The organism is Nocardia xishanensis NBRC 101358 (genome assembly GCF_001613365.1).
Taxonomy (GTDB): Bacteria; Actinomycetota; Actinomycetes; order Mycobacteriales; family Mycobacteriaceae; genus Nocardia; species Nocardia xishanensis.
In genome coordinates this window covers 401,861-513,587 of sequence record NZ_BDCF01000001.1, presented here as the reverse complement: position 1 = coordinate 513,587, position 111,727 = coordinate 401,861, and the positions used below count along the sequence as shown (strand labels likewise).

The window sequence follows — 111,727 nt, the reverse complement described above, 5'->3', positions numbered from 1 at the left end:
TCAAGTTCAGCGGCTGCTACCACGGACACGTCGACGCGCTGCTGGCCGACGCGGGTTCCGGCGTCGCGACGCTCGGCCTGCCCAACTCGCCCGGCGTCACCGGCGCGCAGGCGAGCGACACCATCGTGCTTCCGTACAACGACCTCGACGCGGTGGCCGCGGCCTTCGCGGCGCATCCCGGTCGGATCGCGTGCGTGATCACCGAGGCCGCGGCGGGAAACATGGGCGCGGTCGCTCCGGTACCCGGCTTTAACGAAGGTCTGCGCGCGCTGACCACCGAGCACGGCGCGCTGCTGATCATGGACGAAGTGATGACCGGGTTCCGGGTCAGCCGCTCCGGCTGGTTCGGGCGCGACGGCGTCGCCGGTGACCTTTACACCTTCGGCAAGGTGATGAGCGGCGGACTGCCCGCCGCCGCGTTCGGCGGCCGCGCCGAGGTGATGAACCAGCTCGCCCCGCTCGGCCCGGTGTACCAGGCGGGCACGCTGTCCGGTAATCCCGTCGCCGTGGCCGCGGGCCTGGCTACGCTGCGCGCCGCCGACGACGCGGTCTACGCCGCGCTGGATCGCAACGCCGAACGGCTCGGCGGCCTGCTCACCGAGGCGCTCGGCGCGGCGGGGGTCGAGCACCACGTCCAGTTCGCGGGCAATATGGTGAGCGTGTTCTTCTCCGACCGTCCGGTCATCGACTACGCCACCGCCAAGGCCAGTGAGACCTGGCGTTTCCCGGCCTTCTTCCACGCGCTGCTCGACGGCGGCGTGTACGCGCCGCCGAGCGCGTTCGAGGCGTGGTTCGTCTCCGCGGCGCTCGACGAGGACGCGTTCGACCGAATCGCCGCAGCCCTGCCCGCCGCCGCGCACGCGGCCGCGGCCGCCACCCCCGAAGGATCCCGCGCGTGAGTTCCGACCACGACCAGCCCGGCGCCGCCCGCCGCGAACTACCGACCACTCCTGAACCGACGACCACCCCGCCGAGCGTCGACTCCCCGTTCAGCGAGGCCGAGGCGCTCGGCGCGATCACCGACGCCGACATCGCCGAAGCCGAGCTCGCCGAGCAGGCCGCAGCCCGCGCGGCGGCGTCGGCCGCTGCCGCCGCCGATGTGGATCTGGCCGACGCACCGGCGGAAGGTGACGCCGAGGGTGCGGCGACCGACACCGAGACTGTCGCGGGCGACGAGGTCGCGGGCGCCGATGCCGCTGCCGAGGACGCCGAAGCTGCCGCCGCCGCGAAGGCTGACGACGCCGCGGCCGATGCGAACGCTGCCGAGACCGCCGAAGCCTCGGGTGCCGACGCCGCAGCCGAGTCCGGGGCCACCGCTGCCGACGTGAACGATGCGGCTGCCGAGACCACCGATGCCGCGGCCGAGGGTGCCGCCGATGTGAATTCTGCTGCCGCCTGGACGGTTGCGCGCGACGAGATCGCCGGTGCCGCTACGGAATCCGAGGCCGACGAGACCGCTGCCGGGTTCGAGGCCGCCGCAGCTGCGGAGACCACCGCCGACGTGGATGCTGCCGAGCGCCAGAACAGCGCCGATCAGTCGGCCACCGATTTCGCCGCCTCCGGCGCGACCCCCGCCGACGCGGTCGCCGACGAGCCGCCCGCCGTCGCCAAGGACACCGAAACCCCCGCGCGCACTTCGCGAATCACCGCCACCCCTCGCTCCGGCGAGACCGATCTCTCCGACGCGGGACCGGCGGTCGAGACCATCGTGCACGTGCTGCGGCACGGCGAGGTGCACAACCCGAAGGGCATTCTCTACGGTCGGCTGCCCGGCTTCAGCCTGTCGGTCACCGGACGGGCGCAGGCGGGCGCGGTGGCGCGGGCGCTGTCCGACCACGACATCGCCGCGGTGATCGCCTCGCCGCTGCAGCGCGCGCAGGAAACCGCCGGGCCGATCGCCGAGCAGCACGGCGTGATCGTGCGCACCGACGAGAACCTGATCGAGGCGGGCAACACCTTCGAGGGTCTGCGGGTGTCCGTCGGCGACGGCGCGCTGCGCAAGCCGCGGCACTGGTGGAAGCTGCGCGACCCGTTCACCCCGTCCTGGGGCGAGCCGTACCTGCAGATCGCGCACCGCATGCTGGCCGCGGTCAACAAGGCCAGGGTCGAGGCGGCGGGCCGCGAGGCGGTGCTCGTCTCGCATCAGCTGCCGGTCTGGACGCTGCGACGGTTCCTGCAGGGCCAGCGGCTGTGGCACGACCCGCGCGCGAGGCAGTGCTCGCTCGCCTCGCTGACCTCGCTGGTCTACCAGGGCGACACGCTCGTCGACATCGTCTACTCCGAGCCCGCGGGCGGTTCGGATCCCACGGTGCACGGCGCATGATTCGCGCCACCGCGTCGATCCCCGCGAAGGCCGGGCCCGCGTCCGCACGGACGCTGGTCAGGCGGATCGCGCCGATGCTCGTTGCGTGCGTTGCCCTGGTGGCCGCGCTCGCTGGCTGCTCGACCGGATCGGACGCGGTGGCCACCGGCGGCACCTTCGAATTCGTCTCGCCCGGCGGCAAGACCGCCATCTTCTACGATCCGCCTGCCGCGCGCGGCACCATCGGTGCGCTGTCCGGCCCCGATCTGCTGAGCGAGGGCAAGACCGTCTCGGTCGCCGACTTCCCCAACAAGGTGGTCGTGGTCAACCTGTGGGGCCAGTGGTGCGGGCCGTGCCGGGCCGAGGCGCCGGCGCTGGAAAAGGTCTACGAGGCCACCAAGGACAAGGGCGTCGCCTTCCTCGGCATCAATGTCCGAGATCCGCAGCGCGACAAGGCGCAGGACTTCGTCACCGACAACAAGGTCGGCTACCCGTCCATCTACGACCCGTCCATGCGCACGCTGCTCGCCCTCGGCGGAAACTTCCCGACCAGCGTCATCCCGACCACCCTAGTGCTGGACCGGCAGCATCGCGTCGCGGCGGTCTTCCTGCGGTCGCTGATCGCGGAGGACTTGCAGCCGATCGTCGAAAGGCTCGCCGAGGAGGGCAAGCAGTAATGGGTCGTCCGAGCGTGTGGGGCATGCGGTGATGGTGCTCGCGAGCGTGGGGGAATCGTTCCAGCAGACGGCGGCGACCGGTCCGCTGCTGCTTGCGCTCGGCGCGTGCGTGCTGGCGGGGCTGGTGTCGTTCGCGTCGCCGTGCGTTGTCCCGTTGGTGCCCGGATATCTGTCGTATCTGGCGGGGTTGGTCGGCGCCGAGGCTCCGCCCGCGACCGTCGAGTCGGCGAAAGGCCGGTCCTCCGTCGCGCTCGCCGCGCGCGCGGGCAAGTTGCGCATCGCCGGTGCGGCCGGACTGTTCGTCACCGGATTCACCGTGGTCTTCGTGCTCGCGACGGCCACCGTGTTCGGTGTGATCCAGACCCTCAACGTGAATCGTGAACTGCTGCAACGCATCGGTGGCGTGGTCACGATTCTGATGGGGCTGGTGTTCGTCGGCTTGGTCCCGGCTTTGCAGCGCGACACCAGAATGGAGCCGCGTCGTCTGACCAGCCTCGTGGGAGCGCCGCTGCTCGGCGCGGTCTTCGCACTCGGCTGGACGCCGTGTCTCGGACCCACCCTGTCCGGCGTGATGGCGGTGTCCGCGGGCACCGAGGGCACGACCGCGGCGCGCGGCGTCGCTCTCATCGTCGCGTACTGCCTCGGGCTCGGGCTGCCGTTCGTGATCCTGGCCTTCGGCTCGGCGGGCGCGCTGCGCGGCGTCGGCTGGCTGCGCAGCAATTCGCGAACCATTCAGATCGTCGGGGGCATTCTGCTCATGGCCGTCGGCGTCGCGCTGGTCACGGGGGCGTGGGACCAGTTCGTGGCGTGGGTGCGCGACGCGTTCGTCTCCGAGGTGACCCTGCCCATATGACCGTGACCGACCATCCCGTGGCCGAATCGGCCGCCCCCCGCCCGCCCCGCCAGTCGCTGCCCGGCCGCGCCTTCGCGCTCGTCCGCAATACCTGGCGCGGGCTCACCAGCATGCGCACCGCGCTGGTGCTGCTGTTCCTGCTCGCGCTGGCCGCGATTCCCGGCGCCCTGCTGCCGCAGCGGAACCTGAACGAGCAAAAGGTCGAGCAGTACATCGCCGACCGTCCGATGCTCGGTCCGTGGATGGACCGCTTCGAGCTGTTCGACGTGTTCTCCAGCTTCTGGTTCACCGCGGTCTACGTGCTGCTGTTCGTCTCACTGGTCGGCTGCATCCTGCCGCGCACCTTCGATCACTACAAGGCGCTGCGCACCCCGCCGGTGCGCGCCCCGCGCAACCTGGCCCGGTTGCCGCACCACTATTCGGGCGAGTCGGCGAGCACTCCCGAGCAGCTGATCGAGGCCGCGCGCGCCCGGCTGCGCGGCTGGCGCACCGAAGTGCGGCCGGGCAGCCGCCCCGGCGAGCTCACCCTCTCTGGAGAGAAGGGCTACTCCCGCGAATTCGGCAATCTGGTCTTCCATCTGGCGCTGGTATGCCTGCTGGTGGCCATCGCGGTCGGCAAGCTGTTCGGCTACGAGGGCACCGTCATCGTGATCGCCAACAACGGCCCAGGCTTCTGCACCACCTCGCCCGCCGCGTTCGACTCCTTCCGGGCGGGCAACGTCAACGACGGCACCGGCATGACGCCGATCTGCGTGCGGGTCAAGGATTTCCAGGCCGACTACCTGCGCACCGGGCAGGCCGAGATGTTCACCTCGAACGTCGATTACCAGGCCGGATCGGATCTGGCGACCGACAGGTGGCGGTCAGCCATGTTGCAGGTCAACCATCCGCTGCGGGTCGAGGGCGATCGCCTCTACTTGCAGGGACACGGGTACGCGCCGACATTCACCGTCACCTTCCCGAACGGCCAGACCAGGACCGAAACGATCCAGTGGCGGCCGGACGACGCGCGCACCTTCCTGTCCAGCGGCGTGCTGCGCATCGACCCGCCCGGCGGCATGTACGCCACCGACGAGGAGCGTCGCAAGAACCAGATCGCCATCGAGGGCCTGTTCGCGCCGACCGCGCTGTTCCACGGCAACCTGCTGACCTCGGCGTTCCCGAGCATGGACGACCCCGCCGTCGCGGTGGACGTCTACCGGGGCGACACCGGTCTGGACACCGGACGTCCGCAGGATCTGTTCTCGCTCGACCAGGAGATGGTGCGGCAGGGCAGGCTCGCCAAGGAGGCCAGGGTGAACCTGCGCCCCGGCGAATCGACCACGCTGCCCAACGGCACCAAGGTGACGTTCGACGGCGCACAGGAATTCGTGAACCTGCAGGTCTCGCACGATCCGGCCCAGCAGTGGGTGCTGGTGAGCGCGCTGGCCATGATGGCGGGCCTGCTGGTGTCGCTGCTGGTGAAACGTCGGCGGATCTGGGTGCGGGTCTACCCGTCCGAGGACGCTGCCGGTACCGTTGACCAACGACGCACTGTAGTAGAAATGGGCGGGCTCGCCAGAACCGATCAGGCGGGCTGGGGCGGCGAATTCGACCGGCTCCGCGCGCGCCTGCTCGATGCTGCGGGCGACGACGCGAAGACCGACGCCACACGCACGGGAGAGTGAACATGCCGATCGACGAGACCCTTGCCGGGTACAGCAACCTCGCCTTCAAATCGGCGTTCGTCATCTACGTGCTCGCGCTCGGTCTGCTCATCGCGCAGTACGCGTCGGTGCAGACACGCAAGGCCGAGGCGCGCGAACTCGTCACCGTCGGCGGCGGCGCGGGGCCGGGTGTGCCGGGGAAGGTGGCGCCGCCACCGCGCCGCTCGCGCGCCGAACAGTTCGGCAACATGGCGTTCTCCGTGCTGATCGTCGGCATCGTCCTGCACGTCGCCTCGATCGTGCTGCGTGGCTTCGCGACCCACCGCTTCCCGCTCGGCAACATGTACGAGTTCGTCACCATGGCTTGCGCGGCCGCGCTCGTCGTCGGTCTCGGCTTCCTGTACGAGCAGAAGTTCCGTGCCATCTGGGTGTTCCTGATCGCGCCGGTGCTGGTCCTGATGTTTCTCGCCGGACAGGTGCTCTACGCGGAGGCCGCGCCGGTGGTGCCCGCGCTGAAGTCGTTCTGGCTGCCCATCCACGTCACCGTGGTGAGCGTCGGCAGCGGCATCTTCCTGCTCTCCGGTGTCGCGAGCATGCTGTTCCTGTACCGCCTGCGTCAGCCCGAGGGCCAGGAGTCCGACAGCCCGCTCGGCAAGATCGCGCGTCGCCTGCCCGACGCCCGCGCCCTCGATCGCCTCGCCTACAAAACCACCATCATCGGCTTCCCCCTCTTCGGCGCCGGCGTCATCCTCGGCGCCATCTGGGCCGAGGCCGCCTGGGGCCGTTTCTGGGGCTGGGACCCCAAGGAGACCTGCTCGTTCATCGCCTGGGTCCTCTACGCCGCCTACCTGCACGCCCGCGCCACCTCCGGCTGGCGCGACACCAAGGCCGCCTGGATCAACGTCGCCGGCTTCGTCGCGATGCTCTTCAACCTGTTCATCATCAACATCGTGATCAGCGGTCTGCACAGCTACGCGGGTCTGAACTAACTGGCTCCGATCTGCGCGTCAGCGTTTGTCTTCGAAGCTCCCGGTGCGGTTGAATCCGGCTCGGTACGCAGCGGGTACGCAGTGGATTCGAGATTTGCCCGGAGGACGCCGCCTCAGGCAAACCTGAGCATCACCCGCGCTCGGCAAATATATGGCCGAGCCCTAGCAGATGCGCAACACGCCCCGCAGCCTGACTGAGTCGGGCCGATATCTCATTATGCTTGCCAAAAATTAGCTATATCGGTCTGTTCATGCGATTCAGCCGCCGCTGATGTACATCCGATTCGGAACGGAATCAGATATGCGACCTCGATTCGTCGTTATCGTGACCGGTGTGGTCGCGGCCGTCCTGGCTGTCGGTCTGTGGCCCGGTGCCGAGCCGAGCCGAGCCCAACCGCCCGGCGCGGACGTATCCGGTGCCGGGATTCATGTGACGGCATCGGTGGAGAACATCAGAGTGGACCCACCGGGCGACCGGACGCCGAACTTCCTCATGACGTTCGCGCATGCGGCGCAGCTATCCGGCGACTACTCGCTGAACGTGGAGGGCGATGGAATAACGTCCGGCGAGGCCGTCTCGGGGTTCCTAGTCGGCTGCGCGATCAGTCTGGACAACGGCTTCACCGTCGGAATCGATCCGGAACAGGGGCTGATGGCGAGTATTTCCCCCGAATTCAGCCAGTCGGATGTTGCCGCCCGATTGCCGAATGCGCAGGTGACTCCGGTGTCCACCCCGCCGAGTGCGACGCTGACGCCGTCGTCCACACCGCAGCGTGCCAGCACCACCTCCCTGAGTCTCGCTACCACCTCCGCGAGCGCAGCCACTACTTCCCCGAGCGCCGCTACCACCTCCGCGAGCGCAGCCGGTACTTCCCCGAGCGCCACCACTACCTCCCCGAGCGCCACCACTACCTCCCCGAGCGCCACCACTACCTCCGCGAGCGTCGACACCCCGTCGCCGAGCGTCGACACCCCGTCCCCGAGTGCCTCGGCCCCCAGCGCGAGCCTCGGACCGACCGTCGGCGGGAATCTGGGCTTGGCGGAGGTCCTGGAAGCCACCTTGGCGCCGGGCCAGATCACCACGGTCACGACAGTGACGACCCCCCTGGACGACAGGACCGCGTTCCCGTACCACTTCATTTTCAACAACGCCGCGTTGAACGTCGGCCAGTGTGCCTCACCGGTTTCGGCCGTTCCCTTCATCACCGCCACGGTGAGTACCGCGGTGGGGACGGTGCAGACCTCCGCCTACGGCAGCCAGTTCATCTTCTGATCCGACCGGCGACCCGACTCGTAATCGCCGCACAGGCGGCCGTCACCGCCGTCACCACGCTGGACCGCAAGCACTTCTCCATCGTTCGGTCCACGACCGGCCAACTGCTGCTCGCGCCGTACTCGGCTGACCCGGAGCTCGGCTGTCGACGGGCGCCAGCTGGGCTGTGCGAGACTGCGGGTATGTCGAGGCTTCGGGTCGCGGTGCTGGCGTCGGGGAATGGGTCGAATTTGCGTGCGCTGCACGGGGCTTCGATGGAGGAGGAGGCGCGGTTCTCGATCGCGCTGGTCATCGGGAACAACAGTGGGTCAGGGGCGCTGGCGTATGCGCGGGATGCTGGGATTCCGGCGGTGCACATGTCGGGGCGGACGCATCCGGATCCGGCGGAACTGGACGAGGCGATGCGGGCGACGCTCGTCGCGCACGACACGGCTCTGGTCGTCACCGCGGGCTACATGAAGAAGCTGGGGCCGCGGGTGCGCGAGGAGTTCGGTGGCCGCATCATCAATATCCATCCCGCGCTGCTCCCGCGCCACGGCGGGCAAGGCATGTACGGGAAGGCCGTCCACGAGGCCGTGCTGGCCGCGGGTGACGCGGTATCGGGCCCGACGGTCCACTTCGTGACCGAGGAATACGACACGGGCGCGGTCATCGCGCAGAGCGAAGTGCCGGTGCTGCCCGATGACACGGTCGATTCGCTGGCCGAGCGCGTCCTGGCCGCCGAGCACCTGCTGCTTCCCGCAGTTGTACAGATCATCGCGACCCGGGATCCCGCCGCCGCCGACCGCTGACCTGACAACGAGGCTCGCCGTACAAGCCGGATCGTTCCGGCCTCTGCTGCCGCGCCGGCCCGATGCGGCGGATCGGTGGAGGAATTTCTCGCGGTCGCGGCTCGAATCCGTGACATCAGAGCCGCCCGAGTGGATCGCTGCCTTCGGCTACCTTCCGTACTCGACCGCTGCCGTCTTCCACTGGCGCGAAGATGTTTTCGGCTGACAGCCTGCGCCGCGATTGCTACACGAGCGAATCGCGCCCTGGTGCACGCATTCTCGCCCGCCAAATGAAATTACCCGGCCGAGTCCCGCTGTGGCAGTATCGGCCTGGTGAGTGGGGAGAACATCTCGGGGGCGGAGCACACGTGGCCCGAGCGATGGCGATGGGAAGCAAAGCGCGTACGGGATTACGAACGCCGCGGCTGGTCGGGCGTGTGGGTGGAGGGCATCGAGCACGCCGGAGTGCGGGAATCCGGGCTGTTGCTGGCGATGCGCACGCCGCGCAAAATCTACGGCGTGCTGGCGGCGGCGCTCGGGTCGGTGCTGGTCGCGAGTGCCGGAACGAACGCGGTGCTGGCGGTCGTCGAACGGACCTGGGTCGGCCTGCTTGCCTTGGTGTTCGTCGGTCCGGTCGGCGCGGTGGCGCTGCTCGCGGCGTATGGGATCCTGCGTGCACGCCGAGGCGTGGTGCCGGGATTGCTGCTCACGCCGACCCGAATCCTGTATCGCGACAACGTCGGCAGCGTCTTCGCGATCCCGTGGCAGCAGGTCTCGGCCATCGATGCCCGCATCCGGCGCCAAGGCGGAAGCCGCTACGACAACCTCATCGTCGTCGAGGCGCATCCGTCCGCCGAAGTCTGGCAATCCGTCAAGGCGACCGTGCGGCGGATGACGGTCGAACGGGGCGATTTCCGCATTGTCACCGTGTTGGACAGGCATCTGCTCATGAACCCGCTGATCGCTTACAGCCTGCTACGTCATTATTTGGCGAACCCCGACCAGCGGCCGAACGTCTGCCGCGCGCTACCGCTCGATCAGCACTGACGTCGCGGGTACAGCCAACTCCTGGACAGGGCAGGGACCGAGCCCCAACGGCATGTGGGATCGACATGGGTGCGACGCTATCGCCCCCGCGCACGGGCCGTTCAGCGGTCGGTGGTGCCGTCGCCGTCTGGGTGCTGTTGACGCGAGATGCGCCACAGGAACTCGGGGTCGTCGTCGGGGCCGAGGACTCGTTTGCGTTGGGGTGAACGCGGGGTCCGATCGCCAGCATTCACGGGGCCGAACGCCTTCCAGCACAACACCGCGACAGCCACAACAGCGATGAGTGCCAACAGGTACGTCACGTTCGCTCACCTCCTGCTATCGAGGGTAGCCGCGCGCGACGTCCGCGCATACCGCAGACCTCGAATTGCCGCCGACACGACCGGGCGCGGGCATGGACGCCCGCGCCGGTCGTGGTCGTTCTAGCGGGTGGGGCTTGCTTCCGTGGTCAGCGACTTCAGCAGCTGAAGGACTTCGGACTCCCGAAACCGGCGATGCCCGCCCGGAGTGCGCAGCGAGCCGAGACGCCCGGCGTGGGCCCAGCGGGTGACGGTCTTCGGATCGACGTGGAACAGGGCAGCCACTTGGCCGGGTGTCAGCAGAGTGTCCTGGCCGCCGACGGTGATCGCAGTCATAGCAAACCTCTCCGTTCTCGACAGTTCCCTCATCAGATGGCGCCATCGTTGCACCCCAACCCCTAGGTACGCGAACCACCTACAGTTGGTAAAGGCGAAGTAATGGACAAAACGGATCGTCGTCCGACGTATGAAACGGGTGTGGCCCGAGAGCGGGCAACAGCTTCGCATACTCTGGTTCACGTGAGCGACTCGACTCGTCCGGACGGCGCATCGTCCCAGCCCACCGCGCGTCCCGGCCGCAGACTGGCCGTGAATCTGGCGCTGTACACGCTGGCCAGGCTGGCGCTGGTCGCGGCGATCACCGCGGTGATCATCCTGGCCGCGCGACTGGTCTCGGTGGATATTCCGCTGGTCGTCGCCGCCCTCTTCGCGCTGATCATCGCGATGCCGCTGTCGCTGGCCCTGTTCAAGAAGCTGCGCGCCAAGGTCAACGAGGACATCGCGGTGGTCGACGAGAAGCGCCGCAAGGACAAGGCGCAGCTGCGCGCGCGCCTGCGAGGTGAGGGCGGGCCCGGAGCGGCCAAGTGAAGTACTGCGATCGCAGCGCGCCCCGGGACTGGGTCGACAACGCGGTGCGACTGATCGACGCCGATGCCCAGCGCTCGGCCGACACCCACCTGCTCCGCTATCCGCTGCCGGTCGAGTGGAACATCGAGCTGTACCTGAAGGACGAGTCCACCCACATCACCGGGAGCCTCAAGCATCGACTCGCTCGCTCGCTGTTCCTGTACGCCATCTGCAACGGCTGGGTTACCGAGGGGACCACGGTGGTGGAGGCGTCCTCCGGGTCGACCGCCGTGAGCGAGGCGTATTTCGCGAAGCTGCTCGGCCTCGATTTCGTCGCGGTGATGCCCGCGGGCACCTCGCCGCAGAAGATCGCGCTGATCGAGGCGCAGGGCGGCCGTTGCCATTTCGTGGAGCGTCCGCCGGATATGTACACCGAGGCGGCGCGGCTGGCGTCCGAGTGCGGCGGCCACTACATGGACCAGTTCACCCACGCGGAGCGGGCCACCGACTGGCGCGGCAACAACAACATCGCCGAATCCATCTTCGAGCAGATGGTGCTCGAGACGCATCCGGTGCCGGAATGGATCGTGGCGGGGGCGGGCACCGGCGGCACCAGCGCCACCATCGGCCGCTACATCCGCTACCGCAGGCATGCCACCAAGCTCGCCGTGGTCGACCCGGAGAATTCCGCTTTCTACGGCGGCTACGAGACCGGGGACGCCGGATATCAGACCGGCATGTCCTCGCGGATCGAAGGCATCGGCCGCCCTCGGGTGGAGCCCTCGTTCGTCGGGCAGGTGGTCGACCGGATGATCGAGGTGCCCGACGTCGCCTCGATCGCCGCTATGCGGCACGCCAGCCGCGTCCTCGGCCGCCGCGTCGGCGGGTCGACCGGCACCAATCTGTGGGGCGTTTTCCACCTGATCGCGGAGATGCTCGCCGAGAACCGCGATGGCAGCGTGGTCACCCTGCTCTGTGACGGCGGAGATCGATACGCCGGAACCTATTTCGACGATCAGTGGGTCGCCGCGCAGGGCATGAACCTGGCCGAGCCGACCGCCGTGCTCGACGAATTCCACGCCACCGGCATCTGGAACGGGTAGGCACCTCCGCCCCGGCTGTGCGCGGTCTCGGATGTCCGGCCGGCGCTGGTTGTGCGCGCCTCCGCCGCCGCCCGACTCCGCGCGTACCGCCCCTCGGTTTTCTCCGATAGCGAAACCCGCGCTTCCACAGTGCATTGCGCGTCAATTTTTGTTGACACACAGCGTTGGCGTCAATCAAAATTGACGTCATGACTGAGGCAACCACTCTGGCGGCCGCCGCGGGCAGTCCCGACCCCAAGGTCGGACTGCGCGCCGTGCTCGCACTGCGTCGGCTGCTCGAACGGCTGGAGGCGATCCAGGTGACCAACGCCCGCGCGCAGGGCTGGTCATGGCAGGCGATCGCCGACGCGCTCGAGGTCAGCAAGCAGGCGGTCCATCAGAAATACAACCGGAAAGGCAGAAGCTGATGTTCGAACGGTTCAGCAAGTCGGCGCGGACGGCCGTCGTGATCGCGCAGGAAGACGCCCGTGAGCTGCGGTCGCCGAGCATCGAGGTCGAGCACGTGCTGCTCGGCCTGCTCACGCAAGCCGAGCCCGAGCTGAAGGCGCTGCTCGCGGACGCGGGGCTCACCCGCGAGGGTGTGCTGAGCGCCTTGAACGCCGAGGGGCACGCCGAGCCACTCGGCGCCGAGGACGCCGAAGCATTGCGCTCGATCGGCATCGACCTGGACGCGGTGCGCGAATCGCTGGAAGCGGGCTTCGGTGAGGACGTGCTGGATCGTCCGCTCCCCGAGCCGCGTCGCGGACTCCTTGGGCGGCAGTGGTACGGCGGACACATCCCGTTCACCAAGGACGCGAAGAAAGTGCTCGAGCTCTCACTGCGGGAAGCCCTCGCGCGCAAGGACAAAAGCATCGAATCAGGGCACGTGCTGCTCGGTATCCTGCGCGCGCCGAATCAGACCACCGTTGGCCTGTTCGGCGGCTCAGGGCCGATCCACGACCTGCGGCCGAAGGTGCACGCGCTGCTCGACCGTGCGGCCTGACGAACGCGGAAAACCATTTCCCGCCAGCGGCGGCGGCTCACCGCATTTAGCATGTGCGCATGCAGCTCGTGCTTCGGTTGATCATCAACGCGTTCGCCATATGGTTGGCCGCCGAATGGGTGGGCGGTATCGACATCCTGAGCCCGAAAGAGAACGGCACCGGCGGCGAGATTCTCGTCGCCCTCGCCATCGCGGTGGTGTTCACCGTGGTCAACGCGCTGGTGAAGCCGTTGGTGAAACTGCTGTCGCTGCCGCTGATCGTGCTGACCCTCGGCTTGTTCCTGCTGTTGATCAACGCGCTGATGCTCTGGCTCACCGCGGAGATCACCGAACTCGTCGACGCTCCCGAATACGGTTTGGTGGTCGACGGATTCTGGGCCGCCGTGCTCGGCGGCATCATCATCTCGCTGGTGAACTGGGTTCTCGGCGTGCTGGTTCCCGACAACGACTGACGGACCGGTCAGGCGAAGCCGAGCGCCAGCGCGGTCAGCGCCGACCAGGCGAGCAGGGCGAGACCGGAATCACGCAGCGCCGGAATCAGTTCCAAACCGTTGCCGCCCGACCGCACGGGTGCGTTGGCGCGCACCGCGAGCGGGAGGGCGAGCACGCCGACGAGGGCGAAGGGCGTGCGGATCACCAGCAGCAGGGTGACCACGAACGGCGCGGCCAGCAGCGCGAGGTGCAGGGTGCGGGTGCGTGGATCGCCGAGCTTGACCGCGAGCGTGGTCTTTCCGGATTCGGTGTCGGTGGGAATGTCGCGCAGGTTGTTGGCCACCAGCACCGCGCTGGAGAACGAACCGACCGCCACCGCGAGGGCCGCGCCCACCCAGTCGACGCGCTCGGCCTGCACGAACTGCGTGCCGAGCACGGCGACCAGCCCGAAGAACACGAACACCGCGAGCTCGCCGAAACCGCTGTAGCCGTACGGCTTGCTGCCGCCGGTGTAGAACCACGCGCCCGCCAAGCAGGCCACGCCGACCAGCAGCAGCCACCACGCGGTCGTGGCGACGAGCACCAGACCGAGAACCGCGCCGATCGCCAGGCTCAGTATCGCGGCGTTCTTGACCGCCGCGGGCGAGGCGAGCTTGGACCCGACCAGCCGCAGCGGGCCGACGCGCTCGTCGTCGGTGCCCCTGATGCCGTCGGAGTAGTCGTTGGCGTAGTTGACCCCGATGATCAGGGCCAGCGAAACCAGCAGCGCCAGAACGGCTTTCCACCACACCGCGGCATCGAGCGAGGCTGCGGCGCCGGTACCGGCGATGACCGGGGCGATCGCGTTCGGCAGGGTGCGGGGCCGTGCGCCCTCGATCCATTGCGCTGCTGTAGCCATGAACGCAGCCTAATAGGCGCTGTCGAGCGGGGCTTGCCGACAGTCCGCGGGCGCTCAGGCCTCGGCCGTCGCCTTCAGCCGGGTGAGACCTTTTTCGAAGTCCTTGCCGACCATCCGGTCCATGGGGATCACCTTGCCGATCAGCGCCATCAGGCCCTGCTGCTGCCCGGTCATTCGCCAGACCACCTCGGTGGCGCCGGACTCGGTGGGATTCAGCTCGAAGTCGACGTGGTTGGTCGCTTTGAAGGGCTTGAGGAACTCCAGACGGATGCCGATCTCGCGTTCGGCGTCGGAGACGATCTCCATGTTGCCCGCGCCCGCCTTGCGGTTGCCGCTCCAGGCGTAGTGTGCGCCGACACCGGATGGCGCGCCGGAATAGGTGCGCTGGAGCTGCGGGTCGAGATCCTCCCAGGGGGACCACTTCGTCCACTCCCGGAAATTGTCGATGAGCGTGTGGATGTGTGTGGGGTCGGCTGAAACGACGACCCGTCGGACCACTTCGAACTCAGCCATGCGCAAAGCGTAGGCGCAAGCCCGCCGTTATCCAGGGAGGAAAACGATGTCAGTCTCAGCCCGCTCCCTCGCATACGATGACCACGGCATGTTTCCAGATCGGCGCGGCCCCGAGGGCCCGAATCCCACCGCTACGCCGCAGGCGGGCGCATCGGTCGTGGTGGCCCTGCTCGGCGAGGTCGCACTGCGCCGCGACGGCGCGCTCACACCCGTACCCGGAGCCCGGTCCCGGCTGCTGCTCACCGCGCTCGCCCTGCGACCTGGCCGCAGCCGCACGGCATCGGCCTTGATCGAAGACGTATGGGCCGACCAGCCGCCACGCTCGCCGATGAACGCGCTGCACACCCAGGTGTCGCGGCTGCGCTCGACGCTGCCCGACGGCGCGCTGGAGATCGGTCCCGCGGGTTACCGGCTCACCTTCGCGCCCGACCAGGTCGACCTGACGCACGGTGGCGCGTTGCTGGCCCGAGCCCGCGGCGGGCTCGCGGCGGGGGACGTCGCCGCGTGCCTGGGATCGGTGCACGAGGCGCGAGCGCTCTGGCGCGGCGAACCCGCCGCCGACCTGCCGCCCGGTGAGATCGCGGAGGAACTCGCGCGCGTCGCGGCGTCGCTGACCGCCGAACTCGACGCGCTCGAGTTGGCCGCGCGGGAATCCGGCGGCGACATCCCCGGCGCACTCGACCTGGCGCGGCGTCGCGCGGCCGCCGAACCACTCGACGAACCCGCCCAACTGGCCCTCATGCGGCTGCTCGCGCGCGCCGACCGGGCCAACGAGGCGCTGGAATCCTTCGCGGGGTTCCGGACCCGCCTCGCCGATCAGCTCGGCGCGGACCCGGGACGGGCGCTCGTCGAGTTGAACACCGCCATCCTGCGGGGTGAGGCGGTGGGCGCCCCCGAACGGACGGCGGCGACCAACGGTGGAAGCGTCCCGCCCGACCGGCGGGGAACCGTGACGCTCAATGTCATCGAAAAACCCGAACCGGCGGCCTCTTCCGACCCGGAGGGGTCGGCGCATGCCGCGGCCGTCGGTATCCCGGACGCGAGCACGGCGTCACCGCTGCACGCACAGTTGTTGTCTCGCTCCGAGAGTCCGCGCGAGGCCATCGGCTTGCGCGCCGCGCCGAACGCACTGCTGGGCAGGGACGCCGACCTCGACCAGCTCGCCGAGCTGCTGCGCGCCGCCCGGGTGGTCACCGTGCTCGGGCCGGGGGGAACCGGAAAGACCAGGGTGGCCAACGAAGTCGGCGCCAGGGTGGCGCGGCAGGAATCCGTGGTGCTCGTGGAGCTCGCGTCGGTGCGCTCGACCTCCGTGGACGACGCGCGGGCCGATATCGAGTCGGCGATCAGTACGACGCTCGGCATCGGCGAGGTGGTCCGCGAGCCGGGTCTGCTGCGGCCGGGGCGGATCGACACGGGCAGGCGGCTGCGCGACGCGCTGTCGGCCCGTCCGATGCTGCTGATCTTGGACAACTGCGAACACCTCGTCGATGCCGTCGCCGAGGTCGTCGGCGACCTGATCGGCAGCTGCGACCAGCTCACCGTGCTGACCACCAGCCGCGCCCCGCTGGCCATCACCGCCGAGAGCGTCTATCCCTTGGCGCCCTTGGCCATCGACGCCGCGGGCTCGCCCGCCACCGACCTGTTCAGCGCGCGGGCCCGCGCGGTGCGGCCGACGGTGCGCCTCGACCCGGACGCCGTCGCCAGGCTGTGCGCGATGCTGGACGGACTGCCACTGGCCATCGAACTCGCCGCCGCCCGTGCCCGCACCATGAGCGTCGAGGAGATCGAGGCCAGGCTCGAGCACCGATTCGCCCTGCTGCGCGGCGGCGACCGCTCGTCACCTGAACGGCACCGCACACTGCACGCGGTGATCGCGTGGAGCTGGAACCTGCTCGATCCGCCGCAGCAGGCGACATTGCGCCGAATGTGCCGCTTTCCAGCGGGTTTCACCTCGATCGCCGCCGAGGCGGTGGCGGGCGGACCGGACGTCGACGATGTGGCCGCCGCGGTGGACGGCTTGGTGAGCCAGTCGCTGCTCACCGTGCTCGAGGACGAGGACGGCACGCGGTACCGAATGCTTGAGACGGTCCGTGAATTCGGTGAGGAACAGCTGACCACCGTCGGTGAAGTCGAGCATGTCATGCGGCGGATGTCGCGGTGGGCGGCCGAATACTCGGTGGACGCCGCCCTGCGCTACCGCACCGACGAACAGCTGACGACGGTGCTCTCGGTCGCCGCCGAACAGGACAACCTGGCGGGTGTGCTGCGCTACGCGCTGGACCGCGACGACGCCGCGACGGTGTATCGCGTGTTCCCTGTCCTCGCGATGCTGTGGATGATGCGCGGCGCGCATATGGAGCTGACGTCGTGGGCGCCGCGAGTGCTGCGCTCCGCGCCCGAGCGGGAACCCGCGCGCGGCGTCATCGCGGATCTGCGGATGCTGGCCGCGCTGACGATCGGAATACACCTGGTCTTCCTGAACGCCGATCTGCGCCCGCTGGCCACCGTGCGGGCGCGCACCCGGGTGTTGCTGCGCACCGCCGTCGGGATGAACCCCGGGTTGCGCCACCTCGGCGGGTTGCTGATCGTGGACGCCTCGGGAAAAGGCCTTGCGCGCATTCTCGCCGACGGAGCGCGTTCCTCCGACCCCGACGTGCGGGCGGCCGCGCTCATCGCCCGCGCGAACATCAGGGAGAACGCGGGCGACGTGCACGGCTCGGCCCGCGACGCGCTCGGCGCGCTGCGGTTGCTGGAAGGCAAAGATCTATGGGGCCTCGCCATGGTCTGTCAGCACCTAGGCCAGCTCGGCGGGCAGACCGCCCGCTACGCCGATTCGGTGGACTACTACCGCAGGGCCGCCGCCGCGCTGCGCACCCTGCGGGCCCACGACGAGGCCGTGGAGATTCGCAGCTATCTCGCGGTCGCGCTGATCGGCGTGGGCCAGGTGGAGCGGGCACGCGAGGAATTGGCCTTCGCGCTCGGCGCTTCCGACGACCCGGCTTATGTCGCCCCGATCGACGATCCGAACGTCCGGCGCAACCATCGGCTGGCCACCGTGTCGGGTGGTGTCGCGGAACTCGCACTGGCCGAGGGCGATACCGACATCGGATTGCGGTATTACCGCAGGGCGCTCGAGCTGTTGGGCTGGCCGGACGATGATCTGACGCCGGGGCCGGGCGGGCTCATGCTGGCGAGCGCGATGATCGGCGCGCAGGTGCTGTACGGACGCGCCGAGGAGGCGACGGAACTCGCCGCCGAAGTCACCGAGAGCGCTGCGGGCAGGCTTGCCCAGTTCTACGACCTGCCGCAGATAGGCGCGGTGGCGTGCGCGGTCGGCTCGCATCGGCTCGCGATCGAGCCGGATGCGGAGGCGGGTATGGAGCTGCTCGCGCTGTCCGCGAAGGTCGTTGCCCGGCAGGACTATCCGTCGATGATGGTGCGGCGGCACTGGGACTTTCACCGGTCGCGAGTCGGCTCCGAGCGGATGGACGCGGCCTTGCGCGCGGCCACCGGGATGCGGCGCAGGACCGGAGCGGCACGGATCATCGCGCTGCTGCGCGAGTTGAGCGGGCGGCTGGACGCTTAGCTCGGAGGCCAGCACACCGTGCGCGGCCGAAGTGATTGCGGAGGTTCGCCCAGGGGAAACGGCAAAGGCCGGAACCTCTTCCGAGATTCCGGCCGTGTCGTGTCGATCAAGCTCTGCGCATGTACGCCTTGACCGTCAGCGGGGCGAACACGGCGATCACGACCGCCGAGCCGATCAGCGACCACGCCAGGTTGCTGCCGTAGACGTTGCCGTTCATGAGGTCTCGGCACGCGTTCACCATGTAGTACACCGGGTTGACGTGGTTGATGCCCTGCATCCAGCCCGGCATGGTCTGTGCCGGAGCGAAGGCGCCGGACATGAAGGTGAGCGGGAACATCACCATCATCGAGATGCCCTGCACCGACGAAGCGCTCTTGCCGGTCACGCCGACCAGAGCCCAGATCCAGCTGATCGCGAACGAGCACACCACGATGACCAGTGCGGCGACCAGCACGCCGGCCACGCCGCCGCCCGGACGGTAGCCGAGGCACAGGCCGACGATCACGGTGAGCGTGGTGGCGATGCCGTAGCGCACCATGTCGGCGATCAGCGCGCCGCTCAGCGCCGAGATACGGGCGATCGGAAGCGATTTGAAGCGGTCGAAGACGCCCTTGTCCATGTCCTCGCGCAGCTGGGTGCCGGTGACTACGGAGGTGAGCACCACGGTCTGCACGAGGATGCCGGGAATCAGCAGGGGCAGGTAGTCGTGCGCGTTGCCCGCGATGGCGCCGCCGAAGATGTAGGTGAACAGCGCCGTGAACAGGATCGGCTGTATCGTCACGTCGAACAGCTGCTCGGGATTGTGCTTGATCTTGAGGATGCCCCGGTAGGCCATGGTGAGCGAGCTCGACACCGTCTGGCGGATGCCGATTCGGTTGCTTGCTTCGGGGATTCGTAGGGGGGCCGCGGCGGCGGTCGGTGCGGTGATGGTGGTCATGCCGCGCTCCGTTCGTTGTCGTCGGCCGGGTGGCCGGTGATGGTCAGGAAGACTTCGTCGAGGCTGGGCTTGCTCACCGTGATCTCGTCGATCGCGATGTCCCACTCGCGCAGCCGGATCAGCAGGTCGGTGGTGACGCTCGCGTCAGGCAGTGGCGCGGTGAGCCGACCGGCCTCGGGGGTGATCTGCGCCTCGGCGCCGAGGAAATCGCCGACGATGCGGCGGGCCTCGGCGAGCTGCGCTTCGTCGACCAGGGTCAGATGCAGCGAGGAACCGCCGACCGAGGCCTTGAGTTCGTCGGCGGTGCCGTCGGCGATCACCCGGCCGCGGTCGATCACGGCGATCCGGTCGGCCAGCTGATCCGCCTCGTCCAGGTACTGCGTGGTGAGCAGCACCGTCGCGCCCTCGCGGACGAGGCGGCGGATGGTCTCCCACATCTGGGCGCGGGTGCGCGGGTCGAGGCCGGTGGTCGGCTCGTCGAGGAACAGCAACGGCGGCGCGGCGATCAGGCTCGCCGCGAGATCGAGGCGGCGGCGCATACCGCCGGAGAAGTTCTTCAGCGGCTTGTTCGCCGCTTCCGTGAGGTCGAACTCCTCGAGCAGTTCGCTCGCTTTACGCCGGGAGTCGGCCCGGCTCAGGCCGAGCAGGCGGGAGAAGATGATCAGGTTCTCGGTGGCGGTCAGGCCCTCGTCCACCGAGGCGTACTGCCCGGTGAGGCCGAGCAGCGACCTGACCGCGGTCGGCTCGGCGACCACGTCGTGGCCGAAGATCCTGGCGCTACCGCCGTCGGGACGCAGCAGCGTCGAGAGCATTCGGATGGTGGTGGTCTTGCCCGCCCCGTTCGGCCCGAGCACTCCGTACACCGAGCCTTGCGGCACCGTCAGACTCACCCCGTCCACGGCCCGCTGCTCCCCGAACACCTTGACCAGGGCGTCGGCTTCGACGGCCGGCGCTGCATGTGGCGCGAAAGAATTCATGCCACGAACTCTGTCGCCCACCCCTTGCACCACCCTTGCGCCGCGATTGCACGCCCTCTTGCATCACGCCGACACGGCTTTCATACGTGCCAGCGGGCATAGATCCTGTGTGCGGCGTCGCTGTCGTTTCGTGCGCCTCGCGCAGGACGAGGCCGATGCCGGATCGCCCGGCGAGTCCGGTGAGCCCGCGCCCACCGGCGGCGGTTGCGGGCCTTGTGAGGAGTGCGGAGAGCCTGCGCGGTCAGTTGGCGGACTGGGCGAGGAGCAATTCGCGGAGCTTGGTCCGGTTGGGTTTGCCGGGGCCGTGCAACGGAAGTTCGTCCAGTAGGGCCAGTTCTCGGGGCGCGGCTATGGCGTCGAGTTCCCGGACGACGTGGTCGCGCAGTTCGTCGAGCGTTGGGGTGGCTCCCGCGGTGGGCACGACCGCGACCGCGACGCGCTGGCCGAGCCGTTCGTCGGGCAAGCCGAGCACCACGCACTCGCTGATGGACGGATGCGTCACCAGCACGGCCTCGACCACCTGCGGGATGACCAGCAATCCGCCCGTCATGATGGCCTCGTCCAGGCGTCCGGTGACTCGCAGCACGCCGTTGTCGAAAGCGCCCGCGTCCTCGGTGCGGAACCAGCCGGGCTCGGCGAAAGCGGGGTGATCGGGCTGGCCGCGATAACCGCTGGCGATCATGGCGCCGCCGAGCAGCACGCGGCCGTCCTCGATGCGCACCTTCGCGCCGTCCAGCGGCACGCCCTCATAGACGCAGCCGCCGCAGGTCTCGCTCATGCCGTAGGTCCGAACGACGTTGATACCGGCCGCTTTCGCGCGCTCGTACACCGGCAGCGGGGTCGCCGCGCCGCCGACGAGCACCGCGTCCAGATCGGCGAGCGCCTCGGCGGCGCCTGGCGCGTCGAGCGCCTTGATCAGCTGGGTCGGCACGAGGGCGGTGTAGCGGCGCTCGCCGCGCATGCCCGACACCGCGCCGACCAGGGCCTCGGGAAGAAAGCCGCCGGAGACGTCGAGCACGGCGGGCTCGGTGCCCGCGAGGATGCTGCGCAGGAGGACCTGGAGGCCGGCGATGTGGTGGGTCGGCAGCGCGAGCAGCCAGGCGCCGGGACCGCCGAGGCGGTCGTGGGTCGCGGTGCCGCTGGCGCGCAGCGCGGAGGCGCTGAGCATCGCGCCCTTGGGCACGCCGGTGGTGCCGGAGGTGGTGACGACAAGCGCCACGTCGTCGTCGATCGCTTCGCCGGGGGAGAGCGCGTCGCTGAGCCGACGGGCCTCCCTGCGGTCGCTGGTCGGGATGGGCAGCCACGCGGGGCCGTTGCCTTCCAACGCTTCTCGCAGATGCGGCAGCACGTCACCCAGACCGGATCCGGTCGGCATAGGAAGCGTCCGCAGAGTGTTGCTCACGACCACACCTCGCCGTCGCTCGGTTCCATCACGATAGGGATCGTGTCATGCCCGCGCCGTCGCGCGGGGAACGGGTCGGTTTGCTGGGGCGGCGCGCGCAGCGTGCGGCCGCCCCGAAAAAATGGGGCTCGGCTAGGCCAGACATCGAGACTGCGATTCACTCGTCGGACGGGACGCGGATGGCGGTCGCCCGGACATCGGCGGCCGGGCGTCCGCTAGAGCGCTATCGTCCTCGCCGAGCCAGCCCTTGGCAACTCGGCATTCGGACCCCGGTCCGCTCTCCTGCCGCCGATCAGTCCTCCGACCAGCGGGAATCTCGCCGGATCGGATGTTCGGGCGGAATCTCCACCAGCACCACCGGCACACCGTCGGGGTCGCGGATCCACATTTCGATCAGACCCCACGGCTCCTGTTTCGGTGCGCGATCGATCGGGATTCCCTTCAGCGCCAGCTCGACGGCGGCCGAGTCGACATCGCGCACCTGCAACCAGATCGCGCCGTCGAAGGCCGTCGACGCGCCCGTCCCGCCGTGCGCCGCGACCTCGACCAGCGACTGTCCAGCGAAGAAAACGGTTCCACCTGGATATTCCCTGGCAATCGCGAGACCGAGTCCGTCGCGGTAGAACTCGAGCGTTCTCGCGTAGTCGCCCGGCCGCAGAATCACCCGGCTGCTGAGGATCTCCATGGGGCCAGTCCCTTCGTCAGAAGTACCAAGGGTAGGGCGTCCAATCCGGCTTGCGCTTCTCCAAGAACGCGTCGCGACCTTCCACCGCTTCGTCGGTCATGTACGCCATGCGGGTTGCTTCGCCCGCGAACAGCTGCTGGCCGACCAGGCCGTCGTCGAGCAGGTTGAACGCGTACTTCAGCATGCGCTGCGCCTGCGGGGATTTGCCGTTGATGTCGGCGGTCCACTCCAGCGCGACGTCCTCCAGCTCGGCGTGGTCGACGACCTTGTTGACCGCGCCCATCTGGTGCATCTCCTCGGCGGTGTAGGGCCTGCCGAGGAAGAAGATCTCGCGAGCGAACTTCTGGCCGACCATCTTGGCCAGGTAGGCGCTGCCGTAGCCGCCGTCGAAACTGCCCACGTCGGCGTCGGTCTGCTTGAACCTGGCGTGCTCGCGGCTGGCCAGCGTCAGGTCGCAGACCACGTGCAAGCTGTGCCCTCCGCCCGCGGCCCAGCCGTTGACCAGCGCGATGACGACCTTGGGCATGAAGCGGATGAGGCGCTGGACCTCGAGGATGTGCAGCCTGCCCGCGCGCGCCTGGTCGACGGTGTCCGAGGTGTCGCCGCTGGCGTACTGGTAACCGCTGCGGCCGCGAATGCGCTGGTCACCGCCGGAGCAGAAGGCCCAGCCGCCGTCCTTGGGGCTCGGTCCGTTGCCGGTGATCAGGACCGCGCCGACGTCGGGCGTCATCCGAGCGTGGTCGAGCGCCCGGTAGAGCTCGTCGACGGTGTGTGGCCGAAACGCGTTGCGCACCTCGGGCCGATCGAACGCCACCCGCACCGTGCCCTGTTCGATATGCCGGTGGTAGGTGATGTCGGTCAGATTCTCGAATCCGGGGACCGGTCGCCACAGCTTGGGATTGAACGTCACGCTTGTGATTATTGCCCGCGGCGAAAGATCCGGTGCCAGCGACTTCCGTGCATTTCGGCGCCGTGGGCTTGACGGTGTAAAACTACGCGTTACCGTGCAGGTATGAGTGAGCGTGTGAAACCTGTTCCAGATTCGGCCGCGGAGGCGCCCGCGGAATCGGGTGCGCCGCGTTCCCAGGGGACGGCGACCCGTCCGCGTATCGATCGCAGCGCGGTGGACGAGAGCCGATACGAGCGGCACGGCGGATTCCCGAAGGTAGCCCGCGCCCGGATCGGTTCGAATTTCGGGCCTTTCGTGGAAGCCATGCGCACGTTGCAGGATCTGGCGGTCTCGGTCGACGCGCCCGACGAGGTGTTCGGCGAAGCGTTGGCGCAGGCACGCGAACTCATCGAGCTGCTCGAGCCCTATCGCGCACCGGAATTGCAGGGCCCGGCGGGCCGGGCGGTGGAATTGCCCGGGCGCGGCAGCCTGTTGCTGCTGCCGTGGCGGGTGCTTTCGGCCGGACCGGACGGCATCACCATGACGGGCGAGTTCCGCCGTTTCCATCTCGGCGGCAACGGCGCGGCGCACGGCGGCGTGCTCCCGCTGCTGTTCGACGATCTGCTCGGGATGATCGTGCATTACGCGGGCAGGCCGATCAGCCGGACGGCTTACCTGCACGTGAACTACCGCAAGATCACACCGCTGGAACGGGCGCTGACGGTGTGCGGGCGCGTCGACCGCGTCGAGGGCCGCAAGACCTTCATCACCGCCGAATTGCGCGATGAGCAGGGCGATTTGCTGGCAGCTTGTGAAGGGTTGATGGTGCAGTTGCTGCCGTGGCAGCCGTGAGCGGAACTAGCTCGTGTGACGGCGCGCACCAGTGCGTATAGTGGCGTGCGCTCGTTCATCGACATCTATTCCGGAGGAACCTGAAAGTGGTTGCAGCACTGTCTGAATCCCTGCTCGACGACGCGAAGCGCTCGGCCTTCCTTGCCGATGCCAAGGAGGTTCTCGACGCCGAGGTGTCGGATAAGGGCGGGGCGTCCGGCCTTGCGGTCAAGGGCGGCTACGCTGCGGTGAAGAAGATCAGCCCGTCCATCGTGCCGGACGCGCTGGAGTCCTTGGCGCCCAAGCTGGTCGAGCAGCTGGAGCCGTTCTGGCAGGAGTACAAGGCCGCGGGCTCGGGCCAGTTCGCCGACCTGCTCGTGTCCAAGTCCGACGAGGTCGCCGAGGCGCTCCTCCAGGTGACCGACGCCCGCGCCAATGCCTCCAGCCGTCCCGCGCTGCAGAAGGTGTACTCCTCGATGCGCTCCTCGGCCAAGAAGAACGTCATCGAGGCCCTCCCGCGCCTCGGCGACCTGGTGCAGCGCCACGCGAACTGATCGCACACCGCAGTCGCACGCCGAGCCCCGGCCGCCCGGGCTCGGCGTGCGACTGTGCGTTTCGGGGGTCCACCGCGCGTCCACCGCACGGCGACGCAACCCGCTGATCAGCCGTGCCCTCTCCGCGCGGCCAAGCCAGGCGCGGACAGAAAATCGACCGCTCGATCCCGGCCTCCCAGCCACCCACAAGGCGAGTCTTAGCCCGTTCGCGGCCGTCTCGCTTCTGGCCGTGCGAACCCCAGGCATTGTGTGCGACCGAGACTCGCCGAAGCCGAGGGCCGCGCTCCGGCAGCAGGCCCGAGCGTGCACCGAGTTCCGGACGTTCGATCCCGCCCTCTCGGCCACCCCGAGGGCGAGTCTTACGAGCCCGTTCGCGGCCGTCTCGCTTCTGAGCGGCCGAGACGCATGCGACGAAGTCGCGAGAATCGGCCGCTCAGAAGCGAGACACACGGGGCCGCGAACCCGCGCGCCCCGGCGCGCCAGCAACACTGTGACCAGGGTGACGGAGACGGCGCGCGGACTGTCTGAGAGGCTGGAGCCGTGAACCCGTCTACCGCTCAGGCTCGAGTAGTCGTCGACGAACTTGTGCGCGGGGGTGTCCGCGATGTGGTGTTGTGTCCCGGTTCGCGGAACGCTCCGCTCGCCTTCGCGCTCCAGGCCGCCGACGCGGCCGGTCGGTTGCGGCTGCACATGCGCATCGACGAACGAACCGCGGGTTTTCTCGCCATCGGTCTGGCGATCGCGGGCAACAATCCGGTTCCGGTGGTGATGACCTCGGGTACCGCGGTCGCGAATCTCGGCCCCGCGGTGCTGGAGGCGAACTACGCGCGGGTCCCGCTGATCGTGCTGAGCGCCAATCGGCCTTACGAGATGCTGGGCACCGGCGCCAATCAGACCGTCGAGCAGCTGGGCCTGTTCGGTAGCCAGGTGCGTGCCACCATCAGTCTCGGGCTTGCCGAGGTAGACCACAGCGGCAACGGCAGCGGTCCGTACGGGCAGCAGAACAGCGTGTGGCGCTCGGCGGTGTGCCGGGTGCTCGCCGCGGCCCGCGGGACGCGTTCGGGCAACGCGGGCCCGGTCCATTTCGACATTCCGCTGCGCGAGCCGCTGGTGCCGGACCCGGAGGCGGCCGCGGGCCCAGAAGGACGCACGGACGGGCAGCCCTGGACGGCGACGCAGTACGCGACGCTGGACGTGCCGCTCGACATCGATCTGACCCCGGACACCGTGGTGATCTCCGGGCACGGCGCCGGTCTGCGCCCCGAGTTGGCCGAGTTGCCGACCGTCGCGGAGCCGACCGCGCCCATGCACGGCCCGGCGCTGCACCCGCTAGCGCTGCCGTTGCTGAAACCGAAGCAGGCCATCATCACCGGTCGCCCGACCCTGCACCGGCAGGTGTCCAAGGTGCTCTCCGATCCATCCGTCACCGTGTTCGCGCTGACGACCGGTCCGCGCTGGCCCGATGTGTCGGGCAATGTCGTCGGTACCGGCACCCGCGCGATCACCATCGGCGCGCCGAGCGCGGAGTGGCTCGCGCATTGCCGCGAGGTGAGCGACAACGCCGAACAGGTGGTGCGCGCCGCGCTCGCCGGCCACCCGAAGCCGACCGGCCTGCACGTGGCCGCGGTCGTGATGGACGCGCTGCGCGAGGGCGATCAGCTCCTGCTCGGCGCGTCCAATCCGGTGCGCGACGCGGCTCTGGTCTCGCATCCGCGCCCCGGCATCAAGGTGCTGTCGAACCGCGGCGTGGCAGGCATCGACGGAACGGTGTCGACGGCCGTCGGCGCGGCCGTGGCGCACGGCGGCCGCACCGTCGCGCTGATCGGCGATCTGACATTCCTGCACGACGCGTCGGGACTGCTGATCGGGCCCGGCGAGCCGCGGCCGGTCGACCTGACGATCGTGGTCGCCAACGACGACGGCGGCGGCATCTTCGAGCTACTCGAACAGGGCGACCCGCAGTACGCGGGCGTCTTCGAACGCGTCTTCGGCACGCCGCACGGCATGGACCTGGCCGCGCTGTGCGCCGCGTACCGCGTTCCGCACCGGCAGGTGGACCCGGAACAGCTGGCGGCCGAACTGGCCGGGCACGCGCACGGTCTGCGGGTGCTGGAGGTGGCGACGGAACGGTCCAGCCTGCGCGAGCTGCACGCCGCGGTGCGGGCCAAGATCGCGACCTGAGCCCTTCGACGGACTATTCGGCCTCGTCGCGATCCTCGTCGTCGATCGGCACGGGGATGGACTGCTCGATGAGGTCGGCTTCGTTCGCGTCCCAGATGTCGCGATCGACCGCGGGACGCGCCGCGCGTTCGACGCCGGTTTCCGCGGCGGCCCGGTCGTCGGTATCGGCGTCGTCCACCTGGTAGGCGGGCGTGGATTGCTCCACGCGATCGGCCTCCGGGGCGTCGTCCAACGTACGCGGGGTGCTGCGATCGATCATCGTGTGCTCCTCTCCGCTGGTGCTCTCCCGCATCGGGTATACCCAATCAGGGAAGCGGACAACAGTCCGGCAGTGTCGAGAATGCTCCGAGCGTGAGCTTCCGGCAACCGTCCGCGCCGTATGGCTTCATTCCCCCTCGACGGCCACGCCCCCGTTCGCCGGATGCTCGACCAGCGCCAGCGTGCGTCCGGCCATGAACCGCGCCGTACGGACCGCGACCCCGGTCCGCGTCACCTCGCTGACTTCGACCACTCCGCGCGCGATGCGCACCTCGACCCGCCGCCCCGCCCGTGTCGCGGCGATTTCGTAATTGCGGGAGCCGTCACCGACATCGACGACGATCTCCACTCGATCACCCTTCATCCACCAATTCTCCTCTTTTCCAGTGCTTTTCGCCGTTACGAGTTGATCGCGGAGGAGCCGGGCCGCCCGTTCGGGGCGGCCCCGGGCAGCGGTGCGAACCGATGAATTCCGCGTCACCGCACCGTCTCAACTCACGCAGACAACTCGCATCCGGCAGGAGACCCGATGACACCCACGTTCGATTTCGAGCCCGCCGCTACCGCATTGGAGACCGTGGTAGCGGGCATCTCCGACGACCAGCTGCACACCCCGACGCCATGCGAAGGCAGCACCGTCGCCGCGCTGCTCGATCACGTGCTCGCGCTGACCGAGGCGTTCCGGCAGGCGGCGACCAAGGAATCCGTCGGCCGCAGCACCCCGCCCGCCGTCGGGCGGGACTCGAAGCTGCCCGAGGATTGGCGCACCCGAATTCAGGCCCAGCTGAAGGAGTTGGTGGCCGCCTGGCGCGAGCCGGGCGCGTGGGAAGGCGAGACCGAGGCGGGTGGCGTCACGGAGGCCGCGCTCGTGATGGCCGTGATCGCGCTGGACGAGGTCGTCGTGCACGGCTGGGACCTGGCGCGGGCCACCGGTCAGCCGTTCACCTGCGCCGAATCGCACGCGGCGATCCTGTTCGACTTCCTCCGCGAAACGCCGACGACCGGCACGCCGGGACTCTTCGGCCCGGTGGTCGAGGTCCCCGCCGACGCACCCCTGCTCGATCGCGTGATCGGCCTCACCGGCCGCACGCCGAGCTGGACGCCCTAGCCTTCGGCCAGGCCGGTGACGAAAGTGCCCGCGGCGACGGCGTCCATGGCGGCTCGGACGGCGACGCCCGCAGCTGCTTCGTCGATGGGATCGCCGCTGGCGAGCAGGCGGTAGTAGAGCGGAGCCGAGACCGCCGAGAGGACCGCGCGCGGATCGGTGCCCTCGGGCGCCTCGCCGCGCGCGATCGCGTCCTCGACGCACGGCGCCCACTCGTTGAGGCGGACGTCGTAGAAACGGCGCAGCGCCGCCGCGGTGATCGGGTCGCCGGTGGCCGCGGCGATCACGGCTTGAAAGAGGCGGCTTTGGCGCGGATCGGTCAGCGTCTTCGCGACCAGACGCGCGTTGGCGGTGAGATCGCCGCGCAGCGAGCCGGTGTCGGCGCGCGGCAGCGACTGCTCGGCCATATCGGCGAGCAGATCGGCGACGAGCCCGGCCGGGGTGCCCCAGCGCCGGTAGACGGTGGTCTTGCCGACCCCGGCCGCGGCCGCGACCTCCGCGAGATCCAGTGTCGCGAACCCTCGTTCGGCGAGTAGGTCGCCCGCTGTGCGCAGGACGGCCTCGCGGATGCGCGCGGTGCGCCCACCTGGGCGAACCGATCCGGGAGCGGGTTCTTCGAACGGCATAACAGGACTCCAGTTCCATTTGCGCCGAACGGGGTGTACCGTTCGGAGGCATTAACGGAACTATAGACCCTTTAGGAGGGCCGTCCGGTGAATACCGATGACACGCACATGGAGTACCGGCGGCTGGGCGCATCGGGTCTGCTCGTCCCGGCGCTGAGCTTCGGCGCGGGCACCTTCGGCGGACGCGGCGAACTGTTCGGCGCGTGGGGCGACACCGACGCCGCGCAGGCGCGGCGGCTGATCGACATCAGCCTGGACGCAGGAGTCACGATGTTCGACACGGCCGACGTCTACTCCGACGGCGCCTCGGAGGAAGTGCTCGGCGCGGCGATCGAGGGCAGGCGGGATCGGCTGCTGCTGTCCACCAAGGCGGGCCTGCCGACCGGACCGGGGCCCAACGACGCGGGTTCGGGCCGCGGCCGGCTCGTCGGCGCGGTGGAGGGCTCGCTGCGCCGCCTCGGCGTCGACCACATCGACCTATTCCAGCTGCACGCCTTCGACGCGCACACCCCGGTCGACGAGACGCTCGCCGCGCTCGACGACCTGGTGCGAGCGGGCAAGATCCGCTACCTCGGCGCCTCCAACTTCGCGGGCTGGCAGCTGATGAAATCCCTTGCGGCCGCAGATCGCAACGGCCTGACCCGCTATGTCGCGCACCAGGTGTACTACTCGCTGGTCGGCCGCGACTACGAGTGGGAGCTGATGCCGCTCGGCCTGGATCAGGGCGTCGGCGCGGTGGTGTGGAGCCCGCTCGGCTGGGGCAGGCTCACCGGCAAGATCCGGCGCGGCCAACCGCTTCCCGCGGGCAGCAGGCTGCACCAGACCGCGGAGGCCGGTCCTCCCGTCGACGACGAGCTGCTCTACGACGTGGTCGACGTGCTGGACGAGATCGCCGCCGAGACCGGCAAGACCGTGCCGCAGATCGCGCTCAACTGGCTGCTCACGCGCCCCACCGTGGCGACGGTCATCGTCGGCGCGCGCAACGAGGAACAACTGCGCCAGAACCTCGGCGCCGTCGGCTGGCGGCTGGAGCCCGAGCAGGTCGCCCGCCTGGACAAGGCCAGCGCCGCCACCCCGCCGTACCCCTACTACCCGTACTACCGCCTGCCGGACTTCGCCCGGCTCGATCCACCTGCGGTGTAGCGGGATTCGGCCCGCCGCCGGGCGGGCCGCCCAGCAGCGGATCAGTAGACGTCGCGCACGTAACGCTTCTCGGCGACGAGCTGCTTGCGGAACGCCAGCGCGCCGTCCTCGTCCAGCTTGCCGTGGATGCGGGCGATGGCGAGCAGCGTGTCGTCCACGTCCTTGGCCATGCGCGCCGCGTCGCCGCACACGTAGAAGTGGGCGCCGTCGCGCAGCCAGGACCACAGCTCGGCGCCGTGCTCGATCATCCGGTGTTGCACGTAGATCCGCTCCCGCTGGTCGCGGGAGAACGCCAGGTCGAGACGGGTCAGGAAACCGGTGCGGAACATGTCCTCCAGTTCCGCGCGGTAGTAGAAGTTCTGCGCCGCATGCTGTTCGCCGAAGAACAACCAGTTGCGGCCCGTCGCGCCGAGCGCCCTTCTCTCGTGCAGGAAGCCGCGGAACGGGGCGATGCCGGTGCCGGGACCGACCATGATCATCGGCGCCGTCGGATCGAGCGGCGGCCGGAAATGCGGTGCGCGCTGAAGGAAGATCGGCACGGTGGCGTCGGCGGACTCGCTCGGCACCCGGTCGGCGAGGAAGGTGGAGCAGACCCCGCCGCGCCGGGCGCCGGCGCCGCTTGGTTCGCCGTAGCGGACGACGCCGACCGTCAGCTGCACCTCGTCCGGGCTGACCAGCGGACTCGACGAGATCGAATACTGGCGCGGCTGAAGCTTTTTCAGCGCGCCGAGCCATTCCACCAGGTCGGCCCGCACCGGGAAGTCGCGTAGCACGTCGACGGCCTGGCGATCCCAGAGATAGCTGTCCAGCTCGTTGCGGTTGTCCCTGCGCAGCAGCTTGGCGAGCTGGTTGCTCGGGTTGCGCTCGCCGATGAAGCCGAGCAGGTCGGGGCTGACCTTGGTGATGTCGTATCTGGTGCGCAGCGCCTCGGTCAGCGGCATATCCAGGTCGTCCACCTCGATGATGCGCCGTCCGTCCAGGCCGGTGGCGGTGAGCCACTCCTCGACCAGCGAAGGACAGTTCGACGGCCATACACCGAGTGAATCGCCCACTTCGTAGCCGGCGTCGAGGCCGCGTAGATCGAAACCGAACTGACGCACCTCCTTCGGCGATCCGGCGCGCGAGAGCTGTTCGTTGCGCACGAGCGGTGCGGCCACCGGCGCGTTACGGGTGAACCGCGCGGGCGCGGCGCGCAGGGAACGCGCGGGAGCCGGAGCCTCGGGCCTGGTCAGCAGCATGGTGCCGCCGGAACTCGCGGCGCGGACCGGCGGGCGCGGACCGGAACCGCCGTCCGGAGCCGGGCCCTCGCCGTCGTCCTCGCCGCCGAACGCGCCGAGCACCGCGTCCAGCCAGCGGCTCGCCGGCTCCTCGTAGTCGGGTTCGCAGTCCACCCGCGGCAGCAGCCGGGTGGCGCCGCGCTCGGCCAGCTTCTCGTCCAGCTTGCGGCCGTGGCCGCAGAAGTCGTCGTAGGAGGAGTCGCCGAGCGCGAGGACGGCGTAGCGCAGGCCGGTCAGCCGGGTCGCGCTGTCGGCGAGCCTGGTCCAGAAGTCCGCGCCGTTGTCCGGCGGACCGCCATCGCCGAAGGTGCTGCTGATGAACAGGGCGTCGCCGGTCAGCGCGCCGAGATCACAGGAGTCCATCTCGAAAAGCCGCGGCGCGAAGCCGGATTCGGCCAGGCGCTCGGCCGCCGCCGCGGCGAACTCCTCGGCGTTGCCGGTCTGCGAGGCCCACAACACCGTGACCGGCCGCTCCGCCGCCATGGGCGCCGGTGTCTCGGGGGTCAGCGCGCCGCGTGAGTACATGCCCGCGAGCAGTCCGTCGATCCAGAGCCTGCCGCGGGTGGACAGCGGCGCGGTCTCCGGCAGCACCGGTTGGCCGATCACCGGCAGCGAGTGCAGCGCGGCCAGATACCCACTGAGGTAGATCTGCTCGGTGTCGGTGAGCGTCGGCGCGACGCCGCTGTCGAGCCCGAGCATCACCGCGAGCGGATGCGCGCCCCCCTGCGACGCGGAAACCGGTTCGGCGACCGGTGTTTCGGCCTGCTTCATCGGCGCGACGCGGCGCAGTGAGACGGCGCACTGCTTGAACTCGGGTTGCAGCGAGGCCGGATCGACGGCGTCGTTGGTGACGGCGTTGATGGTCAGATACTCACCCTGTTCGTCGTTCCAGTGGAATGGCGCGAAGCAGTCGCCGGGGCGCACCCGGTCGCTGATCTGCACCGGCAGCACGGCTCGGCCGCGGCGGGAGGCGATTTCGAGTTGATCACCCGCGCGGACGCCGAGCCGCTCGGCGTCCGCCGGATGCACCTCGAGGAAAGGCTGCCCGGTCAGCTTGGTGAGCTTGGCGATCTTGCCGGTCTTGGTCATGGTGTGCCACTGATGTTGCAGGCGACCGGTGTTCAGCACGAACGGGTAGTCGTCGTCGGGCATTTCCTCCGGCGGCATGTGCGGGCGCGGCCAGAACATCGCGCGGCGGCTCGCGGTGGCGAAGGCAAGCCGCGGGCGGTGACCTTCCTCGTCGACGAAGAGATCCTGGCTGACGCCGTCGTTCAGGTAGCGGATCGGGTTGCGGCGCTTGCCGGGTTCGGCGCACGGCCACTGCATCGGGCCGTCGCGCAGCGCGTCGTAGCTCATGCCGCGCAGGTCGTAGCCCGTCGCCGTATTGGCGAAGCCTTGGATCTCGGCGAAAACCTCGGCGCTGGACGCGTATTCGAAGCCGGGGAAGCCCATGGCCGTGGCCACCTGCGCGATCAGCAGCCAGTCCGGCCGCGCGTCGCCGACCGGGTCGACCGAGCGCTGCAACAGGGTGACATTGCGTTCGGAGTTCACCATCACCGCATCGGCCTCGGCCCAGAGCGTGGCGGGCAACAGCAGGTCGGCGTAGGAGTTGGTGGCGGTGTCGGTGTAGGCGTCCTGGGCGATCACCAGCTCGGCGGCCTCGAGACCCGCGATCACCGTCTTCCGGTTGGCCACGGAGGCAACGGGATTGGTGCAGATGATCCACGCCGCCTTGATCTCGCCGTCGGCCATGCCGCGGAACATCTCGATCGTGCCAGGCCCCGCCTCGGTGCGAATCGTGCCGGGTTCCACACCCCACGCCGTCTCCACGAAGCCGCGGTCGGCGGGGGAGAGCAGCGAGCGCTGACCGGGCAGGCCGGGGCCCATGTATCCCATCTCGCGACCGCCCATGGCGTTGGGCTGACCGGTCAGCGAGAAGGGACCGCTGCCGGGGCGGCAGATGGCGCCGGTGGCCAGGTGCAGGTTGCAGATCGCGTTGGTGTTCCAGGTGCCGTGGGTGGACTGGTTGAGTCCCATCGTCCACAGCGTCATCCACTCGCCCGCCTCGCCGATCCAGCGCGCCGCGGTGCGAATGTCCTGTTCGGCGAGGCCGGTGATCTCGGCGACCCGGTCCGGCGGGTAGTCGGCGAGGAATTCGGGCATGGCGTCCCAGCCCTCGGTGTGCTCGGCAATGAACTCCTCGTCGATGTCGCCGTTCGCGACGAGCAGGTGCAGCAGGCCGTTGAGCAGCGCGAGGTCGGTGCCGGGGCGCAGCTGGAGGTACAGGTCGGCGCGCACGGCGGTGTCGGTGCGGCGGGGGTCGGCGACGATCAGCTTGGCGCCCGCCTTCAGCCGATCGGCCATGCGCAGGTAGAGGATCGGATGACAGTCGGCCATGTTCGCGCCGATGACGAAGAACAGGTCGGCGTGCTCGAAATCGTCGTAGGAGCCGGGCGGGCCGTCGGCGCCGAGCGACTGTTTGTAGCCGGTGCCCGCACTGGCCATGCACAGTCGCGAGTTGGCCTCGATGTGCACGGTCCGCAGGTAGCCCTTGGCCAGTTTGGTGGCCAGGTACTGCGCCTCGAGCGACATCTGCCCGGAGACGTACAGCGCGATGGCGTCGGACCCGTGCTCGTCGAGAATGGCGCGCAACCGATCGGCCGCCTCGCGCACCGCGGCGTCCACGGTGACCGGCGTCGGTTCCTGCCCACGCTCGGGACGCCGGTACGCGGTCGTCATCCGTCCCGGCGTCTGCATCAGTTCCGCGTGGGTGGCGCCCTTGGTGCAGAGCCTGCCGGCGTTCGACGGATGCAGTTTGTCGCCGCTGACCTTGGCGATCACCGGTGAACCCCCGGCGCCCCGCTTGGTCTCGACCGTGATGCCGCAACCCACGCCGCAGTACGAGCACGCCGTTCTGGCGACGCCCGGCGCGGGGCTGTTGGCTGCGTCCGACATGTCACCGATCATCCGGAACCCCGATTGCGCCGGATTTACCGAACGTTATCGCCAGGTGACAATTCTCCTCACAGCCAACAATCGCGGCTGTGAGCTGTGGTGTCGGTCACGTCGTCGCAGATCAGTGCGGTTGCTCGGCGGTTTCGGCCGTCAGTCTTTCGGTCTCGGCGCGGTGGACGGCGAGTGCGGTCCCGAGGAAGTCGAGGATGAGGTCGAGCTGGTCGGCGCTGTAGCGGCGCAGCGCCCGCGCGCCCGCGATGCCGACCGGGACGAAGATGTCGGCCGCGGCGGCGCGTGCGGCAGCGGTGGCCTCGACGAGCACCCTGCGGCGGCTGGCCGGGTCCTGGGTGCGGGTGACGAACCCCGCGCGTTGCAGCCGGTCGATGACCGTCGTGGTGGCGCCAGGACTGAGCTTCAGCTCGGCGCTCAGTTCACCCGCGGGCAGCGGTCCGCGACCGAGCGCGATGTCCAGGCAGCGCAGGTCCGTGCGGTTGAGGCCGAGGCGAGCGGCGGCGGCCTCGTCGAACGTGTCGAAACTGCGCTGTAGCAGCCGCAGTTGCTCGCCGACCGCGTCGATCCTCTCATCTTTCGACATTCGAACCTTTCTGCTATCTTATTATTCGATAGTCAAAATATTACCACGGGAGCGCCGCGCCATGAACCACACACTCGATCGCACCGACGACGACACCCTGATCCGGGACCTGTTCCAGCGCTTCATGCGAGCCTGGACCGACAACGACGCCGCCACCTTCGGCGCGCTGTTCACCGAGGACTCCGACTACGTCTCCTACGACGGCACCCGCGCCATCGGCCGCGCCGAGCATCACCACAATCACGACCTGCTGTTCCGCGGCGTGCTCGCGGGTTCCGCGTTGGTGGGCGACCTCGAATCGATCCGCTACCTCACGCCCGACGTCGCGGTGCTGCACGGCACCGCGTCGGTGCTGATGCCGTGGCGTTCCCGGCTGCCGAAGCGCAGGCTCTCCCGCCAGACCGTCGTGGTGATGCGCACTTCGGACGGCTGGCGCATCGCCGCCATCCACAACGGGCGCGTCCGCCCGGTCACCGTCCCCACCCCGAATTCCTTCCCCTCGCGGATGTCGCAACTGATGGCCCGCATCGCCCGCCGCCTCGGTTTCGGTCGTCGCCCGGCCGCGGTCTGAATGTCTGAGGGGCCGGTGGTCAGCCGAGCTTGTAGCCCCGGTGCAGCGCGACGACCCCGCCGGTGAGATTGCGCCACCTGACCGACGACCATCCCGCCTTGCCTATCCGCATGGCCAGCTGCCGCTGATTCGGCCAGGCCCGAATCGATTCCGCCAGATACACATACGCGTCGGGGTTGCTGCTGACCGCCCGCGCCACCCGCGGCAGCGCCTTCATCAGGTACTCCATGTACAGGGTGCGGAACGCCGGCACGATCGGCGTCGAGAACTCGGCGACAACGAGCCGCCCGCCCGGTTTGGTGACGCGCAGCATCTCGCGCAGCGCCAGATCGGGATCGGCGACATTGCGCAGGCCGTAGGAGATGGTCACCGCGTCGAAGGAATCGTCGGCGAAGGGCAGCGCCATGGCATCGCCCGCGACCATCGGCACGCCGCGGAATCGTCCCGCCGCGAGCATGCCCTTGGAGAAGTCGGCCGCCACGCACCAGGCGCCCGACTTGCCGAATTCCAAGGTGGATACGCCGGTGCCCGCCGCCAGGTCCAGCACGCGCTCGCCGGGCCGGAGGTCGAGCGCCTTGCGGGTCGCCCAGCGCCAGTAGCGGTCCTGACCCGCCGAGATGACGGTGTTGGTGAGGTCGTACCGCTTCGCGACCCCGTCGAACATTGCTGCGACCTCGCCCGGCCGCTTGTCCAGGGAGGCTCGACCTGCATGCGTATTCGCCACGCCAACGACCTTAAGGGACCGGCCCTTACGGATCCGCGTGCGACCGCTCACAGCGCCGATATTCGATGCCGCGTGCCATGCCGCGTCGGGTGGTGACCAGGCTCATGCCGTGTTCGAAAGGCGGAAGTCCCGGCCGGTGACGTCGGTGTAGTGCGCCATCAGCTCGTCGCACACGGCAGGCCAGGTTCGGTGCAGTACGGACTTGCGGGCGGCGCCTGCGAAACGGGTGCGCAGCGCCGGATCGCGCAACGCGGCCACGGCGCTCGGCAGCAGTTCGGTGAAACGGTCGACCGGAAGCAGATATCCGTTGCGGCAGTGCGCGATGAGATCGCGCGGACCGCCCGCGTCCGGCCCGATGACCGGGACACCGGAGGCCAGCGCCTCCTGCACGCCCTGGCAGAAGGTCTCGTGCTCACCCGCGTGCACCATCACGTCCAGGCTGGCGTACGCCTGCGCGAGTTCGTCGCCGCCCAGCTCGCCGGTGAACACCGCGCTGGGCATGAGCCGGGCCAGCCGGTCGCGTTCCGGGCCGTCGCCGACGATCACCAGCTGAATGCCGGGGTCGTCGGCCAGCACGGCCAGTCGCTCGACGTGCTTCTCCGGAGCAAGTCGCCCCACGAATCCGACCAGGAGTCGCTCGTGTCCGCCTAGCCAGCGTCCGCGCAGCTCCGGGCGATGGGCCGAGGGGGTGAACCGCGCGATGTCCACGCCGCGGCCCCACCGATGCACGCGCGGAATGCCATGGAGGACCAGGTCTTCCGCGGCCGCGCGGGATGGCGCCAGCGTGCGGGTCGCGCCCTCGTGGATGCGCTTGGTCCAGGCCCACGCCGCACGGCTGGCCAGACCGAGTCCGTAGCTCTTGGCGAAGCCGGCCACATCGGTCTGATACACCGCGACGGTCGGCAGATCCAACCGCAGCGCCGCACCGAGCCCGCCGGCGCCGAGCAGGAACGGCGAGGCCAGATGCACCACGTCGGCGTCGAATTCGGCGATCGCCGCGGTGATGCCGGGCTGCGGCAACCCGACCGGCAGCGAGCTGACCTTGGGCACCATCACCGCGGGCACCCGGTGTACCGGGAAGCGACCGTGCGCGCCCCTGGCGGCGGGCAGGCCGCGCGGTGTGTCGGGCGCGATCACCAGCGCCTCGTGGCCGTGCTTGTCCAGATGATCGAGTATCCGGAGCACCGAATTGACGACGCCGTTCATGTTCGGCAGGAAGGACTCCGAAACGATGGCTACGCGCACCACCTCAGCGTGACCCGCGCAGCGCGCGCCGCAGCCACGCGGACATGAAGCGTGCGGAAAGTTCCGGCGAACTCCTCGCGCTGTCGCAGACAGTGCTCTCGGCGCGTCAGATGTGCAGTGCCCGCAGCAGCGGGTCGGCCAGTCGCTGTTCGGTCGCGATGCCGCCCAGCACCGCGCGCAGCGAATGCACCGCGTCCGCGCCGAATTCACGCACGAGGCGCTGCTCCCGGTTCCGGTGGAATCGCCGCGCGGCGGCGAGGGCGGCTTCGCCGCGTTCGGTGAGGTAGAGGAGTTTGGCGCGGCCGTCGGCCGGATCGGGGCGGCGTTCCACGTATCCGCGCCGCTGCATGTCGTCGATGATCTGCGCGGCGCCCTGCTTGCTGATCGCGAGCCGTTCGGCCAGCTCGCTGACGTTCATCGGCCCGTTCGCCAGGCAGCGGAACACATAGCCGTCGGAACGGCCGAGGTCATCGAAACCCTGCTCCGCCAAGGTCGTTCGCAATTCGATGACGAACTGCTCCCAGGCGAGGCCGAGCAGGATTCCCAAATCCGGGTCTTGCGATGTGGATGCCATACCGTCATGATAGACAAGCCAGCTTGATCAAGCTGGCTTGTCTATTTCTCGACTCTTCACCAGCCCTATCTCGCACAGGAGTGTTCATGCACGTCATCAAGGCCGCCGAAGTCCCACGTTTCGAGCTGCACGGCGTCGAGTTCAGCGCCATGGCGGCACCGAGCCGTGGCTCGGCGGACGTCTGTACCTGGCGTCTCACCGTCGCGCCGCACCACGAGAGCGACGCCGCGCACGTACTCGACCGCGACGAGATCTTCCTGGTGCTCTCCGGAGTGCTCGAGGTCAGCGGTCAGCTGCTCGCCCCGGGAGATGTCGCCATCGTGCCCGCGGGAGGGCCGATCTCGGTCGCCAACCCGGGCGACGAACCGGCCGTCGCGCACGTCGCGATCGCCGCCGGATTCCAGGCCACCATGGCCGACGGCAGCAAGCTCAGCCCGCCGTGGGCGCAGTGACCCGTTGCCTCGCATCGCGCCTGCCCGCGCGGACGATCAGCCACAGCGCGGGTAGGGCGAGCGCCCACACCACCACGATCACCGAGAGGGCGGGCTGAATCGCGACCCGGACGTCGCGGCCCGCTACCCGGACCAGATCGGGATCGCTGCGGCTGTACTCGACATTGATGCGCTCGCCCGCGGTCAGGTTGGTCGGATACAGCACGCCGACCTTCGGATTGTGCGTTTCTCCGTCGGGTGTGACGTAGATGACCGCCGAGCGCAGCCTGCCCGCCGAGAGCACCTCGCCGGTGGTCACGCCACGATCGGAACTGATCAGGTAGTCGTTGCGCCAAGCCGCGAACACCAACAGGATCATGAGCACGCTGACGACCGTCGCGGCGGTGAGTACGCCGATTCTCGCCCGCCGCAGGCGGACGGCCCGCCTTACGGACTGGGAGGTTTCCGACACCGCAACAGGCTACCGATGGACTCGGCTAGCGTGTGCGCCCATGTCCCGAAAATTCAGCTTCACCGTGCCCTACACCGTCCCGGTCGAAGATCTTCACCGGGCACTCACCACCGACGACGCCTGGCGCTCCCGCTTCACCGGGGCGGAGACCGCGACACTCGAGCTGTCACATCCGGGGGGCGCGGGCACCATTCGCATCCACATGACCGAAAAGGCTCGTCAGGACAAGATTCCCGGGATCGTCCGCAAGGTACTCAAGAACGAACTGGTGCTCTCGCGCACCGACGACTGGCAGGCGTTGGACGGCGAGATCGCCAAGGGCGTCTTCGAGGCGTCCACCACCGGGATCACCAGCCGGATGTCGGGCTCCTATGTACTACGCCCGACCGCCGAAGGCAGCCAGATCGAGGTGGTCGGCTCCGTCGAGGTGAAGGTGTCGCTGGTCGGCGGGGCCATCGAGCCGCTGGCCGAGCAGCTGTTCCACCGCGTGCTCAACAGCGAGCGCAAGTTCTTCGAGGAGTGGTTCGGCGCGCAGGCGACAGCCTGAGCCGATCCGTCGAATCGGGCGCCTCCGTGCGGGGGCGCCCGATGTCGTCCGGCTCGTCACTGCCCGGCGAAGTCCCTCGGATCGAACTCCTTGTTCTCCACCAGCACCAGCCAGTTGCCGGAATTGTCCCGGATGATCGCCTCGGTGCCGTACGGTCGCTCGGCAGGCGGTTGGACGAAATCGACGCCCTTGGCGGTGAGCTCCTCGAAGGTCTTCTGGCAGTTCTCCGTCCGCAGCCCCAGCGCGCCGTGCGTGCCGTTGGCCAGCGCGCGCCGGATCGCCTCGGCCATGTTCTCGTCGAGCGGCGGGCCGGGGATCATCAGCGTGACCTCCAGCTCCCGGTGATCGGGGTGCGCGACGGTCACCCACCGGAACCCGTTCTCGCCCATGGTGACATCGGCCGTCTCCACGAACCCGAGCTTGTCGATGTACCACCGCTTGGCCTCGTCCTGATCGGTGACGTACACGGTGACCAGGGAAATATTCGTAATCGTCGTCATATGCCCAGGCTATGAGCGGTGCGGCCGCGGGCGCTTCTCCGAAATTGCGGTGTCGTCACGGGCGCTTGCGGTCGGACAACCCGTGCATGAAGACGTAGCAGCCGGGAATGCGCGGCGCGCCGTCGGCGAACTTCGCCTGGTACTCCGATGGAGTGACGCCGACCAGCTGACGGAACTTGGAGCTGAACGAACCGAGACTGGCGTAGCCGACCATCATGCAGACCTCGGTGACCGTCAGATTGGTGGCGCGCAGCAGGTCCTGGGCGCGTTCGATGCGGCGCTCGGCCAGATACGCGGCCGGTGTGACGCCGTACACCGCGGCGAAGGCGCGCAGGAAGTGATACTTGGAAACCCCTGCGGCGGCGGCCAGTTCGTCGAGGTTCAGCGGGTCGGCGTAGTGCCGATCCGCGAGGTCGCGCGCCTTGCGCAGGTGCGGAAGCAGGTAGAGCGCGGGCAATCCGCGTGGTTCGCCCATCTGCCCGCGCTCAGGTGAAGGGCGGCAGGTCGTCGTAGCGCATGGACGCCCGGCCCGCCAAGCGCCAGGCGCGCGCTGTCATATCCAGATCCTCGTCGGTGACAAGATTGCCCATCACGCGAACCGCGGTGCGTTGCAAATACTTCGAACGCATCACCGGCGGACCGCCCGCGGGCACCATGCGCGGATGCGTGGCAAGGCCCGCGATCCGGCGGGCCACCGAGAAGGTGCGGCCGTAGCGGGCGCGCAGCACGTCTGGCCAGAGCCCGGTGAAATCGGGCGCGTCCAGCAGTTCGGCGAGCATGTGCCCGCCTTCGAGGCCGTAGTCGATGCCCTCGCCGTTGAGCGGGTTCACGCAGCCTGCGGCGTCGCCGACAAGCACCCAGTTGCGGCCTGCCACGTTCGACACCGCGCCGCCCATCGGCAGCAGCGCCGAAGCCACCGCGCGCGGCTCGCCCTCGAACTGCCACTCCTGATAGCGCTGCGAGACATAGTGGCGCAGCAGCGGTTTCAGTGCGATGTGGGATGGCCGCTGCTCTGTGGCCAGCGAGCCGACGCCGATGTTGACCTCACCATTGCCCAGCGGGAACACCCAGCCGTAGCCCGGCACCAACTGGCCGTCGGCATCGCGCAACTCGAGGTGCGAGGTGATCCACTGGTCGTCGCTGCGGCCGGACTTGATGTAGGCGCGCGCCGCGGTACCGTACGCGAAGCGGCGATGCCAGGTACGGCCGAGCAGTTTGCCGATCGGCGAGCGCACGCCGTCGGCGACGATCAATATGTCGCAGGCGATCTCGCGCGAGCCCTCCGCCGTCTGCACCGTCACACCGGTGACCCGGTCGCCGTTCCTGGTGATGTCCACCACTTTCGTGCCGTCCAGCACCCTTGCGCCGGACTTCACCGCCGTCTCGCGCAGCTTGTCGTCCAGTTCGGTTCGCGCGACGGCGCTTCCGTAACTGGGGAAGGAGCCGCCCGGCCAGTTGAGCAGGGCTTCCCTGCCGAAGCCGGTCATGCGAAGGCCGTGGTTGACGGTGTGCGCGCGCAACCACTCGCCGAGCCCGAGGTGCTCCAGCTCCTTGGTCGCCCGCGGTGTCAGGCCGTCGCCACAGGTCTTGTCCCTCGGGAAGACCGCGGCATCGGTGAGCAGCACGTCACGGCCCGCGCGCGCGGCCCAGGCGGCTGCGGCGGAACCGGCCGGACCAGCGCCGACGACGAGCACCTCGGCGCGATCGGGCAGCGGGTTCTCCGCGCGGTCGTCGGCTGTGACATCCGGTGCACCCATGCGCTCAATACTTGCAGGACAGCCGGATCGGTGTCGACGCAGGACCACGGGGCCGGGTGGCGTGTCCGGCCGAGCCGACGTATGGAAAAGTGTCTGATACACCGCATAGTGACGGTGTTCATGGGCCACGCGGGTCGGACACGCTAGGTTCTCTACCGTGGGGTCGGACGCGGCGCTGGGAGATGAGATGAGCACATCGGCTGTTAGTGATGAGAGCACGGTGGTCGCCGGGGTCGAACTCGGTGACCCCGAGCTCGCGGCGAGCGTGCGCAACGGCCTGGAAGAGGTCGAGAAGCTGCTGATCGCCGAGCTCTCCGACGGCGAGGACTTCCTGCAGGACGCCGCGCTACATCTGGCTCGGGCGGGCGGCAAGCGATTCCGGCCGCTGTTCACCATCCTCACCGGTCAGCTCGGCCCGCGCCCGACCGATCCCGATCTGATCACCGCGGGCACCGTAGTCGAACTCGTGCACCTGGCGACGCTGTACCACGACGACGTGATGGACGAGGCCCCGATGCGCCGCGGCGCACCGAGCGTGAACTCGCGCTGGGGCAACAACGTCGCGATCCTGGCGGGCGACTACCTGTTCGCGCACGCCTCCCGGCTCACCTCGACGCTCGGCCCCGACGCGGTCCGCATCATCGCCGAGACCTTCGCCGAACTGGTCACCGGCCAGATGCGCGAGACCGTCGGCGCGCGCGAATCGCAGGACCCGGTCGAGCACTACCTGCGCGTCGTGTGGGAGAAGACCGGTTCGCTGATCGCCGCGGCCGGACGCTTCGGCGGCACCTTCTCCGGCGCCTCCCCCGAGCACATCGAGCGGCTCGCCAGGCTCGGCGACGCGGTCGGCACCGCCTTCCAGATCTCCGACGACATCATCGACATCTCCTCGGCCTCCGAACAGTCCGGCAAGACCCCCGGCACCGACCTGCGCGAAGGCGTGCACACCTTGCCGGTGCTGTACGCGCTGCGCGACGAGGGAGCCGAGGGCGACCGGCTGCGCGCGCTGCTGGCCCGTCCGCTGGAGACCGACGAGGAAGTCGACGAGGCGCTGGCGCTGCTCGCCCGCTCGCGCGGCATGGTGCTAGCCAAGGAGAAATTGCAGGGCTACGCCGACCTGGCTTACGCCGAGTTGTCCGCGCTCCCCGCGGGCCCGGCCAACGACGCACTCGAGCAGCTCGTCCGCTACACCATCGAACGCGTCGGCTGAGCGAGCGTAGCGAGCGAATCGTTCGCCGGCGGGAATCGCGCATACCGGAGCCGAGCGTCGGCGAGGCGCGGGTATGAGCGGACGCGCCGGTACGGGCGCCTTCGCCTCGTCCAGGAACTTTGGCCCCGGCGCCGATCGTTGATCTGGCGTAACGCACTCGACGAACGGGGGAGTGGGCAAGGAGACGTATGCACGGGCACGGGTATGCGAACGGGTTGAAGACTTTCGGTCTGATGGTCGGCCTCTCGGCCATCATCGTCTTCGCCGGGGCTATGTTCCGCAGCCCCACGATCCTGATCATCTCCATCCTGCTGGCCGTTGGCATGAACGCCTGGGCCTACTTCAACAGCGACAAACTCGCGCTGAAGGCGATGCACGCGCAACCGGTCAGCGAGCTGGAAGCGCCGGTCATCTACCGGATCGTGCGGGAGCTGGCGACGGCGGCGCGACAGCCGATGCCGCGGCTCTACATCAGTCCGACCAACGCGCCGAACGCCTTCGCCACCGGCCGCAACCCGCGGCACGCCGCGGTCTGCTGTACCAGCGGCATCCTGCAGATCCTCGACGAGCGCGAACTGCGCGCGGTACTGGGCCACGAGCTCTCGCACGTCTACAACCGCGACATCCTCATCTCGTCCATCGCGGGCGCGCTGGCCGCGGTCATCTCCGGCCTGGCCAACCTGGCCTTCTTCGCGTCGGCCTTCGGCGGCCGCGGCAACGGCGGCCCCAACATGCTCGGTGTGTTGTTGGTCTCGTTGCTCGGCCCGATCGCGGCCACCCTGATCAAGCTGGCCGTCTCCCGCTCCCGCGAGTACCAGGCCGATCAATCCGGCGCCGAACTCACCGGCGACCCGCTGGCGCTGGCCTCGGCCCTGCGCAAGCTGGAACGCGGCGTACAGGCCGCTCCGCTGCCCCCTGAGCCGCAGCTGACGGCGCAATCGCACCTGATGATCGCCAACCCGTTCCGCGCCGGTGAGCGGGCCGCGCGGTGGTTCTCGACGCACCCGCCGATGGCCGAACGCATCGCCCGGCTAGAGGAGATGGCGGGCGGTCCGCGCAACTACTGAGTGGGCGAGCCCGCCCGCCGGACGGCGAGGCGGGCTCGGGTCGCTCCGAAGAACTCCGGCTGGCACGGTGCCGCGAAAGGCGTTGCCGCGCAACCTCTATCGGTAGTTGACGAACTGCAGCGCGATACCGAAATCGTCGCCCTTCAGCAGCGCGATCACGGCCTGCAGATCATCGCGCTTCTTGCTGCTCACCCGTAGCTCGTCGCCCTGAATCTGCGCCTTCACGCCCTTCGGGCCCTCGTCGCGGATCTTCTTCGAGATCTTCTTCGCCTTCTCGGCGTCGATACCCTGCACCAGACTGCCGGTGATCTTGTAAGTCTTGCCGGACGCCACCGGCTCGCCCGCGTCGAACGCCTTCAGCGAGATATCGCGCCGGATCAGCTTCTCCTTGAACACCTCCAGCGCGGCCTTCACCCGCTCCTCGGCCTCCGCCGTCAGCACGATCTTGTCCTCACCGGACCACTCGATCTTCGCGCCGGTGCCGCGGAAGTCGTAGCGGGTGTTCAGCTCCTTCTCCGCCTGATGCAGAGCGTTGTCGACCTCCTGCCGGTCGACCTTGCTGACGACATCGAAAGACGAATCGGCCACACTGCGCTCCTGTTCCTGACGGTCCGACGGGCTCACGTACACCGGATGCAACCGGTCATCCGTAGTTCTACCCGGAAGACCGACCGTAGTCCCGTCGCAGGGCCGTTGGCCAGCCGGTTTGCATTCGACACCGGGGTTCGTTGTATTCTGCTCAGCGCGCCGATAAAGCGCACGTAAGGCAGGTTGCCCGAGCGGCCAATGGGAGCAGACTGTAAATCTGTCGGTGAAAGCCTACGTAGGTTCGAATCCTACACCTGCCACTTCGCTCACAAGCGAGCCCTAAATGCAGAAAGCGCATGTAGGGCTCGCTTCGTATTTGGACTGTGGGGGTGCAACCCCCACGCCCCGCCCGGCGGGGCTTCGCCACCCCGGACCCCCTTGCAGTGGTTGCGTTTTGTGGGGATGTGGCGTTGGGGTGATTGCTCGTTTCCTTCTTTCTGAAGTGTCGAATGTGATCTTCAATGCTTTCGGCAGACGGGCGGGCTGCTTGTGTCGTCAGGTCTTGACGAGCTGTTCGTTCGAGCGGCTTCCCCGGCGGCCTGGCAATGCCGCGATGTTCGCGGAGCGGCCTCTTGCGCCGATCGTGGCCGGGTAGCGTGTTTTCCGCGCTGATGTGCGTGTCGAAAAACGCGGTCTGACCTCGCGGTTTGGAACTGTGAGCGTTGGGTGTGTAATCTCGTTCAAGACTTCGCCGCTCCGGGGTCGAGAAGCTGGACCACGGTGCGAGAGTAGTCATGCCCCCTTAGCTCAGTCGGCAGAGCGTTTCCATGGTAAGGAAAAGGTCAACGGTTCGATTCCGTTAGGGGGCTCGCCGGATTGCCGGTGGTGACCGACTCGGCATCGCACCCACTGAGGTGGGGCTGGGCGCGCGCACCACTGCAATGCGACGCCGTGGCGGTGTAGCTCAGTCGGTAGAGCAAACGACTCATAATCGTTGTGTCGCCGGTTCAAGTCCGGCCATCGCTACCAAAACCGATTACGCCCATCAGGTACCGGAAAGAAGGAAAGTCGTGGCCGCGAAGTCCACCGATGTCCGGCCAAAGATCACCTTGGCCTGCGAGCAGTGCAAGCACCGCAACTACATCACCAAGAAGAACCGGCGCAACGACCCGGACCGGCTGGAACTGAAGAAGTTCTGCCCGAACTGCGGCACGCACCGGGCGCACCGCGAATCCCGCTGATCCCGCCCACGCGTGAAACTGCCGCGTGAAGGGCAACCGGGACGCTGATCCCGGGATCTCGGAACCGTGAAGCTGTGCAGGGCCGGACTGATGTCCGGCCCTGAGCGCTTTCTACGGGTCGGTTGCGGTGGTGAACGCTCCGCCGACCCCGGGGTGCGGGGTCAGATAGGTACAGTCCTCCCGTGACAATCAACACCGGTACAGAAGAAGCGGTCCAGGCGAGCGAGTCCGATCTCGACCCCGCCGCCCACGCCGCGGCCATGGTCGGTCACCACTACCGCGTCGACGACTACTACGAGGTCGGCCGCGAGAAGGTCCGCGAATATGCCCGCGCCGTGCAGGACTACCACCCGGTGCACTGGGACGAGGACGTCGCCGCCGAATACGGCTACGACGGTCTGCTCGCGCCCCTCACCTTCATCTCCCTGGTCGGAATCCTCGCCCAACGCAAGCTCTTCGAGCAGATCGTCACGGGCTACGACCTCAGCCAGATCATGCAGACCGACCAGATCCTGGAATTCCACCGGCCCATCCGGGTCGGCGACCAGTTGACCTGCGACGTCTACCTGCACTCCTTCCGGCAGGCCTTCGGCGGCGACATCATCGTCACCAAGAACATCGTCACAGCGCAGAACGACGAGCTGGTGCTCACCACCTACACCACGCTCGTCGGCCGCAGCGGCGCCGACATCGACCCCAACCTCACTCACGCCGTACGCAACGTGCTGATGCACGGCATCGGCGAGGAGGCGCCCGAGCACCACCCGCGCAGGGCGGCGCAGACCGAGTCGCCGGCCCCGGTCACCGTCATCCCGGAGACCGCCACGAGCAAGCACGCGATCGATTTCGACAGCGTCTCCGTCGGCGACGAACTGCCCACCCGCGTCGTCCGCCTCACCCGCGGCGATCTGGTCAACTACGCGGGCGTCTCGGGCGACGCCAACCCGATCCACTGGAGCGACGACGTGGTCAAGCTCGTCGGCCTGGACAACGTGGTAGCGCACGGCATGCTCACGATGGGCCTCGGCGGCGGTTTCGTCACCTCCTGGCTCGGCGATCCAGGCGCGGTCAAGGAGTACAACGTCCGGTTCACCAGCCCGGTTTACGTCGGTTCCGACGAGGCGGCCGAAGTGGAGTACACGGGTAAGGTGAAGTCCATGGATCCGGAGACTCGGACCGCGGTCATCGCCATCGTGGCGAAGTCGGCGGGCAAGAAGATCTTCGGCCGTGCGACGGCCACCGTGCAGCTGGCCTGACCTGGTCGATCGACCCTGATTGGCTATTGGCCTAGGCGGTAACGTACACTCAGGTCTCTGGGGTTCACCAGCCGCTGCGCGCTGCTCTGTGGGGCTGGTTCCAGGCGGTCCGGAGGACGAGTTCCGACGGACTGCCCATGGGAGCCGGCGACCGCCGAAGCAGCGCGCGTGTTGTGTGAAACCAGCGCGACAACTGAATACAGCACGGTGGTTGGACAACTGGTTCCATCGTCCAACCGAAGGGGCGTAGCTCAATTGGCAGAGCAGCGGTCTCCAAAACCGCAGGTTGCAGGTTCAAGTCCTGTCGCCCCTGCCCTGAATGCCAGCGACGAGAGAGGATCGACGTGAGCGAGCGTAGCGAGCGAGCCAATCGGCACAGCGCGCTTCGCGCACGCCGGCACCGAGCGCAGCGAGGCGCAGGCGTGAGCGAGCGAGTCATTCGCACGGCGCGCTTCGCGCACGCCGCATTCGAGCGCAGCGAGGAGACGGCGTGAGCGACGAGCGGGACATTCGCCACGGCGGCGCGCACGCGGCCGGCGACGGCGATGACACCGCCGCGGTGAGCAGGCCGAGCGGTAAGCGGTCCGCCCGGCGGACCCGCTCGGGCTCCACGTCGGCGGACACCGGCTCGATCGCCACGATCGACCGGACGTCGCCGAAGAAAGACAAGACTGCCGGAAAGGCCAAGCGCGAAGGAGCGGGTAATCCGCTCAAGCGTTTGATCAAGTTCCTGCGAGAGGTCATCGCGGAACTGCGCAAGGTGATCTGGCCCAACCGGAAGCAGATGGTCACCTATACGAGCGTTGTTCTGGTGTTCGTGATCTTCATGGTCGCGTTCATCAGCGGGTTGGATCTGGCGTTCGTCAAGGGTGTCGACTGGCTGTTCGGCTAGTTATTACGACGCCGACGCCGGTAGCCGATCCCGGGGGCGGACCGGCGGGAGTATTCCGCCGCGCCCGGCCCGGCACGCAGAGGATGTACGTGACGACACAGGAAGCGAGTGCCCCAGTGAGCACCCCGGAGAACGACACCAACGACGAGTTCCCGGTCGACGACGCGGTGGCGGAGCCCGCCAACGACGAGGCGGAAGACGCCGCGGCCGTCGAAGAATCTGTGGTCGAGGAATCCGCACCCGCTACCCCGATCGATGCCGAACCGGCCGACCCGGTCGCCGAGATGAAGGCCGCGCTGCGGCGCGCCCCCGGTGACTGGTACGTCATCCACTCCTACGCCGGTTACGAGAACAAGGTGAAAGCCAACCTCGAGACCCGCGTGCAGAACCTGGACCTCGAGGAGTACATCTTCCAGGTCGAGGTGCCGACCGAAGAGGTCACCGAGATCAAGAACGGCCAGCGCAAGCACGTCAACCGCAAGGTGCTGCCCGGCTACATCCTGGTCCGCATGGAGCTCAACGACGAGTCGTGGGGCGCGGTGCGCAACACTCCCGGTGTCACCGGGTTCGTCGGTGCCACCTCGCGGCCCTCGCCGCTGTCCATCGACGACGTGGTGAAGTTCCTGGTCCCGGCGTCTCAGCAGAAGAAGGCCCCGGCCGCAGCTGCCGCCGCGACCGCCGAGAGCGCCGCCGAGGTGGCTCCCAAGCCGGTCATCGAGGTCGACTTCGAGGTCGGCGAGTCGGTCACCGTCATGGACGGTCCGTTCGCGACGCTGCCCGCCAGCATCTCCGAGGTCAACGCCGAGCAGCAGAAGCTCAAGGTGCTCGTCTCGATCTTCGGTCGCGAGACCCCGGTCGAGCTGGCGTTCACCCAGGTCGCGAAGATCTGACCGCGGGGCAGGCAACCTGCCCCGCCCGAAGGACAAGGGCACGCCCCCCGGTAAGGTGTATGGGTTCGTGCGCGGATCCGAACAGCGTCAGCCGGATTCGTTTGCGAGCGCCGGGCCGCGTGCCCGGATGCGGGCCGCGCCCGCGACAGGCTTACGGCAACCGTAAGGACCCGAAACCAAGGAAGAAAGATGCCCCCCAAGAAGAAGAAGCTCGCCGGGATCATCAAGCTGCAGATCCAGGCCGGCGCGGCGAACCCGGCTCCGCCCGTTGGTCCCGCCCTCGGTCAGCACGGCGTCAACATCATGGAGTTCTGCAAGGCGTACAACGCGGCGACCGAGTCGCAGCGTGGCAACGTCATTCCGGTCGAGATCTCCGTTTACGAAGACCGGACCTTCGACTTCAAGCTGAAGACCCCGCCCGCCGCCCGGCTGCTGCTCAAGGCCGCAGGCGTGCAGAAGGGCTCGGCCGAGCCGCACCGCAACAAGGTCGCCACGGTGACCATGGACCAGGTTCGCGAGATCGCCAAGACCAAGATGGAAGATCTCAACGCCAACGACCTGGACCAGGCGGCGAAGATCATCGCGGGCACCGCGCGCTCGATGGGCATCACCGTCGAGGCGTAAGCCGCAGTACTCGGTGGGAGGGTCGGCCAGACCCGGAAACCACTTCTGAACCAAGAACTTTAAGGACAGAGAATCATGGCAAAGCGAAGCAAGGCGTATCTCGCCGCGGCCGAGAAGGTCGATCGCACCAAGCTGTACTCGCCGCTGGCCGCCGCGCGCCTGGCGAAGGAGACCGCCACCACCAAGACCGACGCGACCGTCGAGGTCGCCGTTCGTCTCGGTGTGGACCCCCGCAAGGCCGACCAGATGGTCCGCGGCACCGTCAACCTGCCGCACGGCACCGGTAAGACCGCCCGCGTCATCGTGTTCGCGGCCGGCGAGAAGGCCGCCGAGGCCGAGGCCGCTGGCGCCGACGCCGTCGGCGCCGAAGACCTGATCGAGCGGATCCAGGGCGGCTGGCTCGACTTCGACGCCGCGATCGCCACCCCGGACCAGATGGCCAAGGTCGGCCGCATCGCGCGTGTCCTCGGCCCGCGCGGTCTGATGCCGAACCCGAAGACGGGCACGGTCACCACCGACGTGACCAAGGCCGTCAACGACATCAAGGGCGGCAAGATCAACTTCCGCGTCGACAAGCAGGCCAACCTGCACTTCGTGATCGGCAAGGCCTCCTTCGAAGAGGCCAAGCTGGTGGAGAACTACGGCGCCGCGCTGGACGAGATCCTGCGTGTCAAGCCGTCGACCGCCAAGGGCCGCTACGTCAAGAAGGTGACGGTCTCGACGAACACCGGACCGGGCATCCCGGTGGACCCGAACCGCACCCGCAACCTCCTCGAAGAGGACGCGTAAGCAGCACCGAGGTTTCACACCTCACCACCGCCGAGGGCGGGAACGCGATCAGCGTTCCCGCCCTCGGCGCATTTTCGGCCTGTCGGTGAGTAGCGGTGGCAGCGCGGGGCGGAGTAACCCACCGGCTTTGCGGGTTGCATCCGACGTGACCAGGATTCTATTGATCTCCGGTAGCACCCGTGACGGCTCCACGAACACCGCGGCACTGCGCACGGTGCACGCCACCGCGCCCGAAGGCGTGGAAACACGCCGCTACCCGGGGTTGTTGGAACTGCCCGCCTTCGTGCCGGGCGCGGACCCCGCGAACTATCCGGCGGTAGCCGGATTGCGCGAAGCCCTCGCCTGGGCCGACGCGGTCTTGATCTCGACCCCGGAGTACGCGGGCACCCTCCCCGGCAGCCTGAAGAACCTGCTCGACTGGACCGTAGGCACCGCCGACCTGCACGAGAAGCCCGCCGCCTGGCTCACCGTCGCGGCACCGGGCCGTGGCGACGGCGCCACCGCCACATTGTCGAGCGTCCTCGGCTATGTCGGCGCCGACGTCGTCCCCGCCGCCTGCGTCCGCCTTCCCGTCCTGTCGGCGGACATCGGCCCCGATGGCCTCGTCACCTGCCAAGCCTTCCGAGACGGCGCACGCGAAGCCCTCGACGCACTGGTTCTCCATACCCGCGCCGCGCGTTCGGAATGACTGTCCGAGTGACCACCTCGGCTGGTGGCAGCTAGACCCCGAAGTTCGAGCGAATGATTCCGTGGGCCTGTCGTGACGGACCCACGGAATCAAGGACGTCCCTGTCAGTCGGTGGAATCGGCTTGTGGTTCAGCGGATTTACGCCAGCCCAGGAGGACCGACTCGCCGCTCTGGGCGCCCCAGGGGAGGAAGACGGCGACGATCAGCGCGCAGACCACGACCGCGCCCGCGGCGACGAGGGAGGCTGCGTGCGAGCCTTGGAGGGCCGCGGTTTTCATTGCGGTGATGAGGTTTTCGCGCTGGGATTCGAGGAACGCGGGGAGTTCTCGTTTGCGGATCTCCAGCACGCTGAGCGGGCTGGCCTTTACCAGGCTCTTCTGGTCCTCGTTCATGAGCGCGCTCGGCACGCGATCGAGCAGCGGCGCGACGCGAGTCGTGTAGTAGGAGGCCACGATCGAACCGAGCACGGCGACGCCGAGGGTGCCGCCGATCTCGCGGGTGGTGTCGTTGACCGCGGAACCCGCGCCCGCCTCGTTCAACGGCAGCGAGGACATGATGGATTCGGTGGCCGGACCTTGCACGATGGCCAGACCCAGCGCCATCGATACCATCGATGGCAGCACGTCGGTGACGTAGCCGCTGTCCACCGTCACCTGTCCGCCCAGGTAGAGCCCGATGCCGGTGAGCAGCAGGCCGGACACGATGACCGGCGTGGTGCCCCAGCGCTGTGCGAGCAATGTCGCGACGGGTGCGCCGATCGCCACCGAGAACGCGAACGGCAATGAGGCGATGCCGAATTCGAGCGGGGTGTACTCGCGCACGCCCTGGAAATACTGGGTGATCAGGAAAAGAAAACCGAACATCGAGAAATATCCGACGGCTATCGACAATGCGGGCATCGAAAAACGCCGATTGCGGAACAATCGCATATCCAGAATCGGTGCGTTGGTGCGCAATTCCCACGCGATGAATCCGGCAAGCAGCGCGACGCCGAGCGAGCCGGCGGTCAGGGTGGTGACCGAGAGCCAGCCGTAGCGCGGCGCCTCGATGATCGACCAGACCAGCAGCGTGATGCCCGCGATGGACAGCGCGATACCCGGCAGGTCGAGCTTCCCGACCTCGGCGGATCGTGATTCCGGCACCCACAGCATGGTGGCGATCAGCGCGACCAGCGCCACGGGCACGTTGATCCAGAACACCGAATGCCAGCTGAAGTGCTCGAGCAGCCAGCCGCCGGAGATCGGGCCGATGGCGATCGCGAAGCCCGCCATGGCCGTCCACGCGGCGATGGCCAGCGCCCGCTCGCTGCGGTCGGTGAAGATGTTGATGATCAGGGCGAGCGTGGCGGGGAAGACGGCCGCGGCGAACACGCCCATGGCCGCGCGTGCCGTGATGACCGCGCCCATCGAATCCGACAGTGCGCCACCGACGGACATGACCGCGACGCCGATCAGGCCGACGGCCATTACTTTTCGGCGGCCGTAGCGGTCGCCGAGGTTGCCGAAGGCCAGCAACAGTCCGGCGAAGGTCAGGGTGTACGCGTCGACGACCCATTGCAGGCCGCTGACACCGGTGGCCAGCTCGACACCGATCGAGGGGAGGGCCACGTTGACGATGGTGTTGTCGAGGACGACCAGCAGTTCGGCCAGGCAGATCACGGCCAAGGCGAGAAAGCGCTGGTTGCGTCGTTCCAGCAACACCGGTGGATCGACTATGGAGGTTGCCATAGTTCAGCAGCCAAGCAGATATCTGTCACTCTTGGTAACACTTGTCTGCCGCGATATCCGCCACGCCCGGGGGTGAAAAGTGACCTGCGACACAACGATTCGGTCGCCGAAGGGTTCCGATTCGCGCCGGAGCGGGGATCGTTTTGGCAGATGAGGGGCGCGTCGGTTACTGTGGACCTCAGTTATCGACGAGTTCGATCGCTACCCAATCCGTTCTACCGAAGACCGTTGGTCGCCGATCCCGCATGGGTTCGGTCGAAGGTCCGGCGACATTGCCGGCGGCCCACGCAGGGAAGAACCGAGGCTGGGAGTCGATTCGAGCCACGCGGCTCGTGTTGATCTTTCCTATTGCGCCCCGGAACGCCTTGCGTCCGGGGCGTTCGTTTTGTCGCCGGACCCTCGGATCGGTAGTTCGCGTACACGAACCGACCATCCAGAGAGGAGGCGAAGTATGGCAAAGGCTGAGAAGGTCACCGCGGTCGAGGAGATCGCGGAGCAGTTCAGGAACTCGACCGCCACCGTCGTCACGGAATACCGTGGCCTGTCGGTCGGCAAGCTCACCGAACTGCGGCGTGCGCTCGGCGCCGAGGCCACGTACTCCGTCGCCAAGAACACCCTGGTCAAGCGCGCTGCCGCCGAGGCGGGCGTGGAGGGCCTTGACGACTTGTTCGTCGGACCGACCGCCATCACGTTCATCCAGGGCGAGCCGGTCAACGCGGCCAAGGCGCTCAAGACCTTCGCCAAGGACAACAAGGCGCTCATCATCAAGGGCGGCTACATGGACGGCGCCGCGCTGTCCGTGGCCGAGGTCGAGCAGATCGCCGACCTGGAGACCCGCGAGGTCCTGCTGGCCAAGCTGGCCGGCGCCCTGAAGGGCAACCTGGCCAAGGCTGCCGGTCTCTTCGCCGCTCCTGCCTCGCAGGTGGCCCGCCTGGCCGCCGCGCTGGAGGAGAAGAAGCGGACCGAAGGCGAAGCCGCCGAGTAACACCCCCGCGCGGCGTGAGCCACAGGCCCGGAGGCGGCAGCGCCGCGTAACCACGTAGGGCCCGCGAACGCCGCACATCCAACACGGCGGGCGGCACGCCCCCATGGACACCAACTACCGAAAGGAAAACAACAATGGCCAACGTTGACGAACTGCTCGAGACCTTCGGCAACATGACCCTGCTCGAGCTGTCGGACTTCGTCAAGAAGTTCGAGGAGAAGTTCGAGGTCACCGCCGCTGCTCCGGTCGCCGTCGCCGCCGTCGGTGGCGCTGCCGCTCCGGCCGAGGCCGCCGAAGAGCAGGACGAGTTCGACGTCATCCTCGAGGGTGCGGGCGACAAGAAGATCCAGGTCATCAAGGTGGTCCGCGAGATCGTCTCCGGCCTGGGCCTGAAGGAAGCCAAGGACCTGGTCGAGGGTGCCCCGAAGCCGATCCTGGAGAAGGTCGCCAAGGACGCCGCCGAGGCTGCCAAGGCGAAGCTGGAAGAGGCCGGCGCCAAGGTTTCGGTCAAGTAATTCCACGAATTACTCGGACGGGCGGCCCCCAAATTCGGGGGGCCGCCCGTTTTCGTATTTTCCGAGACATGCGAGCGAGTTTCTGGAAAAGTGCGAGCGTATTCGGCTTACTCTGGAGTCAGGTTGGGGTGTGCCCCGTCTCCCTCATGGGTTACAGTGACCGAACCCACTGTGACGTGACGCACCGCGATGACCGAGCGCGGTCGCCGGTGGGCTGCTCGCTGAGAAATTGTGGAGGTTGGCGTGGGCGTCGAGGTCAGGACCGAGGGTGTAACCAAGTCCTTCGGTTCGCAGCGAATTTGGCAGGATGTCAGTCTCACCTTGCCGTCCGGCGAGGTGAGCGCGCTACTCGGTCCCTCGGGTACCGGTAAGTCGGTGTTCCTGAAGTCGCTGATCGGCCTGCTGCGCCCGGAGCGCGGCTCGATCTACATCGACGGCACCGACATCACCACCTGCTCCAACAAGGAGCTCTACGAGATCCGCAAGCTCTTCGGCGTGCTGTTCCAGGACGGCGCGCTGTTCGGCTCGATGAACCTCTTCGACAACGTGGCGTTCCCGCTTCGGGAGCACACGAAGAAGAGCGAGGACGAGATCCGCAAGATCGTGATGGAGAAGCTCGAGCTCACTGGTCTGCTCGGTGCGGAGGGCAAGCTGCCGGGCGAGATCTCCGGCGGTATGCGCAAGCGCGCCGGTCTGGCCCGCGCCTTGGTGCTCGACCCGCAGATCATTCTGGTCGACGAGCCCGACTCCGGTCTGGACCCGGTCCGCACCTCGTATCTGAGCCAGTTGCTGATCGACATCAACGCTCAGATCGACGCCACGATCTTGATCGTCACGCACAACATCAACCTGGCGCGCACGGTGCCCGACAACATCGGCATGCTGTTCCGCCGCCAGCTGGTGATGTTCGGTCCGCGCGAGGTTCTGCTCACCTCGGAGGAGCCGGTGGTCAAGCAGTTCCTCAACGGCCGCATGATCGGGCCGATCGGCATGTCCGAGGAGAAGGACGAGGCCCAGATGGCCCGCGAGCAGGCGATGGTCGACGCCGGTCACCATCACGGCGGCGCCGAAGAGGTCGAGGGCATCATCCCGCAGATGAAGGCGACTCCGGGTATGCCGGTGCGTCAGGCCGTGCACCGCCGCAAGGCGCGTGTGCAGGAGATCATGCACACCCTGCCGCACGCGGCCCAGGTCGCGATCCGCGAATCCATGGCGGAGAACGACGACACACAAGTGATGTCGTACAACGCCCCGAACGTCGGCAGCTACGAGGGCGGCGGGTTCGACACAACCGTGCGCCACAACACAACTAACGGGTAACATACGCCCGTGAACTCGACCCTGGCGCGTGTGCGTACTCCAGTCGAGTCGGCGTTTGCCCAGGCGGGCAACGTCTTTGCGTTGTTCGTCGATGTGATGCGCAAGATGTTTCGCCGACCTTTCCAGTGGCGCGAGTTCATCGAGCAATCGTGGTTCATCGCCAGCGTCTCGATCTTGCCCAGCGCGCTGGTGGCCATCCCGTTCGGCGCGGTCGTCGCGCTGCAGACCGGTTCACTGATCAAACAGCTCGGCGCCGAGTCGTTCACGGGCGCCACCAGCGTGCTCGCCACCGTGCAGCAGGCGGCGCCGGTGGTGACCGCGCTGATCATCGCGGGCGCGGCCGGGTCGGCGGTGGCCGCTGATCTCGGCGCGCGCACCATCCGCGAGGAGATCGACGCGATGGAGGTGCTCGGCGTCGACCCGGTGGCGCGGCTGGTGGTGCCGAGGGTGCTCGGCATGACGCTGGTCGCGGTGCTGCTCAACGGATTGGTTTCGGTCGTCGGCATCGCGGGCGGCTATTTCTTCAACGTGCTGCTGCAGGGTGGAACGCCCGGCGCGTACCTCTCGTCGTTCTCCGCGCTGGCTCAGCTGCCCGATCTGTGGATCGGCGAGATCAAGGCGGCGATCTTCGGGCTGCTCGCCGGGGTGATCGCCGCGTACAAGGGGTTGCATCCCAAAGGGGGGCCGAAAGGAGTCGGTGACGCGGTGAACCAGTCCGTGGTGATCACATTCCTGGTCCTCTTCTTCGTGAACCTCGTTCTGACACTGGTCTATCTGCAAGTCGTCCCGGCCAAGGGCGCCTGACCGATGGCGACCTCCTACCGCAGCCCGGCCTTCGCCAAATCGGCCCGCCGGGCCAATCAGATCGTGCGCGGACCGCTGAACGTGATCGACCGCGCCGGCGAGCAGATGTCGTTCTACTCGCGCGCCATCGCGTGGATTCCGCGTGCCGCGGTGCACTACCGCAAAGAGGTCATGCGGCTGCTCGCCGAGGTGACCTTCGGCTCCGGCGCGCTCGCGGTGATCGGCGGAACCATCGGCGTCATCGTCTTCATGTCCGGTTCGGTCGGCGTCGTCGTCGGCCTGCAGGGGTTCAAGGCACTCGACGCGCTGGGCAGCTCCGTGCTCACCGGCTTCCTCACCGCCTACATCAACACGCGCGAAATCGCGCCGCTGGTGGCGGCATTGGCGCTCTCCGCGACGGTGGGCTGCGGCTTCACCGCGCAGCTCGGCGCCATGCGCATCTCCGAGGAGATCGACGCGCTCGAGGTGATGGCGGTACCCGGCGTGCCGTTCCTGGTGACCACCAGGGTGATCGCCGGATTCCTCGCGGTCGTCCCGCTCTACATCGTCGGCCTGCTCGGCGCCTACTTCGCGTCGCGCGCGGTCAGCATCTGGTTCAACGGCCAATCGAGTGGTTCCTACGACCACTACTTCAGCCTGTTCCTGCCGCCGGAGGACGTGCTCTATTCGTTCCTCAAGGTGCTGATATTCGCGTTCGTGATCATCCTGGTGCACTGCTACTACGGCTTCACCGCCACCGGCGGCCCCGCGGGCGTCGGCGTCGCGGTCGGTCGCGCGGTGCGCGCCGCGATCGTGCTGGTGAACGTGCTCGATTTCTTCCTCAGCCTCGCGATCTGGGGAACGACCACGACGGTGCGGGTCGCCGGATGATGGGATCCACACGGCGACACCTCGCCGGCGCTCGGCTTTCGCCGTGCGGATCGGGCGTCGGTTCTGCCGAACACAATTCGCTGCACACCGACCCGCGGGGGCTGAGGCATGAGTAGAGGAACTCAGGCGTGGCGGTCCACCGAGAAGACTCGGGTGCGGCTGCTGGGAATCGCGTTCTTCGTGATCGTCGGGCTGTTCCTGTGGACGACCGTCGCGATCTACAACAAGCAGTTCGTCCGGACGGTCGACGTGAATCTGGTGACCGACACCGTCGGCAACGCGCTGACCAAGAACGCGGACGTGAAGGCGCGCGGCGTGCTGGTCGGCGAGGTGCGGTCGAGCCGGACCGAGGGCGGCAAGGTGACCCTCGACCTGGCCATCGATCCCGCCAAGGCCCAGCAGATCCCGGTGAACGCGACCGCGCGGCTGCTGCCGAAGACGCTGTTCGGCGAGCGCTACGTGGACCTGGTGATCCCTGACGACGCCAGCTCACAGCATCTGACCGACGGCGTCACCCTGTACCAGGACGCCAGCGGCAACGCGATCGAGATCAGCAAGCTGCTCGACGATCTGCTTCCGCTGCTGCAGTCCATTCCGCCGCAGGATCTGGCCGCGACGCTCGGCGCGCTCTCCCAGGCGCTGTCGGGTCAGGGCCTCGCCCTCGGCGAGACCGTGGACAAGCTGGACACGATCTTCCGCGACGTCAACGGCGTGCTGCCGGAACTGCGAGAAGGTCTGCGCGGCTTCGCCGAGACCGCGGCGGTGTACTCCGACGCGGCGCCGCAGCTCATCGACGCGCTGAACAACCTGCGCACCACCAACGCCACCATCGTGCAGCGGCGTTCGGACATCGACACCCTGTACGCCACGCTCACCCCGACCTCGTCGAGCCTGGCCGACTTCCTGCTGGTCAACCGCGACAACATCATCGACGTGGCCGCCGATTCGCGACCCGCGCTGGAGCAGCTCGCGGTGTACTCGCCGAGCTACCCCTGCGCGCTGGCCAACTTCGCGAAGATGAAGCCGCGCATCGACCAGCTGTTCGGCATGGGGACCGACCGGCCTGGCTCCCGGGTGACGATCGAGCTGACCAACACCCGCGGCAAGTACCTGCCCAACCAGGACGAGCCGCGCTGGCTGGACACCCGCGGCCCGTGGTGCCTGCCCGAATACCCCGTGAACGTGGACCCGGGCCAGTACACCGGCGGCCCGAACAACGACGGCTCCTACGCGGTGCCGAGCCGCTACCCCGGTGATCAGGACAGCGGCAAGCTGCCGATACCGCAGTTCGGCGTCTACCCGGCCGGTCAGGTGCCGACGCTGGCGGGCTCGCCGAGCGAGCAGCAGTCGCTCGGCGCGATCTACGGTGCGGCGCAGGGTGTTTCGCCCAAGGAGGTACCGAGCTGGGTGACCAGGATCGGGGCGCCCGCCTTCCGGGGCAGCGAGGTGAGCGTGCGATGAAGGAAAAGCTGCGCGGCCTCGGCGGGCCGCTGACCAAACTGATCGTCTTCGTGGTCGTGACGCTGTTCGTCACCACGCTGCTCGGTCTGTCGATCGCCAACTACACCGGCGGCGGCACGCTGTTCAAGGCGCGGTTCACCGACGTCACCTCGCTGAACCCGGGTGACGAGGTGCGCATCGCGGGCGTGCGGGTCGGCAAGGTCACCGACGTCTCGATCGTCGACAAGCGGCTGGCCGAGGTGAAATTCGAACTCACCGATCGCGATTGGCTGCCCGCCTCGACCACCGCCACCATCCGCTATCGCAACCTGGTCGGCCAGCGCTACATCGCGCTGGAGCAGGGCACCGGCGAACAGGGCCGAAAGCTCAACGAGGGCGGCACCATTCCGCTGGACCGTACCCGGCCCGCGCTGAACCTGACCACGCTGTTCAACGGCTTCCGTCCGCTGTTCCGCACGCTGACCGCCGAGGACGTGAACAAGCTCTCCTACGAGGTAATCCAGGTCTTCCAGGGCGAGCAGGGCACCATTCACGACCTGGTGGTGAGCACCGCGAGCCTGACCAACAAGATCGCCGACAAGGACGCGGTGATCGGCGAGCTGGTGAAGAACCTGACCGCCGTGCTGGAGACGGTCAACGAGCGCGACGACCAGTTCGACCAGCTCATCGTGAACACCGAGGCGCTGGTCTCCGGCCTGGCCGCCGAACGCGAGACCATCGGCCGCTCGATCAGCTCGCTGGGCAACCTGGCCACGGCGACCTCGGACCTGCTCGTGCCGACCCGGCCCTCGCTGCAGGGCACGATCGCGGGCCTGAACCAGCTCACCGGGACGCTGAACGAACGCTCCGACGAGGTGAATCTGGCGTTGGCCACGCTGCCGGTGAAGATGGAAAAGCTCGGGCGGGTCGGCAGTTACGGCTCCTGGTTCCAGTTCTACCTGTGCGGCATCGATATCGTGGTCGGCCCTGGCGCGGTGGACGCGCCGCAGCTCAACCTGCCCGCGGGGCTGCCGACGATCAACCAGCCGCTGTACACGAACGCCGCGCCGCGCTGCCACGGGAAGGCCCGCTGATGGACGATCGAATCCTCCTCGGCAAGCGCAGCCCGGTCTTCCTGGGCGTGCTCGGTCTCGCCATGGTGGTGCTGGTGACGATGTCGGCGTTCTCCCTCGATCGGCTGCCGATCATCGGCGCGGGCACCAAGTACAGCGCCGAGTTCTCCGAGGCCGCTGGCTTGAAGAAGGGCAACGAGGTACGCATCGCCGGCGTGAAGGTCGGCTCGGTCTCCGACGTCCGCCTCGAGGGCGACCGGGTGATTGTCGACTTCCGTACCCAGGACGCGTGGATCGGCAACGAGACCACCGCCTCCATCCAGATCAAGACGCTGCTCGGCCAGAAGTACCTGGCCCTCGATCCGCGTGGATCCGGCCCCGCCGACCCGGACAAGCCGATCCCGTTGTCGCGCACGGTGTCTCCCTACGACGTGGTGGACGCGTTCTCGGACGCGGCGGCGAACATCGAGGAGATCGACACCGCCCAGCTGGCCACCAGCATGCGGGTGCTCGCCGAGGCGTTCGAGACCACGCCGCCGGAGATCCGCGGCTCCATCGACGGTGTCGCGCGGCTCTCGGAGACGCTGGCCAAGCGCGACGTGGAACTCAAGCGGCTGTTCAAGGCGACGCGGCAGACCACCGAGGTGCTCGCCGACCGCAACGCCGAGTTCGAGCGGCTGCTCGCCTCCGGCGGTCAGCTGCTCGCCGAGCTGAACATCCGCCAGCAGGCCATCCACCAGCTGCTCACCGGAGCCAAGTCGGTGTCCGCCGAGCTGAGCGCGCTGGTCGCCGACAACTCCGAGCAGATCGGTCCCGCGCTGACCAACCTGGCCGCGGCGATCGACCTGCTGAACGACAACCAGCAGAACATCTCCAAGACGCTGGAGCTGGCGGGCCCCTTCTACGGCCTGTACGCGAACGTGCTCGGCACCGGCCGGTGGTTCGACGCGGTGATCGTCAATCTCATACCGCCAGCGTTGCCGGAGATTCCCGGCTACCGCGACCCGGTACGGAACATGGGAGGTAACTGACGTGGCCGCGAGCTGGCGCAGCGATCCGCTCACCGCGTTCCGCGAGTCGGGCCGTGGCACCAAGATCGGCATCGCGCTCGGCGTCGTCCTGGTGCTGGTCGCCGGGTGGGTGTTGTGGTGGGGCTTCGATCGGCTGACCACCACCAGGATCACCGCCTATTTCGATCGCTCGGTCGGCATCTACGAGGGCTCGGACGTGCGCATCCTCGGCGTGCCGGTGGGCCGGGTCGAGTCGGTGGAGCCGATGGGCGACCAGGTGAAGATCGTGATGACGGTCGACCGCGGGTACGACGTGCCCGCCAACGCCCAGGCCGCGCAGATCACCCCGTCGGTCGTCTCCGACCGCTACATCCAGCTGACGCCGGTCTATCGCGGCGGTCCGAAGATGGAGCGCAACGCGACGATTCCGCGGGAACGCACCGTCACCCCCGTCGAGGTGGACCAGCTCTACAAGAGCATCGCCGAACTCAGCGACGCGCTCGGCCCGGACGGCGCCAACAAAGAGGGCGCGGTGAACGACCTCGTGCGCACGTCGGCGGCCAACCTGTCGGGCAACGGCGAGGCGCTGGCCAACAGCATCACCCAGCTCTCCGCCGCGGCGAGGTACCTGTCCGAGGCGCGCGGCGACATCTTCGAGACCGTGAAGAACTTGCAGAACTTCGTGAGCATGCTGGCGAGGAACGACCAGCAGGTGCGCCAATTCAACAGCCAGCTGGCCGATCTGGCCGGCTTCCTGGCCGACGAGCGGCAGAACCTCGGCGACGCGCTGCAACTGCTCTCGGTGGCGCTCGGCGACGTCGCGCGGTTTATCGACGACAATCGCGCGCTGGTCGCGGAGAACGCCGAGGCGCTGACCACCCTCACCAAGACACTGGCCGACCAGCGCGACGACCTCGCCGCCGCGCTGCCGGTGATCCCGCTCGCGCTGAGCAACCTGATCAACATCCACAACGCGGAATCGGGAACCCTCGACATGCGGGCCAATTTCACCGATCTGCAGGACCCGTTCGGCGTGGCGTGCAAGCTGCTCGACCTGTCGAAGCTGATGCCGGGTGATCCTCGCTTCGAGGCGCTCGGGCGTCAGATGCGCCCGGTCCTCGACCACTGCAAGGAGATCACCGACCAGATCACCGCCGGGGTGCAGACGCCGACGCTGATCCTGCCGTTCGGCATCCTCTCCGGCGAGAACGAGCAGCGCTATCCCGTGCCCGGCACGGTGCCTGGTACGCCGTCCAACCAGTTGCCGCCGTCCGAGCAGGGAGGTGAGCGATGAGGACGACGAAACCGCTCGTCCGCGGGATGTCCGCGGCGGCGCTCGCCGTCTCGGCCGCACTGATCAGTTCGTGTGCCGCCGACGGCATCTACAGCGTGCCGCTGCCCGGCGGCGCCGACGTCGGCCCGCATCCGATCCACGTCGACATCCACTTCGACGACGTGCTCGACCTGGTGCCGCAGTCCGCGGTGAAGGTCGAGGGCGTGCCGGTGGGCCGGGTCGAGGACATCGTGCTCGCGCAGGACGGATGGACCGCGAGCGTCCGCGCGCTGATCAACTCATCGGTCGATCTGCCCGCCAACGCCAGGGCCGAGGTGCGCCAGTCGAACCTGCTAGGCGAGAAGTTCATCGAGCTCTCCCCGCCCGTAGCGGACCCGGATCCGGCGAAGCTGGCCGACGGCGCGGTGATCCCGGTCGAGCACACCCGGCACGCCACCGAGATCGAACAGGTGCTCGGCGCCATGTCGCTGCTGCTCAACGGTGGCGGCGTCGCGCAGCTGCAACCCATCGTCACGGAGCTGAACAAGACGCTCGGCGGCCGCGAGGACCGGGTGCGCTCGCTGCTCGAGCAGGCCAACACCCTGATCGGCGGGCTGAACGAGCAGGTCGACGACATCACGAGGGCCATCGACGGGCTCGCCACGCTCAGCAGCCGGGTGAGCGGCCAGACCGAGCAGATCGGCAGAATCCTCGACGAGCTGCCCAGGGGCATCAGGATCCTGGAAGAGCAACGGCCCGAATTGGTTTCGCTGCTCGCCCAGCTGGACCGGGTGGGCCAGGCCGGTTTCGACGTGATCGACACCGCCAAGGACGACCTGATCCGCGACCTGAACTCGCTGCGGCCGACGCTGCAGGAACTCGGCCGCGCCGCGCCGGACCTGGTGACCGCGTTCCCGCTGATCCCGACCTACCCGTTCCCCGATTCCTCGCTGGAGGGCACCTTCGGCGGCCAGGTCAACACCTGGCTGTCGGTGGACCAGCAGATCGGTGTCACGCTGAGCAATCTCGGTGTCGGCAAACCGGATCCGGTGTATATCCCGCCGCCGTACGGCCCGCCGGTGAACGTGGATCCGTCCAACCCGTACTACAACGGCAATGGGCCGCGCCCCGGCTGGCCGACGGTGTCGCTGATCCCGCTGCCGCCGACCATGGCGGTGCTGCCCGCGCCCGGCGCGCCCGTGCCGAACCCGCTCGGCCCGCTGCTGGAACAGTTCGGCGTGACGCCTCCCGGCGTCGCCGCAGGAGGGGGTGAGCCGCGATGAGCCGTCTCGTCCGCAACCAGCTGGTCGTCTTCGTGGTGATCGCCGTGATCGGCGTGATCTTCGTCGGCGCCAAGTACATCCGGCTCGACCACATGCTCGGCTTCGGCGAGTACGACGTGCGGGTCGACGCGAAGCAGACCGGCGGCATCTACAAGGGCGCCGAGGTGACCTATCGCGGCGTCCCGGTCGGCCGGGTCGGCGGGGTCGAGCTCACCGACGAGGGCGTGAGCATGACGCTGGTCATCGACTCCGACTCGCCACGCATCCCGGCCTCGGCGAAGGCCGTCGTGGCCAACCGATCGGCCATCGGCGAGCAGTACGTCGACCTGCAGCCCGCCAACGACAGCGGCCCGTACCTGAAGGACGGCTCGGTCATCTCCGGGGCGCAGACGCCGATCTCGGTGGAGGAGCTGGTCTCCAGCGTCGACCACTTCACCAGCACGGTGGACCTCGCGGCGTTGCACACCACCGTCACCGAACTTGGCAAGGCGTTCGACGGGAAGGGCGACGACCTGCAGGTCCTCCTGCAGTCGCTGAACGAGTTCACCACCACGTTCCAGCAGACGCTGCCGCAGACCATCCAGCTGATCCGCGACGGCAGGGTCGTGTTCGCCACCCAGGCCGAGCAGGGGGACGCGATCCGCCAGTTCAGCGACGGCCTGGATCGGCTCTCCGTCCAGCTGCGCGCCAGCGACCCCGCGATCCGGAGGCTGATCGGTACCGGCACCGACGCGGGTGAGCAGGTCGGCGCTCTGCTCGACGAAAGCGGCGGCGCGCTGACCGAGGACCTGGTCAACCTGCGCGTGCTGTTGCAGACCATCTCGCCCAAGTTCTACGCGCTGCGACCGTTGCTGCAGATGGTGCCGCAGCTGTCGCTCGGCGCGTCGGCGACCGCGCCCGGCGACGGCACCAGCCACTTCGGCCTGGTGCTCGAGGTCAACAACCCGCCGGCCTGCACCGTCGGTTACGAGGGCACCCAGCGCATTCTCGAGCAGATGAAGGCGCAGAACCCCGATTTCGACGACACCCGCGACGAGTTCCCGTTCAACAGGGACGCGAAATGCCTTGTGCCGTTCGGCAATCCGACCGCGGTACGAGGGGGCGAGCGGGCCGAGCTGGCCGATCCGAGCATTTCGCAGCCGTGGGACGACAAACCCAAGGTCGACCCGGAGAAGCTGAACTTGAACCCGGTCGCCGTGCAGCTCGCCACCCTGCTGGGGGTCACGCCGAAGCGGTGACCAGGAAGGATGAGGTTATGGTTGGCAGTCGTGAGCTCTGATCTGTCCAAGGAATCGGCGTCCGCCGAGACCGAGTCCGCGGCAAGCCCGGCTGCCGAGCCGTCGGCCGGGGCCGCTTCGGGTCGTCCGCCGGTCGCGGTGACCGCGGCGGTGTTCGGAGCGCTCGCGCTCGCCTTGGTTGCCGCGCTGTGGTTCGGCGGCGGCTGGATCAACGCGGCGTTCTTCACCGACGGCCCGCGCGCCGACGCTCGCGATTCCGCGCTGGACGCCGCGCGTCAGGCCGCCATCAATATGACCTCGATGAACCTCGACGACGTGCCCGGCTCGCTCGCGCTGGCCAGGTCTTCGATGACCGGCCCGATCCTGGAGTCGGCGACGAAGAACCAGCAGCAGTCCGAGCAGATGGCCGCGCAGTCGGGCGTCGGCATGAAGTCGAAGGTGCTCGGCGCATCGCTGACCTCGTTGAACAGCGAGCGGGACAAGGCGTCGGCGCTGGTGGTGCTGCAAGTGACGGAGTCGAAGCCGGACAAGTCGGTGTCCGACTACCGGTACACGTGGAGTCTCGACATGACCAAGGACGGCGATGTCTGGAAGGCCGAGCAGGTCGCCTCGCTGACCCAGCCGGTGCTGCTGGAAGGGCCTGGCCCGACCGGGCTCGGACAGCCGGGCGCGCCCGCCGCTCCCGCACCCGCGCAGGAGGGACCGCGATGAACGAGCGCCGCCCCGTCAACCGCGTCACCCCGAAGCGGCGTACCGCACAGCAGGTCGCGCGCCCGGTTCGCAAGCCCAAGGTCGCCTCCGCGCGGCCGGCCGCGACCACTCGCGACGTCCCGGCCGGGGACGAGCAGGCGAGCACCGCGCCACGCCGACCGCGCCGGGTATCACCCCGGCGCGTTCCTTCGGCCGGTTCCTGGACTCCCGTCGCCGCCGCGCTCGTCGCGGTCGCGCTGCTCGCCGGATTCGCCGCGGTCGCCGCGCTGCGTCCGGGCGTGCCAAACGACAACAGGGCATTCGTCGACACGAGCGCGACCGAAGAGGTGCGCGCCGCCGCCGACCATGCCCTGCGGACCATCTACGGCTACGACATCGCGACCATCGACGGCTACGAGGCCGCGGTTCGCCAGGTGGTCACCGGCACCATGCTGACCGATCTCGACAAGTTCGCCGCTACCACCGTCGACGCCATCCGGCAGGCGCAGACCAGCGCCGATGCCAAGGCCGACCCGATCGGGGTGACGATGCTCACCGAGGATCGCGCGGAGCTGCTGGTGAACCTCGTGGTGAGCGCTTCCAAGCAGGGCGTCGCGCAGCAGAGCGTGGCAGGTCCCGTGGTGCTGCGGATGCAGAAGGTGGACGGTCGCTGGCTGGCCAGCGGCATCGTCGACCAGTGATCTTGGTCGGCGCCGCCGTATTCCCGCGGAGCCGGGTCGGTCCCGGCACTTGACGAGCTTCGCCAGACCCGTCACGCTATTCACAACAGCGGCAGCTGTCACAAGTGGTTTCAGCCGCCCCGTAGCTCTCGACGCAGCCAGCGATTCGGGTGCCGGGCATCGCCCGATCGGGGTCGGCGAACGGGCCGCTTGCCCACGGCGCCTCGGCGCGTCGTCCACGGCGCGCCAGCGGCGTGGAGGATAACACGGGTGGTACTTTGACACCTCCGTGTCTATGAGTGTAGGTTTGGACTTTGCGCTGGCTGCCTCCTGTCCATACCTCGATTCGCACACGTAAGTTTCGCCCTTCCGGTGTAACTTCCGTTGTTGCCTGTTCGGGTTTCGTTCGGGTCGTGACCAGCGGAATTCGTAGCAGAAGCAAGCGACGGTCGCGGACCACCACGCGACGCGCGTGAGGTGCTGGAAGGACGCATCTTGGCAGTCTCCACCCAGACCAAGGCAGTTGCCGGTATCCCTGGAGCCCCTAAGCGGGTCTCCTTCGCGAAGATCCGTGAACCCTTGGAAGTGCCGGGTCTTCTCGATCTACAAACGGAATCGTTCGCCTGGTTGATCGGTTCGCCGGATTGGCGCGAGCGCGCGGCCGCTCGTGGTGACGTCGGTCTAGTCGGTGGACTCGAGGAGGTGCTCGAGGAGCTGTCGCCGATCGAGGACTTCTCCGGTTCCATGTCCCTGTCCTTCTCGGACCCGCGCTTCGAAGAGGTCAAGGCCTCGATCGACGAGTGCAAAGAAAAGGACATGACGTACGCGGCGCCGCTGTTCGTCACCGCCGAGTTCATCAACAACAACACCGGTGAGATCAAGAGCCAGACGGTCTTCATGGGTGATTTTCCGATGATGACCGACAAGGGCACGTTCATCATCAACGGCACCGAGCGTGTCGTCGTTTCCCAGCTGGTTCGCTCGCCGGGCGTCTACTTCGATCACACCATCGACAAGGGCACCGAGAAGGACCTGCACAGCGTGCGCGTCATCCCGTCCCGCGGCGCGTGGCTGGAATTCGACGTCGACAAGCGCGACACCGTCGGTGTTCGCATCGACCGCAAGCGCCGTCAGCCGGTCACCGTGCTGCTGAAGGCGCTCGGCTGGACCACCGAGGAGATCGTCGAGCGTTTCGGCTTCTCCGAGATCATGATGTCCACCCTCGAGAAGGACAACACCGCCGGTCAGGACGAGGCGCTGCTGGACATCTACCGCAAGCTGCGTCCGGGCGAGCCGCCGACCAAGGAGTCCGCGCAGACCCTGCTGGAGAACCTGTTCTTCAAGGAGAAGCGCTACGACCTGGCCCGCGTCGGTCGCTACAAGATCAACAAGAAGCTGGGCATCCACCTCAACGAGCCGGTCATCGGTTCGGTGCTGACGAGGGAAGACATCGTCACCACCATCGAGTACCTGGTGCGCCTGCACTCCGGCGACAAGGTGATGACCGCCCCCGGGGGCGAAGAGGTGCCGGTCGAGGTCGACGACATCGACCACTTCGGCAACCGTCGCCTGCGCACCGTCGGCGAGCTGATCCAGAACCAGATCCGGGTCGGCCTGTCCCGCATGGAGCGCGTCGTCCGCGAGCGCATGACCACCCAGGACGTCGAGGCCATCACGCCGCAGACCCTGATCAACATCCGCCCGGTCGTCGCCGCGATCAAGGAGTTCTTCGGAACCTCCCAGCTGTCGCAGTTCATGGACCAGAACAACCCGCTGTCGGGCCTGACCCACAAGCGCCGCCTCTCGGCGCTCGGCCCGGGTGGTCTGTCCCGTGAGCGCGCCGGCCTGGAAGTCCGAGACGTCCACCCGTCGCACTACGGCCGCATGTGCCCGATCGAGACCCCGGAAGGCCCGAACATCGGCCTGATCGGCTCGCTGTCGGTATACGCGCGGGTCAACCCGTTCGGCTTCATCGAGACGCCGTACCGGAAGGTCGTCGAGGGCCGGGTCACCGACGAGGTCAAGTACCTCACCGCCGACGAAGAGGACCGCGAGGTCCGCGCGCAGGCGAACTCCCCGGTGGACGCCAACGGCAACTTCCTCGAGGAGCGGGTGCTCGCGCGCCGCGGCAACGAGGAGATGGAGTTCGTCGCCCCGACCGAGGTGACCTACATGGACGTCTCGCCGCGCCAGATGGTGTCGGTCGCGACCGCCATGATCCCGTTCCTCGAGCACGACGACGCCAACCGTGCCCTCATGGGCGCGAACATGCAGCGTCAGGCCGTGCCGCTGATCCGTTCCGAGGCGCCGATCGTGGGCACCGGCATGGAGCTGCGCGCCGCGACCGACGCCGGCGACGTCGTGGTGAACGAGAAGTCGGGCGTTGTCGAGGAGGTCTCCGCCGACTACGTCACCGTCATGGCCGACGACGGCACCCGCAAGTCCTACCGGATGCGCAAGTTCGCGCGCTCCAACCAGGGCACCTGCTCCAACCAGCGGCCGATCGTGGACGAGGGCCAGCGGGTCGAGCGCGGTCAGGTCCTGGCCGACGGTCCGTGCACCGAGAACGGTGAGATGGCGCTCGGCAAGAACCTGCTCGTGGCGATCATGCCGTGGGAAGGCCACAACTACGAGGACGCGATCATCCTGTCGCAGCGCCTCGTGGAAGAGGACGTCCTCACCTCGATCCACATCGAAGAGCACGAGATCGACGCCCGCGACACCAAGCTGGGCGCCGAGGAGATCACCAGGGACATCCCGAACGTCTCCGACGAGGTGCTCGCGGACCTGGACGAGCGCGGCATCGTGCGCATCGGCGCCGAGGTTCGCGACGGCGACATCCTGGTCGGCAAGGTCACCCCGAAGGGCGAGACCGAGCTGACTCCCGAGGAGCGGCTGCTCCGCGCGATCTTCGGTGAGAAGGCGCGCGAGGTCCGCGACACCTCGCTGAAGGTGCCGCACGGTGAGTCCGGCAAGGTCATCGGCATCCGCGTGTTCTCGCGCGAGGACGACGACGATCTGCCTCCCGGCGTCAACGAGCTGGTCCGCGTGTACGTCGCGCAGAAGCGCAAGATCCAGGACGGCGACAAGCTCGCCGGTCGCCACGGCAACAAGGGCGTCATCGGCAAGATCCTGCCGACCGAGGACATGCCGTTCCTGCCGGACGGCACCCCGGTGGACATCATCCTGAACACCCACGGTGTGCCGCGTCGTATGAACATCGGCCAGATCCTGGAAACCCACCTGGGCTGGATCGGCAAGGCGGGCTGGCAGGTCGAGGGCAACCCCGACTGGGCGGCGAGCCTGCCGGAGGAGATGTTCGGCGCGCCCGCCGACTCGAACATCGCCACTCCGGTGTTCGACGGCGCCCGCGAGGAGGAGCTGACCGGTCTGCTCGCCTCGACCCTGCCGAACCGCGACGGCGAGCGCATGGTCGACGACAACGGCAAGGCCACCCTGTTCGACGGCCGCTCCGGCGAGCCGTTCCCGTACCCGGTGGCCGTTGGCTACATGTACATCCTGAAGCTGCACCACCTGGTCGACGACAAGATCCACGCGCGTTCGACCGGCCCGTACTCGATGATCACCCAGCAGCCGCTCGGTGGTAAGGCGCAGTTCGGTGGTCAGCGCTTCGGTGAAATGGAGTGCTGGGCGATGCAGGCCTACGGCGCTGCGTACACCCTGCAGGAACTGCTCACCATCAAGTCCGACGACGTCGTTGGCCGCGTGAAGGTCTACGAGGCGATCGTGAAGGGCGAGAACATTCCGGAGCCGGGCATTCCGGAGTCGTTCAAGGTGCTCCTCAAGGAACTCCAGTCGCTGTGCCTCAACGTCGAGGTGCTGTCTTCCGACGGCGCCGCGATCGAGCTGCGCGAAGGCGAGGACGAGGACCTGGAGCGCGCCGCGGCGAACCTGGGCATCAATCTGTCCAGGAACGAAGCGGCCACCGTCGACGATTTGGCGAACTAGGCGGTCGGGCGCGGATGTGCTCGCCACGGCGACCGCGTCCGCGCCCATCGCGAACAACCAACTAGTGAACTTTTGCTCGAATTCGACCCGCACAGGGGAAAGGAAGTTACGTGCTAGACGTCAACTTCTTCGATGAACTCCGGATCGGCCTTGCCACCGCAGAAGACATCCGCCAGTGGTCCTATGGCGAGGTGAAGAAGCCGGAGACCATCAACTACCGCACGCTGAAGCCGGAGAAGGACGGCCTCTTCTGCGAGAAGATCTTCGGTCCCACCCGGGACTGGGAGTGCTACTGCGGTAAGTACAAGCGCGTCCGCTTCAAGGGCATCATCTGTGAGCGCTGTGGCGTCGAGGTCACCCGCGCCAAGGTGCGCCGTGAGCGGATGGGCCACATCGAGCTGGCCGCGCCGGTCACCCACATCTGGTACTTCAAGGGCGTGCCGTCGCGCCTCGGTTACCTGCTCGACCTGGCGCCCAAGGATCTGGAAAAGATCATCTACTTCGCCGCCTACGTCATCGTCGGCGTCGACGAGGAGCTGCGCCACAACGAGCTCTCCACGCTCGAAGCCGAGATGGAGGTCGAGAAGAAGGCCGTCGCCGATCAGCGCGACGCCGACCTCGAGGCCCGCGCGCAGAAGCTGGAAGCCGACCTGGCCGAGCTGGAGGCGGAGGGCGCCAAGTCCGACGTCCGCCGCAAGGTCAAGGACGGCGGCGAGCGCGAGATGCGTCAGCTCCGTGACCGTGCCCAGCGCGAGCTGGACCGGCTCGAGGAGATCTGGAACACCTTCACCAAGCTGGCCCCCAAGCAGCTCATCGTGGACGAGGTGCTCTACCGCGAGCTGACCGACCGCTACGGCGAGTACTTCACCGGCGCCATGGGTGCGGAGTCCATCCAGAAGCTGATGGAGAACTTCGACATCGAGGCCGAGGCCGAGAACCTGCGCGAGACCATTCGCACCGGTAAGGGCCAGAAGAAGCTGCGCGCGCTCAAGCGGCTCAAGGTCGTCGCGGCCTTCCAGGCCAACGGCAACTCGCCGATGGGCATGGTGCTCGACGCTGTTCCGGTGATCCCGCCGGAGCTGCGCCCGATGGTTCAGCTCGACGGTGGCCGCTTCGCCACCTCCGACCTGAACGACCTGTACCGTCGCGTGATCAACCGCAACAACCGCCTCAAGCGACTGATCGACCTCGGCGCGCCCGAGATCATCGTCAACAACGAGAAGCGGATGCTGCAGGAGTCCGTCGACGCCCTGTTCGACAACGGCCGCCGCGGCCGTCCGGTCACCGGACCGGGCAACCGTCCGCTCAAGTCGCTGTCCGACCTGCTCAAGGGCAAGCAGGGCCGCTTCCGTCAGAACCTGCTCGGTAAGCGCGTCGACTACTCGGGCCGTTCGGTCATCGTCGTCGGTCCGCAGCTGAAGCTGCACCAGTGCGGTCTGCCCAAGCTGATGGCGCTGGAGCTGTTCAAGCCGTTCGTGATGAAGCGCCTGGTCGACCTGAACCACGCGCAGAACATCAAGTCCGCCAAGCGGATGGTGGAGCGGCAGCGGCCGCAGGTGTGGGACGTCCTCGAAGAGGTCATCGCCGAACACCCCGTGCTGCTGAACCGTGCGCCCACCCTGCACCGCCTCGGCATCCAGGCCTTCGAGCCGCAGCTGGTGGAAGGCAAGGCCATCCAGCTGCACCCGCTGGTCTGTGAGGCGTTCAACGCCGACTTCGACGGTGACCAGATGGCCGTGCACCTGCCGCTGTCGGCGGAGGCGCAGGCCGAGGCCCGCATCCTGATGCTGTCCTCGAACAACATCCTGTCGCCCGCGTCGGGTCGTCCGCTCGCCATGCCGCGACTCGACATGGTGACCGGCCTGTACTACCTGACCCGTCAGGTCGACGGCGCCAAGGGCGAGTACAAGCCCGCGACGAAGGACGAGGCCGAGTTCGGCGTCTACTCCTCGCCCGCCGAGGCGCAGATGGCCGTCGACCGCGGCGAGCTGACCGTGCGCTCCAAGATCAAGGTGCGGCTCACCACGCAGCGTCCGCCGAAGGACGTCGAGGCGGAGCTGTTCCCCGAGGGCTGGCAGCGCGGCGACGCGTGGACCACCGAGACCACGCTGGGCCGGGTGCTGTTCAACGAGCTGCTGCCCGCGGACTACCCGTTCATCAACGAGCAGATGCCGAAGAAGCGGCAGGCGACGATCATCAACGATCTCGCCGAGCGCTACCCGATGATCGTGGTCGCGCAGACCGTCGACAAGCTCAAGGACGCGGGCTTCTACTGGGCCACGCGTTCGGGTGTCACCGTCTCCATGTCGGACGTTCTCGTTCCGCCGGAGAAGGCCGAGATCATGGAGCGCTACGAGGCGCAGTCGGATCAGATCGAGAAGAAGTACCAGCGTGGTGCGCTCGATCACCAGGAGCGCAACAACGCCCTGGTCAAGATCTGGCAGGAGGCGACCGAAGAGGTCGGTAAGGCGCTGCGCGCGCACTACCCGGCCGACAACCCGATCATCACGATCGTCGACTCGGGCGCCACGGGTAACTTCACCCAGACCCGTACCCTCGCGGGTATGAAGGGCCTGGTGACGAACCCGAAGGGTGAGTTCATCCCGCGGCCGATCAAGTCCTCCTTCCGTGAGGGCCTGACGGTTCTGGAGTACTTCATCAACACCCACGGCGCTCGTAAGGGTCTGGCCGACACCGCGCTTCGCACCGCCGACTCGGGTTACCTGACCCGTCGTCTGGTGGACGTCTCGCAGGACGTCATCGTGCGCGAGCACGACTGTGGCACCGAGCGTGGCATCGTCGTGCCGATCGCCGAGAAGCAGCTCGACGGCACCATCATCCGCGACGCGCACGTGGAGACCTCCGCGTACGCCCGCACGCTGGCGGCCGACGCGCTCGACGCGTCCGGCAACGTCGTGGTGACGAAGGGCGCCGACCTCGGCGACCCGGCCATCGAGGCGCTGCTCGACGCGGGCATCACCGAGGTGAAGGTCCGCTCCGTGCTGACCTGCACCACCGGCACCGGCGTCTGCGCGACCTGCTACGGCCGCTCCATGGCGACCGGCAAGCTGGTCGACATCGGCGAGGCCGTCGGTATCGTCGCCGCGCAGTCCATCGGTGAGCCCGGTACCCAGCTGACCATGCGTACCTTCCACCAGGGTGGTGTCGCTGGTGACGACATCACCGGTGGTCTGCCGCGTGTTCAGGAGCTCTTCGAGGCTCGCGTGCCCAAGGGCAAGGCGCCGATCGCCGAGGTCTCGGGTCGCGTGCGGCTCGAGGACGACGACCGCTTCTACAAGATCACCATCATCCCGGACGACGGTGGTGAAGAGGTTGTCTACGACAAGCTCTCGAAGCGTCAGCGTCTGCGCGTGTTCAAGCACGACGACGGCACCGAGCGTCTGCTCTCCGACGGCGACCACGTCGAGGTCGGCCAGCAGCTGCTGGAAGGCGCGGCGGATCCGCACGAGGTGCTGCGCGTGATGGGCCCCCGTCAGGTGCAGATCCACCTGGTCCACGAGGTCCAGGAGGTCTACCGCTCGCAGGGTGTGTCGATCCACGACAAGCACATCGAGGTCATCGTGCGCCAGATGCTGCGTCGCGTGACGATCATCGATTCGGGCGCGACGGAGTTCCTGCCCGGTTCGCTCACCGAGCGTTCCGAGTTCGAGTCCTCCAACCGTCGCGTGGTGTCCGAGGGCGGCGAGCCCGCCTCGGGTCGCCCGGTGCTGATGGGTATCACCAAGGCGTCGCTGGCCACCGACTCGTGGCTGTCGGCGGCGTCCTTCCAGGAGACCACTCGAGTCCTGACGGACGCGGCGATCAACTGCCGCTCCGACAAGCTCATCGGCCTCAAGGAGAACGTGATCATCGGCAAGCTGATCCCGGCCGGTACCGGCATCAACCGCTACCGGAACATCCAGGTGCAGCCGACCGAAGAGGCTCGTGCCGCGGCGTACGCGGTGCCGTCCTACGACGACACCTACTACAGCCCGGACAGCTTCGGCGCCACCACCGGCGCCGCGGTCCCGCTGGACGACTACGGTTTCAGCGACTACCGGTAATCGGTAGTCACCGATAGCCTTCGGCCCCCGCTCCTCCCGGAGCGGGGGCCGTTCGCGTTTCCGCGCGGACCCGAGCACTCGACTTCAGCGAGTCACGCTGGCTAGAGCGCAAGGTGTCCTTGGGCGCATGAGCGTGGCATACGACCACTACCCCGAGCTGCATCGGCTGGTCGAACAGCTGCCGCCCGAGTCTGCTCCCGAGGCGCGCGCGGTCTTGGTGATTCGCCGTGTCGTGAATCACCGACGCGCGTAAAGGGTTTCGAGATTCTCGATGTCGTGCCTGAAAAAGGTTGGTGCAGTTAGGATGTGGCACGGCTTGGCGCTGGTTCGGTGTCGGGGCGGCCCGGACGGCTGAGTGTGCGTAAGGGGGCGCGTTCGTGGGCGGCAGTGGCTCGAGATGGAGTCGGGGGCGGCGGGGGGCCGTGCGCGGGAGGACGGCGGCGGGGGCGCTGGTGAGTTTGGTTGTGTCGGTGATGTTCTGCGCGGGGACGGCCGCTTTGTGGGAGGCGGAGCGGCAGGACGAGAAGCCAGGCGCGGGGCCGGTCACCTCGGTGATCGGGCCACCGCCGCAGGGGATTCCGGCCGCGCTGCCGAGGGAGCTGCCGCGGCGGAACGCGGTGCGTTTGGTGCGTGACGGTGCGCCGGGACCGGTGGCGGGCCGGACGTACGGACCGAATGCCCGCCTCACGCCGATGCGCGGCCTGCACGGCATGCCGTTCGACTTCGACGTTCCGGAGACCTGGGGATGCATCGGCGGCAGCAAGCGACTGCGGGCCGATGTCGTGTGGACGTGCGCCGACGAACGAGGCGGCAGCCGCGCGGGCGGCTGGATCGGCGTGCAATCCTGTCTCGCGCCCTGCGGCGATACCGAGCAAGCCGGCTTCCGCGCGGAACTCATGGGAGCGGAATCAAGCTGGCGGACAATCGATCCCGCGACCGCGTTCACCGAATCCCCGGCCGCGGTCGACGGCGAGCCCAGAATGCGTGTCGCGATGACGTACGCCTTCGCCGCCGACACCGACGGCCCCGTCGACACCCTCGCCTTCGCGAGGCTGACCGGCCCACCCGCGACCTTGGACACCCTGCTCCATTTGGTCAACGAGGTCCGTCTGCGCGCAGGCGGGTGAACCACGGCGACCGCGGCGGACGGCGAGCCGACCGTCACCGCCTATCGGTCGGCCGATGATCGCTGCCGCTTCGCGCGCCTTCTCCAGCGCTCGATCACCGAGTTCCGCGACCGATCGATGTTGTCGATTCACACCCAATTGCGTTGACGCCCTTTTGAAGCCGCCCGGCGACCGGTAAGTTGTCGGCGGATGAACCGGACATGGCGAACCGGACGGCGCGACAGGAAGCACGGGATGAGGATCGGCAGAATCACCGCGACGGCATTGCTGGCACTGGCGGCCACCGGAATCAGCGCGGGCGTCGTGCACGCCGAACCCGCGGACCGCCCCGTGCAGACCGCACCGGCCGCGGCGGCGCTGAATCTGAGCGGCGTCTTCCATGAGATCGGTTACCGCGTCGCCGTCGCCGAGGACCACCGGTCCACCGTGACCACGCTCGAGAACGGCCGCTTCGGCCTCGCGGGCGACGACCGGATCGTCACCATCGCCGACCGCACCGGCCAGGTCGTCGCGGCCCTGCCGATGACTCTGCACATCGAGGGTCACAGCATCGATCTCACCCCGATCGTGAACGAGGCAGGCACCGAGCTGACCATCGCGCCCGCCGCGATGCCGGAGACTCCGGTGCGTGAGATCAGTTCGCAGCAGCGCTTCTTCGCCGAAGCCGAGAAGGCCATGCCGCAGATCCTGGCGGGCGCGGCGATCGGCGCGGGCATCGGCTTCCTGGTCGGCTTCCCGCTGGGGTTGTTCGTGATCGACTTCATCACCGTCCCGATCACGACGGTCGTCGGCGGCGTGATCGGCGCGTTCGCCGGGCTCTACCAGGCGGGCGGCCAGCCCGCCATCGACGCGGCCCAGGCCTACCTCGCCGGTCAGCCCTGAGTCATCGGCGCTCCGTCGAGGGCGCGGGCCTGAGATCCTGCGTCCCGACGACCCGCAACAGCTCCAGCTTCTCGGCGGCGTCGGTCCCCGGCCGCGGCAGATAGACCAGCAGACGCTGCGCCGCGTTCGGGGTGAGCAGCGTTTCGCAGACGGTGTCGATCAGCCCGACCACCGGGTGCGCGATGCGTTTGGTGTCCGAGAGCCGGACCGCGACCTCGTGTTCGGTCCACAGCCGCTCGAATTCGGCACTCGCGGCGCGCAGCGCCCCGATGAACTCGGTGACGTCGGCGTCCCCGGCCCGGCGGGCGGCGGTAGCGCGCAGATCCGCGACGTGCTGACGACTCAGCAGATCCCAGTCCTCCTCCGGGAAGCGCTCGCGCGTCGACGGGTCGGCGAACCAACCCCATGCGTAGTAGCGGTCCAGACCACGGCTGCCCGCGCGGTCGCCGACGAGCAGCGTGTGCATCCGGTTCTGCACGAGCACCTCGCCCAGATCGGTGACCACTGCCGCCGGGGTGTCGTCGAGCTTGGCCAGCATGTGCAACAGTCCGGGGCCGACGTGCTTGTCGCCGAGCGCGGGACCGGGCGGCTGATGCCCGCAGAGATGGTAGAGGTGGTCGCGCTCGTCGTTGCTGAATCGCAGCGCCCGCGCCAGCGACGCCAGCACCTGGGTGGAGGGCCGCGGGCCGCGCGACTGCTCCAGCCGTGTGTAGTAGTCGGTGGACATCCCGGCCAGTAACGCCACCTCGTCGCGGCGCAGCCCGGGGGTGCGGCGGCGCGCGCCGGGCGGCAGGCCGGCCTCCGCCGGCGTGAGCTGCTCGCGGCGGCGACGGAGGAAGTCGGCCAGTTCGGAACGGTCCATCACTCCACTGTCGCGGATTTGGGCCGGGCGGGCCAGGGATCGCCGATCCCCCGATAAGCGATCTCTGCCGCATGCCGGACGCGCAGGTCAGAGTAGGTACATGACGAAATCCACGATCGAGAAGACCACGCTCGGCGCCACCGGCCCCACGGTCGGGCGCCTTGGGCTCGGCGCCATGGGCATGTCGGGCATGTACGGCACGGCCGACGACGCCGAGTCCATCGCCACCATCCATGCCGCCCTCGACTCCGGCGCCGACCTCATCGACACCGGCGACTTCTACGGCTCCGGCCACAACGAAGCGCTCATCGGCAGGGCCATCGTGGACCGCCGCCGCGAGGACCTCCGGCTCAGCGTGAAGTTCGGCGTGCTGCGCGGGCCGGGCGGGACCTGGGGCGGCCTCGACAACCGTCCGGTCGCGCTCCGCAACTTCCTCACCTACACGCTGCAGCGCCTCGGCGTCGACTACGTCGACATCTACCGGCCCGCGCGGCTCGATCCCGCCGTCCCGATCGAGGACACGGTCGGCGCCATCGCCGAGCTGATCGAGGCGGGCTACGTCCGGCACATCGGCCTGTCCGAGGTCGGCGCCGAGACACTGCGCCGTGCCGCCGCGGTGCACCCGATCGCCGACCTGCAGATCGAGTACTCGCTGGTCTCGCGCGGCATCGAAGCCGAGACACTGCCCGTCGCAAGGGAACTCGGCATCGGCATCACAGCCTATGGTGTGCTGTCGCGCGGCCTGCTCAGCGACACCGTGCGCGCCCGCGCCGACTTCGGCGCGGACGACTTCCGCGCGCACAGCCCGCGTTTCCAGGGCGAGAACCTCACGCGCAACCTGCGATTGGTCGACGCGCTGGCGAAGATCGCTGCCGCCAAAGATGTTTCGGTCGCACAGCTGGCGATCGCCTGGGTACTCGCCAGGGGCGCGGACATCGTGCCGATCATCGGCGCGCGCCGAACGCAGCGTTGGACGGAGGCGCTCGGTGCGCTCGACATCCGGCTCGACGCCGACGAATTGGCGAGCATCGAGGCGGCTGTGCCCGCGGATCAGGTCGCGGGGGAGCGGTACGCGGCCGCGCAAATGGAGATGCTGGACAGCGAGCGGTGAAAAGCGCTGGGACGAGATCGCTTCCGGCCTATGTCCTTCTCGGCCTGATGACGGCGGTGAATGTCGCCTCGGCCACGAGTTTTCCCGAACCGTCCGCGATCTCGACGGGCACCTCCAGCTCCACCGCGACGCGTCCCGTGATATCCGCGCGGAGGCGCTCGACGGTGCCCGCGGGGAATTCCGATGTCGCGAGGAAAGGGCCCGCCGCGCCCTTGGCCCGCGCCGAGTATTCGATGCGACCGTCGCGGGCGACGATGAACGTCTCGCCCATCAGGTCGACGATGCCGGATACGGCGGCGCCCATCGCGGCGGTCTCGGCCAGGCCGAAGAGCACGGCCGCGTGTAGATCGCCGTTGTGGTTGAGGTGTTCTGAGCGCGGCGCGATGGACACGACATTGCGTCCGGCGTCGAACTCCACGCCCTCGATTCCGGCGTACTGGATGAAGCCCAGCTTCTGGAATCCGGCCATCACCAGATCTCCCATGGTCGCGCTGTCCATCCGAACTCCCGCCGAAACGCCGCAACTGAAACGCGTTCTATTTTTATCGGCTGGAAGCCGGCTTGTCCAGAATTTCCGCGCGGGCCTTGACTCGGGCATTGCCGGCTCGCAATACTGAACCTGATGGTTCAGTATGACTTCCTGGACGCCTCGTTCGGGGCGCTGGCGGACCCCACTCGGCGTGGGATTCTCGAGCGCCTCGGCAGCGGGCCCGCGACCGTCAGCGAGCTGGCGGAGCGTTTCGAGATGACCCTCACCGGCATCAAGAAGCACATCCGGTTGCTGGAGGACGCGGGCATGATCGTCACGGAGAAGCGGGGCCGGGTCCGGTATTGCCGACTCGGCGACAACGTTTTCGACCGCGAAGTGGCGTGGCTGCAGGGTTATCGGCGGATGGTGGAAGCCCGGATGGACCGTCTCGGTGAATTCCTCGAACGAACGGAGCCAGACACATGAGCACGACAACCCGCGATGCTGACATCACCACCCCCCTCGACCGGGAGATCCACATCGAGCGGATCTTCGACGCCCCGCTGGACCGGGTGTGGGACGCCTACAGCCGAATCGAGCAGCTGGTCCAGTGGTGGGCGCAGGGCAATCGTTTCGACGTGGAGCGCTGGGAGTTCCGCAAGGGCGGCCACTACCGGTTCGTCGACCACTCCGAAGGCGGCCCGCACGGCTTCGAGGGGCGCTTCCGTGAGATCACCCCGAAGGAGCGGATCGTGCAGTCCTTCGAATGGGACGGCATGCCCGCCCATGTCGCCATCGACGCCACCACCTTCGTCGACCTCGGCGACGGCCGCACCAAAGTCGTCACCGTCAGCCAGTTCCACACGCCGCAGGAGCGCGACGGCATGCTGCAGTCCGGGATGTCCGAAGGACTCAACGCCAGCTACCGGGCGCTGGACGAACTGCTCGCCAGGTCCGCCTGAGCGAGGCGTCGACGGCCCCCGCGAGCGAGCGGGGGCCGGGAGCCGATGTAACCAGCGCGGTGGGATTCAGAGCCCTCGGGAACGATCCGTGCCGACGCGCCGCTTGCGCGGTTTCAGGTGCAGTGCCGGCATCGGCGGGGCCGGAATGCGTTGGTCCGGTGGATGTCCCGCGATCTGGGCGAAGCGCTCGACCCGGCGGTTCTCCCAATCCTCGCGTGCCGCGACGATCTCTTCGTGGCTGCGCCCGACGAAGTTCCACCACATCACCAGCTCCTCGCCGAACGGCTCGCCGCCGATCAGCGCGAAATGCGCTCCGGTGCCGCTGACCAGCCGCAGCTCGGACCGATCTGAGCCGAGGTAGAGCAGCGGGCCCGGCTTCAGGTCGGTATCGGCCGCGGTGATCTCGCCCTCGATCACCAGCAGGGCGTGCTCGAAGGCCGGGTTCAGCGGAATGGTGATCTCGGCGCCGGGATCCATCCGCACATCGGCGCCGACGATCGGGGTGTACGCCATGGCGGGCGAGGTCAGCCCCGCGAAGGAGCCGATCAGCACGATGGCGCGCACGCCGTCGTCCTCGTAGACCGGCAGGTCGCGATGCTGCTCGAAGTGCGGTTCGACGGCGGCGCGGTGGCTGGGCAGTGCGATCCACAGCTGCAGGCCGTGGCCCGCGGGCGCGTCCGGAACGCCGTATTCCGAGTGCGCGATGCCGCGGCCGGAGGTCATCAGGTTCAGCTGACCGGGGTTGATCTCCACATCGGAACCCACCGAGTCCCGGTGCCGGATGCGGCCCTCGAACGGCCAGGTCACCGTCTGCAAGCCGATGTGCGGATGTGGATCGATATCCGGCGGCGCGCCGGTTTTGGTGACCGTGGGGGAGCCGAAATGATCGAGGAAGCACCAGGCCCCGACGGTCGGCAGATCCCGTTGCGGCAGTACGCGTTCCACGAACACCCCGCGCACGCCGCCGAGCGGTACCTCGCGCGCAGGGTAGAGCTCGGCGACCGGGCCGGGACCCGGCGTCGGCTCGCACACCGATTCCGCCGGATGCGGATCGAGATCGCTCATGCCTGCGCCTCGCTGGCGCTCGGCTCCGGCATGCGCGAGGCGCGCTGGCACATGATTCGCTCACTGCGTTCGCTCATGCCTGCGCCTCGCTGGCGCTCGGCTCCGGCATGCGCGAGGCGCGCTGGCACATGATTCGCTCACTGCGTTCGCTCATGCCTTCACCTCTCCCGTTCTGGAAAGAGTCGGGACGATTCGGGCGTTCATCGCTGGATGCCCTTGCAGACCACGTGCGGGTCGTACTCCGGGTGCTTGTCGACGAAGGCCTTGATAAACGGGCAGTGCGCGGTGATGGTTCCGCCGCGCGCGACCACGTCGTCCAGGGCCTCCTTGGCGAGCGTGCTGCCGAGGCCCTTGCCGCCGAACGCCTTGTCGATCTCGGTGTGGACGAAATCGGTGTCGTTCTCGCGCTCGATGTACTCGGTGAAGCCCGCCAGCTCGCCGCCGTAGTAGATCTCGTAGCGGTTCTGCTCGGCGTTGCGCGCGACCTTGGTCTCCGCGAGATCGGTCATGGTTGCCTCCTCCTTATGCGCCCGTACCGGGTGCTTGCTCATGATCGACACGCGGTTGAACGCGCCGATCGTGGTGGCGACCCAGACGACTACAGACATCTGGTCATCCGACAAATGCTCTCGTGCCAAAGCGTACTCACGCTCGAGCGCCGCCTCGTCCGGCAAAAGGGCGGTGACCTCGGCGAGGGCGAGCGCGGCCCGGTCGCGCGGCGAGTACGGCCCGCCGCGGCGCCAGCCGGACAGGACCGCGATCTCCTGTTCGGTGGCGCCGGCCCGCAGCGCGGCGCGGTAGTGGACGTCCAGGCAGTGCGAACAGCCGTTGAGCTGGGAAACCCGGAGATTGACCAGCTCGACGAGCCTGCGGTCGAGCCCGGCCGCCTCGGCGGCCGCCCTGACCTCTTTCGCCGTGGCGAGCAGGGCGCGGTAGGCGCGGGGCGTCTGTTTGTCGACCCACACCCGATTCTCGAGGTTCATGAGCACGGATGATAGTCGCAATTGGTTGACGTGTCACCCTTAAGTAGGGCCGCGCACGTCCGAGCCGGGCGGCGGAGGCGGCCGCCCGGCTCGGACACGCGAAACGTATGACTACTCCCGGCCCGCGGAGGTGAAAGTCATGTCCGCGTAGCGGGTTCCGGCCACCTGCCCCGCGATCGGCTCGAGCGTCGCGAGCTCGTCGGGTGACAGCGCGAGCGTCGCGGCGGCCGCGTTCTCGGTCAGCCGCTTGCGGCTGCGGGTGCCCGGGATCGGGATCACCGGCAGGCCGTGCGCGGCCGCCCTGCTGTGCACCCACGCCAGCGCGACCTGGGCGGGCGTCACGCCGCGCGCCTCAGCGATGGCGCGCACCGGGGCGAGCAGCTCGGCGTTGCGTGCCGCGTTGTCGCCGGTGAACCGCGGCATCGCCTTGCGGAAGTCGTTCGCGTCGGCCAATTCGCCCGCCGCCGCGAAGGATCCGGTCAGGAAGCCGCGGCCGAGCGGCGAATACGGCACGAAGGCCACGCCGAGTTCGGCGGCGGCGGGCACCGCGGTGTTCTCCACGTCCCTGGAGAACAGCGACCACTCCGACTGCACCGCGGCGATCGGGTGGACGGCGTGCGCCGCGCGCAGCTCCGCACCGGTCACCTCGGAGAGCCCGAGCGCGCGCACCTTGCCCGCCGCGACGAGTTCGGCCATGACGCCGACGGTTTCCTCGATCGGCACGCGCACATCGCGGCGGTGCATGTAGTACAGGTCGATGACGTCGATGCCCAGCCTGCGCAGGCTGCCGTCCACCGAGGCTCGGATGTACTCGGGGGAGTTGTCGAGGCCGCGGAAGGCGGGGTCGTCGGCCTTGCGGACGATGCCGAACTTGGTGGCGAGCACCACCCGATCGCGGTTGGACCGCACGAAATCGGCGAGGAATTCCTCGTTGTGGCCCGAGCCGTAGACATCGGCCGTGTCGAACAGGGTGACACCGAGTTCCAGCGCCCGATCCAAGGTCGCTCGCGACTCGGTGAGATCGGACGGACCGTAGAACTCGCTCATGCCCATGCAGCCCAAGCCCTGCGTGCCGACCTGGATGCCGTCGGCGCCCAGCGCGGCGGTGGGGAGCGTGTCGGTCGTGGTCATGCCTTGATCCCTTCGCTGTCGTGCGTGGTGAGCGCGGCCGGCCGGATCGCGGCGGATCTGCCCTCGTAGATGGCGATCTTGTAATCCAGCACGGCCACGGTGTTCTGCAGTTCGGCGATCTTGGCGAGCACCTCGGCGCGGGTATCGCGGAACATCGCGAGCCGCTCCGGGAAGGTGGAGTCACCGGCGCGCACCAACTCCGCGTAGCGGAGCATGTCGGCGACCGACATGCCGGTGGTGCGGAGCCTGCCGATCAACTCGAGCCATTCCAGATCCCGGTCGCTGAACCGGCGCTTGCCGGTGTGGTCGCGGCCGATGTAATCCATCAACCCGATCCGCTCGTACCAGCGCAGCGTGTCACGGCTCAGGCCCGATCGATCGGCGGCCTCGCCGATCGAGTACTTCGGTCGTTCCCGTTCACTGTCACCCTCTTGACGTGCCGTCACAGCCACCGGTCTCGCCCCTCTCGTCGAACACGGACGACGCTAGTCACCTGGAGTGCACTCCAAGCAAGACCGATTCTGCCAACCGCGCGAGGCGCTCGGCATCCGGTGCGGCCGCCCACCGCGCGCGGGTCGGCTACGAAGGGCTCAGTTGTACTTCGGCAGCTCCTGAACGGCCCACTTGTTGCCGTCGGGATCACTGAAGAAGGTGAACAGGCCCCAGCCCATGTCCCGGACCGGGGTGGCGTCCACACCCGCCTCGATCAATTGCTGATAGGCCTTCTCGGCGCTGGACACGACCATCTGCATGCCCTCGACGCTGCCGGGCGCCGCCTCGGTGATGCCACGCCCGATACAGATCGAACAGCCCGATCCCGGCGGCGTCAGCTGCACGAAGCGGATGTCCTCGCTGGGCGAATGGTCGTGATCGGCGTTGAAGCCGATGCCGGTGTAGAAGTCCTTGGCGCGGTCGACGTCGGTGACCGGGATGGCGACGAGTTCGATTTTCCAATCCATCGCGTCAGCATCCCACCGCGCACCGACAGGTGGACCGATATAGCGGGTCGCGGGTCGGCGGGCGGAAACGCGCCTACCCTGGTGGCATGCCTGGAAAGGAAATCGACCGGATCCGGGCCCGCTCGGCCTGGGCCACGGTCAAGGAAAGTCCGGTGATCACCGCGATCGCGGTGGCGCCGTTCGTCGTCGCGCTCGGCGTTGTCTGGTGGCTGACGAACGGATTCGTCGCGTTTCTGCTGCTTGTCCTGCTCGGCGTCGGACTCGTGGTCGGCGGCAAGCTGCTGCGGTGAGCGCGGGCCCGCCTCAGCGCGGAATGTGGAAGCGCACGAGTTCGCCGGTGCCGGGGTCGATATCGCACCAGGGGCGGTCGAATTCGAGCACCGCCATGGCCGAGGTGGGGAACTTCTTGCTCAGCTCGACGGCCTGGTTCGACGTGCGATTGGCCGCCAGTTCCCATGCGGTCCACGGCATTCCGGGCGCATGACCGATCAGCAGCAGGGTCTCCACGTCGTCGTCGCTGAGCTGGATCAGTTCGATCAGGGTCCGCGGCGAGGCCTCGTAGATGCCGCGCTCGTAGACGACCGGCGCGGTGACGCCGGTGGCGGCCAGGGTTTCGCGGGTCCGCACCGCTGTCGAACAGCGCACCGCGTCGATCGGCGGCTGGGTCGTGCGCAGCCATTCGCCCGCCAGGCCGGCCTCGCGCAGCCCGCGCGGCGCCAGCGGGCGCTCGTGATCGCCGACGCCGTCCGGATAGCTGGACTTGCCGTGCCGCATCAGGATCAAGGTCCGCACCATGGCAATACCGTAAGCCTCCGCCCGTGACCCGGGTGTGATAGGCACGTAGGCAGTCCGAAGAGAGGCGTACGCCACTCTCGAGGCACACTGAAAGCGGGGTCACATCTCGCCATCCGCCCTGTGACGCCGCGGACCACCTCAACCCTTGGTGGCACCAGCCCACGTACATTTTCGAGGATCTGCACACTATGGCCTACGTAATCACGCAGCGTTGTTGCAACGACGCCAGCTGCGTCTCCGAGTGCCCGGTCGACTGCATTCGTCCCACGCCGGACCAGCCGGAGTTCGCGACGACCGAAATGCTCTACATCGACCCGGACACCTGCATCGACTGCGGCGCCTGCGTGGACGCGTGCCCGGTCGAGGCCATCTACCCCGAGGACGACCTGACGGCCTCGCTCGCGCGGTTCCGCGACATCAACGCCGCCTATTTCGAACGACACCCGCTCGAATCCAACTTCGAGCCGATCGTGGCGCCGCAGCGTCCGCCGAAGGAACTCGGCAGGCTGCGCGTGGCGATCGTCGGGGCGGGGCCCGCAGCCTGTTACGCCGCCGACGAACTGATGCGCCGCTGCGACGTCGAGGTCGAGATGTTCGACCGGCTACCGACGCCGTGGGGTCTGGTGCGCGCGGGCGTCGCCCCCGACCATCCCGGCACCAAGACGGTCTCGGGCATGTTCGAGTCCGCGTTCCGCCGCGAGGCGTTCCAGTACTACCTGAACGTCGAGGTGGGCACGCACATCTCGCATGAGGAGCTGCTCCAGCACCACCACGCGGTGATCTACGCCGTCGGCGCGGCCAGCGACCGGCACATGAACATCCCCGGTGAGGACCTGCCGGGCAGCCACTCGGCCACCGAGTTCGTCGCCTGGTACAACGGCCACCCCGACTACGCCGAGCGGCAATTCGACCTGTCCGGCGAGCGCGCCGTGATCGTCGGCAACGGCAACGTCGCGCTGGACGTGGCGCGAGTGCTCACCGTCGGCCCGGACGAGCTCGCCAAGACCGACATCGCCGACCACGCGCTGGACGCCCTGCGCCGCAGCAACATCCGCGAGGTCGTGGTGCTCGGCAGGCGCGGACCGCTGCAGGCGGCCTACACCTCGCCGGAGTTCCTCGCGCTCGCCCACCTGAAGGGCGTCGACGTGGTCGTCGACGAGGCCGAGCTCGAGCTCGACCCGGCGAGCCAGGCGCTGCTGGACGACCCGGACGTCGAGCCCTCGCTGCGGCTGAAGTACACCCTCGCCGAGGAGTACGCCGCGGGCCGCCGCGACCCCGCCAACAAGCGAATCGTCTTCCGCTACTTGGCTTCGCCCACCGCGCTGACCGGCGACGAGCGCGTCGAGGGCATCGAATTCGTGGCCAACGAACTCGTCGAGGAGGGCGGCCAGCTGGTGGCGCGCGCGACCGACCGGACCGACCGGCTCGACGCGTCGCTGGTGCTGCGCTCCATCGGTTACCGCGGCGAGCCGGTCGCCGGTCTGCCGTTCGACGAGCGTCGCGCCGTTGTGCCCAACGAGCACGGCCGAGTACTCGGCGAGGACGGGGTCCCGCTGCCCGGCGTATACGTCAGCGGCTGGATCAAGCGCGGACCGCGCGGGGTCATCGGCTCGAACCGCATCGACTCCGAGGAGACCGTCGAGCAGCTCGTCTCCGATTTCATCGCGGGCAAACTCGCTACGCCGCAAGGCGATCGGGACGCGCTGAAGGCGCTCGTCGCGCAGCGGCAGGCCGACCTCGTCGATCGCGCCGGCTGGAAGTCCATCGATCAGGCGGAGAAGTCGGCGGGCAAATCCGCGGGTCGTCCGCGGGTCAAGTTCACCACCAGGGAGGACCTGCTCAAGGCCGCCCGCGGCTGAGTCGCGGCACCGGTCGGGGCCCGCGCGGTCCCGGCCGGTCGATCAAGCGGGCAGCGGCATGATGCGGACGACGGTCGTGGTCGTCCCGCCGACCACGAACCACAGCCGCAGCACCGGATGCCCGGTGCGATCACCGGGTTCGTAGCGGCTGCGCACGCTGATGTGCTGACGAGCGAGCACCGGGGCGACGTACTCGATCACCGCGCGGTGCGGTCCCGCGACCAGCTTCGGATAGTCCACCAAGAACTGCTCCACCGCCTGCCAGTAACAGGCGTTGTTCACGTGGTTGTACTGGTCGATGTCGGTGGCCCGCACCGGAAAAGGCAGATCGGTGTCCGACTCGGGGGGAGTCGGGTCGGTCAAGTAGGGCCGCCACCGCAGCCGGTGTTCGCTCGCCGTCTTGGCGAGATAGGACAGGCCGTCGTCGCTGATCCTGGTCGGCCGGTTGGTCGACTCGTTGATGTTGATCCAGAAGCCCTCGGTCTCGATCAGCCCGCCGTTGTCGCTGGTGATCCTGACCCGCATGTTCGACCAGCGGGTGGACATGCTCGAACACCAGCGCAGCAGATGCACTTTGTCCGGCCACACGATCGGCCGGATGACATCGATGACCGTGCGGCGAACGATCCAGCTCGGATCAGACCGGTGCAGGAACGTGTGATGCAGCTGTTCCCAGGCGATATCCTGCAGGTATCTGGCGACGGCGTCGAACCTCAATCGGTCGTACGGATCCACATCGCCAGCCCGTACCGGCCACGCCGAGGCATAGCCCATGCCCTCCTGGCTCAGCGGGGCGAGTGGCTGATCGAGTGACACTGGTGCTCCTCGCGCTGCACGTTGTGCCGCGTCTTCTTGCGTGCTGTTGTGAGACGACTTTACGGGGCGTACGTCACACCCTCGCGTCGAGCCGCCTGTACTCATCGGTACGCGAATACCTGGCAACACCCCACAACGACGTCCAACCTTCCCATTATCCCGGGTCAACGGCCACGGCCACCGTTGGTCGCCGAAGTACGGTGTCGCCCCGGGCCGTGCCTCGGTACATCCCGTGCAGGACCGAGGGGAGGCACGGTTGAAACCGTTGGGGCCACGTGATCCACGGGAGGCGGGCCGGTATCGCCTGATCGCCGTGATCGGCCAAGGTGCGCCAGGGTGCGATGGGCCGCGTACTGCTCGGCCGTGCGCCGGACGGCCGCCTCGCAGTTCGCCTTGCTCGCGAATTCCGGCGGGAGATGAAATCAGTAGCCCTGGTATGCGCCACCCGCGCGCAGTGATACCAGGCCCGGCACATTGTGCACGGATCCGTAGCGGTCGACCGCATACCGGACTCCTGCCACGATATTGTCGACTGGGTTCCAAATATCGTCGTGACCAGAGGCTTTGTAGGCGTTGAAAGTCGGGTCGATTGTTTGCATCAGGCCCTTGGATGGAATTCCTGCCGCCGCATTCGAATCCCAGCCGTTGAATGCGTGTGGATTGTCGCCCGACTCCCGTCGAATGATCTCCGAGATATCCGCAACCAGGTTGGGATCGCTGGTGTCGTAGCCCATCTCACGCAGAATCTTCAGCGCTTCCTGGATCCACTGCGCTTTGTCGCCGGTCGGCATGGGCCCGACCGGGCCGCCCGAACTCATGCTGCCCGACGGTGTGCCGGTGCCGTGCCCGCCGTTACCCGACGACATCACATACTGCGGACTACTCGGCCGCTGCGTGGTGGGTGGGGTGGTGGCGGCCGGGGTGGCCGGCGCCGGTGGGGGGACGAGTTTGGTGTCGGCGAGGCCGTCGAGCGCCGATTGGAGCTTGGTGACGGCGGTGTCGACCTTGCGCTGCGCCTCGGTCGCCACGTTCTCGGCGGTCTGCAGGGCCGTGGTGATCTGGGTTTCCCAGCTCGCGGCGTCGGCGCGGACGCGAAGGCGCAGATCGTCGGCGGCTTGGCCGGTGAGGTCGCGGAGCAGTTCGTCGGTGCGCGCGGTGGCGTCGACGGTGCCGTTGTCGTTCACCGTGAAGCCCGCGATCAGGCCCATGCCCTCGGCGGGGACGGGACCGGCACTGGCGGCTTGGTCGCGAAGGCGAAGCACATTGGATTTGGCTTCGGTCAGGTTGCCGACTTCGGCTTCGAAGGCGGTGGCGAGCGCGAGCAGCGCGCTGCTCACCGCCCCCGAGCGGATCTTCTCGGTGTCCATCCGGGTATTGGCGGCATCGGCGGCCGCGCCGGACCACACCTTGTCGGTGCCGAGCCGGGCCGTGTCGTCGGAGCCCTTGCGTACCGCCGCGTCGAGTTGTTCGGAGAGTGTGCGCGCGTTCGCGCCCGCGGTGCCGACCTGCGCGGGCTCCCAGGCGGCGACGTTTCCGATCGTGAGCGTCATGGCAGTTCGAGCGCGATCGTGCGGAGGCGGGTCGCGAAATCGTCCTCGGCGACCTCGTAGGCGCCCGCCGCGGTGCGGGTGCTGTTGGCGACCTTGTCGAGCCGGTCGGCGATGCGGTGCAAGCACTTGTTGAGCACGTCGGTGGCGTGGCCCGCGGAGTTGCCGAAGCTCGTGCCCGGCAGCGCCGATACGGCGGGATCGAACCCATTGCCGATGTCGAGCCCGCGGATCAGGCCCGCCTCGCCGCCGAGATCGTTCGCGAACTTCTGTAGGGCTTGCGGATTCACCTGCAGCTGTTGCGGTCCGTCGACCATGAAAACCCCCTTCTCCCCGACCTGAAAGTCGCGGCCAGCATAGCAAAATCGTTATGTTGGTCACGGTGTCATCGACGGCGACCGATGTCGTCGAACGGACGGAGAGGTCGGCACATGCGCGCAGCCCAGGTCAGCAAGCTGGAGGGACCGGAAGCGATCGAGATCGTGGAGATCCCGGAGCCCGCGTCGTATCCGGGCGGCGTGGTCATCGACGTGCACGCGGCCGGCGTCGCGTTCCCCGACGTGCTGATGACCCGCGGGCTGTATCAGATGAAGCCGGAGCTGCCGTTCGTGGTGGGCGGCGAGGTCGCGGGCGTGGTGCGCGAGGCGCCCGCCGACGCGCACGTGCGGCCCGGCGACCGGGTGGTCGCGCTGACGCTGCTGGGCAATGCCATGGCCGAGGTCGCCGTGGCGCCCGCGCAGATGGTGTTCAAGCTGCCGGACAACATTTCGCTGGAGGCGGGCGCGGGCATCCTGTTCAACGATCTGACGGTGCACTTCTGCCTGCGCAACCGCGGCAGGCTGGCCAAGGGCGAGACGGTGCTCGTGCACGGCGCCGCGGGCGGCATCGGCACCTCGACGCTGCGCATGGCGGCGGCGCTGGGCGCGGGCCGGATGATCGCCGTGGTGAGCACGCCGGAGAAGGCCGAGGTCGCGAAGGCCAACGGCGCCACCGACGTGGTGCTCGCCGACGGCTGGCTCGCCGCGGTGAAGGAGCTGACCGGCGGACGCGGCGTCGATATCGTGCTGGACCCGGTGGGCGGTGACCGCTTCACCGACAGCATCCGCTCGCTGGCCTCGGCCGGGCGGCTGCTGGTCGTCGGCTTCACCGCGGGAGAGATTCCGACGGTGAAGGTGAACCGCCTGCTGCTCAAGAACGTCGAGGTGACCGGCGCGGCCTGGGGCGAGTGGGTCATGACCCATCCCGGCTACCTGGCCGAACAGTGGGCCGAGGTGGAGCCGCTGCTGGCCGCCGGTGAGATCGCGCCGCCGCAGCCGGTGCTCTACCCGCTGGACCGCGCGGCCGAGGCCGTCGCCTCGCTGGACAACCGCACCGCCACCGGAAAGGTCGTCGTCACCCTGCGCTGAGCGCGGCGGTCGCTGTCCTCTCATGACGCTTTCCCACCGGGTGTTGAACCGGACTTTGTTGCAGCGCCAGCACCTGCTGGAGCGTTCGCCGCTGACAGTGCCGCGGATGTGCGATCACCTGGTCGGCCTGCAGGCGCAGGACGTGCCGCCGCCGTTCATCGGATTGTGGAGCCGCCTCGCGGATTTCGATCCCGAGACGGTGTCGGCGGGGCTGGAGGACCGCTCTCTGGTCCGTATCACATTGATGCGCGGCACGATTCACCTGGTCACCCCGCCGGACGCGCTGCGCATCGCGCCGCACATCCAGCCGGAGCTGGAGAAGATCCCCTTCCGCAAGGGCTTCAACTACGGCGCGATGATCGGCCTCGATCCGGAGGAGGTGCGGGCCCGCGGCGAGGAGGCGCTCGGTGACGAGCCGACGCCGGCCGCTGAGCTGCGCGCCCGCGCCGCGGCGCTGTGGCCGGACCGGGATCCCGGCGCGGTGGTGCAGACCTGGCTGTATCAGCTGCCGGTCCTGCAGACGCCGCCGCGCGGGAAGTGGAAGGACAGCAGCCGTCCGGTGTGGTCGCGAGTCCAGCCGTGGCTGGGCGCGCCGCTCGATCCCGGCTACCCGCTCGCGGAGCTGCTCGTCCGGTATCTGCGCGCGTTCGGCCCGGCGACGACCATGGACATGCAGGCGTGGTCGAAGCTGACCGGGATGAAGAAGGCCGTCGACGCGCTCGGGGACCGGCTGCGCACCTACACCGACGAGCGCGGCCGCGTCCTCTACGACCTCGCCGACGCCGAACTGGCCGACCCGGAGCTGCCCGCGCCGGTCCGGCTGCTCGGCTGGTACGACAATGCCGTTCTGTCGCATCAGGATCGGAGCCGGATCGTGCCGGACGGCGCGACCCCGACGCTGCGCGCCTTCGCGACGGCGGTGTCCCCGGTGCTGCTGGACGGCTTCGTCGCGGGGTTGTACAAGATCTTCCCGCAGTCCGGCGTCGCGCGATTGCGGGTCAGCCCGAGCCGCGTGTGGTCGGCCGCCGAGCGGGCCGAGGTGGAGGCCGAAGCGCTTGCGCTGCTTGCCTTCCTGGAGGGCGACAAGCGGCCGAGCGTGGAGATTCTCGAGGTCGGGGCGGACCTGCGGCCGTGAAACTGGGCGCGTCAGCGCTCGTGGGACTCCCGGTACGCGGGGGCCTTGCTGCTTCCGGTCGGCGTCAGCGTGCGTAGCAGCGGCAAAGTGCGCCGCGGCACCACTGTGGACAGCACGATGACGCTGTGCGAGCGATCCACCGAACTCGTCCGGTCGATGCTGAGCAGTACCGATTGCAGCCCGGCGTGCGAGTCGGCGCCGATGCGGCACAGCACGTCTCCCGAACCGGTCGTCGCGTACGCCTCCAGCACGCCTGGGATGGCCGCGAGTTCGGCGGCCACCGTGTCCAGCGCGCCCTGCGCGATCTCCAGCGTGACGAAAGCCTGCACGTCGAAACCCGCTGCGGTGACGTCGATCTGCGGGTCGTAGGAGGCGATCACGCCCGCCTCCTCCATGCGGCCGATGCGCGACTGCACGGTGGCTCGCGCCACCCGGGTGCGCCGGGAGAGCTCGAGTATCCCCGCCTTCTGATGCTCGTGCATCGCGGTCAGAATGGCGAGGTCGAGTTCGTCCAGCTTCGCCGGAGTGCGTGACATGGCGACCTCCTGTGGGGGCGCGAACGTGGCAGCGTGCCTGTTCGATCCATGCTATTCAAATTGTCCAGCATCCCGCACCGTTTGCTAGCCGAATGAGCCACTGTGTCTACCGAAAATCGGGGCGGTTGCCTACCGGTCGGCGGCGGACGTTTGCTTGATCCATGACCATCGAGCACCTGCCGACCGACGGCGAGCTGCGCGGGCTCGTCGGACTGGTCGACCACGACGACAGCATCGACCCCTTTCCCGTGATCGGCTGGGATGCCCTGGTCTGGGTGGTCGGCAACGCGACGCAGACCGCGCACTTCATGCAATCGGCGTTCGGGATGCGGCTCGAGGCGTATTCCGGGCCCGAGACCGGCAACCGCGACCACAAGGCGTTCGTGCTGCGCAGCGGCGCCGCCCGGTTCGTCGTCACCGGTGCGGTGCATCCGGAAAGCCCGCTGATCGCCCACCACGATCGGCACGGCGACGGCGTGGTCGACATCGCGCTCGAGGTGCCCGACGTCGACCGCTGCGTCGAGTGGGCGCGCACCCACGGCGCGACCGTTCTTGTCGAGCCGCACGACGAGAGCGACGACTGCGGCACGATCCGCACCGCGGCGCTGGCCGCATACGGCGACACCAGGCACACCCTCGTCGACCGCTCCGACTATTACGGTCCGTACCGGCCGGGCTATGTGGCCCGCAACTCCGGCCACCAGCCGCGCGCGGGCGCGCCGACTCGGCTGTTCCAGGCCATCGACCACGTCGTCGGCAACGTCGAGCTCGGCATGATGGACCACTGGGTCGAGTTCTACCGCCGCGTCATGGGTTTCACGAACATGGCCGAATTCGTCGGCGACGACATCGCCACCGAGTACTCGGCGCTGATGAGCAAGGTCGTGGCCAACGGCAACCACCGGGTGAAGTTCCCGCTGAACGAGCCCGCAGTCGGCAAGAAGCGCTCCCAGATCGACGAGTACCTGGAGTTCTACCGCGGGCCCGGCGTCCAGCACATCGCGCTGGCCACCAACGACATCCTCACCTGCGTCGACAACCTGCGCCGCGAGGGAGTGGAATTCCTGGAAACACCCGACACCTACTACGAGGACCCGGAACTGCGCGCCCGCATCGGCCGGGTGCGAGTACCGGTGGCGCAACTACAGCGCCGAGGCATCCTGGTCGACCGCGACGAGGACGGCTACCTGCTCCAGATCTTCACCAAGCCACTCACCGACCGCCCCACTGTCTTCTTCGAACTCATCGAACGCCACGGCTCCCTCGGCTTCGGCAAGGGCAACTTCAAGGCCCTGTTCCAAGCGATCGAGCGCGAACAACACGCCCGCGGCAATCTCTAGGGCCGCGAAAGACCCTCTGGTCGGGCGTATTTCGACGATTGCGAGCATGCTCGGATGCGATGGCCGGCGGCGATGATGCGCCGCCGGTCCGTCGGCGCCATGCCTTCGGGACGGCCCCTCGGTAGAGTCGTCGGCATGGTGTGTTCACGAAGCGTGGTCCGGCTGGATCGCCGTCGCGCGGGCACCCGGGTACCGGCGACCGTTTTCCGGGTTTCGTTGTCGAAAGAGGTGTCGTGATCCCTTCCTGGAAGGTTCGCGTTTCGGCGGTGGCCCTCGCTTCGATGCTTTTGTCCGCATGCGGTGGCGGTGACGGAGGGGATTCGGGCAACGGGCCGCTGCGCCCACCGCCCAAGGTCGCGGCGTTGGGACCGTTCGTCGGCGAGTGCGGTCACGTCACCGACGACGAGGTGCGTGACCTCGGCGGTCTCGGCCGGATCTCGCAAGTGTTCCGTAACTCGGTCGGCTGCAATTGGCAGTCCGCCGGGGCCAGTTCGCCAAGCGTGACATTCGCGTCGTACCGCGGCAGTCCGATCGACCGCGAGCGGGCGTGGGTTTCGCTGCAGGGGCGTGGACCGGAGGTGATCGAAGTGGGCGGCAGGCGCGGGTTCCAGGCGTTGGATCCGAGCGGGCGCGTGTGCGATCTCGCCGTGCAACTGGACGACGACTTCTTCGAGTGGTCGACGTTCACCGGGAACTTCTCCGAGGTGAGCGGCAACCCCTGCGACCGGATGCGGCAACTGGCCGGCCTGACTTTGCAGAGGCTGGGATGACGGCCGGGTGGCGCCGCCGCGTCGCGGGAGCGACAGCGGCGCTGGCCTTGACGATCGTCGCCGCTGCCGGCTGCGGCCAGACGATCCCCGGCGTGCCCGAGCCCGTCGGCGCCGGCGAGCCCGCGAACACCAATTTCGACAAGCTGCTGCGCGAGTGCGAGGTCGTCGACGCCACCAAGATCGGTGAGATCGTGGGTAAGGCCCAGATCGTCGAGGGTTCCTTCCTCGGCGCCGTGTGCATGTGGGATGTCCACGACGCGCCGGGCGGAATGGCCATGGTGACGCTCAACTGGTACGAGCTCGGCACGCTGAACAACGAGAAGATCACCAACGACAAGCTCGGTTATCTCTCGGAGAGCGTGACGGTGCAGAGCAGTCGCGCGTTGCAGACGAGACGGCCCAACGACCCGCACTCGTGCGGTGTCAGCGCGAGCGCGGCCGACAGCGGCGTGGTGGGTTGGTGGATCAATTACCGGCCCGGTTCCTCGCACCCGGACCCGTGCGCCGCGGCCAAGCAATTGCTGGAGCTGACTTTGAATCTGGCCAGGTAAAACGGTACCCAGAACGACCCCACTTTGACCCTGCGCGAAGGCCGCGAGTATCGTGGATCGCTGTGCCCGGAAGCATGCGGGCAAGTTCGTGCGTAGGACGTAGGCCAGCGAGAGCGGCCGACCTCCCCGGCATGCCCGGAATCGGGGTTCTGTCCGCCGCGCGACACGCCCGACCTCGGGACGCGAGAAACGTGGTTGGACGTGCGAGTGAATGCTCGATGAACGGCGGTGCGAGCGTCGGAAACGAAGGCCGAGGGTCTGCGTGACCACGTAGGGGCCGACGTGCACGCCCCGCCAATTGAACACAGACACGAAGTCCAAACACCGCGTTAGACAACAAGGAAAGCCGGTCTATGCCAACCATCAACCAGCTGGTCCGCAAGGGTCGCCGTGACAAGGTCGCCAAGACCAAGACCGCGGCCCTCAAGGGGAGCCCGCAGCGTCGTGGCGTGTGCACCCGCGTGTACACCACGACCCCGAAGAAGCCGAACTCCGCGCTGCGTAAGGTCGCGCGTGTTCGCCTGACCAGCGCGGTCGAGGTCACGGCTTACATCCCCGGCGAGGGCCACAACCTCCAGGAGCACTCGATGGTGCTCGTTCGTGGCGGTCGTGTGAAGGACCTCCCCGGTGTCCGCTACAAGATCATCCGTGGCTCGCTGGACACCCAGGGTGTGAAGAACCGCAAGCAGGCCCGCAGCCGCTACGGCGCGAAGAAGGAGAAGAGCTGATATGCCGCGCAAGGGCCCCGCTCCCAAGCGTCCGTTGATCAACGACCCGGTCTACGGGTCGCCGCTGGTCACCCAGCTGGTCAACAAGATCCTGCTGGACGGCAAGAAGTCGACCGCAGAGCGCATCGTCTACGGCGCGCTCGAGCAGGCGCGCGAGAAGACCGGCACCGACCCGGTCGTCACCCTCAAGCGCGCGCTCGACAACGTCAAGCCGTCGCTCGAGGTGAAGCCCCGCCGCGTCGGTGGCGCCACCTACCAGGTTCCGGTCGAGGTTCGTCCCGGCCGTGCCAACACCCTGGCGCTGCGCTGGCTGGTCAACTTCGCCCGTGCGCGTCGTGAGAAGACCATGGTCGAGCGTCTGGCCAACGAGCTGCTCGACGCGAGCAACGGTCTCGGCGCTTCGGTGAAGCGTCGCGAGGACACCCACAAGATGGCCGAGTCGAACCGGGCGTTCGCGCACTACCGCTGGTGATTGTCGGCCGGCCCGTCGCTCCGTGTCGGCGCCGGAAGGCTCACAGTCGAGAGGCGGCACTTCGGTGCCCCTCCCGGCGTTGACATAGTGATGACCCGACAGGGTCTGGAACCCGAAGATCCCAACTAGCTACGAGCGGGGAAGATTTCCGTGGCACAGGACGTGCTCACCGACCTGAACAAGGTCCGAAACATCGGCATCATGGCCCACATCGATGCCGGTAAGACCACCACTACCGAACGCATCCTCTTCTACACCGGTATCACCTACAAGATCGGTGAGGTCCACGACGGCGCGGCCACGATGGACTGGATGGAGCAGGAGCAGGAGCGTGGTATCACCATCACCTCCGCGGCTACCACGTGCTTCTGGAACGACAACCAGATCAACATCATCGACACCCCCGGGCACGTCGACTTCACCGTGGAGGTGGAGCGGTCGCTGCGCGTGCTCGACGGCGCCGTCGCGGTGTTCGACGGCAAGGAAGGCGTCGAGCCGCAGTCCGAGCAGGTGTGGCGTCAGGCCGACAAGTACGACGTGCCGCGGATCTGCTTCGTCAACAAGATGGACAAGCTCGGTGCGGACTTCTACTTCACCGTGCGGACCATCAAGGAGCGCCTCGGCGCCAAGCCCCTGGTCATCCAGCTGCCGATCGGCGCGGAGGACACCTTCGAGGGCATCGTCGACCTGGTCGAGAACAACGCCAAGGTGTGGCGTGGTGAGACCAAGCTCGGTGAGCAGTACGAGGTCGTCGAGATCCCGGAGGATCTGAAGGAGCAGGCCGAGCAGTACCGCCAGGAGCTGCTCGAGACCGTCGCCGAGTCGGACGAGGCGCTGCTGGAGAAGTTCTTCGGCGGCGAGGAGCTCACGGTCGAGGAGATCAAGGGCGCCATCCGCAAGCTGACGGTGACCTCCGAGCTCTACCCGGTGCTCTGTGGTTCCGCGTTCAAGAACAAGGGCGTTCAGCCCATGCTCGACGCGGTCATCGACTACCTGCCCTCCCCGCTGGACGTCGAGGCCACCACCGGCCACGTGCCCGGCAAGGAAGAGGAGCTGCTGACCCGCAAGCCGAGCGCCGACGAGCCGTTCGCGGCCCTCGCGTTCAAGATCGCGGTGCACCCCTTCTTCGGCAAGCTGACCTACGTCCGGGTGTACTCGGGCAAGGTCGACTCCGGCGCCCAGGTCATCAACTCGACCAAGGGCAAGAAGGAGCGTCTGGGCAAGCTGTTCCAGATGCACTCCAACAAGGAGAACCCGGTGGGTGCGGCCTCCGCGGGCCACATCTACGCCGTCATCGGCCTCAAGGACACCACCACCGGTGACACCCTGTGCGATCCGCAGAACCAGATCGTGCTGGAGTCCATGACCTTCCCGGACCCGGTCATCGAGGTCTCCATCGAGCCCAAGACCAAGTCCGACCAGGAGAAGCTGGGCACCGCGATCCAGCGCCTCTCGGAAGAGGACCCGACCTTCTCGGTCAAGCTGGACGCCGAGACCGGCCAGACCGTCATCGGCGGTATGGGCGAGCTGCACCTCGACATCCTCGTCGACCGCATGAAGCGCGAGTTCAAGGTCGAGGCGAACGTCGGCAAGCCGCAGGTGGCCTACCGCGAGACCATCACCAAGACGGTCGAGAAGCTCGAATACACCCACAAGAAGCAGACCGGTGGTTCGGGCCAGTTCGCGAAGGTCATCATCGGCCTCGAGCCGTTCGTCGGCGAGGACGGCGCGCACTACGAGTTCGAGAACAAGGTCACCGGTGGCCGCGTGCCGAGGGAATACATCCCTTCGGTCGACGCCGGTGCCCAGGACGCCATGCAGTACGGTGTGCTCGCTGGCTACCCGCTGGTCAACCTGAAGGTCACCCTGCTCGACGGTGCCTACCACGACGTCGACTCGTCGGAAATGGCATTCAAGATCGCCGGCGCGCAGGCACTGAAGGAAGCGGCCCGTAAGGCCGGTCCGGTGATCCTCGAGCCGATGATGGCTGTCGAGGTCACCACGCCCGAGGATTACATGGGCGACGTGATCGGCGACCTGAACTCCCGCCGTGGCCAGATCCAGGCCATGGAGGAACGCAGTGGTGCCCGTGTCGTCAAGGCGCTGGTTCCGCTCTCGGAGATGTTCGGTTACATCGGTGACCTGCGGTCGAAGACCCAGGGCCGGGCGAACTACTCCATGGTGTTCGATTCGTACGCGGAGGTTCCGGCCAACGTGTCGAAGGAGATCATCGCCAAGGCGACCGGCGAGTAAGTCTCTCCGGGGCAGGTGGCACACTTGCCCCGGAACTCACCGGGAGTCAGCAAGACCCCGAATTCCCGCACTCGCGGGGATGACCCCCGCACTGCTGCAACTGCAGGAACCAACACAGTCCAGGAGGACCCAAAGTGGCGAAGGCGAAGTTCGAGCGGACGAAGCCCCACGTCAACATCGGCACCATCGGTCACGTCGACCACGGCAAGACCACGCTGACCGCGGCGATCACCAAGGTGCTGGCTGACAAGTACCCCGATCTGAACGCGGCCTTCGCGTTCGACCAGATCGACAAGGCGCCGGAAGAGAAGGCGCGTGGCATCACGATCAACATCTCGCACGTCGAGTACCAGACCGAGAAGCGCCACTACGCTCACGTCGACGCCCCGGGTCACGCCGACTACATCAAGAACATGATCACCGGTGCGGCGCAGATGGACGGCGCCATCCTCGTGGTCGCCGCCACCGACGGCCCGATGCCGCAGACCCGTGAGCACGTGCTGCTCGCCCGTCAGGTCGGCGTGCCCTACATCCTGGTCGCGCTGAACAAGTCGGACATGGTCGACGACGAGGAGATCCTCGAGCTCGTCGAGATGGAGGTCCGCGAGCTGCTGGCCGCCCAGGAGTTCGACGAGGACGCGCCGGTCGTGCGTGTCTCCGGTCTGAAGGCGCTCGAGGGCGACCCGAAGTGGACCCAGTCCGTGCTGGACCTGATGGCCGCGGTCGACGAGTCGATCCCGGACCCGGTCCGTGAGACCGACAAGCCGTTCCTGATGCCGGTCGAGGACGTGTTCACCATCACCGGTCGTGGCACCGTCGTCACCGGTCGCGTCGAGCGTGGCGTGATCAACGTGAACGAGGAAGTCGAGATCGTCGGCATCCGTCCGGAGAAGACCAAGACCACGGTCACCGGTATCGAGATGTTCCGCAAGCTGCTCGACCAGGGCCAGGCGGGCGACAACGTCGGTCTGCTGGTTCGTGGTATCAAGCGCGAGGATGTCGAGCGCGGCCAGGTCATCGTGAAGCCGGGCACCACCACCCCGCACACCGATTTCGAGGGCCAGGCGTACATCCTGTCGAAGGACGAGGGCGGCCGCCACACCCCGTTCTTCAACAACTACCGCCCGCAGTTCTACTTCCGCACCACCGACGTGACCGGCGTCGTGACCCTCCCCGAGGGCACCGAGATGGTCATGCCGGGCGACAACACCGAGATGAGCGTCAAGCTCATCCAGCCGGTCGCCATGGAAGAGGGCCTGCGCTTCGCGATCCGCGAGGGTGGCCGCACCGTCGGCGCCGGCCGCGTCACCAAGATCATCAAGTGATTCCCTGAATCACCGATCTCCCAACGGCGCCGCTCCGCAAGGAGTGGCGCCGTTCGGCGTTTCCGGGGGTTCGACGACATCCAAGGGGGCGGCACACTGCCGAGGTCTACGCGGACCCCGCGTTGCCGAAGCTGGTCACCAGCGAGCCGGAAGGCGATTTCGGTCCGGTCGAGCCGCCCGAGTCCGGTGACGCGGATGTGTAAGCCTCGGGTGCGGCGACCGTGGTCGAGCTATGGACCGGCGGCGCCGCTTGCCGGGTATGCTTGGCCGGTGTCCAGGATTACGTTCGACCCGAATCAGTGCGGTGGACGGCCCTGCATCCGTGGCATGCGAATCAGGGTGAAGGACGTGCTCGAGCTTTTGGCTGCCGGTGAGACCGAAGAGTCCATTCTCGCCGACTATCCGTACCTCGAGCTGGAAGATATTCGCGCCTGCCTGGCGTTCGCTGCCGCCGAGATCGATCATCCGATCCTGCGGACCGCCTCTTGAAATTCCTTGTCGATGCACAGCTTCCGCCCGCATTGGCGCGCGCGATGGCGAGTGAGGGGCACGATGCTGTCCATGTCTGTGATCTGGACATGACCTCTGCTTCGGACCCGGAAGTGTGGAACGAGGGGTTGCGTCGTGGCGCGGCCATCGTCACGAAGGACGAGCACTTCATCCTCCTCGGCCGCGTCCAGCCTGAACTCGATGCGCCTGCGGTCGTCTGGATCAGGATTGGGAATTGCTCGCGAAAAGCGCTTATCGAAGCGGTCATTCCAATCCTTCCCACCATGGTCCAGATGATCGAGGCGGGGGAAAGGATCATCGAAGTTCGGTGACCGCGTCCCCGCGGGGGTAATTCGGTGGACAGTGGGGTGGGCCTGCGGTCGACAAGGGGCCTGGCTACTTTGAACTCGCGACGACCGCGCATCGGATTTGGCCCTGTCTTGCCGACGCGAGCCGGATGTTCGCGCTTCTGTCGGAGCGGACCGATACGGTCGACATGTCGAGCCGTCGTCGCCCAACGGAGGGAAGCATGAGCAGGTCCGCACACATCGATCTCGATATCGTCGAGGGTGCGTTGGAGCACGGAATGCCCTATATCGCTTTGGGTTCCGGGCGTCCGCTGGTGTTCCTGCGCTGGTTCACCCCCGATCACGCCAATCCGACGGGTTTGATGCGCGAGTCCGAGATCAAGACCCTCACGCCTTTGGCCAAGCATGCGCGGGTGTACGCGGTGAACCGAGCGCCCGGCATGGCGGAAGGCACCACGATGGCCGATATCGCGGCCCAGCACGCCGAGGCGCTGCGCGCCGAATTCGATACGCCCGTGGACGTTCTCGGCATTTCCTCCGGCGGATCGCTGGCGTTGCAATTGGCCGCCGACCATCCCGATGTCGTCCGGAAGCTGGTCGTCGGGGCCTCCGGCTTTCGCCTGGAGGAGAAGGCGCGCGCCGCGCAACTGAACTACGCCGAGGCCGCCGCCGAGGGCCGCAGGGCGTTGCACTATATGATTCCCGCCCCGACCACATTCACCGCTCGCCTCACCAAAGGCGCTATGTGGCTGCTCGATCCGCTGGGCCGCCCGAAGAACCCGTCCGACACCCTCGCCTTCGTCCGCGCCGAGGACGCCTTCGACGTCTCGGCCCGACTCGGCGAGATCACCGCCCCCACACTCGTCATCGGCGGCGAACACGACGAGTTCTACTCCACGGCAACCTTCCGGCGCACCGCCGACGGCATCCCCGACTCCCGTCTCGTCATCTACCCCGGCGCCAACCACATGGGCACCGTCAAACACCCCCGCTTCGCCCCGGACATCCTCGAATTCCTTTCGGAGCCGACCGAATAACGGTGTCGCCCGATCACCCGAGGTGGGTCATGCCCGCGGCGACGACCTGGGCGACGTTGAGGATTTCGTCGCCGGTGGGGAGGGGGATGTTGTCGAGGGCGTGCAGGCGGTCGGTGCTGGCGATGGCGAACATGGCCGAGACCCATGCGGCGGCGCAGGCGCGTAGGGTGCCCGGGCGGACGGGGGTCGGCGCGCTGGCCTGGAGGACGCGGACGGTCACGTCGAGGAGGTGGTCGCGCAGGTGGCGGAGCTGGCGGCGCACATCGGGATGGGTGTCGGCCTCGCGCCACATGATCACCCGCAGCACCGAGGAGTGGTGGTCGCGCAGGTTCAGCGCGGCGTCGAGGTTGACCAGGCTGGCGGCCGGATCGCCGGGGGCGACCACGGCGCCGATGTCGGCGATCGGATGCGCGGGCATGCGCTCGGCCATGAGCGCGGAGAGGATCGAGTCCTTGGTGGGGAAGTAGTAGAAGACCAGGCCCTTCGGCACACCCGCGTCCGCGGCGATGGACGCCGTCGCGGTGGCGTCGAATCCCTGTGCCGCGAAAAGACTCTCGGCGGCGTCCAGGATGAGTTGCCGGGCGTCGCCGTCGATCTTGGCGCTGCGGCGGCGCCCGGTCTTGGTGGAACCCGGTCGTCGAGCCCCGCGGCGACCGGGTGTTGGCATCTGCATCAGTGGTGCGTCCTCGTTGCCGTCCGACCGCAGGCCGGATCGCGGTGCGGGATTCGCACGTCATGCATCAGTGGTGCGGAGCCATTCCTCCGGTGGTCCGGTGCATGCGCGCCGTGACCACGGGCAGCGCCGCGATCGCGACGACCACGGTGACCACGCCGACGATCCATGCGGTCCAGGATGCACCGCTGTACTCGGTGAAGTCCATCGCCCACGGCGAGATGAACAGCAGCGCACCGAACAGACCCATCGCGTAGTCGGCCATCGCCATGGCGGGCCGGGCCATCTGCGCCAGACCGGTGAGCGCGATCAGGACGCCGAGGACGATCAGCGTCCACATGGCCCTGTCGTTCGTGTCCACCCACAACGGGGACAGCGCGGTGAAGGCGCCGAGTATGACTGCGAGCAGGTCTTGCGCGCGACTCTCGGTGAACATGGTGTGCCTCCTAGGCTCGAAATATGTCCTGACCTCGGTATAGTCCTGATTGACCGCCCGATCAATAGCTGTCGGGACACGATTCCGTGGCGATAATCGACCTGACCGAAGTGACTGCCACCACAGCAAAACTTGACCAAGCAGACGCTAGGGTGAGTGGCGTGTCAACGGAAGAAGGGGTTGTCGCATGACCGCGCCGATCGTGATCGTGGGAGCCGGGCTCGCCGGGCTGCGCACCGCCGAAGAGTTGCGTCGCGCCGGATACACCGGCGGTCTGGTGCTGATCGGCGACGAGCCGCGACTGCCGTACGATCGCCCGCCGCTGTCCAAGCAATTCGTCCGCGGCGAGACCGACGACACCACGTTGCGTCCCGCGGAATTCTTCGACGAGAAGCGGATCGAACTGCGCCTGTCCACGGCTGTCACCGCGGTGGACACCACCGCGCGCCGGATCACCCTGGCAGACGGCGACGCTCTCGACTACGACCACCTCGTCATCGCGACGGGCTTGCGTCCTCGCCTGCTGCCCGGCCTGCCCGAGCTGAAGGGCGTGCACGTGCTGCGCGGGCACGCGGACGCCGCCGCGCTGCGCGCCGAATTGCGCGGCGCGGGCAAGGCGCTCGTGGTCGGCGCGGGTTTCATCGGCTGTGAGCTCGCGGCCAGTTTCCGCGCGAGCGGCGTCGAGGTGGTGCTGGTCGAACCGCAGCCGACCCCGCTGGCCTCGGTGCTCGGCGAGCACGTCGGCGCGCTGGTCGCCCGCATGCACCGCGCCGAGGGCGTCGACCTGCGCTGCGGCACCGGGCTGGACACCTTCCTCGGCGACGAGGCGGGCCGCGTGCGTGGCGCCGTGTTGTCCGACGGCGCCGAGGTGCTCGCCGATCTCGCCGTGATCGGCGTCGGCTCGCGCCCGGTGACGGAGTGGCTGGCCGACTCCGGCGTCGCGCTCGCCCAGCCCGCCGATGGCGGCGGCGTACTCGCCGACGAAGTGGGCCGGACCTCCGCCGACCGGGTGTGGGCGGTCGGCGACGTCGCCGCGTGGCGGCACGAGACCGGCGAGCGCAAGCGGGTCGAACACTGGACCAACGCGGGCGAGCAGGCCAAGTTGCTTGCCTGCGCGCTGCTCGGAGCGGAGCCGCCGACCGCGGCGCGCGTCCCGTACTTCTGGAGCGACCAGTACGACGTGAAGATCCAGGCACTCGGCACCCCGAGCGCCACCGACGAGGTCACCGTGATCGCCGACGACGGCCGCAAATTCCTCGCGTACTACGCCAAGGGCGGCATCCTCACCGGCGTCGTCGGCGCGGGAATGACGGCCCAGGTCATGAAGGCGCGCGCGAAGATCGCCGCCGCCGCGCCGGTCGCCGACCTGCTCGCCGCGACCTGAGACCGGCCGGAGCCGTTCGGGCGGGGAGGTACGCCTGTAATACGGTGGTCGCTGTGATCGTCGCGCTCATCGACTCGGGGCTGGGATTGCTGCCAACGGCCGCTTGGCTGCGCAAGCTGCGGCCGGACGTGGACCTGCTGCTGCAACTCGATCCGGACGGCGCTCCGTGGGGCCCCAAGCCCGAGCGGTGGACCGTCGATCGGGTGGTCGGCGCGGCCCGCACGTCTATCGAGTCGGGCGCCGAGGTGATCGTGCTGCCCTGCAACACGGCCAGCGTCACCGCGCTGGAACAGGTGCGCGCCGATGTCGGCCCCGGCGTGCCGGTCGTCGGCACCGTGCCCGCCATCAAGCCCGCGGCCGCGGCCTGCCGCTCGGTCGCGGTGTGGGCGACCGCGGCGACGACCGCGAGCAAGTATCAGGCCGACCTCATCGCCGAGTTCGGGGGCGACGCGAAGGTGGTCGGCGTTGCCTGTCACGGGCTCGCCGACGCGATCGACCGCGGCGACCTGGTCGCGGCCCGCGATTCCATCGCCCGCGCCGCCGAACAGACCCCCGTCGACGTCGAGGGCGTCGTGCTCGGTTGCACGCACTATCCGCTGGTCATCGATGCCATCGTGGCCGCGCTGCCGGTCGGTGTGCGCCTCTTCGACAGCGCGCAAGCCGTTGCCGCCCAGACCATTCGGCGCATGGACGCGCTCGGCAGACCAACCACCGGCAACGGCGTGGTTCGCGTACTGAACAGCGGCCGCCCCGGCGCCCTACCTCCCAGCGCCGCGGCCTTCGAGTCGGGACGCATTCTCGGCGCACAGGTCTGATCGTCGCGGCGTCTCGCAGTCGAAAGAGCCCACCCGTCGAACGGGCTGCGCCGATCGGATCGCCTGTGCGCCGGGTGACGGCGGCATCCGGTGGGCCGTGGCATGTATTTGTGACGGCGAGCGCTCCGATGGTGCCGCGAGCGGGTACTCGGCCTCGGCAGATGTCCGGTCGTAGGTTGCTCGTGTTGAATGGGCGTGCGTCGGTCGACGACGCTGTGCCGAGTGATGGGAGAGCAGTCGATGATCGCAGCGGCGCCGACCGCGGCGGATGTGCGGCAGGCCCTCGCGGAGGTCGCGGATGCCGCCGACGCGATTCATCTCCAGCGCTTCTTCAAAACCGGACCGGGAGAATACGGCGAGGGCGACGTTTTCATCGGCGTGCGCGTCCCGACGACGCGCGCGATCGCCAAACGCTTTGCCGCCCTTGATCTCCCCGAGATCGACGAGCTGCTCGACAGCGCCGTGCACGAGGAGCGCCTTGCCGGGCTGGTCATCCTGAACGTCCGTTTCGCGAAGGCGGCCAAGCCGCGCACGCTCGACCTGGCGGCGCAGGAGAAGATGGTGCGGCTCTACCTGGACGCCGTGCGCCGCGGGCGGGTGAACAACTGGGATCTGGTCGACGTCTCCGCCGAGAACGTCCTCGGTCCGTGGCTGCTGGACCGGCCGCGGGATCTGCTCTTCGAGCTGGCCGCCGCTGACTCGCTGTGGGAGCGCCGCGTCGCGCTGCTGACCACCTTCGCCTTCATCAAGGCGGGCGACCCGAGCACGACGTTCCAGCTCTGTGAACAGCTACTGACCGACCGTCGCGACCTCATCCAGAAGGCGGTCGGCTGGATGCTGCGCGAGGTGGGCAAGCGCGTCGAGCGGGCCATGCTGACCGGCTTCCTGGACGAGCACGCACCCCGGATGGGCCGCACCGCGCTGAGTTACGCCACCGAGCACCTCGAGGCCGCCGAGCGCGGCGCCTACCGCGCTGCGCGCTGAGCGCATGCCGGACGCGGCTTGCGCGGTTGCCTTTCTGGAAGACAGGCCGGTGGCGGCACGCACGGTCGGCGCGCCGTGCGCAGACCGGACCTGCCGCCCGAGCGTGACTCAGAACTGAATGCGCAACCGATCCGTCACCGGCCGGGCCTGGCAGCCCAGGATGTACCCGTTCTCGATGTCCTCCGGATCGAGGATCTCGGAGTTCTCCATCTCGACCTTGCCCTCCAGCACCGTGCAGGCACACGAGCCGCACTCGCCTTCCTGGCAGGAGTAGGGCACGTCGAGTCCCTTGGCGAGCATGATGTCGACCAGAGTCTGCTTGCGCGGCCAGCTCAGCTCGTGCACCTCGCCGTCGAGTTCCACCTCGACGGTCGCCGCGTCGGCGGCCTCCTCGTCGCTCACCTCGACCGGCGCCTGGTCGGCGAACGGGTCGCCCGCCAGGGAATTGAACACCTCCGCGTGCGTGCGTGAACGCGGAACGCCGAGCTGGCCGAGCGCGTCGTGCACCCGGTCCATGAACGGCTTGGGGCCGCACATGAAGGCCTCGTAGCCGGTGTAGGGCGCGACCAGGGTGGCCAAGGTGTCGGAGGTCGGCAGGCCGAGCAGCGGTTCGAGCCAGTGGATCACGGCGAGCCGCTGCTGGTGCTTGTCCACGAGTTCGCGCAACTCGCTCGCGAAGATCACGTTGTCCGCGTCGCGATTGGCGTAGACGAGCACGATCTTGCCGGTGCCGCGGGCCAGCGCGGACTTCAGGATGGACATCACCGGTGTGATGCCGCTGCCCGCGCCGAACAGCAGCAGGTCCTCGTCCAGGTCCTTCGGGGTGAAGACGCCGGAGGGCGGCAGCACCTCGAGCTGGTCGCCCGCTTTCACGTTGTCGCACACCCAGTTCGAGCCGTAGCCGCCGTCGGTGCGCTTCACGGTGACCTTGGGCTGGTCGTCGACGTGCGGCGAGCTGGCCAGCGAATAGCAGCGGGCCACCGAGCCGGTGCGGTCGCTGGGAATGCGCAGCGTGAGGAACTGGCCAGGCTTGTACTCGAACTTCTCCCGCAGCTCGTCCGGGACGTCGAAGACCAGCGAGCTGGTGTCGGCCGTCTCGGCGATGACGGCGGCAACCCGCAGCACGACCGAGCGCGAGCCGTGGGGAACTTCGACGGTTGTCATGACGTCCTCTCGAATCCGGCATCGTCGGCGGCCGGGGGAACAGCGGCCGGCGACAAAACTAGAACGTGTTTCAGTTTCATCGTACGTCGCGCTCCGGCTGGTGGACAAGCTGGGCCTCGAGACCGGCGACCAGCACCTCCATGCCGAAGTCGTACGCGTACTTCCCGCGCAGGTCGGAGATGTACTTCGTGGCCCGCTCCACCGACTCGGGAAGCGTTACCTCCGACAGCGGAGACCGGTCGCGCGGGTTCACCCGGCCGCGGCCGAACAGGTAGGTGTGGATCGTCGCGTAGGCGGCGAGTACGTTGCGGTCGGAGAACCCGGCCTCGAACAGGATCTCCATGATGGCGGCGATCAGGTCGAGCTGTTTGCCCAGCATCTGCTCGATGAGCACATCGCCGAGCCCGGGGTGCTTGCGCAGTTTCTCATCGATCTGATCGATGAGCTCGCGCAGGCGCTGCTGCCACGGCCCGGATTCCGGTGGTGGCTTGCGCACTCCCGCCAGCGCGGCGCTGGCGACCAGGTCGAGCAGCTCGCGCTTGTCGGCCACGTAGTAGTACGGCGCCATGGGGGAGACGCCGAGTTCGCGGGAAAGTCGCCGCATCGACAGCTTTTCCACGCCATCCGCGCGAACCACACGCAGCGCGGCCTCCACGATCTCGGACTCCGACAGAGTGTTTCCGCCCCCGTTCGCCTGCATTCGTCCGACTCCCATGCCACCTCTACTGCCGCGGGCATGTGCCGCCCGTCACGTTCTGTTCAGCTGCGCTACACCCGAAGTCTAGAGCGCGACGGTAGGGGCCGGTGGCCGCGTGGGCGGTGGTCGCCTACCGCCGCGGTGCGGCGTGGCGATGCGGCGGATTCGCGTGGCTGGGCAGCGGGGCGGCGCAGTGATTGGAACGTGTTTCACTTTTGCGGCGCTTGTCGCTATGGTGTGACGGGGACTACGCAGACGGTCACAGTCCCTCGTCGAGTTCGGAGGTCTCATGTCGCACAAGTTCATCGCACCGCGCGACACCGCCGACGCGGAGCTCGTCGAGGAGACCCTCATCGAAGAGGTGTCCATCGACGGCATGTGCGGCGTCTACTGACGGGCGAGACCGGCATGCTCGATCTCGATACCCGATGGCGACCGATGGCGCCGCTGCGGGCGGCCGGTATCGCCGGCGAAGACGCCGCGTCTTGTGCGCGCGCGCTCGCGCGACCGGCCGAAGGTGACATGATCATCGGCGCGGCGGATCTCGCGTCCGGCGCCGCGGGAGCCAAGCCCGCGCTGGCGCAGGCCGTCCGGCCGGATGCGGGGGTGGTCCCGCGGTCGGGCGGCGCTGCGCCCATCTCCGCCGAGTCCGCTGCCGCCGAATCCGTCACCGGCGAGTCCGGTACCGCGGCGTCGATGACAGCCTCGCTCGAATCCGGTGTGCCGCAGCGGAATCGCGTGGTGCGCCTGGCGGATCGTTTCCAGACCCGCCTCGACCGCGGCGAACTCGCTGTGTGTCAGCGCTTCTGGGATCTGGTCGATCGCTCGATGCGCAAGCCCGGGCCGATTTCGCCGAAATTGTCGGCGCGGCGGCCATCGCGCGCCTGTGGCGAGAGCCCGCTGACATGAACAGCCGCCGGTTGCCAGCCGTGCGCTGCCAGCCGGCGAGCGCAGGTTATCGACGGGGTCGGCGATGATTAGCTACCAAGTTGCCAAAAGTCGCGACCGAATTGTCCGCAAATGCAGCGCAACACGCCGTGGTTCGAGTCGCGCACGGTCACAGGCCTATTCGTGCGGAATTCCGTTCTTTTTTCGGGACCGATGATGCCCGCGCGCGAATATCCGCCTAGCATGCCAAGAATGCGCCATGATCGACTGCCCGACGGCTTCGGGGTTCGGATCGATCCACGGGTACGCGCATACTCCGGCGGACGCATCCTGATCGGGGGCTCACCGGCCAGGTTGCTAAGACTTGCCCCGGAGGCCGCCGAGATGATCGGCGACGGGTACCTCGAGGTCACCGACCCCAAGTCGGCGGTTGTTGCCAGACGGCTGCTCGATTCCGGAGTGGCCAATCCGCGGCCGCAACTGCTGCCCTCGCTCGACGACGTGACCGTCATCGTGCCGCTGCGCAACAACGCCGACGGCCTCGCCCGGCTGCTGGCGGCGCTGCGCGGGCACACCGTGATCGTCGTCGACGACGGCTCCGACCGGCCGGTGCGAATCCCGGAATCTCGCGGCACCCGCTGCCGGGTCACCGTGCTGCGCCACGACGAGCGGCAGGGTCCTTCCGCGGCTCGCAATGCCGGTCTGCGCGCGGCGACAACCGAATTCGTCGCGTTCCTCGATGCCGACGTGGTGCCGCGCAGCGGCTGGCTCGAGGTCATGCTCGGGCACTTCAGCGATCCGGAGGTCGCGCTCGTCGCGCCCCGCATCGTGGCGCTGGATCCGGAGTCCAACGCGCTGGCCCGCTACGAACACACCCGCTCCTCGCTCGACCTGGGCCGGCGGGAGGCGGCCGTGCGATCGCGCGGCCTGGTCTCGTACGTGCCGAGCGCCGCGCTGCTGGTGCGGCGGCAGGCGTTGCTCGCCGAGGGCGGTTTCGACGAGTCCATGCGGGTCGCCGAGGACGTCGACCTGTGCTGGCGGCTGGAGCGTGCGGGCTGGCGGCTGCGCTACGAGCCGGCCGCGCACGTGGCGCACGACCATCGCGTCTCGTTCCCGTCCTGGTTCGCGCGAAAGCTGTTCTACGGCACCGGCGCGGCTCCGCTCGCGGAGCGGCACGGCACGGGCATGGTCTCGCCGCTGTCGGTGCCGCCGTGGATGGTGGTGGCCTCGCTGCTTTTCGCGACGATGTCGAAGTGGGGTCTGCTCGGCGGCGTCGTCACCCTCGTGACGGCGCTGGCCCGGCTACGGCGGGTGTTCACCGCGTTGGACAACCCGACGCGTATCGCGTCCATCTACCTGGCCCGCGGGTTCTTCTCCGGGCTGTGGCAGTTGGCGTCGGCGATGTGCAGGCATTACTGGCCGGTGACGCTGCTGGCGATGCTCGCCTCGCGGCGCATCCGGCGGATCGCGGTGACCATGGCGGTGGCCGACGGCCTCGCCGACTGGTTCACCCACCGCGACGCGGGCGGGCTCGACCCGTTCCGCTACCTGGCCTACAAGCGTCTCGACGACATCGCCTACGGCACCGGGCTCTGGCTCGGCGCTTACCGGGCGCGCAGCGTCGAGGCGCTCGAACCCACGGCGCCGGCGCGGTGAAATCCACCGCGCCACCGCGCTGATCGTTGTTTACCGGGCCGATGGCCCGCCCGTCGGATGAGCTGGTTCCTATGGTCGACACCCTGATCGTCGGTGGCGGCACCGCGGGGTGCGTGCTCGCGGCGAGGTTGAGCGAAGCGCCCGGTCACACGGTGCGCCTGCTGGAAGCGGGCCCGGTGTGGTCCGCCGCCGCCGAGATGCCGGCGGCGCTGCGCGATGCGACGCGGCTGCCGATCGGGCCGGAGTCGCGCTGGTTGTGGCGGTACCCCGTGACGCTCGCGGCGAGTTCGGACGACGACAGCGCGGTCGAGGCAAACTTGCTGCGCGGCCGGGTGATCGGCGGATCCAGCGCGGTCAACGGCAGCTATTTCGTGCGCGCGACCGCCGCCGACTTCGCGGCGTGGAGTGCTGTGCTCGGCGGCTCGCCAGACTGGACTTTCGAATCGGTGCTGCCCGCCTACCGCGAGCTCGAGGACGACTGCGACTACGGCGACCAGCCCGGCCACGGCCGCGGCGGCCCGATCCCGGTGCGCCGCACGGCCGATCCGACACCGGTGAGCCGCGCGTTCGCCACCGCCGCGCGCGCCGCGGGGTTCGCCGAAGTGCCCGATCTCAACGCGTTGCCGGGTGCTGGCCCCGCCGAGGGCGTGGGACCGGTGCCGTGCAACGTCGACGACGGCGCGCGCGTCGACACGGCGTCGGCCTATCTGCTGCCCGTGCTGGCACGCCGGAATCTGTCCGTGCAAGGCGGAGCCCTGGTGTCGCGCATCCGTTTCCAAGGTGATCGCGCGGTCGGCGTCGACTACCGGCGCGGCGAGACGAGCGGCACGATCTGGGCCGATCGGATCGTGCTGTGCGCGGGCGCGGTCGAATCGGCGGCGCTGCTGCTGCGCTCCGGGATCGGGCCGCCGGACGAGCTCGCGGCGCTCGGTATACCGGTGGTGCGTCCCGCGCCCGTCGGCGTCCGGTTCGACGACCATCCCGAGATCGGTCTGGAGTACCTGCTCGACGCGCCGGCGCCCGCCGCGGTGCCGCTGGAGTACGTGCTGACCCTCGACGACATCGAAATCCGGCCGTACACAGTGCCGTTCGCCGCGGATCGGCACCGCATCGGCGTCGCGCTGATGCGTCCCGAGTCCGCGGGCGTGCTGCGGCTGCGCGGCCCCGATCCGCTCGCACCGCCCCGGATCGAGCATCGCTATCTGGCTGACGCCGCCGATCGCGCGCGACTGCGTGACGCGGTCGCGCTCGCCGCCGACGTACTGCACCGAATACCGGGCGCATACCCGTGTCACCCGCCGCCCGAGTCCGGTCACGATGCCTGGCTACGCGCGAATCTCGCCACCTCGCAGCATCTCTCGGGCACCTGCCGAATGGGCGCCGCCGAGGACGGTGTGGTCGATGCGCGGTACGCGGTGCACGGGGTGAGCGGATTGTCCGTGGTGGATCTGTCCGTCGTTCCGGTGCCGCTGAGCCGAGGACCGCAGGCCACGGCGGTGATGCTCGCCGAACGTGCTGCGGACTGGCTCACATCGTGATGTGAAAGGCGGATGGGTCACAAAATGAGGAGGTTCGCCCCGGGTGTGACCTGGCGGACAAACCAGAACATCCGCCCTTACCCCGGAATACGCGCCGGTACAGTTTGAGCCGGAAAGAAAGGCAAATGGTCAGCAATCTTGCAGGTGGGCGGTCCCCACGGCACGGCGTCGAACCCGGTACGCAACTCGGCGCGCTCGAAGCCTATGCCGCACAAGCACACGGATATCTTAGCGCGGGTGGCGAACAGCTCTCCCAGCTAGCCGGTTTGCTGCGTCCGCTCGTGCTGGAATCCTGGTTGCGCAGCCTGCGTACCGGCGTCGATCCGATGGACGTGCTGAGCGAACGTGGCTTGCGCGGAGCGGATTTGCAACGTTATCGCGACGCTCATCCGATGGCGAGCCTGATGCCGTTGATCGATAAATTGCTCGTGCAGGACGCGGCTCGAACGGGTCTGATTGTCGCGATCGCCGATCAATTCGGGCGGGTGCTTTCCGTGTACGGCAAACCCGAACAAGTCACCGCGGCAGCGGAGATCGGCTTGCGCGCGGGCGACGATCTGAGCGAGCGCAGGGTCGGCACCAATGCGGTCGGTTTGGTTGTCCGCACCGGGCGCGCCGCCTGGATCCATGGGCCAGAACATTTTCTGCACCGCATGCACCAGATCACCGGCGCCGCAGCGCCGGTGCACGATCCGGACGGCAGGCTCGTCGGTGTCCTGGTGGTAGCCGGTGGTGTGCGGGTGGCGAAGCCCGAGATCCTCGCGCTGGTGAAGGCGACGGCCACCGCCGCGGAGATGGATCTGCTGCTCAACGCGATGCGCTCGGGCAGGCACGGCGGCCACGGGCGGGAACGGCCGGAACCGGCGGCGGCCGCCGAGGCGCGCGGGCTCGGCCTCGATGTGCTCGGTCTCGGACAGCCGCAGCTGACCATCGCGGGCGACCGGGTTCCGTTGTCGCAGCGGCACGCCGAGATCCTGCTGCTCTTGGCCGAGCATC

General features: G+C 68.2%; 114 protein-coding genes and 4 tRNA genes (2 of these 118 cut by a window edge). 79 read left to right on the top strand and 39 right to left on the bottom strand.

Going from position 1 to position 111,727, the window contains the following annotated elements:
• The 9 genes from hemL to NX1_RS02090 form a co-directional block, all read left to right on the top strand.
• On the top strand, positions 1-899 hold the 3' portion of the coding sequence (gene hemL / locus NX1_RS02130) for a glutamate-1-semialdehyde 2,1-aminomutase (protein WP_068052926.1). Its footprint begins 439 nt before the window's first position; only the last 899 of its 1,338 coding nucleotides appear in the window; its start codon lies beyond the left edge, outside the window; it ends in the stop codon at positions 897-899.
• Between the two features lie 743 nt (positions 900-1,642).
• A complete protein-coding gene (locus NX1_RS02125; RefSeq protein ID WP_068052920.1) occupies positions 1,643-2,323 on the top strand; it encodes a histidine phosphatase family protein in 681 nt (226 codons plus the stop codon).
• 74 nt (positions 2,324-2,397) lie between these two features.
• Positions 2,398-2,979 (top strand): TlpA disulfide reductase family protein, encoded by a 582-nt coding sequence (locus NX1_RS02120; RefSeq protein WP_068052923.1) that lies wholly within the window; start codon positions 2,398-2,400, stop codon positions 2,977-2,979.
• A 31-nt stretch (positions 2,980-3,010) separates the two neighbouring features.
• Positions 3,011-3,832: a cytochrome c biogenesis CcdA family protein gene (locus NX1_RS02115; RefSeq protein ID WP_068052693.1), complete on the top strand. Its 822-nt coding sequence runs from the start codon at positions 3,011-3,013 to the stop codon at positions 3,830-3,832.
• Positions 3,829-5,499 (top strand): cytochrome c biogenesis protein ResB, encoded by a 1,671-nt coding sequence (resB, locus tag NX1_RS02110; protein ID WP_068052690.1) that lies wholly within the window; start codon positions 3,829-3,831, stop codon positions 5,497-5,499. The genes NX1_RS02115 and resB overlap by 4 nt, the downstream gene beginning before the upstream one ends.
• Positions 5,500-5,501: 2 nt before the next feature.
• Positions 5,502-6,467, top strand: coding sequence for a c-type cytochrome biogenesis protein CcsB (gene ccsB, locus NX1_RS02105; protein WP_068052687.1), 966 nt, complete (start codon positions 5,502-5,504; stop codon positions 6,465-6,467).
• A 271-nt stretch (positions 6,468-6,738) separates the two neighbouring features.
• Positions 6,739-7,740, top strand: a complete 1,002-nt coding sequence (locus NX1_RS38605) for an MspA family porin (RefSeq protein WP_084500816.1) — start codon at positions 6,739-6,741, stop codon at positions 7,738-7,740.
• Between the two features lie 182 nt (positions 7,741-7,922).
• A complete protein-coding gene (gene purN, locus NX1_RS02095) occupies positions 7,923-8,531 on the top strand; it encodes a phosphoribosylglycinamide formyltransferase (protein WP_068052680.1) in 609 nt (202 codons plus the stop codon).
• Positions 8,532-8,843: 312 nt separating this feature from the next.
• Positions 8,844-9,557 (top strand): hypothetical protein, encoded by a 714-nt coding sequence (locus NX1_RS02090; protein WP_157119477.1) that lies wholly within the window; start codon positions 8,844-8,846, stop codon positions 9,555-9,557.
• Between the two features lie 101 nt (positions 9,558-9,658).
• On the opposite strand, the gene NX1_RS02085 is transcribed toward NX1_RS02090, so the two are convergent.
• Together NX1_RS02085 and NX1_RS02080 are read right to left on the bottom strand one after the other, a co-directional pair.
• Positions 9,659-9,859, bottom strand: coding sequence for a hypothetical protein (locus NX1_RS02085; protein ID WP_068052674.1), 201 nt, complete (start codon positions 9,857-9,859; stop codon positions 9,659-9,661).
• A 120-nt stretch (positions 9,860-9,979) separates the two neighbouring features.
• Positions 9,980-10,192 (bottom strand): BldC family transcriptional regulator, encoded by a 213-nt coding sequence (locus tag NX1_RS02080; RefSeq protein WP_068052671.1) that lies wholly within the window; start codon positions 10,190-10,192, stop codon positions 9,980-9,982.
• A gap of 183 nt (positions 10,193-10,375) precedes the next feature.
• Here NX1_RS02080 and NX1_RS02075 point away from each other — a divergent pair, with 183 nt between their 5' ends.
• From NX1_RS02075 to NX1_RS02055, 5 genes are all read left to right on the top strand, one after another.
• The gene (locus NX1_RS02075; protein WP_068052668.1) at positions 10,376-10,723 is read left to right on the top strand and encodes a DUF4229 domain-containing protein; all 348 of its coding nucleotides are present in this window, start codon (positions 10,376-10,378) and stop codon (positions 10,721-10,723) included.
• A complete protein-coding gene (gene cds1 / locus NX1_RS02070; RefSeq protein ID WP_068052665.1) occupies positions 10,720-11,805 on the top strand; it encodes an L-cysteine desulfhydrase Cds1 in 1,086 nt (361 codons plus the stop codon). Before NX1_RS02075 ends, cds1 begins: the two co-directional genes overlap by 4 nt.
• 188 nt (positions 11,806-11,993) lie before the next feature.
• Positions 11,994-12,212, top strand: coding sequence for a hypothetical protein (locus tag NX1_RS02065; protein ID WP_068052662.1), 219 nt, complete (start codon positions 11,994-11,996; stop codon positions 12,210-12,212).
• Positions 12,212-12,787 carry a Clp protease N-terminal domain-containing protein gene (locus NX1_RS02060; protein WP_068052659.1) on the top strand — a complete coding sequence of 192 codons (576 nt, stop codon included), beginning with the start codon at positions 12,212-12,214 and terminating at the stop codon, positions 12,785-12,787. Before NX1_RS02065 ends, NX1_RS02060 begins: the two co-directional genes overlap by 1 nt.
• A 59-nt stretch (positions 12,788-12,846) precedes the next feature.
• The gene (locus NX1_RS02055) at positions 12,847-13,239 is read left to right on the top strand and encodes a phage holin family protein (RefSeq protein ID WP_068052657.1); all 393 of its coding nucleotides are present in this window, start codon (positions 12,847-12,849) and stop codon (positions 13,237-13,239) included.
• Positions 13,240-13,247: 8 nt separating this feature from the next.
• On the opposite strand, the gene NX1_RS02050 is transcribed toward NX1_RS02055, so the two are convergent.
• Both NX1_RS02050 and NX1_RS02045 read right to left on the bottom strand, forming a co-directional pair.
• The gene (locus NX1_RS02050; protein WP_068052655.1) at positions 13,248-14,117 is read right to left on the bottom strand and encodes a 1,4-dihydroxy-2-naphthoate polyprenyltransferase; all 870 of its coding nucleotides are present in this window, start codon (positions 14,115-14,117) and stop codon (positions 13,248-13,250) included.
• A gap of 54 nt (positions 14,118-14,171) precedes the next feature.
• A complete protein-coding gene (locus NX1_RS02045; protein WP_068052652.1) occupies positions 14,172-14,630 on the bottom strand; it encodes an SRPBCC family protein in 459 nt (152 codons plus the stop codon).
• 88 nt (positions 14,631-14,718) lie between these two features.
• Here NX1_RS02045 and NX1_RS02040 point away from each other — a divergent pair, with 88 nt between their 5' ends.
• The gene (locus tag NX1_RS02040; protein WP_068052649.1) at positions 14,719-18,216 is read left to right on the top strand and encodes an AfsR/SARP family transcriptional regulator; all 3,498 of its coding nucleotides are present in this window, start codon (positions 14,719-14,721) and stop codon (positions 18,214-18,216) included.
• Between the two features lie 106 nt (positions 18,217-18,322).
• Here the strand turns inward: NX1_RS02040 and NX1_RS02035 are convergent, their stop codons facing one another.
• From NX1_RS02035 to NX1_RS02015, 5 genes are all read right to left on the bottom strand, one after another.
• The gene (locus NX1_RS02035) at positions 18,323-19,153 is read right to left on the bottom strand and encodes an ABC transporter permease (protein WP_068052644.1); all 831 of its coding nucleotides are present in this window, start codon (positions 19,151-19,153) and stop codon (positions 18,323-18,325) included.
• A complete protein-coding gene (locus NX1_RS02030; protein ID WP_068052641.1) occupies positions 19,150-20,130 on the bottom strand; it encodes an ATP-binding cassette domain-containing protein in 981 nt (326 codons plus the stop codon). The genes NX1_RS02035 and NX1_RS02030 overlap by 4 nt, the downstream gene beginning before the upstream one ends.
• Before the next feature lie 241 nt (positions 20,131-20,371).
• Complete coding sequence (gene menE, locus NX1_RS02025) at positions 20,372-21,505, bottom strand: o-succinylbenzoate--CoA ligase (protein WP_068052638.1); 1,134 nt, start codon at positions 21,503-21,505, stop codon at positions 20,372-20,374.
• Positions 21,506-21,824: 319 nt separating this feature from the next.
• Positions 21,825-22,217: a VOC family protein gene (locus tag NX1_RS02020; protein WP_068052635.1), complete on the bottom strand. Its 393-nt coding sequence runs from the start codon at positions 22,215-22,217 to the stop codon at positions 21,825-21,827.
• Between the two features lie 16 nt (positions 22,218-22,233).
• Positions 22,234-23,127 (bottom strand): 1,4-dihydroxy-2-naphthoyl-CoA synthase, encoded by an 894-nt coding sequence (locus NX1_RS02015; RefSeq protein ID WP_068052633.1) that lies wholly within the window; start codon positions 23,125-23,127, stop codon positions 22,234-22,236.
• A 102-nt stretch (positions 23,128-23,229) separates the two neighbouring features.
• On the opposite strand from NX1_RS02015, the gene NX1_RS02010 reads away from it, so the two are divergent.
• From NX1_RS02010 to menD, 3 genes are all read left to right on the top strand, one after another.
• Positions 23,230-23,958: a PaaI family thioesterase gene (locus tag NX1_RS02010; RefSeq protein WP_084500806.1), complete on the top strand. Its 729-nt coding sequence runs from the start codon at positions 23,230-23,232 to the stop codon at positions 23,956-23,958.
• Positions 23,959-24,044: 86 nt separating this feature from the next.
• Positions 24,045-24,491: a DUF6918 family protein gene (locus tag NX1_RS02005; protein WP_068052630.1), complete on the top strand. Its 447-nt coding sequence runs from the start codon at positions 24,045-24,047 to the stop codon at positions 24,489-24,491.
• 540 nt (positions 24,492-25,031) lie between these two features.
• A complete protein-coding gene (menD, locus tag NX1_RS02000; RefSeq protein WP_068052627.1) occupies positions 25,032-26,672 on the top strand; it encodes a 2-succinyl-5-enolpyruvyl-6-hydroxy-3-cyclohexene-1-carboxylic-acid synthase in 1,641 nt (546 codons plus the stop codon).
• A gap of 13 nt (positions 26,673-26,685) precedes the next feature.
• On the opposite strand, the gene NX1_RS01995 is transcribed toward menD, so the two are convergent.
• Both NX1_RS01995 and NX1_RS01990 read right to left on the bottom strand, forming a co-directional pair.
• Positions 26,686-26,931, bottom strand: a complete 246-nt coding sequence (locus NX1_RS01995) for an Rv3202a family protein (protein ID WP_068052914.1) — start codon at positions 26,929-26,931, stop codon at positions 26,686-26,688.
• 126 nt (positions 26,932-27,057) lie between these two features.
• Positions 27,058-27,294, bottom strand: coding sequence for a DUF8836 family protein (locus NX1_RS01990; RefSeq protein ID WP_068052625.1), 237 nt, complete (start codon positions 27,292-27,294; stop codon positions 27,058-27,060).
• Positions 27,295-27,459: 165 nt separating this feature from the next.
• On the opposite strand from NX1_RS01990, the gene NX1_RS01985 reads away from it, so the two are divergent.
• Complete coding sequence (locus tag NX1_RS01985) at positions 27,460-28,038, top strand: TIGR03086 family metal-binding protein (RefSeq protein ID WP_068052623.1); 579 nt, start codon at positions 27,460-27,462, stop codon at positions 28,036-28,038.
• On the opposite strand, the gene NX1_RS01980 is transcribed toward NX1_RS01985, so the two are convergent.
• The gene (locus NX1_RS01980) at positions 28,035-28,661 is read right to left on the bottom strand and encodes a TetR-like C-terminal domain-containing protein (protein WP_068052620.1); all 627 of its coding nucleotides are present in this window, start codon (positions 28,659-28,661) and stop codon (positions 28,035-28,037) included. The two genes, NX1_RS01985 and NX1_RS01980, sit on opposite strands and share 4 nt — an antisense overlap.
• Before the next feature lie 108 nt (positions 28,662-28,769).
• On the opposite strand from NX1_RS01980, the gene NX1_RS01975 reads away from it, so the two are divergent.
• On the top strand, positions 28,770-29,804 hold the full coding sequence (locus NX1_RS01975) for an aldo/keto reductase (protein WP_068052617.1): 1,035 nt from the start codon (positions 28,770-28,772) through the stop codon (positions 29,802-29,804).
• A 41-nt stretch (positions 29,805-29,845) separates the two neighbouring features.
• On the opposite strand, the gene NX1_RS01970 is transcribed toward NX1_RS01975, so the two are convergent.
• Positions 29,846-34,036, bottom strand: a complete 4,191-nt coding sequence (locus NX1_RS01970; RefSeq protein WP_068052912.1) for a bifunctional nitrate reductase/sulfite reductase flavoprotein subunit alpha — start codon at positions 34,034-34,036, stop codon at positions 29,846-29,848.
• Positions 34,037-34,157: 121 nt separating this feature from the next.
• Complete coding sequence (locus NX1_RS01965; RefSeq protein WP_068052612.1) at positions 34,158-34,631, bottom strand: MarR family winged helix-turn-helix transcriptional regulator; 474 nt, start codon at positions 34,629-34,631, stop codon at positions 34,158-34,160.
• A 61-nt stretch (positions 34,632-34,692) separates the two neighbouring features.
• On the opposite strand from NX1_RS01965, the gene NX1_RS01960 reads away from it, so the two are divergent.
• A complete protein-coding gene (locus tag NX1_RS01960; RefSeq protein WP_068052609.1) occupies positions 34,693-35,202 on the top strand; it encodes an SgcJ/EcaC family oxidoreductase in 510 nt (169 codons plus the stop codon).
• 19 nt (positions 35,203-35,221) lie between these two features.
• Here NX1_RS01960 and NX1_RS01955 read toward each other — a convergent pair whose 3' ends face one another.
• From NX1_RS01955 to NX1_RS01945, 3 genes are all read right to left on the bottom strand, one after another.
• Positions 35,222-35,926: a demethylmenaquinone methyltransferase gene (locus NX1_RS01955; RefSeq protein ID WP_084500800.1), complete on the bottom strand. Its 705-nt coding sequence runs from the start codon at positions 35,924-35,926 to the stop codon at positions 35,222-35,224.
• Between the two features lie 102 nt (positions 35,927-36,028).
• A complete protein-coding gene (locus NX1_RS01950; protein WP_084500864.1) occupies positions 36,029-37,171 on the bottom strand; it encodes a glycosyltransferase family 4 protein in 1,143 nt (380 codons plus the stop codon).
• Positions 37,172-37,277: 106 nt separating this feature from the next.
• Entirely contained in the window at positions 37,278-37,745 is a 468-nt protein-coding gene (locus NX1_RS01945; protein WP_068052601.1) for a MarR family winged helix-turn-helix transcriptional regulator, read from the bottom strand.
• Positions 37,746-37,831: 86 nt separating this feature from the next.
• Between NX1_RS01945 and NX1_RS01940 the strand changes: the two genes are divergently transcribed.
• Complete coding sequence (locus tag NX1_RS01940; protein ID WP_068052909.1) at positions 37,832-38,197, top strand: cupin domain-containing protein; 366 nt, start codon at positions 37,832-37,834, stop codon at positions 38,195-38,197.
• Here NX1_RS01940 and NX1_RS01935 read toward each other — a convergent pair.
• Complete coding sequence (locus NX1_RS01935; protein ID WP_068052598.1) at positions 38,175-38,648, bottom strand: DUF3592 domain-containing protein; 474 nt, start codon at positions 38,646-38,648, stop codon at positions 38,175-38,177. The two genes, NX1_RS01940 and NX1_RS01935, sit on opposite strands and share 23 nt — an antisense overlap.
• 40 nt (positions 38,649-38,688) lie before the next feature.
• Between NX1_RS01935 and NX1_RS01930 the strand changes: the two genes are divergently transcribed.
• The gene (locus NX1_RS01930) at positions 38,689-39,195 is read left to right on the top strand and encodes a DUF2505 domain-containing protein (RefSeq protein WP_068052594.1); all 507 of its coding nucleotides are present in this window, start codon (positions 38,689-38,691) and stop codon (positions 39,193-39,195) included.
• 56 nt (positions 39,196-39,251) lie between these two features.
• On the opposite strand, the gene NX1_RS01925 is transcribed toward NX1_RS01930, so the two are convergent.
• Genes NX1_RS01925 through NX1_RS01915 form a run of 3 tightly spaced genes read right to left on the bottom strand, consistent with a single transcriptional unit; the run spans position 39,252 to position 41,452 of the window.
• Positions 39,252-39,695 (bottom strand): VOC family protein, encoded by a 444-nt coding sequence (locus NX1_RS01925; RefSeq protein WP_068052590.1) that lies wholly within the window; start codon positions 39,693-39,695, stop codon positions 39,252-39,254.
• 55 nt (positions 39,696-39,750) lie between these two features.
• Positions 39,751-40,170, bottom strand: coding sequence for a helix-turn-helix transcriptional regulator (locus NX1_RS01920; protein WP_068052587.1), 420 nt, complete (start codon positions 40,168-40,170; stop codon positions 39,751-39,753).
• A 10-nt stretch (positions 40,171-40,180) separates the two neighbouring features.
• On the bottom strand, positions 40,181-41,452 hold the full coding sequence (locus NX1_RS01915) for a geranylgeranyl reductase family protein (RefSeq protein ID WP_068052584.1): 1,272 nt from the start codon (positions 41,450-41,452) through the stop codon (positions 40,181-40,183).
• Positions 41,453-41,639: 187 nt separating this feature from the next.
• Between NX1_RS01915 and NX1_RS01910 the strand changes: the two genes are divergently transcribed.
• Positions 41,640-42,662, top strand: coding sequence for a polyprenyl synthetase family protein (locus NX1_RS01910; protein ID WP_068052582.1), 1,023 nt, complete (start codon positions 41,640-41,642; stop codon positions 42,660-42,662).
• A gap of 188 nt (positions 42,663-42,850) precedes the next feature.
• The gene (htpX, locus tag NX1_RS01905; protein ID WP_068052579.1) at positions 42,851-43,729 is read left to right on the top strand and encodes a zinc metalloprotease HtpX; all 879 of its coding nucleotides are present in this window, start codon (positions 42,851-42,853) and stop codon (positions 43,727-43,729) included.
• Between the two features lie 96 nt (positions 43,730-43,825).
• Here htpX and NX1_RS01900 read toward each other — a convergent pair whose 3' ends face one another.
• Positions 43,826-44,317 carry a YajQ family cyclic di-GMP-binding protein gene (locus NX1_RS01900; RefSeq protein ID WP_068052905.1) on the bottom strand — a complete coding sequence of 164 codons (492 nt, stop codon included), beginning with the start codon at positions 44,315-44,317 and terminating at the stop codon, positions 43,826-43,828.
• Between the two features lie 177 nt (positions 44,318-44,494).
• Here NX1_RS01900 and NX1_RS01895 point away from each other — a divergent pair.
• From NX1_RS01895 to NX1_RS01845, 11 genes are all read left to right on the top strand, one after another.
• Positions 44,495-44,577: transfer RNA gene (locus NX1_RS01895), tRNA-Tyr, on the top strand.
• 476 nt (positions 44,578-45,053) lie between these two features.
• A tRNA-Thr gene (locus NX1_RS01890) sits at positions 45,054-45,126 on the top strand.
• A gap of 84 nt (positions 45,127-45,210) precedes the next feature.
• Positions 45,211-45,286, top strand: a tRNA-Met gene (locus tag NX1_RS01885).
• Between the two features lie 41 nt (positions 45,287-45,327).
• On the top strand, positions 45,328-45,498 hold the full coding sequence (rpmG, locus tag NX1_RS01880; RefSeq protein WP_011211653.1) for a 50S ribosomal protein L33: 171 nt from the start codon (positions 45,328-45,330) through the stop codon (positions 45,496-45,498).
• A 188-nt stretch (positions 45,499-45,686) separates the two neighbouring features.
• Complete coding sequence (locus tag NX1_RS01875) at positions 45,687-46,754, top strand: fused (3R)-hydroxyacyl-ACP dehydratase subunits HadA/HadB (protein ID WP_084500862.1); 1,068 nt, start codon at positions 45,687-45,689, stop codon at positions 46,752-46,754.
• Between the two features lie 240 nt (positions 46,755-46,994).
• Positions 46,995-47,067: transfer RNA gene (locus NX1_RS01870), tRNA-Trp, on the top strand.
• A 177-nt stretch (positions 47,068-47,244) separates the two neighbouring features.
• A complete protein-coding gene (gene secE, locus NX1_RS01865; protein WP_068052574.1) occupies positions 47,245-47,646 on the top strand; it encodes a preprotein translocase subunit SecE in 402 nt (133 codons plus the stop codon).
• A gap of 116 nt (positions 47,647-47,762) precedes the next feature.
• On the top strand, positions 47,763-48,536 hold the full coding sequence (nusG, locus tag NX1_RS01860; protein WP_068052571.1) for a transcription termination/antitermination protein NusG: 774 nt from the start codon (positions 47,763-47,765) through the stop codon (positions 48,534-48,536).
• A 189-nt stretch (positions 48,537-48,725) separates the two neighbouring features.
• The gene (rplK, locus tag NX1_RS01855) at positions 48,726-49,160 is read left to right on the top strand and encodes a 50S ribosomal protein L11 (RefSeq protein ID WP_068052568.1); all 435 of its coding nucleotides are present in this window, start codon (positions 48,726-48,728) and stop codon (positions 49,158-49,160) included.
• A 75-nt stretch (positions 49,161-49,235) separates the two neighbouring features.
• Positions 49,236-49,949 (top strand): 50S ribosomal protein L1, encoded by a 714-nt coding sequence (gene rplA, locus NX1_RS01850; protein ID WP_068052565.1) that lies wholly within the window; start codon positions 49,236-49,238, stop codon positions 49,947-49,949.
• 145 nt (positions 49,950-50,094) lie between these two features.
• The gene (locus tag NX1_RS01845; RefSeq protein WP_068052562.1) at positions 50,095-50,637 is read left to right on the top strand and encodes an NADPH-dependent FMN reductase; all 543 of its coding nucleotides are present in this window, start codon (positions 50,095-50,097) and stop codon (positions 50,635-50,637) included.
• Between the two features lie 104 nt (positions 50,638-50,741).
• On the opposite strand, the gene NX1_RS01840 is transcribed toward NX1_RS01845, so the two are convergent.
• Positions 50,742-52,364 carry an MFS transporter gene (locus tag NX1_RS01840; protein WP_068052558.1) on the bottom strand — a complete coding sequence of 541 codons (1,623 nt, stop codon included), beginning with the start codon at positions 52,362-52,364 and terminating at the stop codon, positions 50,742-50,744.
• Between the two features lie 451 nt (positions 52,365-52,815).
• Between NX1_RS01840 and rplJ the strand changes: the two genes are divergently transcribed.
• The 18 genes from rplJ to NX1_RS01755 all read left to right on the top strand — a co-directional run bounded on the left by rplJ (position 52,816) and on the right by NX1_RS01755 (position 75,587).
• Positions 52,816-53,349: a 50S ribosomal protein L10 gene (rplJ, locus tag NX1_RS01835; protein WP_068052556.1), complete on the top strand. Its 534-nt coding sequence runs from the start codon at positions 52,816-52,818 to the stop codon at positions 53,347-53,349.
• 134 nt (positions 53,350-53,483) lie between these two features.
• Positions 53,484-53,864 carry a 50S ribosomal protein L7/L12 gene (gene rplL / locus NX1_RS01830; protein WP_040798782.1) on the top strand — a complete coding sequence of 127 codons (381 nt, stop codon included), beginning with the start codon at positions 53,484-53,486 and terminating at the stop codon, positions 53,862-53,864.
• A 243-nt stretch (positions 53,865-54,107) separates the two neighbouring features.
• Positions 54,108-55,184, top strand: coding sequence for an ABC transporter ATP-binding protein (locus NX1_RS01825; RefSeq protein WP_157119476.1), 1,077 nt, complete (start codon positions 54,108-54,110; stop codon positions 55,182-55,184).
• Positions 55,185-55,280: 96 nt separating this feature from the next.
• Complete coding sequence (locus NX1_RS01820) at positions 55,281-55,988, top strand: MlaE family ABC transporter permease (protein ID WP_245668275.1); 708 nt, start codon at positions 55,281-55,283, stop codon at positions 55,986-55,988.
• Positions 55,989-56,093: 105 nt separating this feature from the next.
• Positions 56,094-56,858, top strand: coding sequence for an ABC transporter permease (locus NX1_RS01815; RefSeq protein ID WP_373864856.1), 765 nt, complete (start codon positions 56,094-56,096; stop codon positions 56,856-56,858).
• A 108-nt stretch (positions 56,859-56,966) separates the two neighbouring features.
• Positions 56,967-58,319, top strand: coding sequence for an MCE family protein (locus NX1_RS01810; protein WP_068052547.1), 1,353 nt, complete (start codon positions 56,967-56,969; stop codon positions 58,317-58,319).
• Entirely contained in the window at positions 58,316-59,392 is a 1,077-nt protein-coding gene (locus tag NX1_RS01805; RefSeq protein WP_174555442.1) for an MCE family protein, read from the top strand. Before NX1_RS01810 ends, NX1_RS01805 begins: the two co-directional genes overlap by 4 nt.
• A complete protein-coding gene (locus NX1_RS01800) occupies positions 59,392-60,402 on the top strand; it encodes an MCE family protein (RefSeq protein WP_068052544.1) in 1,011 nt (336 codons plus the stop codon). Before NX1_RS01805 ends, NX1_RS01800 begins: the two co-directional genes overlap by 1 nt.
• Before the next feature lies 1 nt (position 60,403).
• Complete coding sequence (locus NX1_RS01795; protein ID WP_068052541.1) at positions 60,404-61,675, top strand: MCE family protein; 1,272 nt, start codon at positions 60,404-60,406, stop codon at positions 61,673-61,675.
• Entirely contained in the window at positions 61,672-62,937 is a 1,266-nt protein-coding gene (locus NX1_RS01790) for an MCE family protein (RefSeq protein ID WP_068052538.1), read from the top strand. The genes NX1_RS01795 and NX1_RS01790 overlap by 4 nt, the downstream gene beginning before the upstream one ends.
• On the top strand, positions 62,934-64,175 hold the full coding sequence (locus NX1_RS01785; RefSeq protein ID WP_068052534.1) for an MCE family protein: 1,242 nt from the start codon (positions 62,934-62,936) through the stop codon (positions 64,173-64,175). The genes NX1_RS01790 and NX1_RS01785 overlap by 4 nt, the downstream gene beginning before the upstream one ends.
• A 30-nt stretch (positions 64,176-64,205) precedes the next feature.
• On the top strand, positions 64,206-64,886 hold the full coding sequence (locus NX1_RS01780; RefSeq protein WP_084500860.1) for a hypothetical protein: 681 nt from the start codon (positions 64,206-64,208) through the stop codon (positions 64,884-64,886).
• Positions 64,883-65,566, top strand: coding sequence for a hypothetical protein (locus tag NX1_RS01775; protein ID WP_068052532.1), 684 nt, complete (start codon positions 64,883-64,885; stop codon positions 65,564-65,566). The genes NX1_RS01780 and NX1_RS01775 overlap by 4 nt, the downstream gene beginning before the upstream one ends.
• A gap of 456 nt (positions 65,567-66,022) precedes the next feature.
• The gene (gene rpoB / locus NX1_RS01770; protein WP_068052528.1) at positions 66,023-69,514 is read left to right on the top strand and encodes a DNA-directed RNA polymerase subunit beta; all 3,492 of its coding nucleotides are present in this window, start codon (positions 66,023-66,025) and stop codon (positions 69,512-69,514) included.
• 110 nt (positions 69,515-69,624) lie between these two features.
• Positions 69,625-73,578 (top strand): DNA-directed RNA polymerase subunit beta', encoded by a 3,954-nt coding sequence (locus tag NX1_RS01765; protein ID WP_068052525.1) that lies wholly within the window; start codon positions 69,625-69,627, stop codon positions 73,576-73,578.
• Between the two features lie 127 nt (positions 73,579-73,705).
• Positions 73,706-73,831: a hypothetical protein gene (locus tag NX1_RS38315; protein WP_281216014.1), complete on the top strand. Its 126-nt coding sequence runs from the start codon at positions 73,706-73,708 to the stop codon at positions 73,829-73,831.
• Between the two features lie 199 nt (positions 73,832-74,030).
• Positions 74,031-74,705, top strand: coding sequence for a hypothetical protein (locus NX1_RS01760; RefSeq protein WP_157119475.1), 675 nt, complete (start codon positions 74,031-74,033; stop codon positions 74,703-74,705).
• A 234-nt stretch (positions 74,706-74,939) separates the two neighbouring features.
• Entirely contained in the window at positions 74,940-75,587 is a 648-nt protein-coding gene (locus tag NX1_RS01755) for a DUF8020 domain-containing protein (RefSeq protein WP_068052517.1), read from the top strand.
• Position 75,588: 1 nt separating this feature from the next.
• On the opposite strand, the gene NX1_RS01750 is transcribed toward NX1_RS01755, so the two are convergent.
• On the bottom strand, positions 75,589-76,449 hold the full coding sequence (locus NX1_RS01750) for a helix-turn-helix transcriptional regulator (protein WP_068052514.1): 861 nt from the start codon (positions 76,447-76,449) through the stop codon (positions 75,589-75,591).
• 100 nt (positions 76,450-76,549) lie between these two features.
• Between NX1_RS01750 and NX1_RS01745 the strand changes: the two genes are divergently transcribed.
• The gene (locus NX1_RS01745; RefSeq protein ID WP_068052511.1) at positions 76,550-77,560 is read left to right on the top strand and encodes an aldo/keto reductase; all 1,011 of its coding nucleotides are present in this window, start codon (positions 76,550-76,552) and stop codon (positions 77,558-77,560) included.
• Between the two features lie 28 nt (positions 77,561-77,588).
• Here NX1_RS01745 and NX1_RS01740 read toward each other — a convergent pair whose 3' ends face one another.
• On the bottom strand, positions 77,589-78,059 hold the full coding sequence (locus NX1_RS01740; RefSeq protein WP_068052509.1) for a PaaI family thioesterase: 471 nt from the start codon (positions 78,057-78,059) through the stop codon (positions 77,589-77,591).
• Positions 78,060-78,182: 123 nt separating this feature from the next.
• On the opposite strand from NX1_RS01740, the gene NX1_RS01735 reads away from it, so the two are divergent.
• Complete coding sequence (locus NX1_RS01735) at positions 78,183-78,515, top strand: ArsR/SmtB family transcription factor (protein ID WP_068052506.1); 333 nt, start codon at positions 78,183-78,185, stop codon at positions 78,513-78,515.
• A complete protein-coding gene (locus NX1_RS01730) occupies positions 78,512-78,991 on the top strand; it encodes an SRPBCC family protein (protein ID WP_068052503.1) in 480 nt (159 codons plus the stop codon). Before NX1_RS01735 ends, NX1_RS01730 begins: the two co-directional genes overlap by 4 nt.
• 66 nt (positions 78,992-79,057) lie before the next feature.
• Here the strand turns inward: NX1_RS01730 and NX1_RS01725 are convergent, their stop codons facing one another.
• The 5 genes from NX1_RS01725 to NX1_RS01705 all read right to left on the bottom strand — a co-directional run bounded on the left by NX1_RS01725 (position 79,058) and on the right by NX1_RS01705 (position 83,129).
• The gene (locus NX1_RS01725; protein WP_068052500.1) at positions 79,058-80,056 is read right to left on the bottom strand and encodes a pirin family protein; all 999 of its coding nucleotides are present in this window, start codon (positions 80,054-80,056) and stop codon (positions 79,058-79,060) included.
• 200 nt (positions 80,057-80,256) lie between these two features.
• Complete coding sequence (locus tag NX1_RS01720) at positions 80,257-81,039, bottom strand: GNAT family N-acetyltransferase (RefSeq protein WP_068052497.1); 783 nt, start codon at positions 81,037-81,039, stop codon at positions 80,257-80,259.
• Between the two features lie 111 nt (positions 81,040-81,150).
• Positions 81,151-82,170, bottom strand: coding sequence for an aldo/keto reductase (locus NX1_RS01715; RefSeq protein ID WP_068052495.1), 1,020 nt, complete (start codon positions 82,168-82,170; stop codon positions 81,151-81,153).
• Positions 82,167-82,616, bottom strand: a complete 450-nt coding sequence (locus NX1_RS01710) for a MerR family transcriptional regulator (protein ID WP_245668265.1) — start codon at positions 82,614-82,616, stop codon at positions 82,167-82,169. The genes NX1_RS01715 and NX1_RS01710 overlap by 4 nt, the downstream gene beginning before the upstream one ends.
• Before the next feature lie 144 nt (positions 82,617-82,760).
• The gene (locus tag NX1_RS01705; RefSeq protein WP_068052489.1) at positions 82,761-83,129 is read right to left on the bottom strand and encodes a VOC family protein; all 369 of its coding nucleotides are present in this window, start codon (positions 83,127-83,129) and stop codon (positions 82,761-82,763) included.
• Between the two features lie 86 nt (positions 83,130-83,215).
• Here NX1_RS01705 and NX1_RS01700 point away from each other — a divergent pair, with 86 nt between their 5' ends.
• On the top strand, positions 83,216-83,419 hold the full coding sequence (locus NX1_RS01700; protein WP_068052486.1) for a hypothetical protein: 204 nt from the start codon (positions 83,216-83,218) through the stop codon (positions 83,417-83,419).
• A 13-nt stretch (positions 83,420-83,432) separates the two neighbouring features.
• Here the strand turns inward: NX1_RS01700 and NX1_RS01695 are convergent, their stop codons facing one another.
• The gene (locus NX1_RS01695) at positions 83,433-83,924 is read right to left on the bottom strand and encodes a SixA phosphatase family protein (RefSeq protein ID WP_068052483.1); all 492 of its coding nucleotides are present in this window, start codon (positions 83,922-83,924) and stop codon (positions 83,433-83,435) included.
• Between the two features lie 188 nt (positions 83,925-84,112).
• On the opposite strand from NX1_RS01695, the gene NX1_RS01690 reads away from it, so the two are divergent.
• Positions 84,113-85,783, top strand: coding sequence for an FAD-dependent oxidoreductase (locus NX1_RS01690; RefSeq protein ID WP_068052480.1), 1,671 nt, complete (start codon positions 84,113-84,115; stop codon positions 85,781-85,783).
• A gap of 42 nt (positions 85,784-85,825) precedes the next feature.
• On the opposite strand, the gene NX1_RS01685 is transcribed toward NX1_RS01690, so the two are convergent.
• The 3 genes from NX1_RS01685 to NX1_RS01675 all read right to left on the bottom strand — a co-directional run bounded on the left by NX1_RS01685 (position 85,826) and on the right by NX1_RS01675 (position 88,463).
• Positions 85,826-86,599 (bottom strand): acyl-[acyl-carrier-protein] thioesterase, encoded by a 774-nt coding sequence (locus NX1_RS01685; RefSeq protein WP_068052477.1) that lies wholly within the window; start codon positions 86,597-86,599, stop codon positions 85,826-85,828.
• A 422-nt stretch (positions 86,600-87,021) separates the two neighbouring features.
• Complete coding sequence (locus NX1_RS01680) at positions 87,022-88,149, bottom strand: transglycosylase SLT domain-containing protein (protein WP_068052474.1); 1,128 nt, start codon at positions 88,147-88,149, stop codon at positions 87,022-87,024.
• Positions 88,146-88,463, bottom strand: coding sequence for a type VII secretion target (locus NX1_RS01675; protein WP_068052470.1), 318 nt, complete (start codon positions 88,461-88,463; stop codon positions 88,146-88,148). Before NX1_RS01675 ends, NX1_RS01680 begins: the two co-directional genes overlap by 4 nt.
• A gap of 114 nt (positions 88,464-88,577) precedes the next feature.
• Between NX1_RS01675 and NX1_RS01670 the strand changes: the two genes are divergently transcribed.
• Together NX1_RS01670 and NX1_RS01665 are read left to right on the top strand one after the other, a co-directional pair.
• A complete protein-coding gene (locus tag NX1_RS01670) occupies positions 88,578-89,552 on the top strand; it encodes an NADPH:quinone oxidoreductase family protein (RefSeq protein ID WP_068052468.1) in 975 nt (324 codons plus the stop codon).
• Positions 89,553-89,574: 22 nt separating this feature from the next.
• Positions 89,575-90,687, top strand: a complete 1,113-nt coding sequence (locus tag NX1_RS01665; protein WP_068052465.1) for a winged helix DNA-binding domain-containing protein — start codon at positions 89,575-89,577, stop codon at positions 90,685-90,687.
• Positions 90,688-90,698: 11 nt separating this feature from the next.
• Here NX1_RS01665 and NX1_RS01660 read toward each other — a convergent pair whose 3' ends face one another.
• Positions 90,699-91,223 (bottom strand): Lrp/AsnC family transcriptional regulator, encoded by a 525-nt coding sequence (locus NX1_RS01660; RefSeq protein WP_068052461.1) that lies wholly within the window; start codon positions 91,221-91,223, stop codon positions 90,699-90,701.
• 161 nt (positions 91,224-91,384) lie between these two features.
• Here NX1_RS01660 and hppD point away from each other — a divergent pair, with 161 nt between their 5' ends.
• From hppD to NX1_RS01615, 10 genes are all read left to right on the top strand, one after another.
• Positions 91,385-92,563 (top strand): 4-hydroxyphenylpyruvate dioxygenase, encoded by a 1,179-nt coding sequence (gene hppD, locus NX1_RS01655; RefSeq protein WP_068052458.1) that lies wholly within the window; start codon positions 91,385-91,387, stop codon positions 92,561-92,563.
• 281 nt (positions 92,564-92,844) lie between these two features.
• Positions 92,845-93,333 carry a DUF3558 domain-containing protein gene (locus NX1_RS01650; protein WP_068052896.1) on the top strand — a complete coding sequence of 163 codons (489 nt, stop codon included), beginning with the start codon at positions 92,845-92,847 and terminating at the stop codon, positions 93,331-93,333.
• Positions 93,330-93,884: a DUF3558 domain-containing protein gene (locus NX1_RS01645; RefSeq protein ID WP_068052455.1), complete on the top strand. Its 555-nt coding sequence runs from the start codon at positions 93,330-93,332 to the stop codon at positions 93,882-93,884. The genes NX1_RS01650 and NX1_RS01645 overlap by 4 nt, the downstream gene beginning before the upstream one ends.
• Before the next feature lie 353 nt (positions 93,885-94,237).
• Positions 94,238-94,612, top strand: a complete 375-nt coding sequence (gene rpsL / locus NX1_RS01640) for a 30S ribosomal protein S12 (RefSeq protein ID WP_014353064.1) — start codon at positions 94,238-94,240, stop codon at positions 94,610-94,612.
• Between the two features lies 1 nt (position 94,613).
• On the top strand, positions 94,614-95,084 hold the full coding sequence (gene rpsG / locus NX1_RS01635; protein ID WP_011211611.1) for a 30S ribosomal protein S7: 471 nt from the start codon (positions 94,614-94,616) through the stop codon (positions 95,082-95,084).
• 150 nt (positions 95,085-95,234) lie between these two features.
• Complete coding sequence (fusA, locus tag NX1_RS01630) at positions 95,235-97,337, top strand: elongation factor G (RefSeq protein ID WP_068052453.1); 2,103 nt, start codon at positions 95,235-95,237, stop codon at positions 97,335-97,337.
• Positions 97,338-97,471: 134 nt separating this feature from the next.
• On the top strand, positions 97,472-98,662 hold the full coding sequence (gene tuf, locus NX1_RS01625; RefSeq protein ID WP_068052449.1) for an elongation factor Tu: 1,191 nt from the start codon (positions 97,472-97,474) through the stop codon (positions 98,660-98,662).
• A 195-nt stretch (positions 98,663-98,857) separates the two neighbouring features.
• Positions 98,858-99,151, top strand: coding sequence for a DUF433 domain-containing protein (locus NX1_RS38310; protein WP_281216013.1), 294 nt, complete (start codon positions 98,858-98,860; stop codon positions 99,149-99,151).
• On the top strand, positions 99,148-99,483 hold the full coding sequence (locus NX1_RS01620) for a DUF5615 family PIN-like protein (protein WP_068052446.1): 336 nt from the start codon (positions 99,148-99,150) through the stop codon (positions 99,481-99,483). The genes NX1_RS38310 and NX1_RS01620 overlap by 4 nt, the downstream gene beginning before the upstream one ends.
• A 197-nt stretch (positions 99,484-99,680) precedes the next feature.
• Positions 99,681-100,496, top strand: a complete 816-nt coding sequence (locus NX1_RS01615) for an alpha/beta fold hydrolase (protein WP_068052891.1) — start codon at positions 99,681-99,683, stop codon at positions 100,494-100,496.
• 13 nt (positions 100,497-100,509) lie between these two features.
• Here NX1_RS01615 and NX1_RS01610 read toward each other — a convergent pair whose 3' ends face one another.
• Positions 100,510-101,163, bottom strand: a complete 654-nt coding sequence (locus NX1_RS01610) for a TetR/AcrR family transcriptional regulator (RefSeq protein WP_068052887.1) — start codon at positions 101,161-101,163, stop codon at positions 100,510-100,512.
• Between the two features lie 73 nt (positions 101,164-101,236).
• The gene (locus tag NX1_RS01605; protein ID WP_068052443.1) at positions 101,237-101,605 is read right to left on the bottom strand and encodes an SPW repeat domain-containing protein; all 369 of its coding nucleotides are present in this window, start codon (positions 101,603-101,605) and stop codon (positions 101,237-101,239) included.
• Positions 101,606-101,792: 187 nt separating this feature from the next.
• Here NX1_RS01605 and NX1_RS01600 point away from each other — a divergent pair, with 187 nt between their 5' ends.
• The 3 genes from NX1_RS01600 to NX1_RS01590 all read left to right on the top strand — a co-directional run bounded on the left by NX1_RS01600 (position 101,793) and on the right by NX1_RS01590 (position 104,788).
• A complete protein-coding gene (locus NX1_RS01600) occupies positions 101,793-102,989 on the top strand; it encodes an NAD(P)/FAD-dependent oxidoreductase (RefSeq protein WP_068052440.1) in 1,197 nt (398 codons plus the stop codon).
• Between the two features lie 53 nt (positions 102,990-103,042).
• Complete coding sequence (locus tag NX1_RS01595) at positions 103,043-103,804, top strand: glutamate racemase (RefSeq protein ID WP_068052884.1); 762 nt, start codon at positions 103,043-103,045, stop codon at positions 103,802-103,804.
• A gap of 240 nt (positions 103,805-104,044) precedes the next feature.
• Positions 104,045-104,788: a DNA alkylation repair protein gene (locus NX1_RS01590; protein ID WP_068052881.1), complete on the top strand. Its 744-nt coding sequence runs from the start codon at positions 104,045-104,047 to the stop codon at positions 104,786-104,788.
• 108 nt (positions 104,789-104,896) lie between these two features.
• On the opposite strand, the gene NX1_RS01585 is transcribed toward NX1_RS01590, so the two are convergent.
• Positions 104,897-105,952 carry a ferredoxin--NADP reductase gene (locus NX1_RS01585; RefSeq protein WP_068052438.1) on the bottom strand — a complete coding sequence of 352 codons (1,056 nt, stop codon included), beginning with the start codon at positions 105,950-105,952 and terminating at the stop codon, positions 104,897-104,899.
• Between the two features lie 76 nt (positions 105,953-106,028).
• Positions 106,029-106,667 (bottom strand): mycofactocin system transcriptional regulator MftR2, encoded by a 639-nt coding sequence (gene mftR2, locus NX1_RS01580; protein WP_245668263.1) that lies wholly within the window; start codon positions 106,665-106,667, stop codon positions 106,029-106,031.
• Positions 106,668-106,938: 271 nt separating this feature from the next.
• Between mftR2 and mftA the strand changes: the two genes are divergently transcribed.
• The 5 genes from mftA to NX1_RS01555 form a co-directional block, all read left to right on the top strand.
• Positions 106,939-107,043: a mycofactocin precursor MftA gene (mftA, locus tag NX1_RS01575; RefSeq protein WP_068052435.1), complete on the top strand. Its 105-nt coding sequence runs from the start codon at positions 106,939-106,941 to the stop codon at positions 107,041-107,043.
• The gene (locus tag NX1_RS01570) at positions 107,028-107,558 is read left to right on the top strand and encodes a TrbL/VirB6 family protein (RefSeq protein ID WP_068052432.1); all 531 of its coding nucleotides are present in this window, start codon (positions 107,028-107,030) and stop codon (positions 107,556-107,558) included. The genes mftA and NX1_RS01570 overlap by 16 nt, the downstream gene beginning before the upstream one ends.
• A gap of 231 nt (positions 107,559-107,789) precedes the next feature.
• Entirely contained in the window at positions 107,790-109,193 is a 1,404-nt protein-coding gene (gene mftF / locus NX1_RS01565; protein WP_068052875.1) for a mycofactocin biosynthesis glycosyltransferase MftF, read from the top strand.
• A 71-nt stretch (positions 109,194-109,264) separates the two neighbouring features.
• Complete coding sequence (gene mftG, locus NX1_RS01560; RefSeq protein WP_157119473.1) at positions 109,265-110,731, top strand: mycofactocin dehydrogenase MftG; 1,467 nt, start codon at positions 109,265-109,267, stop codon at positions 110,729-110,731.
• Between the two features lie 125 nt (positions 110,732-110,856).
• Positions 110,857-111,727: the 5' portion of a GAF domain-containing protein gene (locus NX1_RS01555; RefSeq protein WP_068052427.1), read on the top strand. Its footprint extends 500 nt past the window's final position; only the first 871 of its 1,371 coding nucleotides appear in the window; it begins with the start codon at positions 110,857-110,859; the stop codon falls past the right edge of the window.

What these genes read in the sequence shown, in the direction of transcription:
- NX1_RS01775 (WP_068052532.1), top strand. Translation starts at nt 64,883, where the DNA reads ATGAACGAGCGCCGCCCCGTCAACCGCGTCACCCCGAAGCGGCGTACC.
- menE (WP_068052638.1), bottom strand. Translation starts at nt 21,505, where the DNA reads ATGCCGACCGGATCCGGTCTGGGTGACGTGCTGCCGCATCTGCGAGAA.
- rpsL (WP_014353064.1), top strand. Translation starts at nt 94,238, where the DNA reads ATGCCAACCATCAACCAGCTGGTCCGCAAGGGTCGCCGTGACAAGGTC.
- NX1_RS01605 (WP_068052443.1), bottom strand. Translation starts at nt 101,605, where the DNA reads ATGTTCACCGAGAGTCGCGCGCAAGACCTGCTCGCAGTCATACTCGGC.
- NX1_RS01670 (WP_068052468.1), top strand. Translation starts at nt 88,578, where the DNA reads ATGCGCGCAGCCCAGGTCAGCAAGCTGGAGGGACCGGAAGCGATCGAG.
- NX1_RS01820 (WP_245668275.1), top strand. Translation starts at nt 55,281, where the DNA reads ATGCGCAAGATGTTTCGCCGACCTTTCCAGTGGCGCGAGTTCATCGAG.
- htpX (WP_068052579.1), top strand. Translation starts at nt 42,851, where the DNA reads ATGCACGGGCACGGGTATGCGAACGGGTTGAAGACTTTCGGTCTGATG.
- NX1_RS01600 (WP_068052440.1), top strand. Translation starts at nt 101,793, where the DNA reads ATGACCGCGCCGATCGTGATCGTGGGAGCCGGGCTCGCCGGGCTGCGC.
- NX1_RS01995 (WP_068052914.1), bottom strand. Translation starts at nt 26,931, where the DNA reads ATGATCGATCGCAGCACCCCGCGTACGTTGGACGACGCCCCGGAGGCC.
- NX1_RS01970 (WP_068052912.1), bottom strand. Translation starts at nt 34,036, where the DNA reads ATGTCGGACGCAGCCAACAGCCCCGCGCCGGGCGTCGCCAGAACGGCG.
- hppD (WP_068052458.1), top strand. Translation starts at nt 91,385, where the DNA reads ATGACCATCGAGCACCTGCCGACCGACGGCGAGCTGCGCGGGCTCGTC.
- NX1_RS01720 (WP_068052497.1), bottom strand. Translation starts at nt 81,039, where the DNA reads ATGAACCTCGAGAATCGGGTGTGGGTCGACAAACAGACGCCCCGCGCC.
- mftR2 (WP_245668263.1), bottom strand. Translation starts at nt 106,667, where the DNA reads ATGGGAGTCGGACGAATGCAGGCGAACGGGGGCGGAAACACTCTGTCG.
- NX1_RS01920 (WP_068052587.1), bottom strand. Translation starts at nt 40,170, where the DNA reads ATGGGCGAACCACGCGGATTGCCCGCGCTCTACCTGCTTCCGCACCTG.
- NX1_RS01610 (WP_068052887.1), bottom strand. Translation starts at nt 101,163, where the DNA reads ATGCCAACACCCGGTCGCCGCGGGGCTCGACGACCGGGTTCCACCAAG.
- NX1_RS01840 (WP_068052558.1), bottom strand. Translation starts at nt 52,364, where the DNA reads ATGGCAACCTCCATAGTCGATCCACCGGTGTTGCTGGAACGACGCAAC.
- NX1_RS01735 (WP_068052506.1), top strand. Translation starts at nt 78,183, where the DNA reads ATGGTTCAGTATGACTTCCTGGACGCCTCGTTCGGGGCGCTGGCGGAC.
- NX1_RS02045 (WP_068052652.1), bottom strand. Translation starts at nt 14,630, where the DNA reads ATGGCTGAGTTCGAAGTGGTCCGACGGGTCGTCGTTTCAGCCGACCCC.
- NX1_RS01745 (WP_068052511.1), top strand. Translation starts at nt 76,550, where the DNA reads ATGACGAAATCCACGATCGAGAAGACCACGCTCGGCGCCACCGGCCCC.
- rpsG (WP_011211611.1), top strand. Translation starts at nt 94,614, where the DNA reads ATGCCGCGCAAGGGCCCCGCTCCCAAGCGTCCGTTGATCAACGACCCG.
- NX1_RS01985 (WP_068052623.1), top strand. Translation starts at nt 27,460, where the DNA reads ATGACACCCACGTTCGATTTCGAGCCCGCCGCTACCGCATTGGAGACC.
- NX1_RS38315 (WP_281216014.1), top strand. Translation starts at nt 73,706, where the DNA reads ATGAGCGTGGCATACGACCACTACCCCGAGCTGCATCGGCTGGTCGAA.
- purN (WP_068052680.1), top strand. Translation starts at nt 7,923, where the DNA reads ATGTCGAGGCTTCGGGTCGCGGTGCTGGCGTCGGGGAATGGGTCGAAT.
- NX1_RS01725 (WP_068052500.1), bottom strand. Translation starts at nt 80,056, where the DNA reads ATGAGCGATCTCGATCCGCATCCGGCGGAATCGGTGTGCGAGCCGACG.
- NX1_RS01980 (WP_068052620.1), bottom strand. Translation starts at nt 28,661, where the DNA reads ATGCCGTTCGAAGAACCCGCTCCCGGATCGGTTCGCCCAGGTGGGCGC.
- NX1_RS01910 (WP_068052582.1), top strand. Translation starts at nt 41,640, where the DNA reads ATGAGCACATCGGCTGTTAGTGATGAGAGCACGGTGGTCGCCGGGGTC.
- NX1_RS01960 (WP_068052609.1), top strand. Translation starts at nt 34,693, where the DNA reads ATGAACCACACACTCGATCGCACCGACGACGACACCCTGATCCGGGAC.
- NX1_RS02040 (WP_068052649.1), top strand. Translation starts at nt 14,719, where the DNA reads ATGTTTCCAGATCGGCGCGGCCCCGAGGGCCCGAATCCCACCGCTACG.
- NX1_RS02060 (WP_068052659.1), top strand. Translation starts at nt 12,212, where the DNA reads ATGTTCGAACGGTTCAGCAAGTCGGCGCGGACGGCCGTCGTGATCGCG.
- NX1_RS01700 (WP_068052486.1), top strand. Translation starts at nt 83,216, where the DNA reads ATGCCTGGAAAGGAAATCGACCGGATCCGGGCCCGCTCGGCCTGGGCC.
- NX1_RS01585 (WP_068052438.1), bottom strand. Translation starts at nt 105,952, where the DNA reads ATGACAACCGTCGAAGTTCCCCACGGCTCGCGCTCGGTCGTGCTGCGG.
- NX1_RS01915 (WP_068052584.1), bottom strand. Translation starts at nt 41,452, where the DNA reads ATGGGTGCACCGGATGTCACAGCCGACGACCGCGCGGAGAACCCGCTG.
- NX1_RS01645 (WP_068052455.1), top strand. Translation starts at nt 93,330, where the DNA reads ATGACGGCCGGGTGGCGCCGCCGCGTCGCGGGAGCGACAGCGGCGCTG.
- NX1_RS01660 (WP_068052461.1), bottom strand. Translation starts at nt 91,223, where the DNA reads ATGTCACGCACTCCGGCGAAGCTGGACGAACTCGACCTCGCCATTCTG.
- resB (WP_068052690.1), top strand. Translation starts at nt 3,829, where the DNA reads ATGACCGTGACCGACCATCCCGTGGCCGAATCGGCCGCCCCCCGCCCG.
- NX1_RS01695 (WP_068052483.1), bottom strand. Translation starts at nt 83,924, where the DNA reads ATGGTGCGGACCTTGATCCTGATGCGGCACGGCAAGTCCAGCTATCCG.
- NX1_RS01680 (WP_068052474.1), bottom strand. Translation starts at nt 88,149, where the DNA reads ATGACGCTCACGATCGGAAACGTCGCCGCCTGGGAGCCCGCGCAGGTC.
- rplK (WP_068052568.1), top strand. Translation starts at nt 48,726, where the DNA reads ATGCCCCCCAAGAAGAAGAAGCTCGCCGGGATCATCAAGCTGCAGATC.
- NX1_RS01690 (WP_068052480.1), top strand. Translation starts at nt 84,113, where the DNA reads ATGGCCTACGTAATCACGCAGCGTTGTTGCAACGACGCCAGCTGCGTC.
- NX1_RS01675 (WP_068052470.1), bottom strand. Translation starts at nt 88,463, where the DNA reads ATGGTCGACGGACCGCAACAGCTGCAGGTGAATCCGCAAGCCCTACAG.
- rplL (WP_040798782.1), top strand. Translation starts at nt 53,484, where the DNA reads ATGGCCAACGTTGACGAACTGCTCGAGACCTTCGGCAACATGACCCTG.
- NX1_RS01665 (WP_068052465.1), top strand. Translation starts at nt 89,575, where the DNA reads ATGACGCTTTCCCACCGGGTGTTGAACCGGACTTTGTTGCAGCGCCAG.
- rplA (WP_068052565.1), top strand. Translation starts at nt 49,236, where the DNA reads ATGGCAAAGCGAAGCAAGGCGTATCTCGCCGCGGCCGAGAAGGTCGAT.
- NX1_RS01930 (WP_068052594.1), top strand. Translation starts at nt 38,689, where the DNA reads ATGTCCCGAAAATTCAGCTTCACCGTGCCCTACACCGTCCCGGTCGAA.
- NX1_RS01805 (WP_174555442.1), top strand. Translation starts at nt 58,316, where the DNA reads ATGAAGGAAAAGCTGCGCGGCCTCGGCGGGCCGCTGACCAAACTGATC.
- NX1_RS01715 (WP_068052495.1), bottom strand. Translation starts at nt 82,170, where the DNA reads ATGACCACGACCGACACGCTCCCCACCGCCGCGCTGGGCGCCGACGGC.
- NX1_RS01810 (WP_068052547.1), top strand. Translation starts at nt 56,967, where the DNA reads ATGAGTAGAGGAACTCAGGCGTGGCGGTCCACCGAGAAGACTCGGGTG.
- NX1_RS01940 (WP_068052909.1), top strand. Translation starts at nt 37,832, where the DNA reads ATGCACGTCATCAAGGCCGCCGAAGTCCCACGTTTCGAGCTGCACGGC.
- NX1_RS02030 (WP_068052641.1), bottom strand. Translation starts at nt 20,130, where the DNA reads ATGAATTCTTTCGCGCCACATGCAGCGCCGGCCGTCGAAGCCGACGCC.
- NX1_RS01730 (WP_068052503.1), top strand. Translation starts at nt 78,512, where the DNA reads ATGAGCACGACAACCCGCGATGCTGACATCACCACCCCCCTCGACCGG.
- NX1_RS02080 (WP_068052671.1), bottom strand. Translation starts at nt 10,192, where the DNA reads ATGACTGCGATCACCGTCGGCGGCCAGGACACTCTGCTGACACCCGGC.
- NX1_RS01785 (WP_068052534.1), top strand. Translation starts at nt 62,934, where the DNA reads ATGAGCCGTCTCGTCCGCAACCAGCTGGTCGTCTTCGTGGTGATCGCC.
- NX1_RS02035 (WP_068052644.1), bottom strand. Translation starts at nt 19,153, where the DNA reads ATGACCACCATCACCGCACCGACCGCCGCCGCGGCCCCCCTACGAATC.
- NX1_RS02050 (WP_068052655.1), bottom strand. Translation starts at nt 14,117, where the DNA reads ATGGCTACAGCAGCGCAATGGATCGAGGGCGCACGGCCCCGCACCCTG.
- NX1_RS01975 (WP_068052617.1), top strand. Translation starts at nt 28,770, where the DNA reads ATGGAGTACCGGCGGCTGGGCGCATCGGGTCTGCTCGTCCCGGCGCTG.
- NX1_RS01755 (WP_068052517.1), top strand. Translation starts at nt 74,940, where the DNA reads ATGAGGATCGGCAGAATCACCGCGACGGCATTGCTGGCACTGGCGGCC.
- NX1_RS02020 (WP_068052635.1), bottom strand. Translation starts at nt 22,217, where the DNA reads ATGGAGATCCTCAGCAGCCGGGTGATTCTGCGGCCGGGCGACTACGCG.
- NX1_RS01590 (WP_068052881.1), top strand. Translation starts at nt 104,045, where the DNA reads ATGATCGCAGCGGCGCCGACCGCGGCGGATGTGCGGCAGGCCCTCGCG.
- NX1_RS01705 (WP_068052489.1), bottom strand. Translation starts at nt 83,129, where the DNA reads ATGGATTGGAAAATCGAACTCGTCGCCATCCCGGTCACCGACGTCGAC.
- NX1_RS02010 (WP_084500806.1), top strand. Translation starts at nt 23,230, where the DNA reads ATGAGTGAGCGTGTGAAACCTGTTCCAGATTCGGCCGCGGAGGCGCCC.
- NX1_RS01650 (WP_068052896.1), top strand. Translation starts at nt 92,845, where the DNA reads ATGCTTTTGTCCGCATGCGGTGGCGGTGACGGAGGGGATTCGGGCAAC.
- NX1_RS01740 (WP_068052509.1), bottom strand. Translation starts at nt 78,059, where the DNA reads ATGGACAGCGCGACCATGGGAGATCTGGTGATGGCCGGATTCCAGAAG.
- NX1_RS02115 (WP_068052693.1), top strand. Translation starts at nt 3,011, where the DNA reads ATGGTGCTCGCGAGCGTGGGGGAATCGTTCCAGCAGACGGCGGCGACC.
- NX1_RS38310 (WP_281216013.1), top strand. Translation starts at nt 98,858, where the DNA reads ATGTGTAAGCCTCGGGTGCGGCGACCGTGGTCGAGCTATGGACCGGCG.
- rplJ (WP_068052556.1), top strand. Translation starts at nt 52,816, where the DNA reads ATGGCAAAGGCTGAGAAGGTCACCGCGGTCGAGGAGATCGCGGAGCAG.
- NX1_RS01990 (WP_068052625.1), bottom strand. Translation starts at nt 27,294, where the DNA reads ATGAAGGGTGATCGAGTGGAGATCGTCGTCGATGTCGGTGACGGCTCC.
- NX1_RS01790 (WP_068052538.1), top strand. Translation starts at nt 61,672, where the DNA reads ATGAGGACGACGAAACCGCTCGTCCGCGGGATGTCCGCGGCGGCGCTC.
- NX1_RS02055 (WP_068052657.1), top strand. Translation starts at nt 12,847, where the DNA reads ATGCAGCTCGTGCTTCGGTTGATCATCAACGCGTTCGCCATATGGTTG.
- NX1_RS02120 (WP_068052923.1), top strand. Translation starts at nt 2,398, where the DNA reads ATGCTCGTTGCGTGCGTTGCCCTGGTGGCCGCGCTCGCTGGCTGCTCG.
- NX1_RS01615 (WP_068052891.1), top strand. Translation starts at nt 99,681, where the DNA reads ATGAGCAGGTCCGCACACATCGATCTCGATATCGTCGAGGGTGCGTTG.
- NX1_RS01800 (WP_068052544.1), top strand. Translation starts at nt 59,392, where the DNA reads ATGGACGATCGAATCCTCCTCGGCAAGCGCAGCCCGGTCTTCCTGGGC.
- mftA (WP_068052435.1), top strand. Translation starts at nt 106,939, where the DNA reads ATGTCGCACAAGTTCATCGCACCGCGCGACACCGCCGACGCGGAGCTC.
- ccsB (WP_068052687.1), top strand. Translation starts at nt 5,502, where the DNA reads ATGCCGATCGACGAGACCCTTGCCGGGTACAGCAACCTCGCCTTCAAA.
- mftF (WP_068052875.1), top strand. Translation starts at nt 107,790, where the DNA reads ATGCGCCATGATCGACTGCCCGACGGCTTCGGGGTTCGGATCGATCCA.
- NX1_RS01815 (WP_373864856.1), top strand. Translation starts at nt 56,094, where the DNA reads ATGTCGTTCTACTCGCGCGCCATCGCGTGGATTCCGCGTGCCGCGGTG.
- mftG (WP_157119473.1), top strand. Translation starts at nt 109,265, where the DNA reads ATGGTCGACACCCTGATCGTCGGTGGCGGCACCGCGGGGTGCGTGCTC.
- NX1_RS38605 (WP_084500816.1), top strand. Translation starts at nt 6,739, where the DNA reads ATGTACATCCGATTCGGAACGGAATCAGATATGCGACCTCGATTCGTC.
- NX1_RS01925 (WP_068052590.1), bottom strand. Translation starts at nt 39,695, where the DNA reads ATGACGACGATTACGAATATTTCCCTGGTCACCGTGTACGTCACCGAT.
- NX1_RS01750 (WP_068052514.1), bottom strand. Translation starts at nt 76,449, where the DNA reads ATGGACCGTTCCGAACTGGCCGACTTCCTCCGTCGCCGCCGCGAGCAG.
- NX1_RS01945 (WP_068052601.1), bottom strand. Translation starts at nt 37,745, where the DNA reads ATGGCATCCACATCGCAAGACCCGGATTTGGGAATCCTGCTCGGCCTC.
- NX1_RS01965 (WP_068052612.1), bottom strand. Translation starts at nt 34,631, where the DNA reads ATGTCGAAAGATGAGAGGATCGACGCGGTCGGCGAGCAACTGCGGCTG.
- NX1_RS02065 (WP_068052662.1), top strand. Translation starts at nt 11,994, where the DNA reads ATGACTGAGGCAACCACTCTGGCGGCCGCCGCGGGCAGTCCCGACCCC.